This window comes from Mesorhizobium sp. WSM1343, from assembly GCF_055901535.1.
Window position 1 is genome coordinate 3220862 of sequence record NZ_CM148370.1, and the last position, 114605, is coordinate 3335466.

The following is a 114605-nucleotide window of genomic DNA, read 5'->3' on the forward strand; positions in this document are numbered from 1 at the left end:
TGCGCTTCGAATTCGTCGCGGCGGTCGGGCGGCGGCGCCAGCGTGGCGAGGGCGGCCTCGCGGATGTCCGCCATCGAGCGCGGCCCGAGCAACGTCACCGCCTGCATGAAGCCGGAGACTTGCTCGGGGGCTATGGCAAAGCCGTAGCGTCGCAAGAGCCTGGCAAAACCCAGGAATGGCGAGGCGGCGCGGGGGAAGCTTGTTTCCCGCATCATTCTGTGTCGCCCCCCTCTGTCCTGCCGGACATCTCCCCCTCAAGGGGGGAGATTGGCAGCTCCGGCGCTTCGCTCTGTTCGGCGACGTCAGCGATTAGCGAAAGCGGGGATGACATCCGATCTCCCCCCTTGAGGGGGAGATGTCCGGCAGGACAGAGGGGGGCGCTGTCCCGCCAGCCTTGCGAAATGACCTCCCGCGTCACGCCAGTGCCTCCTCGACGATCCGTCCAAGCTCCGGCGCAATGTAGGAAAGGTCTTCCTCGTCCTTGATCAGCACGCCGATGGCGCGGCGGAAGGCTTCCGGCCACGGGCTGCCGCCTTTCTCCAGGATGGTCGCGGCATTGGCCCATTCGACGGCCTCGGCAATACCCGGCGGCTTGGCCAGCGGCCGGGCACGGATGGTCTGCACGGCCGCCGCCACCGCGCGCGCCGTTACCTCGGCCACATTGCCGGCGCGCAGCATGATGATGGCGGCCTCGCGCTCGGCGTCGGGATAGCCGATCCAGTGGTAGACACAGCGGCGGCGCAGCGCCTCGGCAAGCTCGCGGGTGCGGTTCGAGGTCAGGATGACGATCGGCTGTGCCGTGGCGCGGATTGTGCCGCGTTCGGGAATGCTGATCTGGAAATCGGAGAGGAATTCCAGAAGCAGCGCCTCGAATTCATGGTCCGAGCGGTCGATCTCATCGACCAGCAGCACCCGCTGCTCCGGCGCCTTCAGCACCTGCAGCAGCGGCCGGGCGATCAGGAAACGGTCTTCGTAGATGTCGATCTCATGCTCGCCGGCGTGGCGAATGGCGAGCAGCTGGCGTTGATAATTCCATTCGTAGAGCGCATGCGCAGCGTCGATGCCTTCATAGCATTGCAGCCGCACCAGATCGCGGCCGAGCAGCGCGGCGATCGCCTTGGCCGCTTCCGTCTTGCCGACGCCTGGTGCGCCTTCGAGCAGCAGCGGCTTCCCCAGCCGGATCGCCAGAAAGATCGCGGTCGCAAGACTGTCGTCGGCCAGATAGCGCGAGGCGGCAAGATGCTGCGCCACCGCGTCCGGTGAGATTGCGACAGTCTCGGCGCTTGTCCCGTTCATTCCAGCCTCAGTTCGCCGCTTGCGCCTTCAGCGCGCGCAGGATGCGCTCCGGCGTGATCGGCAGCGTGTCGATGCGCACGCCGACAGCGTCGAAGACGGCATTGGCGACCGCCGGGATCTGCGGGTTGGCGCACATTTCGCCCGGCCCCTTGGCGCCGTATGGTCCGTCCGCCGATGGCCGCTCCAGCACGATGATCTCGGTCTCGGCGAGGTCGCCGGGGCCGGGCATCAGATACTGGTTGAAGTCCGTGCCGCCATGGTCGCGGTTGGGATAATAGGGCTCGGTCGTCTCGTAGAGCGCATGGCTGATGCCCATCCACGAACCGCCGACCAGTTGCTGTTCGACCATCTTCGGGTTCAGCGCGCGGCCGATCTCGAAGACGTTCTTCACAGTCAGCACGGTGACCTCGCCGGTCTCGTCGTCGACCTCGACCTCGGCCACGGTGCAGGCATGCGCGTAGCAGGTCGACGGCTTCATCGCGCCGGTTTCTTTCTCCGGATAGGAGCGCGGAATCAGGAACATGCCGCGGCCCGAGATCGAGCGGCCGCGCTTGAAATGCGCCGACAGCGCGACATCGAAGATCGAGATCGATTTTTGCGGGGCGCCCTTGACCAGGATGTTGCCCTGGCCGTCGGTCTCGAGGTCGGAGGCGTTCACCTCCAGTTCCTCGGCGGCCACTTCCAGCATCACCTGCCGCGCTTCCCTTGCCGCCTGGATGACGGCGTTGCCGGCGCGGTGCGTGCCGCGCGAGGCGAAGGTGCCCATGCAGTGCGGGCCGGTGTCGGTGTCGGCGGTGTCGACGACGACGCGGTCTGTCGGCACGCCGATGGTCTCGGCGCAGATCTGCGCCATGATCTGCTTCATGCCCTGCCCGAGATCGACCGATGACAGCGTCACCATGAAATTGCCTGTCGGCGTCGAGTGCACCAGTGCCTGCGTCGGGTCGCCGCCGAGGTTCATACCGGTGGGATAGTTAATCGCGGCAACGCCGCGTCCGCGCCTGATCGCCATCTCAAGCTCCCTTCACGTAGGAGGACATCGCCAGGTACTTTTCCGCCACCGGCCAGTTGGCGGCGCGCGAGGCTTCCTGCATGCATTCGATCAGCGCGGCGCCCTCTGTCGGCTGGCGGTGCGCCTTCATGTCGCCATCGCGATAGGCGTTGATGAAGCGGAATTCGAGCGGGTCCATGCCGATCAGGCGCGCCAGCTTGTCCATCTGCACCTCCAGCGCGAAATCGCCGATGGTGACGCCGAAGCCGCGCATGGCCGACGACGGCGTGCGGTTGGTGTAGACGCAGTAGGTGTCGATCCAGACGTTCGGAATAGTGTAGGGGCCGGGATAATGCCCCGCGCCCTTCTGCGCGCCATAGGGCGAGTGGCGCGAATAGGCGCCGGCATCGGTGTATCCGGTGACCTTGCGCGCGACGATGCGGCCATCTTTCATGACGCCGTCCTTGATGACGACCTTTTCAGCGGCGCGCGGCGACGAGATCTGCATCTCCTCCTCGCGGCTGTAGATAAAACAGACTGGTCGTCCTGTTAGTTTTGCGCCGAGGATGGCGATCGGCTCGACGATGACGTCGACCTTGCCGCCAAAACCGCCACCGACTGTGCCGCCGACGAAATGCAATTTGCTGCCCGGCATCTGCAGGATGATCGAGGTGTTGTCGAGCGTGAAGAACATCGCCTGCGTGTTGGTATAGCAGGTGAAGCGGTCATTGCCCTCGGGCGCCACCACGCAGCCGGTGGTCTCGGTCGGCGCGTGCTCGATCGGCGAAGACTGGTAGCTCTGCTCCAGTATGTGGTCGGCGCCGGCGAAGCCCGCCTCGACATCGCCGAAGCGCACCTTGCGGCACTCGCCGCTATCATAGAGGTAATAATTCTGGCCGTGATATTCGTTGACCAGCGGCGCGTCGGGTTTCAGCGCCTCTTCCATGTCGAAGACGGCCGGCAGCACCTCATAGTCGACCTTGACCTTGGCTGCGGCCTCTTGTGCCGCGCGCTCGGTTTCGGCCAGCACCGCCACCACGGCCTCGCCCTTCCAGCGCACCTTGCCGTCGGCAAGCACCGTCTCGTCCTCCGGCCCGATCTGGATCAGGATCAGGATGGTGTAGACATTGTGCGGCACATCCTTGGCGGTCAGAATTTTCACCACGCCTGGATGTTTCTCCGCCTCGGAGGTGTCGATCGAGCGGATGCGGGCATGGTGATGCGGGCTGCGCACCATCTTCAGGTGCAGCATGCCGGGAAAGTTGCGGTCGGCGAAAAAGGCGGTCTTGCCGGTGACATGGCCGGGTGAATCCGAGCGCGGCCGCGGCTGGCCGATCTCGTGCAGATCATCCTTGCGGACATCGGCGAAGTAGTTCTTGCGCAGTTCCATTGTTTTGGACCCCTCAGGCCGCGTTCTGCGAATTGGCGCGGGCGGCGGTCAGCACCGCCTGGATGATCGGCTCGTAACCGGTGCAGCGGCAGATGTTGCCCGACAGCGCCTCGACCACCTCGTCGCGGCTGGGATTGGGCGTGTGGTCGAGCAGCGCCTTGGCCGCCATGATCATGCCCGGCGTGCAGAAGCCGCATTGCGTGGCGAACGTGTCGAGGAAGGCCCGCTGCAACGGGTGCAGCACGCCGCCTTCCGCAAGACCGGATGTCGTGGTGATGGTTGCACCATTGCAGGTCTCGGCCAGCGTCAGGCAGGAGAGCCGGAGTTCGCCGTCGATGATGACCGAACAGGCACCACAAGTGCCCTGATGGCAGCCGCCCTTCGGCGAGGTGTCACCGATCTTGTCGCGCAAGGCGTGCAGCAGCGTCGTGCCGCTATCGATAAATTCGGCCTTTTCAGAACCGTTGAGCGTGAACTGAACCGGGATCTTTGCCATGTTTTCCTCCTTGCGCGCCTGCCCGAACCAGCGGACAGACGCGCGCCCCCGAACAAATATTATGCGAGCAGCAACCGGCCGAGATGAACCGGCAGGACTTCGGCGCGATACCAGGCGCTGGCGATCGGGTCGGTGATGGGCGAGGTGCCATCACCGGCCGCGGCCAAGGCCGGCGCGATGCCGTCAGCGGTCAGCGTTCGGCCGATCAGCGCTTTTTCCGCCGCCCTGGCGCGCATGGGCCGATCCGCCATGCAGCCGAGCGCGATCCGCGCCGAGGTCACGGTGCCATCCGACGACAATTCCAGAGCACCGGCTATGCTGAGCACGGAGATGCCCTTGGGCTTGACCCTCGACACTTTCAGGAAGCGGAAACTGTCGGCCTTCGGAAGCGTGAAGCTCACGGAAGTGACGACGGCGCGGCTGCCGTCCCGATTGGCCAGGAAGGTCTCGATCGGTGTTTCGCCGCCATCGGTACTGACCGTCGCATCGAGCGCCAACAGGGCAACGGCGAAATCGCCATAGGGGGCCGGGGCAAAAAGATTGCCGCCGACGGTCGCCATGTTGCGGATGGCCGGGCCGCCGACGGCGCGGGCGGCCTTGGCGAGCGTGCCGAGCCCCGGATGGCCGGCGATCGCCGCCATGGTCACCGAAGCGCCGATGCAGACTTTATCGCCGGCAACGGCGATGGTGGACAGGGACGGCTCGGTCGACCTGATAAGGCCGGAAACCGAAACGTCGCCTTCATTGGCCGCGCGGACGACCAGCGTGCCGCCACCGAGATAGCGGGTGCCGGCCGCCTTCAGTGCCGCGTTCGCGTCTTTCACCGTTGCAAAAGTCTGCAGTGCCAGCGCCATGGTCTGGCTCCTGTCAGCTCTGGCCGGCGAAATGGCTTTTCAGGGCGTTGAAGCCGCCCTGAAAGACATTGGCGCCCATGCCCTCGGCCAGCTTGTCTGCCTCCTCGGGGGCGGCGTCGAAGCTGGCGGTCCATTCGGCGTAGGTGCGGTCGCCATCGGTCACGCGCCGCAGCTGCAGGGTCGCCTTGTGGTTGGTCAGCGGCTGCGGCGTCTCGAGGATGGAGTAGCTGACCAGGAAATTCTGATCGGAGAAGTCGAGCAGCTTTTCGCGCAGGCGGGCGCCGCTGGCGAGCTGGAAATTGCGCACGCAGCCGATTGTGGTGGCATCCTTGCCGTCTTCAATGTGGCTTTCCACCATGCGCGGATGCCAGCCCGGCAGCCCGTTGAAGTCGCGTATGCGCGCCCAGACCTTTTCGACCGGCGCGTCGATGACGCTGGAGATGGTGACTTTGGCCATTCAAAATGTTCCCTTGCAAAAGCGATCCGGTGCAAAGGTAGGGCGGCCATTTCAGCGACGCTTATCAATGCGTCTTGAGCGCCTATCAAGGAGTCTGAAAAAGGGCGGGGAGTCTGAAAAAGGGCGGGGAGTCTGAAAAAGGGCGGCTGGCTCAGGCGATCGCCCGCGCGGCCTCGCGGTAGAGCGTCGGCGGCACGCCGACATGGTCGCGGAAAAAGCGCGAGAAATTGCCTTGCGTGGTGAAGCCGAGATTGCAGGCGACGGAGATCAGCGGTTCCTGCGACCATTGCAACTGCCGCACCGCTTCCTCCATGCGTAGCGTGTTCCAGTAGACATTGGGCGTCAGATTGGTCTGTTCCTTGAACAAAGCGAAGAAATGCGGTCGCGACAGCCCGACGCTGCGCGCCACATCGTCGAAGCAGATGCGCTCGCAGACATTGGCCTTCATCAGCTGGATTGCCTTGCGGACACGAAAATCCTGCATGGTGTTGATGCGGACACGGCCCTCCTGCGGCGCCGAGGCGTCGGCGGCGTCGAGCACGCTATCGATGAAACGCTCGATCTCGTAGTTGGCGATGTCGTCGACGCTCTCATTGTCGCTGAGGTGGTCGAGCAGATTGGCGGCGGCCTGATGCAGCCACGGTTCCAGCGTGATCGCGGCTTGTGAAAACAGCGGCGCCGACGAAGGCAGGTCGCGGCGGCGCCGCGCCCAGTCGGGATCGATGTAGAAGGCGAGAAACAGACCGGGCGTCCCGTTTTGCGACAGAACATGGCTGTGCGGCTGGAAGGAGTTGATGCCGGCGGCCGTTCCAGGCCCAAGCCGGACGGTCTCGCGGCCGATGGTCATTTCGCCGGCCGTACCTTCCAGCCAGATGATGAGATGGGCCTCGACATGGGCATGGGTGACGAAGTCGCTTGCGACATTCAGGATAGAAACATGTCCGAACCGGCCCCAGTAGAGCCTGATCGCTTCCGTCATGGGTATATCCTCCCGCAGGCGACTGGCCTCCCTTCGCCTGCAGTGGGGATTGTGCGGCCGAGTTCGGGGCCGCGTCAAGACGCGCGCGGGCGGCGAGGGCGAATGACGGCCAGTGAGGCCGGATTTTCAGACTGAGCGATACGCACTGGAACGAATGGCGGTCGGGAGAATTGCCAACCTCAAACCGAAGCCGTCATGCCGCCATCGACATACAGCGTATGGCCGTTGACGAAGGACGAGGCATCTGACGCCAGAAACACGGCGGCGCCGATCAACTCGTCGACATTGCCCCAGCGCCCGGCCGGCGTGCGCTTTTCCAGCCAGGCGGAAAATTCGGGATTGTCGACCAGCGCCTGGTTCATCTCGGTGCGGAAATAGCCGGGCGCGATCGCATTGATCTGCAGGCCGTGTTTGGCCCAATCGGCGCACATGCCCCTTGTCAGGTTGCGGATCGCGCCCTTGGTGGCGGTGTAGGGCGCGATGTTCGGCCTTGCCAGTTCGCTCTGCACCGAACCGACGTTGATGATCTTGCCCTTGCCGCGCGGGATCATGTGGCGGGCGACCGCCTTGGCTGCATGGAAGGCGCCCGACACATTGGTCTTGAACAGGCGCTCCCATTGCTCCTCGGGAAAGTCCTCGAGCGGGGCGCGGAATTGTATGCCGGCATTGTTGATGAGGACGTCGATGGCGCCGATCTCGGCCTCGATGCGGGCAATGTCCTCGTTGACCGCCTGAAAATCGGTGACGTCGAATACCGAGGCGTGCGCCTTGAAGCCGGCGTTGCGCAGCTTTTCGACGGCGCTATCGATCCTGGCGGCGTCGCGGCCGTTCAGCACCACGCTTGCCCCATGTTCGGCCAGGCCCCGAGCCAGCGCGAAGCCGATGCCCTGGCCGGAGCCGGTCACCAGCGCCAGCCGGCCCTCGAGGCTGAACAGGGAGTTGGCCATCAAACCGTCTTTTGTTTGACCATGATCTCCGGACAAACGGTTCCGTTTGTCCGAGAAAACCGGTTTCCACTTTTCGGGATCATGGTTCTAGTCGCTGCGGCGGAAATTGCGGATGCGGTCGAACAGCACCGCCAGCAGGATGGCGCCGCCGATGAAGACGCCTTGCCAGAAGGCATTGATGCCAAGCAGGCCGAGACTGTTGCGGATCACCTCGATCAGGGCCGCGCCGACGATGGCGCCGAAGGCGGTGCCGACGCCGCCGGCCAGATTGGCGCCGCCGATGACGGTGGCGGCGATTACCTGTAGCTCCATGCCGGTGCCGAGATTGGTGGTGACGGCACCCAGCCAGCCGGTCTGGATGATGCCCGCAATGCCCGCCGACAGCGCCGAGATCATGTAGACGGCAACCTTGATCTGGCGCACCGGAACGCCGGTCAGCGTTGCCGCGTGCTCATTGCCGCCGATGGCGAAGATATGGCGGCCGAACTTGGTCCAGCGCAGGATGAAGCCGGTGATCAGCGCCAGAAGGATCATGTAAAGCACCGGGTTGGCGATGCCGAACACCCAAGCGCCGCCGCCCAATGACAGAAGCTTGGCATGGTCCGGCCCGAACTGGAAGACCACCGTGTTGTTGGAGGCGACCATGGCGAGGCTTCGGGCGATCGACAGCATGCCGAGCGTCACCACGAAGGGTGGAAAGCCGAGATAGGCGATCAGCACGCCGTTGAAGGCGCCAATGGCGAGCGCGGTGGCAATCGAGGCCAGGATGCCGACCTCGATCGAGTAGCCGGCATGCATGGTGACGGCCAGCACCATCGACGACAGGCACAGCACCGAGCCGACCGACAGGTCGATGCCGCCGGTGATGATGACGAAGGTCATGCCGAGCGCGATGATGGCGACGAAGGTGATGTTGCGGGTGATGTTGTAGAGGTTCTTCGAGGTGGCGAAAGCGTCGGTGGCAAACGACAGGAACACGCAGGCAAGGATGACCGCGATCACCACCCAGAAAGTCTGGCTGGCAAACAGTCTCGCGGCCAAGGATTGCTGCTTATGCTCGATCGGCTGGTCAATTGTTAGTGCCATCGTCGACCTTCATCTGCTGTGCGTGGTGGAATTCGCTTGAAATCAAACCTGTTCGATAGCGCCGGTGATCAGCCCCGTGACTTCCTCGGGCGAGCTCGACGCAATCGTCTTGTCGGCGACCTTGCGCCCGCGCCGCATGACGATGACGCGGTCGGCGACGGTGAACACGTCAGGCATGCGGTGGCTGATCAGAACGACGGCGATGCCCTGATCGCGCAAATGGCGGATAAGGTTCAGCACTTCGGCGACCTGGCGCACCGAGATCGCCGCCGTCGGTTCGTCCATCAGCACGATCTTGGCCTGCGACAGCATAGTGCGGGCAATCGCCACCGCCTGGCGCTGGCCGCCCGACATCTGCTTGACGAGGTCGCGCGGACGGGTCTCGGACTTCAATTCGGCGAAGAGCTGGCCGGCACGCTTGTACATCGAGGCATAGTCGAGGATCCGGAACGGCCCGACGCCGCGCCGCAACTCACGGCCGAGATAGACATTGGCGGCGGCAGTCAGATTGTTGCAGAGTGCAAGGTCCTGGTGGACGATCTCGATACCGTGCTGGCGGGCTTCCGCCGGCTTGTGCAGGATCAATTCCTTGCCGTCCATGTGCATGGTGCCATGGCTCGGGCGGAAATTGCCAGCGATCATCTTGACCAGCGTCGACTTGCCGGCGCCGTTGTCGCCCATCAGGCCGACCACCTGTCCGGGCTCGATCGACAGCGAAACGTCGTTGACGGCCTGGATAGCGCCGAAATGCCTTGAGATGTTGGTGAGTTCGAGAACCGCCACCAGCCTTTGCCTCCCCGTGCTTTGCGACCTGCAGCTGTTACCGGCGTGGATGCCGACGCTGCTTGGCCTCGCTCTCCCCGGCTCCTCCCGAAGACGGCGTTAGCGTTCTTTTACGCAAAAGCCGGCGCACGTCAATCAATTGTCGGACGAATTGGGCCAGGACTATTTTAAAAATCCGTTTTGTAGGACAAATAGCATTGACGTTGGCGCCAAGCCGATATTAGCTAAGCGTCGGAGGAGATTATGCCGATCCCCGCTGGCGGTTCGCCGGCCGGAATTGGCGGAGGTTTGACGGTCCAGGATCCGGCGGCACCTGTGTGTGAGCTGATCTGAAGCCGAATCTGGAAATGCTTATCGATCTGTCCTGGCGACACGAGCGCTCGCGAAACGACCCTCGGTCATCACGCATCCGGTCGATCTGTATGGCGGGCACGCCGTGTCCGTTTGTTTCAAGGGAGGACTGACATGAGGAAAACACTTTTGCTCGCCGCCGTCGCCGCCATGGCGTTGGGTGCCGGGCCGGCTTTGGCCAAGAAACAGCTCGTCATTGTCGTGAAAGGTCTCGACAATCCGTTCTTCGAGGCCATCCACCAGGGCTGCGAGAAATGGAACAAGGAAAACGCCAGCTCGGAATATGAATGCTTCTACACCGGTCCGGCGTCGACTTCGGACGAGGCCGGCGAGGCGCAGATCGTCCAGGACATGCTGAGCAAGGCCGACACGGTGGCGATGGCGATCTCGCCGTCCAACGCGCCGCTGATCGCGCAGACGATCAAGAGTGCCAATCCGTCGATCCCGATCATGACGGTCGACGCCGATCTCAGCAAGGAAGACGCAGGCCTTCGCAAGACCTATCTCGGTACCGACAATTACCTGATGGGCAAGAAGATCGGCGAGTACATCAAGAAGGGCAAGCCGAATGGTGGCACGATCTGCACCATCGAAGGCAACCCGGCAGCCGACAACATCCTGCGCCGTGCGCAAGGCATGCGTGACGCACTGTCGGGCAAGGAGGGCCTCGCCGCACTTGCCGGTGAAGGTGGCTGGACCGAAGTCGCCGGCTGCCCGGTGTTTACCAACGACGATGGCGCCAAGGGCGTGCAGGCGATGACCGACATCCTCGCCGCCAACCCCAAGCTGGACGCCTTCGGGATCATGGGCGGCTGGCCGCTGTTCGGCGCGCCGCAGCCCTATCGCGATCTGTTCGGACCGCTCAAGGACCGGATCGCCAGCAACGACTTCGTCATCGGCGCCGCCGACACGATCGGCGACGAGATTGCGATCGCTCGTGATGGCCTTGTAACGGCTCTGGTCGGCCAGCGGCCGTTCGAAATGGGCTACAAGGCACCGTCGGTGATGATCGACCTGATCGAAGGCAAGGCGGTCGCCGATCCGGTGTTCACCGGCCTCGACGAGTGCACCAAGGATACGGTCGACACCTGCATCCAGAAGTAGGTTCTCGATTTCGGGGCGCCCGGCTGCGGGCGCCCCGTCATTCCTGGACGGAAGCGATAATTCCCGAACGGACGCAATGGTTGGGGCAACCGGCTCCGGCTTTGCTGCGCCCGTGATCTGGATTTTTCGGCAACGAGATCGGCGCCCGTGCGGTTCGGACCAGTCCGGACGACAGACGGTCGACGCATTGGAACGTGGATGCCGGACGAGAAGTCAAGCAAGCGAACCGACCGGGCCAAGGCACAAGCCGGCCACGGCCCGGCTGTCATGCGCAAGGCCGGTGCCGCGCATTTTGCGGGAGCGAGCGTCCATGTCTCGCTGGCCGGCGAGATTGGCCTGCGGATCGTGCGTGGCGACTATCCGCCCGGCACCATCCTGCCCAACGAGTCCAGATGGGCCGAGATCTTCAATGTCAGCCGTTCGGCGGTGCGCGAAGCCATCAAGATGCTGATGGCGAAAAGCCTGTTGGCCTCACGCCCCAAGATCGGCAGCTGGGTCGAGCCGAAGGAGCGCTGGAACCTGCTCGACCGCGACGTGCTGGCCTGGTACGCGACGGCGCCCGACCGCGAGGCGTTCCTGCGAACCGTGCAGGAGTTTCGTCATATCATCGAGCCGGAAGCATCGGCCTTTGCCGCCATACGGCGCAGTGACGAGCAAATGGCGGAAATCAGCCAGGCCTGCCGCGAGATGGGCGAGGCCTTGAGCCTGCAGGAGCGTATCCGCGCCGATACGCGCTTTCATCTGGCCATCCTGCGCGCCTCCGGCAACGACCTTCTGGTGCCGCTCGGCGTGCTGATCGAGTCGGCGCTCGACCATCTCTTCGCATTCACGACACAGCAGGTCGCCGATCAGCGCCAGGCGCAGAAGCTGCATGAGGCGATCGAAAAGAACATCCGCCTGCAGCGCCCGGCCGCGGCGCGCAACGCCGTGCACAAGCTGCTTGCGGATACCGATGAAGGGATCGGGCGCTGGAGGCGGTGATCGGCGCCTGCGTTGGGCAATCGGTTAAATGGTCTGCTTCTTGCCATCCTTCATCGGCATCAGGTCGACGCCGTTCACCTTGCCGATATGTGTTGCCAGCATCGGTACGAATTGCTCGGCCGGGCCGGTTGCGTGGGCACCGGCGAAGGCGTTCTTGGTGGCGTTGCCGAGCGGGTTGGCAATGCCGGCCGCACCCGCCATCGATTCCAGATAGGTCAGGTCCTTGAAGGCATTGGCGATGGTGAATTTGTGCGCGTCGCGGTCACCTTCCAGCGTCCAGCGCATGAAGGTCTGGTAGAAGCCGCAATCCATACGGCCATTGCGGATGACGCTGTCGAAGCGCGGCGGCGAGATGCCGACCTTCTCAGCCAGTGCCAGTGCCTCGGAATAGATCGCGGCGTAGCCGAGCGAGATGAAATTGTTGAGCAGCTTCATGCGATGGCCATCGCCGGTGTCGCCGATATGGACGATGCGGCCGGCCCAGGTTTCGATTACCGGTTTCACCCTGGCAAAGAGGGCGTCCGGCGCGCCGACCATGGCGTCGAGTGTGCCTTCCCAGGCTTCCTTCGGCGTGCGGCTGAGCGGTGCGTCGACAAAATCGATGCCGAGCGCCTTGAGTTCAGCGGCAAGCGCAATGGTCGAGACGGGGTCGGAGGTCGAGCAGTCGACGACGACGGAACCTTTCTTCAAACCCTCCTTGAGGCCGCCCGGGCCGCGAATGATGGCTTCGACCTCGCGCGAACCGGTGACGCAGATGAAGACGATTGTCGATGCCGCCGCCACATCGCGCGAGGTCGATGCTTCGGTGGCGCCGCGGCCAAGCAGGTCTTCCGCCGGCTTGCGGTTCTTGCGGCCGAGAAAGGTCAGGCTGTAGCCCTTGTCGACGATGTTCTTGGCGATCCCGTGGCCCATCAGGCCAAGCCCGATGAAGCCGATCTTTTCGCTCGCGGCAGTCGTGTTCATGTCTTCAAGTCCTGTTGCAATGATTGATGTCAGGCGCTGCCGTTTTGCAGGCGTGGGTGGTTGCGGATGGCGATATTGTCTGACAATACACATAAATTCCTGAGGATGTGGAGAGCAAAATGACGAAGCGGATCATGTTCACCGGCGGCAGCGGCAAGGCCGGACGCCATGTCGTCCAGTATCTGGTCGAGCAAGGCTGCCAGGTGCTCAACATCGACACCAGGCCGCTCGACAACCCCAAGGTGCGCACGCTGATCACCGACATCACCGACAGCGGGCAGGTGTTCAACGCACTGTCGAGCTATATGGGCCTGCATGAATTCGACCCCTCGCTGCGTCCGCAGCCGGTCGATGCGGTGGTGCATTTCGCCGCCATCCCGCGCATCATGATCACCACCGACAACGAGGTGTTCCGCATCAATGCGCTCGGCACCTACAATGTCATCGAGGCGGCAGTTAAGCTCGGTATCCGAAAGGTAATCATCGCCTCCAGCGAGACCACCTATGGGCTGGTCTTCGCCAACGAGCCGCGCGATCCAAAATATTTCCCGCTCGACGAGGAGTATGACGTCGATCCGATGGACAGCTATGCCTTGTCCAAGGTCGTCAACGAGAAGACGGCGCGGGCCTTCGCGCAGCGCAACGGCACCGACATTTATGCCCTGCGCATCGGCAACGTCATCGAGCCGCACGAATATTCGCTGTTTCCGAAATGGTTCGCCGATCCGGGTTTCCGCAAGCGCATCGCCTGGAGCTATGTCGACGCGCGCGACCTTGGCCAGATCACGCTGCGCGCCATAGAGAAGGACGGGCTCGGCTCTCAGGTGTTCAACGCGGCCAATGACGACACCTCGTCCGACCTGCCGACAGCCGAACTCTTGAAGCGGTTCTACCCCGGCGTGCCGGTCAAGGCCGAACTCGGCGAATACGAGACGCTGCTCTCCAACCGCAAGGCGCGTGACGTGCTGGGCTTCCGCCCGGAGCATAGCTGGCGCAAATACGTCAAGCAGGCCTAGGCATGTCGACATTCAGGTGATGCCGGCCTGCGAATGACGGCTTTCTGCGCTTCCGGCCTTCGCCGGCCGAAGCACTTATGAGGGACGGTGACAGTCAAGGCTACGGTCGGCATAGGCCGGTGCTTACGTACCCAAAAGTACGCTGCGCTCCGGTTCTCGAAATCCATCATTCTCGGCTCGGCCTGACCTGAATATCGACATGCCAATCAAGCGGCGGATCGGGGCTGATCTGTGCACAGCGGGCAGCTTTGCGATGCAAGCCGCTTGCCGCGCTTGACAGCCTGCTCAATACGGACTTTCTGGACCCCATGCGGGACGCGAAGCCGAACAAGGAAGAATCGTTGGGGAAAGCGGCCTCCGGGGACCGTCCGGGCGGCGTTCGCCGGGCGGACGCCGCGCGTATTCCCGGCTCCAGCGTCCACGCCTCGCTGGCCAGTGAAATTGGCCTCAGGATCGTGCGCGGCGATTATCCGCCTGGCACCATCCTGCCCAATGAAGCGAAATGGTCGGAGACCTTCAGCGTCAGCCGCTCGGCGGTGCGCGAAGCGATCAAGATGCTGATGGCCAAGAGCCTTTTGGCCTCACGTCCCAAGATCGGCAGCTGGGTCGAGCCGAAGGAACGCTGGAACCTGCTCGATCGCGATGTGCTGGCCTGGTACGCGACGTCGCCGGACCGCGAAGTGTTCCTCAAGACGGTGCAGGAATTCCGCCATATCATCGAGCCGGAAGCGACCGCGTTCGCCGCGATGCGAAGAACCGACGAGCAGATGGCCGAGATCAGCCTGGCCTGCCGTGAGATGGGCGCGGCGACGAGCCTGCAGGAGCGGACCCGCGCCGACACGCGCTTCCATCTCGCCATCCTGCGGGCTTCGGGCAACGACCTGCTGGTGCCGCTCGGCGTACTGATCGAATCCGCCTTCGATCATCTCTTTGCCTATACGACACGGGAGATCGACGATCTCAACCACGCGCAGAAGCTGCACGAGGCGATCGAGAAGAACATCCGCCTGCAGCGCCCCGACGCGGCGCGCAATGCTGTGCGCAAACTGCTCGCCAACACAGACGGCGTCATCCGCGCCCGGTAGGGCTGGACCGGCCGCTAATCATCCTTGTCACGTCCGAAGGCGCTGCGCAGCTCGCCCTTGGCGTCCTCAAGCACTTTTTTGCGCGCGGCAGGCAAGTTCTTGCCGGCGCGGTTGATGTAAAAATTCAGCATCGACATGGCGGATTGAAAAGGCTCGGCCTTGCGCCTGTGGCTGTGTTCGGCGGATCGTTTCAGCGAGGCGGCGATCTTCCTGGCGTCGTCGGATTCGAAGACGTGATCCTCAAGATCCATTGCGTTGCTGTGCTCGGTCACCTCGGCCGACCATTTTTTCCTGGTGGCGGTCATCGCAGGACTCCTTTGCGGGGTGGTTGCCGGGAAACTCCGCACATCGGCATCGGTTCCGCCCTGGCTCTGGAGCCACGGATTTGCCCGCTGTGGCGCTGCTGCGGCCTGAGAATGCGCCGATAGTGGCGCAAACGGCAGCCGATCTCCGAGACCGCCGACAGGAAACGCCTTGACCCGAACCGACAGCCTCCAGCCCGGCCCCGGCATCGACAGCTCCTATGCCTGGATGCGGCTTGCCATCTCGATGCTGCTGGCGACGATCGGCGCCGTGGGCATGTGGGCTGTCGTCGTCGTGCTGCCCGCCGTGCAGGCCGAGTTCGGCGTCGACCGCGCCGCGGCGTCCATGCCTTACACGGCGACCATGGTCGGTTTCGCCGCCGGCAACGTGCTGGTCGGCCGCGCCATCGACCGGATGGGTTACTGGATCCCGGCGCTGATCTCTTCGATTACGCTTTCCGCGGGCCTGCTGCTCGCGGCGCTGTCGACCTCGATCCTGCAATTCACGCTTGCCCAGGGGGTGCTGATCGGTATCGGCACGTCGGTGATCTTCGGGCCGCTGATCGCCGATATCTCGCACTGGTTCAACCGCCGTCGCGGTGTTGCGGTCACGGCGGCGGCGGCCGGCAATTACCTTGCCGGGGCGTTGTGGCCGACCATCATGCCGACGCTGATGAAGGCGGAGGGCTGGCGCTTCACCTATGCGGCAATCGGCATCTTCTGCCTGGTGACAATGGTGCCGCTGGTGCTGATGCTGCGGCGCGGTGCCCCGGAGGCGGCCGTCGCGGGTTCGCCCGGAAGCCGGTCGGTGCAGCCGATCTCGCTGTCGCCGGCGGCCTTGCAGGTGCTGCTGGTCGTCGCCGGGCTCGGCTGCTGCGTGGCGATGTCGATGCCGCAAGTGCATATCGTCGCCTATTGCATGGACCTTGGCTACGGCGTCGCACATGGCGCCGACATGCTGTCGATCAGGATGGCGGGCGGCGTCGTCAGCCGGCTGGCGTCCGGCTTCCTCGCCGACCGTATCGGCGCCGTGTGGACATTGATGATCGGCTCGGTCCTGCAGTGCCTGTCGCTGCTGTTCTACATCCCGTTCGACGGGCTTGCCTCGCTCTATGTGGTGTCACTGGTGTTCGGCCTGTCGCAGGGCGGCATCGTGCCTTGCTACGCGATCATCGTGCGCGATTACATGCCGGCCAGAGAGGCCGGCCAGCGTATCGGCATCGTCATGATGGCGACCATCTTCGGCATGGCGATCGGCGGCTGGATGTCGGGCTGGATCTACGATTTGACCGGCTCTTATGCGGCTGCGTTCCTGAACGGCATTGCCTGGAATATCTTGAATATACTGGCTATCGTTCTGTTATTGTGGCGGTCGCGGCGATCATTGACGGTTGCAGCTTAAGCCTTATTCCGGGCGCACAAAATGCATCTCGATCTTCACGGTAAGCCCATTCTTCTAACAATAGCGGTGTGGGCCTGCACCGCGGGATGCCTCGCAGGCGCCGCCGCAATTTTCTATTCGATTATCCTGGTGCTCGGCAGAACCGGGGCGCTTGTAGACACTACTGAGGAAAGATCACTTGGTTGGAGCGAGCGAGCCGGCCGCAGGAATAGCCGTTTCAACAGATTTCTTGTTGCTGACGAATTCCGATCGCTTCGCAAGCTCCTGTTTGGAGCATGGGCCGGATTTTTAGTCTCGTTTGGTCTTCTTTCTCTGCTGATTTTTCTCTTTGGGGAGCGGACATTGACCTAGCGTCGAGAAGGAAGCGCGCGGATAAATATCCCACTTTGACAACATATGACGGCTGCGGGCGCGATGGCTTCCGATCTGTATCTTGCGAGGACTCGATTTTGACCAAGCTGCGCACGCGCCGGGGCGGCGGCCGCCCGACCATCGCGGATGTCGCGCGCAAGGCCGGCGTCGGCGCCATCACCGTGTCGCGCGCCCTGCGCGAGCCGGAGCGTGTGTCCGAAGAGCTGCGCCGCCAGATCCAGGCCGCCGTCGACGAACTGGGCTACGTGCCGGACCCGAATGCCCGGGCGCTGGCCTCGGCGCGCGCCGAGGTGTTCGGCGTGCTGGTGCCGTCGCTTACCAACAACGTCTTCGCCGAGGTGGTGCGCGGCATCTATGACAGCCTGTCGGCCAGCCCGTTCCGCATCCAGCTTGGCAACACCCACTATTCCGGCCTCGAGGAAGAGCGGCTGCTGCAGCTGTTCGGTTCGCAACGGCCAGCGGCGCTGATCGTCGCCGGCATCGATCAGACGCCGGCTTCGCGAAAGCTGCTGGAAAGTGCCGGCTGCCCTGTGGTGCAGGTGATGGAAACCGGTCCCGATCCGGTCGACATGATGGTCGGCTTCTCGCATCTCGATGGCGGGAGGGCGGCGACCGAGCATCTGATCGAGGCCGGCTATCGCCGCATCGGCTTCATCGGCGCGCGCATGGATCCGCGTTCGCAGCGGCGCCTTGCCGGCTATCGCGCGGCGATGGAGGCCGCGGGCCTGTTCGACCCGCGCCTCGTCACCACCACGCCGGTGCTGTCCAGCGTGTCGCTCGGCCGCGAGATGTTCCGCGACGCGCTGGCCAAGGTGCCGACACTCGACGGGGTGTTCTGCAACAATGACGACATCGCGCTCGGCGTCTTGTTCGAATGCCATCGCGCCTCGATCGCGGTGCCGAAGACGATCGGCATCGTCGGTTTCAACGATCTCGACATGATGCAGGTGGCGTTTCCTTCGGTCACCAGCATCCGCACCCATCGTTATGAGATCGGCCGGCGTGCCGTCGCCATGGCGCTTGCTGCGATCGCCGGCAAAAGACCGGAGCAACGGATCGTAGATCTCGGTTTCGAGCTCAAGCGCCGCGAGAGCACGGCGCGTTGAAACGCACAGAAGCGACTGTGCGAATGCCGGTTTACACGCCAATTTGGTAGCGCTACCATCTCCTACAGGCAGTTGCATGAACGACAGGTCGCACCTGTTTATTATACATAAGCGACAACTAATACTTGTTTATTATGGATAATATGATAGTTTTCGCCCCGCTGGCGGCGACAAGGGAGGTACCGGGTCGGCCATCACGGGCGGCCGAGGAAGCGCATGGCAAGGCGGGAGGTGCCGGTCCATCGCGCGAAAAATTCGCATTGCGAAACGAACAATCAGAACTGCAATCGGGAGGATTATCGATGATCAAGTCACTCGTTGGTGGCGTCGTTGCCGCCACTGCATTCGTCATGCTCAATTCGGCCGCCATGGCCGCCGGACCCGAAATCGTGTCGGGTCCCGCCGCTCAGGCGGACTGTTTCGCGCCGTGGAGCGCGGAGACCAAATTCTTCAAATATCCCAAGAAGGAAGGGCCGTTCCGCATCGCCTTCGCCAATGGCTATATCGCCAACACCTGGCGCATCCAGATGGTGCAGACGGCCAAGGCCTACGCCGCGCAACCTGAAGTCAAAGCCAAGATCAAGGAATTCAAGGTCGTCTCGACGGGCGAGGACGTGCCGGCACAGATCTCGGCGATCAACAATTTCATCGATTCCGGCTATGACGCCATCGTCACCGACGCCCAGAACCCGACGGCCTTCGGTCCGGTCATCAAGCGTGCCAAGGAAGCGGGCATCGTGCTGGTCGCCTTCGACAACATTCTCGACACCAAGGACGCCATCAACGTCAATGTCGATCAGAAGGGTCTTGGCGAATTGTGGGCCAAGTGGCTGGTCGGCAAGATACCGAACGGCGGCAAGATCCTGGAAGTGCGCGGCGTCGCCGGCACCTCCGTCGACACCGATCGTCACAACGGCATCCACGAGGTCTTCGATGCGTCCGGCAAGAAGTGGGACGTGACCGAAGTCGCCGGCAAATGGGATGACGGCGTGGCGCAGAAGGTGACTGCGGATGCGATCGCCACCAACGGTCCGTTCGACGGCATCACCGGGCAGGGCGGCGACACCGGCATCGTGCAGGCGATGATCGACGCCAAGCATCCGTTCGTGCCGTTTGGCGGCGAGACCGAGAACGGCTTCCGCAAGTTCTGCGCCGCGCATTCAGCCGACGGGCTGAAGTGCTCGTCCGCGGGCTCGGGCCCGGCTCAGGTCGCCGTCGCCATCAAGACCGCGATCGCCGCACTCGAAGGCGAAGTCGTGCCACAAGAGGTGAAGCTGCCGCTGGCGATCGCCGAAGACCCGAACATGAAGGAAGGCACGGATTACTTCCCCAAGGAATCCGACAATTTCTTCGTCGGCAATTCCTTCCCGACCTGCGGCATCAATTTCAGCGCCCAGGAAATCATGGGTCAGACCAAGGAAAACCAGTAAATCATCGCTGGCTGTCACCTGGCGCCGCGGCTTGAGCCGCGGCGTTTGTCTCAATTCCACAATCGCCCTGGGAGGGCCGATGGACGGTGCGGCTCCGCTCTTTCGTATGGAAGGCATATCCAAGCGCTATGGCGGTGTACGCGCGCTGGAAAAAGCCGAGCTTGTTGTCGAAGCCGGCAGCATCCACGCCATTCTCGGCGAAAACGGCGCCGGCAAGTCGACGCTGATCAAGGTCATGGCAGGTGTCGTGGCGCCCGATGAGGGCCGCATGACGCTGGACGGGCGCGAGGCGACCTTCGCTTCTCCGGGTGCCGCCAACAAGGCCGGCATCGTCTGCATCTTCCAGGAACTGTCGCTTGTCCCCGAGCTAAGCGTTGCCGACAACATCGTCATTTCCGACCCGCCCAAACGCTTCGGCATGATCGACCGCAAGGCGCAGCGCCGCATCGCCGAAGAAGCACTTGCTCGTGCCGGCGCCGCCGACATCCACCCGCTGGCGCTGGTCAAGGACCTGCCATTGTCGCGCCGGCAGATGGTCGAGATCGCCAAGGCATTGGCACGCAAGCCGCGCATCCTTATCCTCGACGAGGCGACCTCCGCGCTGACTGCCGCGGATGTCTCGAAGATCTTCGCGGTGCTCAAGCGGCTGCGCTCGGAAGGGCTGGCGCTGCTTTACATCTCGCACCGCATGAACGAGATCGCCGAACTGGCGGATCAGTGCACGGTGTTCCGCAACGGCCGCAATGTCGCCAGCTATCCAGCCGGCTCGAAGAGTGACAATGAGGTGGTCGAACTGATGATCGGCCGCGAATACAGCCATATCTTTCCGCCCAAGCCGACGGCCGTGCCTGCCGCCGCGGCCCCCAGGCTCGAGGCCCGCAAGCTCTCATGGGCCGACCGGCTGCACGACATCTCGCTGACCGTCAGGGCAGGTGAGGTGGTCGGCCTTGGCGGCCTCGACGGCCAGGGCCAGCGCGAATTGCTGCTCGCCTTCTTCGGCGTGCTGCGCGGCCTCAGCGGCCAGATCCTGATCGACGGCAAGCCTGTGTCGATCACCAGTCCATCCGTTGCGCGCGACGACGGCATCGGCATGGCGCTCATTCCCGAGGACCGCAAGACCGAAGGTCTGATGCTGCCGATGACGGTGCGCGAGAACCTGTCCTTCGCCGCCCTCGACCGGTTGTCGAAAGCCGGCATCATCGACCGTGCCGCCGAGCAGCGGCTGATCGACGACATGGTCGGCCTTTTGGCGATCAAGACGGCGGGCCTCGACATTCCGGTCGGCGCGCTTTCGGGCGGCAACCAGCAGAAGGTGGTCATCGCCAAATGGCTGATGCGCCAGCCGCGCATCATCCTGCTCAACGATCCGACGCGCGGCATCGACGTCGGCACCAAACAGGAGCTGTACCAGCTGATGCGCAAACTGGCCGACGCGGGTGCGGCGATCCTGTTCTACTCGACCGACTATGACGAGCTGATCGGCTGCTGCGACCGTGTGCTGGTGCTCTACGACGGAGCGGTCAAGCGCGAGCTGGTCGGCGCCGAGATCACCGAGCGGGCGCTGATATCAAGCGCGCTCAACATCCATGGCGAGGACAGCCCGGTGGGCCTGGGAGTGGGCGCATGAAGGATTGGCGTTACTGGCTGGCCGAGCAGCGCGGAACGCTGCTGGCGTTCGGCATCTTCATTGTCATGTTCGTCATCTACACCTCGAACCATCCGGCCGGCTTCACCGCCAATGTGGTGCAGACGGCGGCCAACAAGGGCGTGCTGCTCGCCTTCGTCGCCATGGCGCAGACGCTAGTGGTGATCACCGCCGGCATCGACCTGTCCGTCGGCATGATTTTTCTCCTCACCAACTGCCTGGCTTCGTGGCTGGTGGTGGGAACGCCGATGCAGACGACGCTCGGCGTCATCGCCGTGCTGGCGGTGGGGCTGCTGTGCGGCGCCATCAACGGCGCCATCGTCATCTATGGCCGGCTGCAGCCGATTGTCGCCACCATTGCCACAGGCGCCGTCTATTACGGCATCGGCCTGTTGCTGCGGCCATTTCCGGGCGGCTCGGTCAATGAGGACCTGGCCGATGCGCTGACCGGCCGTGTGTTCGGCGTGGTGCCGGCAAGTCTCGTCGTGCTGCTGGCCATCGTGCTGGTGATCTGGGTGCCGTTCAGCCGCTCGGTGCTTGGCCGCGCCGCCTACGCGGCAGGCTCATCGGAGACGGCGGCCTACATGTCGGGTGTGCCGATCCGGCGCGGCAAGTTCGCCGCCTACACGCTGGCCGGCCTGCTGGCGGCGATCGGCGGACTGTTCCTGACCTTCTTCACCTATACGGGTGAGGCGGCCTATGCCAGCGGCAACTCCTACACGCTGTTTTCGATCGCCGCCGTGGTGCTCGGCGGGGTTTCGCTGTTCGGCGGCAAGGGCAGCGCCATCGGCGCCATCTTCGGCGCACTGGCTTTCCGCACGATCGGCGACCTGTTGTTCGTCTTCGATTTCGATCCGCTCTGGCAGCCGCTGTTCCAGGGCGTTATCCTGCTGGTCGCCGTCAGCCTCGGCGCCTTCGCCCTGTTTCGGGTCCGCAACCGGCTGGAGTGGTTCCTGTGAGCGAAACGACGCTTGGCGGCATTGCCGGCCGCATGCCAAGATTCATCCGCCGCGCCGATCCGGCGGTGCTGACGGCCTTTGCCTGCATCGTGCTTTTGCTGTTCTTCGGCAGCCTCTATTCCAGAAGCTTCCTGTCGCCTGAATATCTCCTGCAGCAGCTCAAGGTGGCTTCATTCCTCGGCGTCATCGCGACAGGCATGATGCTGGTCATCCTGCTCGGCCAGATCGACCTGTCGGTGCCGTGGGCGGTGGCGGCGGGCGCCATGATGGCCTGCGCCGCGGCGGCGTACGGCCCGGTCGGCGTGGCGTTGGCCATCCCGTTCGGCATCATCTGCGGCATGCTGATCGGCGTCGTCAACGGCATCGGCGTCGCCTATCTGCGCATCCCCTCGATGATCATCACATTGGCCACCAACGCTGTCGCGCAGGGGCTGATGGTGGTCTACACCGGCGGCTTCTCGCCGCAGGATTCGGCGACGGGCGCGATGCGCTACCTGGCGACCGGTTTCGCCATTCCGGGCGTGCCCAACGCCGTCATCATCTGGGCGCTGATCGGGGCCGCGATGGTGTTCGTGCTGACGCGGACCGGCTTCGGCCGCACCGTCTACGGCATCGGCAACCGCGAGCGCGCGGCCTATCTCTCCGGCATCGACACAAGGCGCGTGGTGATGATCGCCTTCGCCGTCTCCGGTGGGCTCTCGGCTTTCGGCGGCGTGCTTCTGGCCGGCTATGCCTCCAAGGCGGCGCAATCGATGGGCGACGCTTATCTGCTGCCGTCGATCGCCGCGGTGGTGCTTGGCGGCACCTCGATCCTGGGTGGGCGCGGCTCCTATCTCGGCACTGTCGCCGGTGTCATCCTCATCACGTTGCTGCAATCCATCTTGTCGGTCATGCAGATGCCGGAGGCGGGGCGGCAGATCATCTACGGTGTCGTCATCGTCGCCATGCTGCTGCTCTACGGCCGCGCGCCGGCAAGCCGCTGACAGTGGACGAAGCGGCAGCACAGGCGCCGACGAGCGCCCCCGGCTCGGTGCCGGCCATCGTGGTTATGGGCGTCGCCGGCTGCGGCAAGTCGGCGGTGGGCGTTGGGCTTGCCGCCGCTCTGGGCGTTACCTTTATCGAGGGCGACAGGCTGCATCCTCCGGAAAACGTCGCACGCATGGCAAGCGGCGAGCCGCTTACCGATCAGCTGCGCGAAGGCTGGCTCAACGCGATCGGCGAGCGCATCGCCGCGTCGGTGGGGCAGGGCAACGGCGTGGTCGCCGCCTGCTCGGCGCTGAAGCGCAGCTACCGCGACCGGCTGAGCGGCTTCTGCCCGGAAATCGTCTTCCTCTATCTGGAGATCGACCCTGGTACGGCCAGGCAGCGCGTCGGCAGCCGCAAGGGCCACTTCATGCCGGCGAGCCTGGTCGACAGCCAGTTCGCCATCCTCGAGCCGCCGGCTGCGGATGAGCGCGCCTCGAAACTCAATGCCACACGCCCGGTCGGTGAGCTCGTCGCCGCCGCGGTCCGCCTGATACGCCGGTCATGAGCCTTCATCCATTCCGATGCCGATGCTGTCCGAGACCTCGGTCAGCCGCTGCCGGCGGGACCACGTCAGCATCTGCTCGGGGTAGAGCTTCAGCGCTTCCAGCAGGCGGTCGCGCTTGAGCAGGATGTAGTGCGCCTGCACAGTCATGTTCTTGGCGCCATCCCTGGCCATGTCCGTTGCCGGGCTGACAGATGCCTCCGGCGTCAGCTCGGGGCTGAGCACGGCCCGGTATTCGATGAAGGGAACCACTTCGAAGGTCGACATGGCAAACAGGGCGGTCCCGCCCCTGGCGGCGAAATTCGCCGGTGCCGAGGCGAGATGCGTCCAGCCGCTTTCGCCCATGGCTGCCTCGGTGAAAGTCGTGCCGGCGTGGACGGTGTTGGTCATCGTCACCACGCCATTCTGCTTCAGGATCTTCTGGATGCGGATGGTGACCTGATAGGTGTCGTCGCGGCCAAAGACGACCCGGCTTTTCAGGAACCGGTTTTCGACATCGATCAGCGGCGGATTGAGGAAACGCAAGCCGAACGCCGATTCGGAAATACCGTGGGTGTTGACGCTCACCTGATGCGCTTCGATACCGGCCTCGTACAGCGCGCGCTTGCCGATGATGGTCTGGGCGGTGAACTGATCGCACCAGAGGATGGCGCCGTGGCCGCGCTGCAAGGCCGACCGCAGCCCCGCCAACCCCTCCAGCCGGATCGTCGGCGACCAGCGGCCGGCCACCAGATGTGCGGCGAGCTGCAAGCGGCGGCGGTGGCGCGCTGCCAGCAATCCCTCGAACAGCTTGCGTGCATCGATACCATCGCCCAGCACCGCGAGCGTGGCGGCAGCGTAGGCCGGGAATTCCTTGCGCATATGGCGCTTGAGGCGAAACCTCGATACGCGGCCGCAGATCGGCGCCCACCACCGCACCGGCAGTGCCGCCGCCACCACGAGATAGAAGATAGACAGCAGGCCTTCGCGAAGATCCTTGTTGGAAAAGCGGCGAAGCCGGCCAGGGCGAACCAGCTTGCGGCTGAAGAAGCGTACATCCTCCGCCCGTTCCGGGACGAAGACGTCTGCGATGATTTCAGTGCGGAAACTGGCTGCCGACGGCAGCTTGCGGGCGGCCTTGCGGGATTTTTCTAACCACCACAGCCTCATCGGTCCAGCCCGTTCTTCGAACCCCGCTTTACCGCGTCGGCTTGGGCCGTGCAAGGTCATGTCCGCGCTCGAGACTTCTGCAAATTTCGCTTGCCCTAGACTTGAGACAAGCGCGCCGCTTACGAAGTGTTGATTTCGAAGGCCGGACGAAGATAGTCGTATCGCTATTCCATATATGGCATCAGCACATCTTCGATCCATTTCATGAACGCGCGGACTCGGCGCGATAGATTGCTCCGATGTGCGACGACGAGGGACACGGCGAGCGGCCGGCGACGAAAATCGGGTAGGATCTCGACAAGCGCTCCACTCTCCAAGTATCGGCCAATGCCCAAGAGTGGCGCCTGGATCAGGCCAAGGCCGGCGAGGGCCGCTGCTTCGTAGGTCTGTGCGCTGTTGACGTGTAGCGCACCTAGCAACTGAAGCGTCGCGTAGCTGTCGCCGTCCGGATATTCCCATCCATAGGGTCGCGCGCCCAGCAGCGTCGAAAAATGAATTGCCCTATGTTCCTGACGCTGGAGATCTTCCAGCGATCGAGGCACGCCATAGCGCGCCAGATAGGCGGGACTGGCTGCGTTGGCCATGCGCAACAGGCCCAACGGGCGGGCAATCAGGGTCTCGTCGCGAATGGGTCCAAGCCGCAATACACAATCGAACCCCTCTTGAACCAGATCGACTTGCCGATCCGTACTCGACACCTCCAGCTCCAACTCGGGGTGAGCCGCCATGAAATCCGGCAAAGCCGGTACGATCGTTGTGCGCGCCACTTCGGTCGGAAGGTCGACCCGCAAACGGCCGCGAAGTGCCACGCGGTCGCCTGCGAACATCGAGTGCAGATCATCGACTTCAGCAAGCAGATCGCGGGCGCGGGCATGAAATGCGCGTCCGTCCTCCGTCAACCGCACGCTGCGCGTCGTCCGGTGCAGAAGCCTGACACCCACATCTTCTTCCAGCTTGCGGACCGCCGTTGAGGCTCTCCCCTTTTGGATGCCCAGGCTATCGGCCGCGCGGGTGAAGCTCCCCATTTCCGCGACGGTTGTGAAAATGAGGATGGGTTCGAGATTCTGCATTTTCGTGCCTCGGATTGTTCCCCAAAAAGAGAACAGTTGGTTTATTTTCCCGGCATTTATCACACTTGAGAGGCACAGTAAGCTTCGAATATGGGATCTCCCCATCGGAGAATGACAAGTGTCCGAAACTGTGAACCTGCATCAGACACCGGAAATTATGACCTTGCATCGCGCCCCGTGGGCCGGCCGGATCATGAGCGCGTTTGTCGTCATCGCCCTGACGGCAGATGGCACTGTTCAGCTTTTCGCGCCGGCACAGATCGCCAGCATGTTGCAGGAAACCGGGTTTGCGATGGACCTGACCCGTGTCGTGGGTCCGATCATCCTCGCCTGCGCCATCCTCTACGCCATCCCGGTCACCGCCGTCCTCGGCGCGATCCTGGTGACGGGCTTTTTGGGAGGTGCCATCTGCGCCCATCTCCGCATCGGTGAGTTGGGGTCGCCGCCGGAAATCATCTCCCTGCTTCTGGGCGCGATGACCTGGGGCGGCCTCTATCTCCGCGATCCCCGTATCCGGGCCATTCTGCCGCTCATCCATTGAACCAACAGGGGCAGCTCTGTCCCCCGACATCAGGAGAAAACACATGTTCCTAGTAATGGGAATCACGGGAAAAGTTGGCGGCGCAACGGCAGAGCATCTGCTGGCGCACGGCAAGGAGGTACGCGCACTCGTCCGCAATCGCGACAAGGCGGCCAATTGGGCGAACCAGGGCGTGGAACTGGTAGACGGCGACTGGAATGATTCGGCAGCCATCGAGCGAGCCCTCAAAGGCGTCGAAGGCGCGTTCGTCATGTTGCCCCCTGTCTGGGCGCCGTCGCCCGATTACAAAGAAGCGAGGAGCGTGATTGCTAGCTATGTCGAGGCTCTGACCAAGGCAGCGCCGCCGCGAGTGGTTGCGCTTTCGTCGATGGGTGCGAACAGAACAAGCGGGCACGGGGTGATCGCGGCCTTGTCGCTTCTGGAGCAAGGGTTTCGCGGCCTGACATCGCCAACCGCATTTGTGCGCGCGGGGGGATTCTTCGAAAATTTCCTCTACGGCTTGCAGGTCGCGCAGGGCGGAATGCTACCGGTCTACTACAATCCGACAAACCGGAAATCGACCATGGTTGCGACGAACGACATCGGCGCAGAGGTCGCAACTCTTTTGACCGGGTCGACGTGGTCAGGGCAGCGCATCGTCGAGATCGGTTCGATGGTCACCGCGGATGAAGTCGCCGAGCAGTTGGGTGAAGTCCTGAATCTCGCCGTGAAAGCCTTTGCAATTCCGCGTGCGGGGTGGGCGGAAGCGTTCGAGCAATTCGGCATCCCGAAGGGTCACTCCGGACCTGCCGAAGAAATGTTCGAGGCCGTGAATGCGGGATGGATGGACCTCGGTGTGGCGGGTACGGAGCACGTAGCGGGTACGACGTCCGCACGCGCTGTATTCGAGGCTGCGTCTAATGTGAACGGATAGGCCAAAACTGCATGAGGTTCTCCGTGATTTCGAGCTTCGCAACCCGAGATTTGGAGAACCTCTCCTTCAATGCAGGAATCTCTATCTGAACGCGATCAGCTTGAAATCGGTGGTTTAGATCTGCGACGTCAGCTCGACCGGGAAATCGTCATTGTCGGCATCGCGCATGGCGGCGAGGCTGCGATTATCCAGCACTTCGGCGATTGCCTGCCGCACCTCCAGCATCATGTGGCGGACTTGGCAGGTCGCCTCGTCGCAATCCTCGCAGCGTTGATACTGCGTGCGGCTGGCGCAAGGGATCGGCGCCAGCGGCCCGTCAAGCACGCGCACGACATGGCCGATCTTGATTTCGGAGGCCGGCCGGGCAAGGCGGTAGCCGCCTTCCTTGCCTTTGCGGCTCTGGACGAAGCCGGCATTGCGCAACTCGCCCAGGATGGCATCGAGGAATTTCTTCGGGATGTTGTTGGCCACAGCGATGTCATTGACAAAGGCCAATTGGCCGGCCGGCAGGCCAGACAGATGCACAAGGGCCTTGAGGCCGTATTTGCCTTTTTTTGTCAGCATGCCCAGATCAACCCATAAAAGCCCCAACCACTCGCATCTGGCGACTGTTTGTGTGCAAATAATGACGTCTTCGCCGCGCGATGATGTTTCGCGAAACAGCCACCAAATTGCACGTTAGGCATAAACGCGTTGATTCTTTGTAACGTTTTGCACTGAGAACGCGGATATTCCGCTGATAACCAGGTTATCGGCGTTCAAAAACGAAAAAAGCCGGCAGCGCGCCGGCTTTTTCGTCTGCTGTGCAGGTATCGCTGCCTCAGCGGCTGCCGTAGGTCTGGTCGAGCAGGCCGCCGGCGGCGAAATGCTCTTTCTGCACCTTGTCCCAGCCGCCGAAAACGTCTTCCACCGTCAGCAGCCGGACATCGGGGAAATCGGCCTTGTATTTCGCCGCCACAGCGGCGTCGCGGGCTCTGAGGCCGTTGCGGGCGGCGATGTCCTGGCCCTCCGGCGTGTAGAGGAAGTCGAGATAAGTCTTGGCCAGATCGCGCGTGCCGTGATCGTCGGCAACCTTGTCGACGATGGCGACCGGGAATTCGGCCAGCAGGCTGACCGAAGGCGTAACCTGCTCGAACTTGTCGTCGCCATACTCCTTGCGGATGCCGCGCGTCTCCGACTCGAAGGTGATCAGCACATCACCGATCTCGCGCTGCACGAAGGTGGTGGTCGCGGCGCGGCCGCCGGTGTCGAAGATCGGCACGTTGTTGAACAGCTTGGTGATGAACTCCTTCACCTTGGCGTCATCGCCCTTGAAGGCTTCCTTGGCGTAGGCGGTGGCCGCCAGATAGGTGTAGCGCGCATTGCCGGATGTTTTCGGGTTTGGGAAGATCACCTGCACGTCGTCGCGCACGAGATCGTTCCAGTCCTTGATGTGCTTGGGGTTGCCCGCGCGGACAAGGAACGAAGGCAGAGAATAGAAGGGCGAGGCATTGTCAGGGAAATCCTTCTGCCAGTCGGCCGAGACGAGGCCCTTCTTGACCAGGAAGTCGATGTCGATGACCTGGTTGAAGGTAACAACGTCGGCGCCAAGGCCCTCGGCGATGGCGCGTGCCTGCGCCGAAGTGCCGGCATGCGACTGGTCGACGGTGACGCCCGGATGCTGGGCGATGAAAGCCTTGTTGACCTGCACGAACAGTTCGCGGCCGACATCATAGGATGCGTTGAGCAGTTTGTCGGCCGACCAGGCTTGGGAGGATGCAAGGAACAGGCCGGCGACGGTGGCAAGCCCGAGGAAAAATCGTTTCATGAAAACAGGCTCCGATGCAATGCGTTGATGGTCGGACCATAGCCGTGACGTATCATGCGCGACGAGGCATGCGCTGTCGGTTCGCGGCCTCGTCGTGGGAAAATATATCGCCTAAGTTGGCACCTGTTGGAATTCTGTTCCAGGAGATGGCTATCTTCGTCGGAGTTTTTCTGCGCCTTGTTTGCGGTGCTGCATGGCATATACAAAAGGCATATACAAAGAGCTGCCGCCATGCCCCAGAACCGTCTTTCAACAACGCCGCCCAAGGAGGCGAAGCTGTTTCGCAACAACCGCAGCCCAACACGGGAGAGTTCACCCGGATCAGGAATCTGAAGGCCGAAAACCGGTTCGCGTAGCGCTTGAGCCGAGAATCAAGCCGCCGGAAAAAGCTTCCAGCGGCCGGGGCGGAACGCCACCCGGCTTTTTTGCGCCGCGGGATGATCGACCGGCAACTCGATTTCGACCCGCTGACGCTCACCACCGATTTCAAGCTCGACCCGGCGCGTGCCGGCGACGCGCCGGCTGGCGGCGACCGTGCCGGCGATGCAGCCGCTGCAGCCGTCCAGCAATTCGACATCGTGCGGGCGGAAGTAGAGCGTCGCATCGCCCGAGGGCTCGTTGGGCGCGGCAAGCCCGATCGGACGGTCGGCGAGCCAGATCTCGCCATTCTCGACTTTGACGGGAAGCGAGCTCGATTCACCGATGAAGCCGTAGACGAAGGGCGAGTTCGGCGTGTCGTAGATGTCGTCGGCGGTGCCGACCTGCTCGATGCGACCCTGGCTCATCACCACGACGCGGTCGGCAAGCTCCAGCGCCTCTTCCTGGTCGTGGGTGACGAAGACGGTGGTGTGGCCGGTGGCGTCATGGATTTCGCGCAGCCAGCGGCGCAATTCCCGGCGCACCTGCGCGTCAAGCGCGCCGAACGGTTCGTCGAGCAGCAGCACCTTGGGTTCGATGGCCATGGCCCGCGCCAGCGCCACGCGCTGCCGCTGGCCGCCGGAAAGCTGCGCCGGATAGCGCTTTTCCAGCCCCGACAGCTGGACAAGGTCCAGAAGCTCGGAGGCGCGGCGGCGGATCTCCTGCGCCGGGGGGCGCGACGGCCCGTGCCGGACCTTCAGGCCGAAGCCGATATTGTCGGCCACCGTCATGTGCCGGAACAGCGCATAGTGCTGGAAGACAAACCCGACATTGCGATCCTGGATCGACTTGTGCGAGGCGTCCTCGTCGCCGAAGAAGATGTTTCCGCGCGTCGGCCGCTCCAGTCCGGCGATCAGCCTGAGCAGCGTCGTCTTGCCGGAGCCGGACGGCCCCAGCAACGCGATCAGTTCGCCCGACTTGATATCGAGCGACACGTCGTGGAGGGCCGGAAACCGGTCAAACTCCTTGCGCACGTTGGCAACGCGAACTTCCATGCAAATCCCTCTGTCAGTGTCCGCGCGTCGCGGCGATCTCGGCGCCGTAGCGCATCTCGAGAAGTGTTTTCAAGACCAGCGTGACGAGCGCCAGGCCCGCAAGCAATGAAGCGACGGCGAAGGCGCCGACGGCGTTGTACTCGTTATAGAGGATTTCGACATGCAGCGGCATGGTGTTGGTCAGGCCGCGTATATGGCCCGACACCACCGAGACCGCGCCGAACTCGCCCATGGCACGCGCATTGCACAGGAGCACGCCGTAGAGCAGCCCCCATTTGACGTTGGGCAAGGTCACGTACCAGAAGGTCTGCCAGCCATTGGCGCCAAGCGAAAGTGCTGCCTCCTCGTCGCCATTGCCTTGCTCCTGCATCAGCGGGATCAACTCGCGGGCGACGAAGGGGAAGGTGACGAAGATTGTGGCCAGCACGATGCCCGGCACGGCAAACAGGATGACGATGCCATGCGCTTTCAGCCAGGTGCCGAGCAGCCCCTGGGCGCCGAACAGAAGCACATAGACGAGGCCCGATATGACCGGGGAGACCGAGAAGGGAAGGTCGATCAGCGTGGTCAGGAAGGCCTTGCCCTTGAACTCGAACTTGGCGATCGCCCAGGCGGCGGAGATGCCGAACACAATGTTGAGCGGTACCGAGATCGCGGCGACCAGCAGCGTCAGCCGGATCGCCGAGCGTGTGTCGGGATTGCCGAGCGCTTCGGTGTAGGCACCGATGCCCTTGGCGAAGGCTTCGTTGAAGACGATGATCAGCGGCAAGAGCAGGAAAATGCCGAGGAAGGCAAAGGCGACGGCCATCAGGGCCAGGCGCGCCGGGCGGCTTTCCGTGACCGCCGCCGATTGGCTTTCATGGTGCGGTTCGTAGGATTTGATCTCCGGATCAGCCATAGCGCTTGCGGCTCCACGACTGTGCGAGATTGACGACCAAAAGCATGATGAATGACAGGGCGAGCATGATCGCCGCAATCGCGGTTGCCGCCGGGTAATTGTATTCCTCCAGCCGGATGACGATCAGCAGCGGCGCGATCTCTGATTTGTAGGGCAAGTTGCCGGCGATGAAGATGACCGAGCCGTATTCGCCGACGCCGCGCGCGAAGGCGAGCGCGAAGCCGGTGACGATGGCCGGCGCCAGGCCCGGAAACAGGATGCGGGTGATGATCTGGAAACGATTGGCGCCAAGGGTGGCCGCGGCTTCCTCCACTTCCTTGTCGATCTCCTCCATGATCGGCTGCACGGTGCGCACGACGAAGGGCAGGCCGATGAAGATCAGCGCGATGACGATACCCAGTGGGGTATAGGCGACCTTGATGCCGAGCGGCATCAGCAATTTGCCGATCCAGCCGTTCGGCGCGTAGAGCGTGGTCAGCGCGATGCCGGCCACAGCCGTCGGCAAGGCGAAGGGCAGATCGACCATGGCATCGACGATGCGGCGGCCGGGGAAGCGGTAACGCACCAGCACCCATGCGACCAGCGTGCCGAAGACGACGTTGACAGCAGCCGCGACGAAGGCAGTGCCGAAGCTGATTCTCAGCGCATTGACGGTGCGGCGATCGGTGGCGATCGCCCAGAATTCAGGCCAGCCAAGGGCGGCCGAGCGCCAGAGCAGCCCGGATAGCGGGATGAGGATGATGAGGGTGAGGTAGGCAAGCGAGAAGCCGAGCGTCAATCCGAAACCCGGAATGACGCTCGGCTGCCTGAATCGCCACCCCGCTTGGGCGGGTGCTGTGGTCATGTCGTCCTGAATATCGACTGCTTACTGGGGCTTGTAGATCTGGTCGAATATACCACCATCGCCGAAATGATAAGGCTGTGCTTTTTTCCAGCCACCAAACTGTGGATCGTCGATGGTTACAAGTTTGATCGGCGGCAGCTTGGCGAGGTCCTCGGCCGGCACCAGATCGGGCTTGGCAGGACGATAATGGTTCTTGGCGATGATCGTCTGCGCTTCCTTGGAGTAGAGCCAGCTCAGATAGGCTTCGGCGATCTTGCGCGTGCCCTTGGCATCGACATTGGCGTCGACCACTGCCACCGGCGGTTCTGCCAGGATGGAGGTCGGCGGGTAGATGATGTCGAAATTGTCGGCACCGAACTCGTCGAGCGCCAGATAGGCCTCGTTTTCCCAGGCGATAAGCACATCGCCGAGACCCTTTTGCGCGAAGGTCACGGTCGAGCCGCGCGCGCCGGTGTCGAGCACCGGGGCATTGGCGTAGAGCTTGCCGACGAACTCCTTGGTCTTGGTCTCGTCGCCGCCGTCATTGGCGTTGGCGTAGGCCCATGCGGCGAGATAGTTCCAGCGCGCGCCGCCGGACGTCTTGGGATTGGGCGTGATCACCTGGACACCGTCCTTGACGAGGTCGCTCCAGTCGTGAATGCCCTTGGGATTGCCCTTGCGCACGAGGAAGATGATGGTCGAGGTGTAGGGCGCCGAATTGTTTTCGAATTTGGTGCGCCAGTCCGGATTGATCTTCTTCGACTTCGAGACGATGGCATTGATGTCGCCTTCGAGTGCCAGCGTCACCACATCGGCGTCGAGGCCGTCGATCACGGCGCGGGCCTGGGCGCCCGATCCGCCATGCGACTGCTGGACGGTGACCGTCTCTCCGGTCTCGGCCTTCCAATGGGCGACGAAAGCTTCGTCATAGGCCTTGTAGAGCTCGCGTGTCGGATCGTAGGAGACGTTGAGAATGGTGGTATCGGCAAACGCGAAACCGAGCGTGCCGAACTGGACAGATGTGGCGACCAGTGCGCCGAGCAGTTTCCTGAAATGAGGTTTGGTCATTTCTGCCTCCGTTGAACCCGCGCCAAATCTACCGAATTGGTAGAAATTAGATGCATTCAATGTTGCCTTTTTTGCCCCTCTTGAGAAAATGTTCGGCGCCATTTCGTCCTTTGGAGAAATATTTTCCTCTTGCGGCCAAAGGAAGAATCCATGGCCCTGCCACTCAGCCTATCTAGCAATGGGTAGTGCCGAGGCAAGGTGTGGAATTTGATCCGGTGCCTCAATCGGCGGTGATGGGAAAGTCGAAACGCTGTTTGGCGAACGGTTCGCTTTTCAGCGTGAAGTGCCACCATTCCCTTGCATAGTTCTTGAAGCCGCCGGCGCGCATGGCTTCGACAAGCATCTTGCGATTTGCCGCCGCTTCACTGGCAGGGCCGCGGTATGCGGTTTCGCTCATTGAATCAAAGCAGTCGAAACCGGTACCGAAATCGAGCGTGTCGGCATCCCCGGTGCCGCAGGCCGGGTTCGGGCTGGACCTGCGGTCCATCCGGGCGACGGCGACGTCGACGGTCGAGCCACGTGAATGAGTCGACAACTCTCCGACATAGCCCTTGGCGATCAGGTCGCTGCGCCTGACCTCCGGATACCATTGCGGATCGGGCGGCCCGCCCTGTTTTGTCCATTCGCCCATGTCGGCGACGGCGCGGGCAGGGCGGTAGCAATCGAACACCACCAGGGTCAGGCGTTTGGCCGCGATCGCTTTCTGGACAGCGGAGAGTGCCTTCGCCGCATCCTCGGTGAGGATGCAGACCGGGGCGTCATAGCCGTTCACCTTGCGGTGCAGAAAATTATCCGATCCGGCGTAGCGGATGTCCTGGCGGATCGAGGGGTCGACATCGGCGAGCCGGACAAAGCCGGCGGGGAGTGGGTCAGCGAGAGCAGGGAGGGTGATTGCCGTGACAAGGATTGTTGCTGCCAGTGCTGAGGCTGCCGACAGGAAAGGATCGCGCGAGGCACCCCCCTCTGCCTTGCCAGGCATCTCCCCCGCAAGGGGGGAGATTGGCAGCTTTGGCGTCCTGCTCCACCATTGATAACTGGCGAAAGCGGCAAGGACATCCGATCGCCCTCCTTGCGGGGGAGATCGCCGGCAGGCCAGAGGGGGGTGCCTCGGAACAGGCATGGGTGAGTATCCTGCTATCCGCTGAGCCTGTGGAAAGCCAATTCCACGAATCGCTTGCAGCCGTCTATTCGACAAACACCTTCACGCTCGCCGCACGTCCCGCGGCGTCGATGACGGTCAGCGTCGAATAGCCAGCGCCGTCGGGCTGCCAGGTCGCGGTGCGGCGACGGTCGATGCCCACCAGCGGCTTGCCGTTGGCCAGCCAGCGGAACGGCGCACGGCCGCCTTGCAGTTTCAGCACCAGCGGCGAGGCGTCGACCGAATTGGTGCCGAGATCGACGCGGGCGCCGTCGGGCGGGAAGATGATGGTCGGTGCGGGTTCGGTCACTGTCGCCTGCACCAGACCGTCCGCTCCGGCGCCGAAGCGGGCGAGCGTCACCGGCAGGTCCTCGCGCCTGGGGCTGAACAGTCCGGGCGGCTTGCCCGGCAAGGGGACGGCGACCAGGCCCGAGCGGACAAAACCCTCGAACAGGATGGGAGCGGCCGAGACATAACCGGACAGTCCGGGCACCGCGCCGGCGTCGGGACGGCCGACCCAGACACCGAGCACATAGCGGCCGTCGAAGCCGACCGACCACGCGTCGCGGTACCCGTAGGACGTGCCGGTCTTGTAGGCAATGCCGCGCTGCAGGGCACCCTCGGGCGGCTTGACGCCCGACAGTATGTCGATGATCTGCCAGTTGGCCTGACCGTCGAGGATGGTGGCGCTGGTGCGCTCGGCATTGGCCGGCTCGGTGCCGTCATGCAGCGTGTGCGTCTTGCCGCCATTGGCGAGCCCTGTGTAGAGCTGGACGAGGTCGCGCAGCGTGACGCCTACGCCGCCAAGGCCGATGGCCAGGCCCGGCGCCTCGTTGACCGGCAGTATGGGGCTGACGCCGGCCTGGCGGAAGCGCGCCATCAGCCGCGTTGGCCCGACCGCGTCGAGCACGCGGATCGCCGGCACGTTGAGCGACAGTTGCAGCGCTTGCCGGATGCTGACATCGCCCTGGTAGCCCATGTCGAAATTCTTCGGCCGGTAGCCGGAGAAATCGACAGGGCTGTCATCGATCAGCGTCTCCTGCGCCACCAGGCCCTGTTCGAAGGCAAGACCGTAGATGAACGGCTTCAGCGTCGAGCCGGGCGAGCGGACGATCTTTGTCATGTCGATCCAGCCGGAGCGGTTGGCGTCGAAGAAATTGGCCGAGCCGACTTCGCCGAGAATGTCGCCGGTGCGGGAGTCGGCCAGCACCATGGCGACCGACAGGCGAGGGCCGAGCTTGGTGGCGGCGTCCCTCGCCACCTGTTCCAACCCTTCCTGGACGCTCTTGCGGATCGTCAGTTGCAAGGGCTGGCCGGGGACGGCCTTGGGCAGCATCGCATAGGCTGCATGCGCAGCGAGGGCCGGCAGGGTACGGCGCAGGCCCGAGACATCGTCGAGGGCGGCACGCGCGGCCTCGCGCTCGCCGAGCAGTCCGGAAGAGACCATGCGGGTCAGCACCCGGTCGCGGGCGGCGTGGGCGATCTTCAAATTGCGGTCGGGGCGGCGTTTTTCCGGCAGCTGCGGCAGGGCGACGAGCAGGGCGGATTCGGAAACGGTGAGCCGTTTCGGCTCCTTGCCGAAATAGGCCAGCGAGGCGGCGCGCACGCCTTCCAGATTGCCGCCATAGGGCGCCAGCGTCAGGTAGCGTTCGAGGATTTCGCGTTTCGACAGCCGCCGTTCGATCTGGATGGCGCGCAGCATCTGCTTGATCTTGGAGCCGAGGCTGCGGCTTTCGCGCGGCTCGATCAGCCGGGCAAGCTGCATCGAAAGCGTCGAGCCGCCGGAAACGATGTGGCCGCTGGTGGCGAACTGGCCGGCGGCGCGCGCCAGCGCCAGCACGTCGACGCCCTCATGGTCCCAGAAACGTTTGTCTTCATAGGTGACCAGCATGTCGACGAATTGCTTGTCGACCTGGTCGAGCCGGGTTTCGAGCCGCCAGTAGCCGTCCGGCGTGGCGAAGGCGCGCAACAACTGGCCATCGCGGTCCTGGACTTCGGTGGAGACTGTGAGTTCGGCTGGAAGCGGGGGCGGGAAGGCGCGGTCGAGTTCCCAGAGGGACGCGGCGGAAAGGGCGAGGATGCCGGCGCACCCTGCCGCTCCAACAGCGAATTTGCGAAGCATCTTCATGGCAGTAAAGATGCCCCCTCATCCGGCCGCTTCGCGGCCGCCTTCTCTCCGGTGGGGAGAAGAGACTGGCGCCAGCGCTGGCCGTCTCCTCTCCCCTCGGGGAGAGGTCGACCAAGCGAAGCGGAGGGCGGGTGAGGGGGCACTTTGCTCATCGCGTCCATCACCATCAGCGCCTTACGGCGCCTTGATCTCCATCATGCCGGTGGCGGTGCGGGCCGAGTATTGCGGCCGATACATGTCTTCCACCGTTGCCGCGGGGTGCGCATAGGTACCCGGCGTCACGGCGCGCACGACATAGGCGAGGGTCAGATTGTGGTCGTGGTCGCCGTCGGCCGGGTTGAATGCCGCGACGAAACGGTCGTCGCGGAATTCGAGATGGGCCGCATCGGTCTGCGCCAGCCACGAGAAGTTCGTCAACTGGGCGCTGGAGACCAGGCCGGGATTGTCGATCTCGAAGCCGGCCGGCAACAGGTCGGTGACCAGCAGGCGCGATGGCCATGTGTTCTGCTCGTTGACCTTGAGCACGACGACATAGCGTTCGTTCTGCGTCGCCTCGGTGACATTGGCCTCGGTGCCGTCGAGCTTGTAGTAGGTGCGGCTGATGGTGAAGCCATCGCCGCCGGCCGGCAGGGGCTGGACCGGCGACGCCACCGTGGTGACGACGGCCTGCAGCGGGGTCTTGCCGGTGTTGGCGATGGTCAGCGGGCTGTCGACAAGGTCAGAGCCTTCGACCTGGTCGGAGTAGCCGCCGGAATGTGCCGCGCCATTGACGGTCAGCGTGATCGTATCATTGCCTTCTTTCAGCGCGCGGGCCGCCAGCAGCATCCAGGATTCGTCCTGGGTGCTGGTCCAGCGGGCTTCGGCGCGTTCCCTGGTCACCAGCCTGATCAGCTCCGGCACGATTGTCGGTACCGGCTTGGATTCCGCCGCCAACGCCAGCATCGCCGCGCCATCACGCAGCCGCGAACCGTAGTCGGAGCGGTAGTAGTCGTAGTCGGTGGTCGACTTGGCCAACTGCAGGGCAGTCTTGAACGTCGATTCCGCACGCGGTGTATCGCCGTAGAGCGCCAGGCTTGCCGCCAGCTGGGCAACGGCCATCGGGCTGGAAAAAGCTTCGAGCTGCGTGTCCGCATAGTAGCGCAGGTCGCCGATCGAGGCCTTCTTGTTGCGGGCCAGAACGTAGAGGGCGTAGGCGATCTCGCTGCCCCGGTCCTGGACGCTCTGGTCGTAGCCGAGTGAGTTCTGCAGGTTGCTGAGCGCCTGGTTCATGGCCAGGCTCGGCACGTCGTATTTCTGCTCGCGCGCCCTGGTCAGGAAGTCGGTGACATAGGCATCGAGCCACAGATCGCCGGAGCCCGGGCCCCACAGGCCGAAGCTGCCGCCCGAGGCCTGGTAGCTCAGAACCTTGTAGATGGCGTCCTGGATGCGGCCATGGATATCGGGATCGCTGGCCATGCCGATGCCGGACGCCAATTCATTGACGTAGAGAAGCGGCATGGCGCGGCTGGTGGTCTGCTCGGCGCACCCATAGGGGTAGCGGTCGAGCGTCATCAGCAGCGAAGGCACGTCGAAGGCGGCAGCCTGCGAAACGCCGACGCTGACAGAGGCGCCGTCGAGCAGGCTTGCCGCGAGCAGCTCCTTGTCGACGCGAAGCGCGCCGCCATCGCCCTTGAGGTCGACCACCAGGCGGGTGGTGACCGGTAATTGCGCCGGGCGCACCGGCACATAGAGCGTCTGCTCGACCTTGGTGCCGTCGGCATGGGCAAGCTTGATGGTGAGCGAGGCATTGCCGGCCGTCTGAGCGATCAGCGGCACGGTCAGCGTCTGGCGCTTGCCCTGGGCGAGCGTCAGCTTCTGGGGCAGGGGCTTGTCGCCCGTCGACAGGTCGCCCGTCGTTTCGATCGAGAACGCATAGTCGCCGGCCGGACCATCGGTGTCGGCGACGTCGAGGCGCATAACGGCGGCGTCACCAGGCGCCAGGAAGCGCGGCAGGCCGGCGGTGATGACCACGGGATCGCGCACGATCACGTCGGACTGGGCGTGGCCGACCGCGTCCTTGGTCCAGGCGACGGCCATGACGCGCACGGTGCCGTTGAACTGCGGGATGTCGAAGTCGACCCGCGCCTTGCCGTCGGCGTCAAGCTCGACGACGCCGGAGAAGAAGGCGACCAGCTTTTCGGTCGGCGGGCTGCCTTGCGCCTGCATGTTGGCGCCGTCGCCGCCGGTCCTGAGCTTGCCGGCGTTGCCCAGAGAACCGTCGATCAGGCGACCGTAGATGTCGCGGATTTCCATGCCCAGCATGCGCTGGCCGAAGAACCAGTTCTCCGGATCCGGCGCCTTGTAGCTGGTCAGGTTGAGGATGCCGACATCGACGGCGGCAACCATGACATAGGCATTGCTGCCCGGCTGCACGCCGGCGACCGAAACCGGGATCGACAGCTGCTGGCGCGGCATGGTCTTGTCCGGTGGCGTCAAGGTGATGGCGAGCTTCTTCGAACCCGGATCGACCTTCAGCCATTTCACGCCGATGGCGCGGGCCGGCATGCGCGTCTCCTGCGCATCGCCCGGCCGGAACAGGGTTGCGGTGACATAGGCGCCGGCGCCCCAGTCGTCGCCGACCGGAATGTCGACGGTGCTGCCGCCGGCCGGCACTGACGCCGTGATGGTCTTCAACAGCTTGTCGGAGCCGATGTTGATCAAGAGTTCGCCGGCAAAATGCGGCGAGATTTTCAGCTTGGCCACTTCGCCGGCGGCATAATTGTCCTTGTCGAGGGCGATTTCGAGGCCGTCAGGCGTTTCGGTGGTGGTCGAGGAGACATACCAGCCGGCGTCGAACTCGTAGCTGGTCGCCGGTCCTTCGGGATCGGCGGTTTCAACCTCGAGCCTGTACTGACCCCAATCGACCGGCACGGAGACCGTTGCGTCGCCGTCGGCGTTGAGGTCGACCTGGCCGTTGGCGATCGACTTGGTGAAGGTCACCGGCTCGTAATTCCACGAATTGTTGGAGCGGTACCACTGGTAATTGCGTTCGACCTTAACCAGCGTCCATTGCGCGCCTTTCAGCGCCTCACGCTTGCCGTCGGGATCGACGGCGATCAGGCTGAACTTGGCCGTGCCGCCCTGTGGCACTTCATTGTCGGCGAAATCCGGACGAATGCCGATCATATGGCCCTGCGGGCGGATGCCGATGTTGAGCGAGCGCTCGATGGCGCGGCCGCCGGTTTCGCGCATCCTGACCGTCACCTTGGCGTCGACCAGCTTGGTGGTCGAGGGCAGTTGGTCGACGGAGACCGGGAAGGTCACCTTGCCGTCATCGCCAACCACCGGCAGATCGGCGAGGGGGGTGACCGTGGGTTCGGCCGACTGCTCGTCGGCGAGACCGAAGGAAAAGCCCTGGAAACGGTCCCAGTCGCGCGACGTCGACAGCGTCAGCTCGCCTTCCAGCGCCAAGCCTGCTGCCGGCGCGCCATAGAGGAAGCGGCCGTCAATGTCGATGTTGGCGGTTTCGCCCTGGGCGATTTCCTGCTTGTCGGCCTTCATGTCGAATTCGATGCGATCCGGCACGAAATCCTCGACCAGGAACATCTGGCTGGCCACCGCGGGCTGCTTGGGATCGGTGTAGATCGACACCGACCAGGTGCCGCGCATGGCGTTGGGGGCGAGCGGCAGGTCGACGGCATGGCCGCCGGCCGATGCGCCGTCGCTGACGATACGGCGGTCCTCGACGCCGTCGGGGCGCGAGAAGATGAAGGTCAACGGCAGGTTTTCGACCGCCTTGGCGGCACCGTCGCGAGCAAGTGCGGCGACATGAACATCCTCGCCGGCGCGGTAGATACCGCGTTCGGTCCAGGCATAGACGTCGAGCGCACCTGGCGCCGCGCGCCCGGTGACGCCGCGGTCGGACAGGTCGAAGCCGGCCCGGCCCATGTCGAGGAAGACGAAGTCATTGTCGCCCTGCTTTGCCATCAGCACGGCCGGCACCATGCCGCCGTCGCCGCGCGTCAGGCCGGGGTTGAAGACGGCATGGCCGTCGGCATCCGACGTCGCCGTGCCCAGAACCTCATTGTTCCTGGCGACCAGCGTCAGTTCGGCGCCGGCGATCGGCTTGGCGCTGCCCAGCGAACGGGCAAAGACATTGAGCCCGTCCTGACCGGTATAGGTCGACAGGCCGATGTCGGAGACGACGAACCATTGCGTGGCCATCGAGTTGTAGTCGTCGCTCTTGTCGTTGACGGCCTGGGCGGTCAGCACGTAGACGCCGGGCTTGCGCTGCGGCACCGCCTGGTCGACCGGGAAGGAGGTGGTGACCTCCTTGTTGAGGTCATTGGCGATGTCGAGCTGGCCTTGCCAGACCGGCGCGCCCATCTGCTCGGAAATGTTGGAGATGTCATAGCCGTCCAGCTGGTGCAGGAACTGGTAGCCCGACAGAAGCTGGGCGAGCGAACGATCGCCGATGCGATAGAGCTTCATCTCGGCAGCGTTCATGTTGACGGTAACGATCGGAATGCCACGGCGCGCGCCGGCCGGCAGCACGAAGCTATCACCGGTGAAGCGGGCGGACGGTGCGCGGTCCTGGACATAGATCGACAGCACCACGGGTGCCGCGGTCACTTCGCCGATTGCCGCCGGCAGGCCGGCGCGGAAGGTGACGTCGTAGTGCTGGCCATGCTCCAGCCCTTCGACGCAGATCTGCTTGTCCTTGGCCTCGACGCCCTTGGGCGGTGCATTGTCGACGGTGACGAATTGCGCGTAATCGACGCCGGTCTTGACCAGATCTTCGGAGAATTGCGCGCAGATGCGCGGCGCGCTGGTGTCGGCGTCGATGGTGTGGTCGATAACGCGGAAACCCTTGCGCGCCTTCAGATCGGCATAGTCGGCCTGGACCGCCGGCGACGGGTTCAGGGCAAGGCTCGCCTCATAGGCCTGTAGCGCCGGCCGGTAGAGATCGCGCTTGTCGAGGCCGTTGCCGAGCAGCGCCAGCACTTCGGCGCGCGTCTTGGTGGTGCGCAGTAGTTTATAGGCATTGAATGCGGCCGAAGTGCCGTTCGTCGGCAAAGTGGAAGCTTCGGATGTGCTGGCGGCGGGCTGCACGGCCAGCGTTTCACGCGCCAGGTTGAGCCAGAGCTGGCCATCATCGGGCAGTACCGAGACAGCGGCCTCGTATTTCAGCATGGCGGAGCGGTGGTCGCCGGTCAGCACGGCCTGTTCGGCGGCACTCAGCAAGGCAGCCATGCCTTCTGTCGGCTTGTCATAGGCCGGGCCGAGCAGCTTGTTGCGGTATTGCTGGGCCTGGTCGGCCATCCAGTTGGGGAAGAAGGCGAGTTCCGGCGGCGCGCCGATATCAGGATCGCCATCGATGTTGACGACCTTGCCGGCGACCGCGCCATTGAAGGTTTTCAACTGGTTGTAGTCGGATTTGAGGAAGCACCATTTGGCCTTTTTATTGTAGGTGAAGGCGCGGCAGGCCGGGTCTCCCAGGCATGTCGTCTTGCACTGGTCGATTGTCACATTCTGGTCGGACCTGAGATCAAAGCCGAAATAATCGGAATTGTCCGTTGTCGCGATACGCCGGGCTTCGGCCGCCTGCGAGACGCTGCTCCAGGCCAGGACATTGGCCCAGGCAAAAAACAGGAGAATCAGAATCGAAAGACCACGAGCCGCGCGCATTGCCATAACACCCCTCCAGACACAGCTGACGTCCGGGCATGATCAAGCTTCAGTCAGGCTTGTCAACACAAGGACGCGGCAGGGTTCCGCCTGCCAACGGTTTCCTTTCCGGCCGATGACCGGTAGTACCTCCATAGGACAGGGGATCACGCTTTCTTGCGGCAACGCAAAAGGTGTGAATTCCAAGCCCGTCCTATTTCAGACAATTGGATTGTGGCCCCTTTACGAGCGCTTCAGAACTTCATTCCAATTTTAGTTTTGTAACCTAGGTTGTCTTAATGCCGGCGCATGAAGAGCAGATGTCAGGAGGTCGCGCGCCAGGGCGTGCGCTTCTGCGCGCCCTGCTGCTGGCCATGATGTGCTCGACCGTGCTCGTCGCCGAATCGCCCCCGGCGGCCGCTTTCGAGCTTTTCGGCTTCAAGCTGTGGGGATCGTCCAGCGACGAGGATGCCGACATCGTCGATCCGCTGCGCTACGCCGTGACCATCAATGCCCCCGACGCGGACAAGGACCTGGTCAAGAAGCTCGAAAATGCCTCGGCGCTGAAGAGCGACGAGGAGCGTCCGGTTTCAGGCTCGCTCGGGCTGATGGCCAAGGCGCGCAGCGACCGCGAACAGCTTGTCGCCGCGCTCTATGCCGATGCCCGCTACGAAGGCGTCGTCACCGTCACCATCGACGGCAAGCCGCTCGACGATTTGCCGCCAGATGCCGAATTCAAGGGTCCGCAGCCGGTTCCCGTGGCGATCGACATTGCTACCGGGCCGAAATTCACCTTGGGCAATATCAGGCTGCAAGGCGACGCGGCAGGACTGATGAGCGCCGATTATGGCCTGATATCAGGCGGCGACGCCGGATCCGGCGCAGTGCTCAAGGCCGAGGCGCTGATCGTGCGGACGCTGAAGGAGCAAGGCAGGCCGCTGGCAGAGGTGACGGACCGCCAGATCGTCGCCGACCATGCCACCTCGACGCTCGACGTGACGCTGACGGTCGCCGCCGGACCGGTCGCCGGCTATGGCCCGACCACCGTGGAAGGCACCGAGAAGGTCGACCGCGACTTCACCGAATACATGACTGGCCTCAAGCGCGGCCGGCAATACTCGCCGCAAGAGATCGACGACGCGCGCGACCGGTTGCTGGCGCTCGAGGTCTTCAACAGCGTGACGTTCAAGGAAGCCGACAAGCTCGATGCCGACGGCAACATTCCGATCGGCGTCCAGGTCAGCGAGCGCAAGCCACGCTATTTCGGCGTCGGCGGCACTTTTTCCAACACCGAGGGGCTGGGCCTTGAGGGCTATTGGGGCCACCGCAATTTGTTCGGCCGGGCCGAGAAGCTGCGCATCGATGGCAAGATCAGCGGCATTGGCAGCAACGATCTCGGCGAACTCAACTACAATGCCGGCATCATGTTCGAGAAACCCGGTGTGATCGGACCGGCATCGAAGTTCTTCGCCGGCGTCAAGACGGTGCTCGAACATCCTGATGCCTATGACCATTTCTCGGTCAAGGGCAGCGCCGGCCTGTCCTACGAACTGACCAAGAAGCAGACGGTTTCCGCCGAGGTGGCGCTCGACTATTCCCGCATCCACGACGCTTTCGGCAAGCACAAATACCTGATCGCCAGCATTCCGCTGCAATATGTCTACGACAACAGGGACAACCGCCTGAACCCGACCAGCGGCTTCCGGGTGCTGGCCTATGCCGAGCCGAGCTACGACATTTTGAATGGTGCGGCCTTCCTGAAGCTCAAGGGCGAGGGATCGGCCTATCAGTCGCTGGATTCGGCTTCCAAGTTCGTGCTGGCCGAACGTGTCGCCATCGGGTCGATCGTCGGCACCGGGCTTCAGAATGTGCCGGCCGACCGGCGCTTCTATTCCGGCGGCGGCGGTTCGGTGCGCGGCTACGCCTATCAGGGCATCGGTCCGAAGGATTTCACCGGCCAGCCGATCGGCGGCCTGTCCTTCTTCGAAACCTCGGTCGAGATGCGCATCGCCATCACCGACACGATCGGCATCGTGCCGTTCGTCGATGCCGGCACCGTGTCGACCAAATCGGTTCCCGATTTCTCCGATGTCAAGGTCGGCGCCGGCGTCGGCCTGCGCTATGTCACGCCGTTCGGGCCGCTGCGCATCGACGCGGCCGTGCCGCTCAACCGCGATCCGGGCGATCCGCATTTCGGCATCTATGCCGGCATCGGACAGGCATTCTGAGCGATGAAAACAGTCTGGCGCATCCTCCGCATTGTTCTCTACACCCTGCTGATCGTAATTGCGGGGGCGATCGGCGCGCTGGTGGTGCTAACCAAGACCGAGCGCGGCCGCGACAATCTCGCCGGCATCATTTCGCGGCTGGCATCGACCGACGACCGCAAGATCACGGTCAGCGGCATAGATGGCATCTGGTCCGGGGCGCTCAGCGTCGACCATGTCGTGCTGGAGGACCGCGAGGGCGCCTGGCTGGTGGCGCGCAAGGTGGCCGTCGACTGGTCGCCGCTGGCGCTGCTGTCGAAAAACTTCAGCGCCGACCGTATCGCTGCCGAGCGTATTGAACTGGCGCGATTGCCGGTGGCCAGCACGCAGCCCGCGCCGAGCGGCGGCACGACGACGCTGCCGGTTTCCATCGACATCAAGCAGATCGACCTGCCCGAGATAGCGCTTGGCCAGCAACTGGCCGGCAGCGGCATCGCCGAACTTGCCGCCAGGGGCATGCTCAAGGCCGACGCCGCGCCGCTAGCGGTCGAGACGGTGCTCAACGTCACCCGCCATGACGGCAAGCAAGGCAATGTCGACGCCAAGATCCACTTTGCGCCGGCGGACAACAGGCTCGATCTTGACCTGAAGGCCTCGGAGCCGGCAGGCGGCATCATCGCCAATCTGCTCAAGCTGCCCGATACGCCGCCGGTCGACATAATTGTCTCGGGCACCGGGCCGCTCGCCAATTGGAACGGCATCGGCACGTTCTCGGTCGACGGCAAGATCGTCACCCAGCTGACAGGCCGGCACCAACTGACCGACAAGGGTAATCATGTTGAGGCCAAGGGCGACGGCGATTTCGCTCGCTTCCTGCCTGAGAATCTCAAGCCGCTGTTTGCCGGCAAGACCAGCTTCGATGTCGCCGGCACCGCCACATCGGCCGGTGGCGTCAGTGTCGACCGCGCCAACATCGACAGCGATGCGGTGCACGGCACCGCGACCGGCATTGTCGATCCTGCCGGCGCCAGCGACCTCTCGATCGAACTCGCCGCCAAGGGTCCGCCCGTTGTGATCAGCGTCGGCAGCAAGGCGCAACCGATCACGCTGGCGATCAGCAATGCCACCGCCCGCGCCTTCGGCGACGGCAAGGCACCGATCATCGACATCGGCGCCTCCTTCGTCTCCATCGTTGCTGGCGGCACGCGGCTGGATGATCTGGCGGCGCAGATCCATTCCGACGGCTTTGACATCCAGAACCGCGCCGGGCCGGTCACCGTCAAGCTGCAGGCAGGTGGCCTTAACACCGACGTGGCGACGCTGGCGCCGCTGATCACCGGCAAGATCGATGTCGATCTGGCCGGGTCGGTCAGCAAGGATGCCATTGCCATCGACCAGGGCACGCTGCGCTCCGACGCGCTCAACGCCTCTCTGACGGCGACGGTGGCGCTTGCCGACCTGTCGATGCAGCTGAAGATGAACGCGGATGCCGTGGCGACGGCCTTTCCGCCGCAGATCGCCTCGGTGCTTGGCGCCCGGGTAAAATTCTCGGCCACCGCGGCCCGCGATCCGCAGGGATCCTTCGCCGCCAACTCGATCGAATTCACGTCCGGCACGCTCAGCGCCGCCGGCACGGCCAGCATGCAGGGCACCGACATCCAGGCCGACATCAAGGGCAAATTGGGCGACGTTTCCGTGCTGTCGCCGACAGTCGGCGTGCCGGTTGCCGGTGGCGTCGATTTCGCGCTGTCGGCAAGCGGCGCGATGACGGCGCCGGATTTCACCGTTACCGCCGATAGCGACAGCCTGACGGCATCGGGCCGCACGGTGAAGAGCATCAAGCTGACGGCGAGCGGCAAGGCCGATATCACCAGTCCCGCCGCCAACGTATCGCTGACCGGCTCCGTCAACGACCAGCCGCTCGATATCAAGGCAGCACTGGTGACAAGCGAGGGCAAGCGTTCGATCAACGGATTCCTGGTCTCGCTGGGCGACAACAAGGTCTCGGGCGATCTCGCGCTGGACGACACGTACATGCCGCTCGGCACGCTGACGCTCGACGCGCCCGCTATCGACCAGTTGGCCGCACTGGCCGGCCAGGCGGTGACGGGCGACATCGACGGCACCATCGGCTTTGCCAAGGAGGGCGACGCGCCCTTCGTCACGATCGATGCGAAGAGCACTTCGATCGCGCGTGGCGACGTGACGGCCAAGGCCATCACCGTCAATGCGCTGATCGCCAATTATCTCAAGGCGCCGGCGATCGCCGGTTCGATAAAGGCTGACAGCGTCACGTCCGGAACCACCGAAATCAGCGGCATCGGCGTCGACCTGAAGCGCGACGGCGATTGGACCAATTTCACCGGCGGCGCCACCATAGCGGGCGTTCCGGCGACCGCTGCCGGCCGGGTGAAGATCGCCGACGGCAAGACGAGCGTCGAGATTGCCTCGGGCGAGGCGACGGTTCGCGGCATCAAGGCCGCAATCGCTCAGGCGTCGACACTGAGCATCGCCAACGGCACGGCCAGCATCGAGAAACTGGCGCTCGATGTCGGCGGCGGTTCGGTGACGCTGTCGGGCACTGCCGGTCAGACGCTCGACCTCGCGGCGCAATTTTCGGCACTGCCCGCGGCGCTCGCCAATGAATTTTCGCCCGGCCTCGACGCTGTCGGCACGCTCAGCGGCACGGCTGGAGTGACCGGGCCGCCGGCCGCTCCCGATGTCCGCTTCAATGCGCAACTGGCCGGTATCGAAACCAGCCAGACCCGGCAGGCCGGGCTCGGGCCGCTCGCCGTCGATGCGGCCGGCAGCTACACTTTGGCCGGCGGTGTTGTGCTCGATCAGGCGACGCTGACCGGCGACAAGATTTCCGGCAAGGCAGCCGGCACCCTCAATCCGAACGGCGCCAGCGATTTTGCGCTCGATCTCATCTCATCCGGCCCCAGCCTGCCCCTGACTGTCGGCAGCGCCGAGAGCCCGGTCAAGATCGAAATCCGGTCCTTGTCGGCAAAGGTGGCGGGCGAGAGCACGCGGGCCCGCCTGGATGTCTCTGCGATCCTGCCCTCGATCGTCACCAGTCCGGCGAGGGTGGACGGGCTTGCCCTGGCGTTGCACTCGGATGCGTTCGATCTGAAGAACCGCGCAGGGCCGGTTTCCGGCACAGTGTCGGTGGACAAGGTCGGTCTCGACAATCCGGTGATTGCGCCGCTGATCGCCGGCAAGGTCACGGCGGCGCTCAGCGGTCGCCTGACAGCCGATGCGGTTGCCATAGACAGCGGCTCGCTCAAGAGCGATGCGCTGAACAGCCAGGTTGCCGGCCAGGTATCGCTGCGTGACGGTGCCATCGACCTCAATCTGAAGGCGGATGCCCCATCGTCGGCCTTGCCGGCGGCGGCACGCGGCATGCTTGGCGAACGCGCTGAGATCAGCGCCACGCTGAAGCGCGACCCCAACGGCAGTATCGCTATAGGCGGATTGAAGCTGACCTCGGGCGCGCTGACCGCAGACGGGCGAGCCAGCCTTGCCGACAACAAGGTAGCCGCCGACATCAAGGGTGCGCTGAGCGACATCTCGCTGCTGTCGAAAGACGCCAAGGGCGCCATCGCTTTTGCGTTGAACGCGCAGGGCCCGGCCGCGGCGCCGGACCTGTCGTTGACCATCGACAGCGACCGCCTTCTCGTGGCGGCGCGCGAGATCACCGGGCTGAAGCTGACCGCCACCGGCAAGGCCGATGCCGCCAATCCGGCGGCGAATGTGCAGCTGACCGGCAATGTCGCCGGCCAGGCGCTGCAAGGCAGTGCGGTGCTGGCGACGGCGGACGGCAAGAGCGCCATCAATGGCCTGCTGCTGTCGCTCGGCAAGAACAGGATTTCCGGCGATCTGGCGCTGGACGAGAAGTTCGTGCCGGTCGGCACCATCGCGCTCGACCTGCCCGATATCGGCCCGCTGGCAGCACTTGCCCTGGAGAAGGCCGAAGGCGATGTGCGCGGCACGATCGCCTTTTCGAAGAACGGCAATGCGCCACAGGTCGCAATCAAGGCGGCGACAGCATCGATTACGCGCGGCGACCTGCAGGCGAAAGCCGTCTCGATCGATGCGCTGGTCGCCAACTATCTGGCGGCGCCCGTGATCTCCGGAAAGATTCGCGCCGACACCGTCACGTCGGGCGGCACCGTGATCAGCGGCATCGATGTCGACTTGAAGCGCGACGGCGACTGGACGGGCTTCTCCGGCGGCGCAACCGTCAAGGGCATTCCGGCACAGGCCGCCGGCCGGGTGAAAGTGGCCAACGGCACGACGACCATCGAGCTTGCCTCCGGCCAGGCGACCGTACAAGGCATCAAGGCGGCCATTGCCCAGGCCTCGACCGTCAGCATTGCCAACGGCACGACGACGCTGGACCGGCTGGTGCTCAACCTGGGCGGCGGCACGGCGACGGTGACCGGCAAGGTCGGCACGGCGCTCGACATCAATGCAACACTGGCGCGGGTGCCGATGTCGCTCGCCAACAGTTTCTCGCCGGGGCTCGACGCCGCCGGTTCGATCTCAGGCACGGTCAAGGTGACGGGTGCGCCGGCGAACCCCGCCATTGCCTTCAACCTCGACGCGGCCGGCGTGCAGACCTCGCAGACGCGCGGTGCCGGTGTCGGTGCGGTGAGTGTCTCCTCGTCCGGCACCTTCGGCGGCAACAAGCTGACCTTCGATGCCAATGTCGGCGATGGCGCCGGCCTTGGCCTCAAGGGCGGCGGCACCGTGACGACGGCCGGCACGCCGTCACTGGTGCTCGACTTCAATGGCGTCGTGCCGTTCGGCCTGCTCAGCCAGAAGCTTGCCGCGCAGGGCCTGTCACTGTCTGGAACCGCCAATGTCAACGTACAGGTGCGCGGTCCCGCGACATCGCCCGTCATCGGCGGCAGCATCAGCACCTCGGGTGCGCGCCTTGTCGATGCGCGCTCCGGCCTCGCCGTCAACGATCTCGCCGCCGATGTCTCGATTGCCGGCGGCGTCGCCAGGATCAACCGGCTGACCGGAACGCTGTCGACGCGCGGCAGCCTGTCGGCCAGCGGCACGGTCGGCATCAACCCGGCGCAGGGTTTCCCGGCCGACCTGTCGATCAAGCTGGTCGACGGCCGCTATACGGACGGCAGGGTGGTGACCGCCAATCTCGGCGGCGACCTGACGATCAAGGGACCGCTGACCTCAGCACCGGTCATCGCCGGCACCGTCAATCTCGCCAAGACGGTGATCACCGTTCCCGACAAATTGCCGGGCTCGCTGGCGGCGCTCGACGTCAAGCACAAGAACGCGCCGGGCGCGGTCAAGGCGCAGGACAAGGCGCTGCGGCCGCCGACGACCAGCGGCAAGGGCGGCGGCAGCGGCCTTGCGCTCGATGTCACGGTCAACGCGCCGAATCAGATCTTCATCCAGGGCAGGGGCGTTGATGCCGAACTTGGCGGCTCGCTGAAGCTGACCGGCCCGGCCTCGTCGCCGCAAGCGGTCGGCACCTTCACCTTGCAGCGCGGACGACTGTCGATCCTCGGCAAGCGGCTGACCTTCACCGAAGGCACGGTCGGGTTTTCCGGCTCGCTGGTGCCCTATCTCAATTTGACGGCGACCACGACGACGACCAGCGCCACCGTCACCATCGTGGTGTCGGGCGAAGCGACCAATCCGAAGTTCACCTTCTCCTCGGTGCCGGCGCTGCCCGAGGATGAGGTGCTGGCGCAATTGATCTTCGGCCGCTCGATGTCGAACCTGTCGCCGCTGCAGATCGCCCAGCTCGCCGAAGCGGCGGGGCAGCTGGCCGGCGTCGGCGGCTCGACGTCGCTGCTGGAAAACCTGCGCAGCGCCATTGGCGTCGACGATCTCGACGTCACCACCGACGATCAGGGCGGCACGGCGGTTTCGGCCGGCAAATACCTCAACGACCGCACCTATGTCACCATCCAGAAGGGCGACAAGCCGGGCTCGGGCAAGGCGACGATCGACCTCAATGTCGGGCGCGGCGTCAAGCTGCGCGGCGAGGCCAACGATGCCGGCGAAGCCAAGGGCGGCATCTTCTACGAGAAGGAATACTGACAGTCCGGCGGGGCTTTTGGCCTCATGGTGGATCGATTCTGGTGCTGTGCGGGCCAGAGCAAATGTCTCAGTTTAATCGACTATCGCGATTCCAGAAGAATCCGTCGGGCAGTAGCAAATTTGCGCCAAGACTGTCGTTATCACGCGAACCGCTCCCCTTTCAAAGTTGCACATTCCCTAACATGTTCTCAATCCACGCCCTCTTTGACATCATGGCCTGGATGCGGAATGTTAAAAGGCGGAAAGCCAACAATGGGAGTTAAGTCATGACAATTTATAAGAGTAATGGCGATCGCGTTCCGGATCACATCCTGGCCATGGCCGAAGAAGCCAAGGCAGGCAAGGTGGACCGCCGCGAATTCCTGGCCATGGCCAGCGTCTTCGGCGCATCGACGGCAATGGCTTACGGCTTGCTCGGCCTCGCCGATCCGACGCCGGCGAAGGCCGAAGAGGTAAAGGGCAAGAAGGGCGGCACGCTGAAGATCGCCCAGTGGATCAAAGATCCCAAGGACCCGCGCAAGGCCGACTGGTCGGAAATCGCCAATGCCGAGCGCCAGGCGCTGGAGCCGCTGGTCAAGTACACCTCCGAATACACGTTTCGCCCCTATCTGCTGGAAAGCTGGGACGTCAACGACGACGCCACGCAGTATACGCTGCATGTGCGCAAGGGCGTCACCTGGTCGAATGGCGATGCCTTCACCGCCGATGACGTCATCTTCAACCTGAAGCGGTGGGCTGACAAGAAAGCCGAAGGCAATTCCATGCCCGGCCGTCTCGGCTCGCTGGTCAAGGACGACAAGCTCGACGAAAGCGCCGTGACCAAGCCGGACGACCACACGGTCGTGCTTAAGCTCAGCAAGCCGGACATCGCGCTGATTCCGAACATGTGCGACTATCCCGGGCTGATCGTCCACAAGACCTTCGATGAGAAGGGCGGCGACTTCAAGGCCTGCCCGATCGGCACCGGTCCGTTCGAACTCGTCTCCTACGATGTCGGTCAGAAGGTGGTCTACAAGCGCCGCACCGATGACAAGTGGTGGGACGGCGAAGTGTTCCTCGATGGCCTGGAATTCATCGACTACGGCACCGATCCGGCAGCCATGGTCAGCGCTTTCGAGGCCGGCGAAGTGCACACCAACTTCGAGACTTCGGCCGACTATGTGTCGATCCTCGACGGCATGGACCTGGTGAAGTCGGAAATCGTCACCGCGTCGACCATCGTCTGCCGCACCAACGTCAACAACAAGCCCTATGGCGACCAGAAGGTGCGCAACGCGCTGCAGCTTGCGGTCGACAACAATGTCGTCTTGCAGCTCGGCTACGGCAATGCCGGCTCGGTCGCCGAAAACCACCATGTCTGCTCGATCCATCCGGAATATTACGAGCTGCCCAAGGTTGCCCGTGATCCGGCCAAGGCGAAGGCGCTGATGGCGGAAGCCGGCCAAGCCGACTTCGAACACGAGCTGATCACCGTCGACGAAGACTGGCACAAGAACACCGGCGATGCGATCGCCGCCCAGCTGCGCGACGCCGGCATCAAGGTGAAGCGCACCGTTCTGCCTGGTTCGACGTTCTGGAACGACTGGACGAAGTATCCGCTGTCGATGACCAACTGGAACATGCGTCCGCTCGGCGTCCAGGTTCTGGCCATCGCCTATCGCACCGGCGAGGCCTGGAACGAGGCCGGCTGGTCGAATCCGGACTGGGATGCCAAGCTCAATGCGGCGCTCGCCGTTGCCGACGCCGCCAAGCGCAAGGACATGATGAAGGACATCGAGCAGATCCTGCAGGATTCCGGCATCATGATCCAGCCGTACTGGCGCAAGCTCTACAGCCACTCGGTGAAGGCGGTGCAGAACTACAAGATGCACCCGACCTTCGAGCGCGACTACGGCAAGGTCTGGCTCGACCAGGCTTGATATCGCATCGACATGGAGGGAAGGGGCTCGCTCCCTTCCCTCGCTCTTTGCATTGTCCGTCCCTGCTGGTCCGCACATTCTCAAAAAAGTTGCGGACTCGCGGGCAAGGCCATGCAACAAAAACAGGGTTGATCGCATCCGAAGGCCTGTTTGACAGCCAGCCCCGCCGGTCACGGCAGGGTTGGCTTTCATAGCCGGCTCAAACCCCAACCCATCGGCAGGGGGCCGCCATGCTTTCCTTCGTTATCAGGCGTCTTGGCACCATGGCATTGACGATGCTGTGCCTGACCATGGTCGTCTTCTTCCTGATCAACCTCGAACCCAATCTGAAGAAGCTGGCGATCAGCCAGACCGAAATGCATACGTCGGCCGAGCAGCTCGAGAGCTGGCTGGTCAACCATGGCTACCGGCAGAACTTCTTCGTCCGCTACGGCCAGTGGCTTGGCGTCTTGCCCAAGCAGCCGGTAACCGACCCGGCGACCGGTAAGCCGGCGCAGCGTTTCTCCTTCTGCAACGATCCGCTCGTGCCGACCTTTGCCGGCGTTTTCCAGGGCGATTTCGGCTGCTCGACCAAGTTCAAGGCGACCGTCGCCTCAAAACTGTTTCCGGCACTCGGCGCTACCGGCATCCTGATGTTCTGGGTGCTGGCGGTGATGGTGCCGATCTCGCTGCTGATCGGCATTCTGGCCGGCATGCGTGAGGGGTCGCGAACCGACCGGGTGCTGTCCGTGGCGTCGATCGCCTCGACGGCGACGCCTGAATATGTGTCGGGCGTCATCTTCACCGTCATCTTCGCCTCATGGCTAGGCTGGCTGAACGGCTCGGCGGCTTCGGCCAGCCAGGGCATCACCTTCTACAATTTCACACTGCCGGTGATGACGCTGGCGATCTACGGCATCGGCTATATCGCCCGCATGACGCGAGCTTCGATGGTCGAAGTGATGACGCAGCAATATATCCGTACCGCGCGGTTGAAGGGTCTCTCCTTCGGCAGCGTGGTGGTCAAACATGCCTTGCGCAACGCGCTGATCGCACCGTTCACCGTCATCATGCTGCAGTTCCCTTGGCTGCTCACCGGCGTCGTCATCGTCGAGGTGATGTTCCGCTACCAGGGCTTCGGCTACACGCTGGTCGAGGCGGCCGGCAACAACGATATCGACCTTTTGCTCGGCTGCTCGCTGGTCTCGGTGTTCATCGTCTTGATCACGCAGCTCATTTCCGATGTCGGCTACGCATTTCTCAATCCGCGTATCAGAGTTCAGTAGGGAGCGAAGCCGATGCCGGTTCAATACATCAGTGGCTTCACCGTCGTTTTCGAAGTGCTGTCGCGCTTCTGGCCGGTCTGGATCGCGCTCGTCATCGTCATGGGCGCGAGCTTCGCCTACAAGAAGAAGCTGGCGCTCTACGGCCAGCTGTTCGACAGCGGTGTCGGCATCGTCGGCGTCGGCATCTGCCTGTTCTGGCTGTTCACGGCGATCTTCGCCGCGACAATATCGCCCTTCGATCCGCTGGCCCAGATTCCGATCATGAAGGACGTGCTGCCGGGCGCCGTCGAACCGCAGTCGGGGCTGACCTATCTGTTCGGCGGCGACAAGCTGGCGCGCGACGTGTTTTCGCGCATGGTCTATGGCAGCCAGATCGTGCTGATCATCGCGCCTGCCGCGACCGGCTTCGCGCTGATGGTCGGCATCACGCTCGGCCTGCCCGCCGGCTATTACGGCGGCAAGATCGACACCGTGCTGTCGTTCCTGGCCAACCTTGTGCTCGCCTTCCCGGTGATCCTGCTGTTCTACCTCTTGGTGACGCCGGGTATCATGGACACGCCGATCCCCTATGGCATGGCCGGCGTGTTCTTCCTGTTCCCGATCATCTTCTTCAGCGTGCTGTTCTGGACCCGCTACAAGAACCGGCCCGACCGGCTTTACATCCTGCTCGGCATCACCCTGATCCTCGGTGGCTGGATCTATCTCGGCCTTGTGTTCGATAAGGACCCGCTGCACATCGTCCATATCGATCCAAACCAGCTCAACATCTTCGTGGCGGTGGTGTTCGCCTCCAGCCCCGGCGTGTTCCGCATCGTGCGTGGCCTGGTGATGGACATCAAGACGCGCGACTATGTGGCGGCGGCGCAGACGCGCGGTGAATCGCCCTGGTACATCATGCTGTGGGAGATCCTGCCCAATGCGCGCGGGCCATTGATCGTCGATGCCTGCCTGCGCATCGGCTACACCACGATCCTGCTCGGCACGCTCGGTTATTTCGGCCTTGGCCTGGCGCCGGAAAGTCCGGACTGGGGCACCGCGATCAAGGACGCCAGCCGCCTGCTGCGCTCCTTCATCCATCCGGCGCTGCCGCCGACCATCGCACTGATGTCGTTCGTGCTGGGCTTGAACCTGCTCGCCGACTCGCTGCGCGAACAATCGATGAAAGACTGATGTCGCGGGTTTCGACCCGATGGGCCTGAGAGAAACAGGCCTGGAAGAACCAGGATTGGAGCGACCCATGAACGAGGCAGTTCGAAATCCCGCCAAGCCGACCCCCGGGCCAACCAAAGGGCCGATCATCGAGATCGAGAACCTGTCGATCTCCTTCTTCACCCGCAAGGGCGAGATACCGGCGGTCATGGATTTTTCCTGCACCGTCATGCCGGGCGAGGCGATGGGCATCGTCGGCGAATCCGGCTGCGGCAAGTCGACCGTGTCGCTCGGCATCATGCGCGACCTCTCCAACATCGGGAAGATCGTCGGCGGCAAGATCAAGTTCCAGGGCAAGGACATGGGCGAACTCTCCGACGAGGAGTTGCGTTCCATCCGCGGCAACAAGATCGCCATGATCTACCAGGAGCCGATGGCGAGCCTGAACCCGGCGATGAAGGTCGGCCAGCAGCTGATGGAAGTGCCGCTGATCCACGACAAGGTGTCGAAGGAAGAGGCCTATAAACGCGCCCTCGATATGGTGCGCTCGGTCAAATTGCCCGATCCCGAGCGTATGATGCGCTCCTATCCGCACCAGCTCTCCGGCGGCCAGCAGCAGCGCATCGTCATTGCCATGGCGCTGCTGTCGAAGCCGGCGCTGCTTTTGCTCGACGAGCCGACGACGGCGCTCGACGTGACGGTGGAGGCGGGCATCGTCGATCTGGTCAAGGGGCTGGGCGAGAAGTTCGGCACGTCGATGATCTTCGTGTCGCACAATCTCGGCCTGATCCTGGAAACCTGCGATCGCATCACCGTGATGTATTCGGGCGAAGCGGTGGAGACCGGCAAGATCAAGGACGTGTTCGACCGGATGCGCCACCCCTATACGCAAGGGCTGTTCCGCTCGATCCCGCTGCCGGGCGCCGACAAGAACTCACGGCCGCTGATCTCCATCCCCGGACAGCTGCCGCTGCCGCACGAGCGGCCCAAGGGCTGCAATTTCGGCCCGCGCTGCCACCATTTCGTCGAGGGTGTCTGCAACGCCGCCGAAATCCCGATGATCGAGGTCGCTGGTCATGAAGGCCATTTCTCGCGCTGCGTGCGCTTCAACGAGATCGACTGGGAAGCGCTGCCACCCGGTGCCAAGAAGGTCAATGAGCGCGTCGTGCCCGGCGCGCCGGTGCTCAAGATCGAGGACCTCAGAAAATATTACAGGGTCGGCGGCAGCGAGGTGTTCGGCTCGAGCGAGGGCCGCGTCGTCAAGGCCAACGAGACGATCTCGTTCATGGCGCGCGAATCCGAGACGGTCGCCATCGTCGGCGAATCCGGCTGCGGAAAGTCGACGCTGGCCAAGGTGCTGCTCGGGCTGGAGACGGCAAGTGCCGGCACGGTGACGCTGGGCAACACGGAAATCCAGTCGACGGGGATCGACAAACGGAGCGTCGACACGGTGTCGTCGATCCAGATGGTGTTCCAGAATCCGTTCGACACGCTCAATCCCAGCCATTCGGTCGGTTCGCAGATCATCCGCACGCTGGAGAAGTTCAATGTCGGCAAGACGGTTGCCGATCGCCGCAAGCGCATGCTGGAGCTGCTCGACCTGGTGAAGCTGCCGCGGGCATTCGAAACCCGCAAGCCGCGTCAGCTTTCGGGCGGCCAGAAGCAGCGCATCGGCGTGGCGCGAGCCTTTGCCGGTGACGCCAAGGTGGTGGTGGCCGACGAGCCGGTCTCGGCATTGGACGTGTCGGTGCAGGCGGCGGTGACCGAACTGCTGATGGACATCCAGCGCAAGAACAAGACGACGATGCTGTTTATCAGCCACGATCTGTCCGTCGTTCGCTACATCGCCGACCGCGTCGTCGTCATGTATCTCGGCTACATCGTCGAGCAAGGCACGACCGACCAGATCTTCGCACCGCCCTATCATCCCTATACCGAGGCGCTGCTGTCGGCGATTCCGATCGCCGACACGAGTGTCGTGAAGAAGCACATCGTGCTGGAAGGCGACATCCCGTCGGCGATGAACCCGCCATCCGGCTGTCCGTTCCAGACCCGTTGCGGCTACAAGAAGCTGGTGCCGGACAATCTCTGCGAGACCAAGGTGCCGCCGGTCAAGCATCTCGGCGACGGTCATATGAGCCTGTGCTGGCTCTCCGACGACGTGCTGGCCAAGATGGAGCCCGTGATCAAGTTCGACAAGGAACACGCCGCGCACGAAGGTATGCCGGACGACGCACCGCATGGCGATGGCCCCGGTTTTGCTGGCACGCCACCAAAGCGTCCGCGCGGCAAAAGGCCGAGCTGACAGTCCGAAGATCGAGATCAACGATGCGGCAAGATCAGTTCCCGCACTCGCTCAACTGCTGGGCATAGTCCCGCGCCATCTTGTCGGTGGCCCGGGCATAGCCCTGCACACCGGCATCGCCCCTGTTGCCGCGGCCATAGGCGGTCCAGCCGAGATAGTAGGCAAGGTAGAGATTGTAGGTGTCGTTGCGGGCGACGCCGTAGGTGTCAGATGTCTTGGAATGATACCAGCCGACGAAATCGACCGCATCGGCGAATTTCGTCCGCCGCGCCGCCCAGTTGCCGGTCTCGCGCTGATATTGCGACCAGGTGCCGTCCAGCGCCTGCGAGAAGCCGGTGGCCGTGGAGACGTGCTTCCACGGAATGAAGCCGAGCAGCTTGGTACGCGGCGGCCTTGCATTGCTCTTGAAGCCCGATTCCTTGCGCACCGTCGCCATCAGTACGGGAACGGGGATGCCATATTTCTGTTGGGTGCGCTCGGCGGCAGACTGCCAGTTGTCGAACCAGCCGTCATTCTGGTCGAAGACGGCGCAGACATTGTTGATGTGGCTGGGCGGCGTGGCGCAGGCCGAAAGCGCCAGCAACACGCAAACCGCACCAATTTTACTAAAACTCGAACTACGCATCGGCAGAGCAATAGGCCGAAATCATAAAGGGAATCTTGCAGCGTCCATTAACGCTTCGCCCGAGCGGTCGCTCGAGGAAATCCCATATCAACAATCCGACATATTTCGTCGTATTCTATAAATGGATACTGCGGAAATGCCGCCGTGGCTAAAATCACGCCCGCAAACGGCGTATTTATGACAGCTTGCCTGGTTTGCCGGGGCTTTGATGCCAAGGCATGAACGAACCAAGACGCAAACGCGGCGCCGAGCGCACCAGCAATCGGGGGCCATCGGCCATTCCGCAACTGCCGCTCAGGCGGGTGACCAATCCCTATCCGCCAATGGCCATGCTGTCGCCCGATCAGATCGAGCAGATCCATCAGGCGTCGATGCACATATTGGAGAATTTCGGCATCGAGGTGATGAGCCCGCGGGCGTTGTCGCTGTTCGAGAAGGCCGGCGCCAGGGTCGATCATGCCTCAGCGAATGTCCGCATCGATCGCGGCCTGATCGAAGACGTGCTGAAGACCACGCAGCCCAGCTATGTGTTGACGCCGCGCAACCCGGCCAACGCGGTTCATCTGGGCGGCAACACCATCAATTTCACCCTCGTTGCCGGGCCGCCCAATGTCCATGACATGGAGCGCGGCCGCCGCGCCGGCAATTTGCGCGACTATTCGGATCTCACACGGCTGGCGCAGCATTTCAACTGCATCCACATGCTGGGCAACCAGGTCTGCGCGCCGGTGGAACTGCCGGCAAACTCCCGCCATCTCGACACTTATTTCACCAATCTGACGCTGACCGACAAGAGTTTCCATGTCTCGGCGATCGGCCGGGGCAGGGCATTGGACGGCATCGAGATGATGGCGATTTCGCGTGGGCTGACGCTCGACCAGATGCGCGACGATCCCGGTATCACCACGATCATCTCGGTCAACTCCCCGCGCCGCTTCGACGAGATGATGGCCGAAGGACTGATGACCATGGCCGAGTTCGGCCAGTCGGTGGCGGTGACGCCGTTCACGCTGATGGGGGCGATGAGCCCGGTGACGCTGGCCGGGGCGCTGGCGCAGCAGAATGCCGAGGCGCTGTTCGGCGTCGTGCTGACGCAGCTTGTCCGTCCGGGCGCGCCGGTCATGTATGGCGCCTTCACCTCCAATGTCGACATGAAGTCGGGCGCGCCGGCCTTCGGCACGCCTGAGAATACCAAGGCCAACATTGCGTCAGGGCAACTGGCGCGGCGCTACGGGCTGCCGTACCGCACGACGCCGGGCTCGGCCTCCAACGCCGCCGATGCGCAGGGCGCCTATGAGACGCTGATGGCACTGTGGGGCGCGGTGCTCGGCCACGGCAATCTCGTTTACCACGCCGCCGGCTGGCAGGAGGGCGGGCTGACGGCGTCGTTCGAAAAACTCATCATCGATGTCGAGATGATCCAGCATATGATGGAGTTCTTGCGCCCGATCGAAGTCAATGAGGCGGAACTCGCCGTCGAGGCTTTGGGTGCGGTGCCAACCGGTGGGCATTTCTTCGGCGAGCCGCACACGCTGGAGCGCTACGCCACTGCCTTCTACCAGCCGATGCTGTCCAACTGGCAGAATTACGAAGCCTGGCAGGAAGCCGGCGGCCTCGACGCCACGGCACGCGCAACGCGGCTGTGGAAGAAAGCGCTGGAGGACTATGTCGAGCCGGTGATGGATATCGCCGTGCGCGAGGCACTAGAGGCTTACATGGCCAGGCGCAAGGAAGCGATCGGGCAGGGCGAGCCGTGATCGTTCCCCAGCTTGAATCCATTCACCCATTCAACTCACTGATATCAGAGAAAAAATCCATGAAATCGCATGCAAAGGTCGTGGTCATTGGCGGTGGCGTCGTCGGATGCTCCGTGTTGTTCCATCTCGCCCGCCACGGCTGGACCGATGTTGTCCTGCTGGAGCGCGACGAGCTGACCTCAGGCTCGACCTGGCACGCGGCCGGGGGCATGCACACCATCAATGGCGACCCCAACGTCGCCAAGCTGCAGAAATACACGATCAATCTCTACAAGGAGATCGAGGAGCTTTCCGGCCAGGCGACCGGCGTGCATCTGACCGGTGGCGTGCTTCTGGCAGCGACCGAGGCGCGGCTCGACTGGCTGCGCGGCGTCGTCGCCAAGGGCCGCTATCTCGGCATAGAGCTCGAGGAGATCTCGCCCAACGAAGCGGCCGAACTGATGCCGCTGCTCGATCCCAAGCAGTTCGTCGGCGCGGTCAGGAACAAAGAGGACGGCCATCTCGATCCCTCCGGCGTCACCCACGCCTATGCCAAGGCCGCGCGGAAACTTGGGGCGGAAGTGGAGCGTTTCACCAAGGTCGAGGACATCGTGCGGCGCCCTGACGGGCTGTGGCGGGTCATCACCAACAAGGGCGAGGTGGTGGCCGAGCATGTCGTCAACGCCGGCGGCCTGTGGGCGCGCGAGGTCGGCCGCATGGTCGGCCTCGAACTGCCGGTGCTGGCCATGGAGCACATGTACCTGATCACCGAGGACATGCCGGAGGTCGCCGCCTGGAACGCCAAGACCGGCACCGAGATCATCCACGCGGTCGACTTCGATGGCGAGCTTTACCTGCGCCAGGAGCGCGGCGGCATGCTGATGGGCACTTACGAAAAGGCCAACAAGCCATGGTCCGAATACCAGACGCCATGGAATTTCGGCCATGAATTGCTGGCGCCCGACATCGACCGCATCGCGCCGTCGCTTGAGGTCGGCTTCCGCCATTTCCCGGCCTTCCAGAACACGGGCATCAAGCAGATCATCAACGGGCCTTTCACCTTCGCGCCCGACGGCAACCCATTGGTCGGGCCGGTGCGCGGGCTGCCGGGCTTCTGGGTCGCCTGCGGTGTCATGGCCGGGTTTTCGCAAGGCGGCGGCGTCGGCCTCGCTTTGTCGAACTGGATGATCGAGGGCGATCCCGGCGCCGACATCTGGGCGATGGATGTCGCGCGCTACGGCGACTGGGCGACGATGGCCTATACCAACGCCAAGGTGCGCGAGAATTATTCCAGGCGCTTTTCGATCCGCTTCCCCAATGAGGAGCTGCCCGCCGGGCGGCCGCTGAAGACGACGCCGGTCTACGACCTGCTGTCGGCCAAGGGTGCGCAATGGGGCGTTGCCTATGGGCTGGAAGTGCCGCTGTGGTACGCGCCGGAAGGCGTCAAGGACGAATTCTCCTGGCGCCGCTCGAGCGATTTCACGCAGGTCGCCAAGGAGGTCGCCACAGTTCGCGACGGTGTCGGCCTGTCGGAGATTTCGAGCTTCGCCAAATACAAGGTGACGGGTGAGGGAGCGGCCGCTTGGCTCGACCGGATGCTTGCCTGCAAACTGCCCAAGCCCGGCCGCATGACGCTGGCGCCGATGCTGAAGGAAGACGGCAGACTGATCGGCGATTTCACCCTCGCCAATCTCGGAAGCGAGGGCTGGTTCCTCGCCGGCTCCGGCATCGCCGAGCAATACCATATGCGCTGGTTCGAGAAGCACCTGCCTGACGATGGATCGGTCCGCATCGAGGCGCTGGGCGCGAAGCTCACCGGTCTGTCGATCGCCGGCCCGAAGGCGCGGGATGTGCTGGCAAAGGCGACGCGCTCGGATGTCTCCAACGCGGCCTTTTCCTTCATGGCCATTGGCCGGATGGATATCGGCATGGCGCCGTGCCTGGTCGGCCGTGTGAGCTATACCGGCGATCTCGGCTACGAGATCTGGGTGGCGCCGGAATACCAGCGCGCCGCCTATCAAGCACTGATGGCGGCGGGCGGGGAATTCGGCATCGGCCTGTTCGGCTCGCGCGCCCTCAATGCGCTGCGGCTGGACAAGAATTACGGCTCATGGGGGCGCGAGTACCGGCCGATCTACGGGCCGCTGGAAGCGGGGCTCGACCGCTTCGTTGCTTACGGCAAGGACGCCGATTTCATAGGCAAGGCCGCGGCGCTGGCCGAGCGCAGGCAGGGCGGCAAATTGCGCCTGCGCGCTTTTATCGTCGATGCCGACGATGCCGATGTCATTGGCGATGAGCCGATCTGGTTCGATGGTGCGGTGCGCGGCTGGGTGACGTCGGGTGGCTATGCGCATCATTCGAAGAAATCCGTCGCCGTCGGCTATGTGCCGAAGGAGATCGCTGATGAGAGCGACGGCTTCGAGATCGAGCTGCTGGGCAAGCGCCATGCGGCGCGCATTCAGGCGGTGCCGCTGTTCGACGCCAATTTCGAACGGATGCGTGCTTGAAGCGCTTCGGCTTCGCCGATGCGCTTCAGATTCCTGTTTTGTGCATGTCGTTGTCCCAAAACCGCCGGGCACTTTTGGGCGACATGCACCAGGCCCGCATCCTCTTTCTGGCGTCAGGCGCTGCGGCGGCTGTCCAGCGCGAAAGCGCCGGCGCCGGCAAACACCAGATAGAGGAAGATGAAGCAGAACGAGATCGCCGAATCGCCGCCATTGTTGACCGGGAAGAAGTCGCGCGGCATGTGCGCCATGAAATAGGCGATCGCCATTTCGCCGGCCAGAAGGAATGCCACCGGTCGCGTGAACAGGCCCAGCGCGAGCAGGATGCCGCCGGCGAATTCGAGGATGGCGGCAGTCGTGGTCAGCCCGGAAAGGGCGTGGGGATCGACGCTGACGGGGAAGTTGAACAGTTTCTGGCTGCCATGCTCGATGAACTGCAGCGCGGTCATGATGCGCAACACGCCGAGCGCCTGCGGCTGGTATCTGGCGAGGCTTTCGAAAAGCTTCATAATGACTCCATTTTCAATCCGTCCGGCCATAGATTATCGCCCAGGAATGGACCATTCACTTCCCATGGCCTGGCGTCAACAATCGGTGATTGAAAATGTCCCCAGCTTGACCCTTCATATTTTTCCCGCAAGGGTTGCATTTCTATCGTTGCGGTTGTATTAGTGCGGCCACTCTAGAAATGTGGGTTCCCTTTGCCATGAAAAAAGTCGCCATCAGCCTCTTCGCAATTCTTGCAGGCACCAGCTTTGCCATGGCCGAGGATGCCGGCTGTGAGGCCTTCAAGTGGCCCGTGACGCGGGAGCAGACCCTGTTTGCCGCGGCACCGGCAACGCCGTCCGGAGCGGCACTGGCGGTTGGTGCGGCTGCGGACCTGGCGCTGGTGCCGGTAGAGAAAGCCGGTTTTGCGGTAGCGCCCGAACGTGCGCCGGCATCAGACAGTTTCGGGGCCATCGCCAGCGTGGAGGTGCCATCCGAGGGAGCCATCCAGATAAGTCTCTCGGGGGAGGCCTGGATCGATGTCATCCAGGATGGCCAGGCCATCAAGTCGGCGGGCTATAGTGGCGTGAAAACATGCCCTGGCATCCGCAAGAGCGTGCGCTTCAAGCTTGCGCCCGGCCCGGCCACCGTCCAGTTCAGCGGCGCGAAGAAAGCTGAGTTGAAGGTTGCGGTGCTGGCGCCGGAATGAGGCGGCGCCAGGCAGGGGGGAGAGGCCTTCATCGGTGGTCCGATGAAAGCCCGCACTTTGTGTCAGCGGTGTTCGATCGCCGTCAGCGGACTGGCGCCATCAAGGCGAAGTGCGCGCCTTGCGGGTCCTGGCACTGCACGATCCAACTGCCGCCGGGGACCTCCATCGGCCCCATCAGGATCTTGCCGCCATTGTCGGTGACCCGTTTGGCCGCCGCGTCGATGGCCGCAACGTTGAAGTAGAATTGCCAGACCGGGACCGGGATCTGCGCGGGCTTGTTCATGATGCCGCCGCCGGATTCGGGGCCGGCCGTAAAAGTCTGGTACGTGCCCATCGGGCCCATGTCGAAATCGCCGGCGTCGATCCAGCCGAACTGGTCGGAATAGAAATCGAACGCGGCTTTCCAGTCCGACGTGTAAAGCTCGTGCCAGCCGATGTGGCCCGGCGTGCTGGCCGGCACGACAGGCTGGTCGGGACCGTTCGGCTGCAGGAACATGAAGGTCGCGCCTTGCGGATCGGCGACGACGGCAAAGCGGCCGACGCCCGGAATGTCGTCGGGCTGGCGGTGAACGGTGCCGCCGGCTTTCTCCAGCGATGCAGTTGCGGCATCGACATCCCTGGTGTGGATATAGCCGAGCCAGGCAGGCGGCATGCCCATCTTGGCGGCATCCTCGGGCAAGGTCATCAGGCCGCCGACGCCACGTTCGCCGACATTCATGACGATGTAGCGCGGCATGCCGGGTGCCTTATCGAAGGGCTGCGCCGTCCAGCCGACCACTTGGGTGTAGAACGCCTCGGCGGCGTCGAGATCTGATGTCATCAATTCGTACCAGAAGAAGGGCATCGGGGTTTTTGGCATTTTCGGTCTCCTCACCTTTCATGGATCGATCGTCGTCCATCATAGGACGATCCTCACGACGGAAATCCGACACCGCCCGGACAACAATGGGTGTGTGTGCCAAGCGTTCCCTGATTGCGCATCCAGCGGTTTTCGATTTCTCTGCGGGCATGAGGGGTTGTCGTCCATGCGCTTGATGTCGCTCACGCCCGAGCTTGTCGCACTGTGCCATCGGGAAGAGGCCGATCCCGGTCCGGACCCGAGCTGGACAGACATGAACGACGAGGACTTTCGAACCCTCGCCTTGCGACTGTCCAATGAAGCCGATGAGGGACCGTTATGGGTGTTCGCCTATGGGTCGCTGATCTGGAAGCCGGAATTCGAGTCGGTCGAGCAACAGCTCGCCACCGCGTTCGGCTGGCACCGCTCCTTCTGCCTCGACATGGTGCGCTGGCGCGGCAGCGCCGAGCAGCCTGGGTTGATGATGGCGCTCGAGCGGGGCGGGCGCTGCAACGGCGTGATCTATCGCTTGCCGGAGGGTGAGAAGCCGGCGCAGATCGAAAGGCTGCTGCGGCGCGAGATCAGCGACCATGAAAGCATCGAGACGGTTCGCTGGCTGCCGGTGCATACGCCGCAGGGTAAGCTGCGCGCGCTCGGCTTCTGGGTCGGCGTGAAGGGCAGGGGAACGTCGCTGAACCAGCCGCTGGACAGAGTGGCGAGCGTGCTGGCCAGAGCCTGCGGGCATATCGGATCCGGCGCCGAATATCTCTACAACACGGTCAGCCATCTCGAAGCATTCGGCATCCGCGACCGCAATCTGTGGCGATTGCAGGAATTGGTGGCGCAGGAGGTCAGGGCCATCCATGGCCGCAAGCTTGAGCCTGGCCTTTCGCTCGCACTGCAAGCCCGACCGCAGTCGCAATAATATGAGTAAAAAAATCATATTATTGCCGAGCCTTTTCAGTGACTTGCGTCGAAAATTGACCAATTGATAAAAAAATAAAACGTGCTAGCCTTCTCCAAAAGAAAACATGGGGAACTGACGATGCCAGAAGGCCAATTCAGGGAAGGCATTGCGGGCGGCAGGCTCTCGGCCGACCAGTATGCGGATAATTTTTCCGACCTGCACCCGCCGCTCGACCACCACGAGGCGCTGGTCGAATCCGACCGCTGCTATTTCTGCTACGACGCACCGTGCATGAATGCATGCCCGACTTCGATCGACATTCCGCTGTTCATCCGCCAGATCTCGACCGGTAATCCGATCGGTTCGGCCAAGACCATCTTCGACCAGAACATATTGGGCGGCATGTGCGCCCGCGTCTGCCCGACCGAGACGCTGTGCGAGGAAGTCTGCGTGCGCGAGGTGGCGGAAGGCAAGCCGGTGCAGATCGGCCGCCTGCAGCGCTACGCCACCGACGTCGCCATGGGCGAGAACAAGCAGTTTTATCCGCGCGCCGAGCCGACCGGCAAGACGGTCGCCGTGGTCGGCGCCGGGCCGGCCGGCCTTGCCGCCGCGCACCGGCTCGCCCGCCACGGCCATGACGTGACCATCCTGGAGGCGCGCGCGAAGGCCGGCGGCCTCAACGAATACGGCATCGCCGCCTACAAGAGCGTCGACGATTTCGCCCAGGCCGAAGTCGACTACGTGACCGCGATCGGCGGTATCGACATCCAGAACGGCAAGGCGCTCGGCCGCGACTATCAGCTGTCGGATCTGATCCGCAATTACGACGCGGTGTTTCTCGGCATGGGCCTTGGCGGTGTCAATGCGCTGCGTGCCGATGGCGAGGACGCTGACGGCGTCATCAACGCGGTCGAGTTCATTGCCGAGCTGCGCCAGGCCAGCGACCTTTCCGGCCTGCCGGTTGGTCGCCGCGTCGTCGTCATCGGTGGCGGCATGACGGCCATCGACGCCGCGGTACAGTCGAAGCTGCTCGGCGCCGAGGAGGTGACGATCTGCTACCGGCGCGGCCAGGAGCACATGAATGCGTCTGAGTTCGAGCAGGATCTGGCCGCTGCCAATGGCGTCAGCATCCGTCACTGGCTGCAGCCGAAGCGGGTGATCGCCGAGAGCGGCAAGGTCACTGCCGTCGAACTCGAATACACCGCCCTCAACGGCGACAGGCTTGCCGGCACCGGCGAGACGCTGACGCTCGTTGCCGACCAGGTGTTCAAGGCGATTGGACAGAGCTTTGTCCCGGCCGCCCTCAACGGCAGCGGTGCATCGATCGAGCTCGAAGCCGGCCGCATCAAGGTGGATTCGGAAGGGCGCACGTCGCTTGCCAAGGTCTGGGCCGGTGGCGACTGCATCTTCGGTGGCGACGACCTGACCGTCTCGGCGGTCGCGCAGGGACGCGACGCTGCGGAGAGCATCAATCGGGCACTGACCTCGAACGGGAGGGCATGAGCATGGCGGATATCAGAAACAATTTCGTCGGCATCAAGTCGCCCAATCCGTTCTGGCTGGCCTCGGCGCCACCGACCGACAAGGCCTACAACGTCATCCGCGCCTTCAAGGCCGGCTGGGGCGGCGTGGTGTGGAAGACGCTGGGCGAGGAGGGCCCACCGGTGGTCAACGTCAACGGTCCGCGCTACGGCGCGATCTGGGGCGCCGACCGCCGCCTGCTCGGCCTCAACAACATCGAACTGATCACCGACCGCGACCTGCAGGTCAATTTGCGCGAGATCAAGCAGGTCAAGAAGGACTGGCCCGACCGCGCCATCGTCGTCTCGCTCATGGTGCCTTGCGTCGAGGAAGCCTGGAAGGCGATCCTGCCGGTGGTCGAGGAGACCGAAGCCGACGGCATCGAGCTCAATTTCGGCTGTCCGCACGGCATGTCGGAACGCGGCATGGGCGCCGCCGTCGGCCAGGTGCCGGAATATATCGAAATGGTGGTGCGCTGGTGCAAGCAGAACACCCGTATGCCCGTCATTACCAAGCTGACGCCCAACATCACCGATGTGCGCAAGCCCGCGCGCGCAGCACATGCCGGCGGCACCGACGCGGTGTCGCTGATCAACACCATCAATTCGATCACTGGTGTCGATCTCGACAGCTTCGCGCCGCAGCCGACCATCGACGGCAAGGGCTCGCATGGCGGCTATTGCGGGCCGGCGGTAAAGCCGATCGCCATGAACATGGTGGCCGAGATCGCGCGCGATCCGGAAACGCAGGGCCTGCCGATCTCCGGCATCGGCGGCATCACCACCTGGCGTGACGCGGCCGAATTCATGGCGCTCGGCGCCGGCAATGTGCAGGTCTGCACGGCGGCGATGACCTACGGCTTCAAGATCGTGCAGGAGATGATCGCGGGCCTGGAAAACTGGATGGACGAGAAGGGGCACGCCTCGCTCGACGACATCGTCGGCCGCGCCACGCCCAATGTCACCGATTGGCAGTATCTCAACCTGAACTACGTCGCCAAGGCGCATATCGACCAGGATGCCTGCATCAAGTGCGGCCGCTGCCACATCGCCTGCGAGGACACTTCGCACCAGGCGATCACCAGCATGGTCGACGGCGTCAGGCACTTCGAGGTCATCGAGGCCGAGTGTGTCGGCTGCAATCTCTGCGTCAATGTCTGCCCGGTCGAGAACTGCATTACCATGGAGCCGCTGGCAGCCGGTGTGATGGACCAGCGCACCGGCAGGCCGGTATCGCCGGTCTACGCCAACTGGACCACGCACCCGAACAACCCGATGGCCAAGGTGGCTGCGGAGTAGGAACTACCCCCAAGAGAAAATCGGCGCTTTCGAGCGCCGTTTTTCATTTTCCTATTGCAGATATGAATTATCCACGATAGTATGTATCCATGAATAAGGAACCTGTTCGATGAAGCTGGGCGAGGGTGTTGAAGCAGCCATCCATTGCGCCGCCACGCTGGCCAGTGTGGAAGGCAATAGCACCATGCCGGGCGCCGCTCTCGCCGAGGCCTTTGGCCTTTCGCCGAGCTATCTGCTCAAGCATCTCAACATGCTGAGCGCGGCGCGCGTCCTGGAATCGGTGCCCGGGCCTGCCGGTGGCTATCGGCTGGCGCGGCCAGCCGAGCGCATCACGCTGCTCGACATCGTGCTGGCCGTCGAGGGCCGCGAGCCGGCCTTCCGCTGCGGCGAGATCCGCCAGCGCGGTCCGGTGAAGCTCGATGCGTCGGCCTATGTGAAACCCTGCGGCATCAACGCCGCGATGCTGAAGGCCGAACGCGCCTATCGCGCCGCGCTCGCCGAGACCAAGCTGTCCGATATCGTGGCCACCTATGCGGCAGAAGGCGATCCCAGGTCGCTTGCTGCGAGCTGCGCCTTTGTCGAGCGCCACCAGCGGCCGCAGAAATCCAGTTAACCCCAAAACCTCAAAACCCAAGCAGACGTGAAAGGACAAGACGATGAAACAGAGGCTGCAATTTTTCGCCAAAGCGCCGGAGATCATGAAGGCGGTGTCGGCGCTCAACAAGGCGGTGGACGAATGCGGGCTCGAGGTGAGCCTGCTGCACCTGATCAAACTCAGGGCTTCGCAGATCAATGGCTGCTCGTTCTGCGTCGAGATGCACAGCCGCGAGGCCAGGCGCGACGGCGAGACCGAGCAGCGGCTCTATCTGGTTTCAGCCTGGAAGGAATCGCCGCTGTTCTCGGAGCGTGAACGCGCGGCTTTGGCCTGGACCGAAGCCGTCACCCTGATCGCCAGCAATGGCGTGCCGGACGAACTTTATGCACGTACGCTGGAGCATTTCTCAGAAGAGGAGCTGGTCAAGCTGTCCGTTGCGCTCGGCATGATCAACACCTGGAACCGGCTGTGCATCCCGTTCCAGGCCATACATCCGATGCCGGCGGCCAAGGCTGCCTGATTGTCCAATCATGTTGGGAGCGCCGTAGAGAGCGCGCTCCCACTGCCTTGAACCTTTAAAGGGGAGAGTTTGATGCCTGCGGATTTGCCTTCGACCTTGTTGTTTCTCGCTCGCCTGCTGCTCGGCGGCGCCTTCGTTTTCGCCGGCCTGCGCAACATCCAGAACGCGGCCTTCCTGACCCAGCTGATGGCCGCGCGCGGTGTGCCGCAGGCGCGGTTGGCACTGTGGACTGGTATCGTACTTCAGGTCGCCGCCGGTGTGCTGGTCATCGCAGGATTGTGGACGGCACTCGCGGCCACGGTGCTGCTGCTGTTCCTCATCGTCGCCACGCCGATGTTCCACAATTTCTGGGACCATCAGGGTCCGGACCGTGCGTCCCGCATCAATGGCTTCGTCGGGAATGTTGCCCTGAGCGGTGGCTTTCTGACCCTGATCGCGCAATCCGTTTGACGCACAGTTCCATGCCGACTGCGGCCTCTGGTGCCGACGGCTCGACCATAAAATCGGAACCAATCGAGCCGTTGACGCATTTCACACCTGCATGCCCAGCATCCAGGATGAAATATGAAAATCGCCCATGTCGCGCCGCTTTATGAATCGGTGCCGCCAAGGCTCTATGGCGGCACCGAGCGCATCGTCTCGTATCTGACCGAAGCGCTGGTCGATCTGGGTCATGAGGTGACGCTGTTTGCCAGTGGCGACAGCCAGACCTCCGCGAAGCTGGTACCCAGCCGGGAACGCGCGTTGCGCCTCGATCCGCGTCCGCTCAAATCCGAGATCGCGGCGCATCTTTCGATGCTTGCGCAGGTGAGGGAACGGGCGTCGGAGTTCGACGTCATCCACTTCCACCTCAGCCACTTCCTGCACTTTTCCTTCTTTGAGGATATTGCGGAGCGGACGGTGACGACGCCGCATGGCCGCCTGGATTATGTCGACCTGGCGCCGGCCTATGAACGGTTCCCGCGCTTTCCCCTGATTTCCATTTCGCACAGCCAGAAGGCGGGCCTTGCCAACGCCAACTGGTTGGCGACGATCCATCACGGATTGCCGACTGCTCTCTACGAACCGACGTTCGAGACGGCCGCCGAAGAACCCTACCTTGCCTTCCTCGGCCGGTTCTCACGCGACAAGCGCCCGGATCGCGCCATCGAGATCGCCTTGCGTTCGGGGCTCAAGCTCAAGCTCGCGGCAAAGATCGGCGACGACGATCGCGCCTATTTCCGTGAGGTGGTCGAGCCTTTGATCGATGGCGATCGCGTTGTCTATGTCGGTGAGATCGAGGAAAACCAGAAGGCGGAATTTCTCGGCAAGGCGGCAGGCCTGCTGTTCCCGATCGACTGGCCGGAGCCGTTCGGCCTTGCCGCTATCGAGGCAATGGCCTGCGGTACACCGGTCATCGGCTGGAATTGCGGTGCGCTGCCGGAGATCATCGATCAAGGCGTCACCGGTTTTATCGCTGACACAATGGATAGCGCGGTCGCTGCGGTGCCGGACTTGCTGCAACTCGACAGGCGAAAGGTGAGGGCCGTTTTCGAAAAGCGGTTCTCCGCCAGGAGAATGGCCGGCGACTATCTGGCCGCCTATGCGGGCCTGATCGGCGTCCCGAGCACGGCGAAGGCGTCTTGAGCAGCGACGTGCTCGAGCCACGGCAACGAAACAACAGGGATCTTTGACGAATGGCCCAACTCGATGAGCGCCAGCTCGATCCTGCGGTTGCGCTTGCATCGCTCGACGCCACCGCCCCTCGCGAGCCGCATCGGTTGTTTGCGCTCAAGCAGGGCGATTGCTTCGCCGTTGCCGACGCCTATGGCGACATACGTGGCGCCGGCGACGGTTTCTTTCGCGACGACACGCGGGTTCTTTCCGAGTTCCGGCTGACCGTCGGCGGCAGGCAGACATCTCTGCTCGGCGCCTCGCTCAGCCAGGACAATGTGCTGTTCACCACCAATTTGACCAATCTGCCGATACAGAGCGCCGGTGGACGCGACATCCCGCAGGGAGCCATTCACATCGAACGCGTCAGACTGCTTTGGCAGGACAGGCTGTTTGAACGCATCACCCTTTCCAATTACAGCCGGGAACACTCGACGATCAGCGTTTCCCTGCACTATTCCGCCGATTTCCGCGACATGTTCGAAGTGCGTGGCTCGACACGGCCGAAGCGCGGGCTGGCCCATGCCGCCGAAACAAACGCGACGTCGGTCCTGCTGCGCTATGATGGGCTCGATGGCCTGGCCCGCCTCTCGGCGATATCGTTCTCGCAGGCGCCGGACCAACTGAGTGCCAACCGTGCCGATTTCCTGATCGCCGTGACCAAGCGCAGCAGGAAGGTGCTTTATGTCGAGGTCGGTCCCGAGGTGGCCGACAAGCCCGACCGCGACCGGTTCCGCGCCGCTGCCGCCCGCGCCCGTTTTGGCATGCGGGCCAAACGTCGCCATGGCGCGACGGTGCGCAGCTCGGGCCGTGTCTTCAACGACTGGGTCGAGCGCGCTCGCGCCGATGTCGCGTTGCTGACCACCGAGCTGGCGACCGGCCCCTATCCCTATGCCGGCATCCCCTGGTTCTCGACGGCGTTCGGCCGCGATGGCGTCATTTCGGCGCTGCAGATGCTGTGGCTCAATCCGGGCCTGGCGCGGGGCGTGTTGGCCTTTCTGGCCCAGCATCAGGCGACCGAGACATCGCCGTTCAGCGATTCGCAGCCGGGCAAGATCATGCACGAGACCCGCAAGGGCGAAATGGTGGCGCTGCGGGAGCTTCCCTTTGGCCGCTACTACGGTGGCGTCGATACGACACCGCTCTACATCTACCTTGCCTGTGCCTACGCCGATCGTACCGGCGACATGGCGTTCATCGACGGCCTGTGGCCGTCGCTGTGCGCCGCGGCCGAATGGACGGAGGAGGCGGGCCGGGAGACCGGATTCGTGACTTACCAGCGAGCGGCCGAGTCCGGCCTCGCCAACCAGGGATGGAAGGACAGTTTCGATTCGGTCTTCCATGCCGATGGCCGCATTCCCAAGGGCCCGATCGCCCTTGTCGAAGTGCAGGGCTACGTCTTTGCCGCCTTCCGGGGGCTGGCGGCACTTGCCCGTCGCCGGGGCGAGAACGACAGGGCCGACCACTGGGATGATCGCGCCGAAGCGATGCGGGTTGCCGTGGAACGGGATTTCTGGCTTGACGATCTCGGCTTCTATGCGCTGGCAATCGACGGTGCCGGCGAGCCCTGCAAGGTGCGGACCTCGAATGCGGGGCATCTGCTCTTTGTCGGATTGCCTGAGCCTGCGCGGGCCCAGATGGTGGCTGACCAGCTGCTTTCCGCCTCCTTCCATTCGGGCTGGGGACTGCGGACGCTCGCCGACGATGCCGTGTTCTTCAATCCGATGTCGTACCACAATGGCTCGATCTGGCCGCACGATACCGCCCTTTGCGGTGCCGGGCTGGCGCGCTATGGCGAGCGCGAAAGCGTGGTTCGCCTGATGAGCGGCACGTTCGAATCCGCGGTCCATTTCAACATGCGGCTGCCCGAACTGTTCTGCGGTTTTACACGTGCGCCGGGCGAAGCACCCATCGCCTATCCCGTCGCCTGCCTGCCGCAAGCGTGGTCGGCGGGCTCCGCTTTCATGTTGATGCAGGCCTGTCTTGGCCTGGAGATCGACGGCTGGGAGGGTGAGATTCGCGTTGGCCGCCCCAGGCTGCCGATCGGCATCGACACGCTGACACTGCGGCACCTGGGCGTCGGCGACCGGGTCGTCGATCTCACCTTCCAGCGCGTCGGCGACCGGGTCGTCGCTTTCCTGGCCGACCGCCATGAAGGGCTGGTGCCGCTCATAGTAAGAACATGATCCGAACAAAATTGGCGGAACCGATCCAGGCCTTGTGCGTTGCAAAAACACTGGTCCGAACGCCGACCACGTGGCCGGCGGACCGTTTCAAACGGGAAACACGAACAAACGGTCGCCGACGGCCGGGGTGAGTTGACGTTCAATGACAAACTACGGTGCGGACCTGCTCTGGGTTCTGATTTTCGCGAGCCTCGGTTTTTCCGCTCTTGCCGTATTCCTCTCCATATCGCGGCACCGTCGCCGTCATCCTCCTGCCGTCCCACATACGGCAGGCGAAGATGTGGCGGCGGAGGCCGCGCGCAAGGTGATACGGGAGTTCGAAAAGAACGGCCAATCGGCCGATGCCGCGCTGGTGACCTGGTCGCCAGAAACATTGCGCAAGATCCTGGCCGACGATCTGCCCGATGCGCAGGTTATCGTGGTGTCCAATCGCGAGCCGTACATCCACAATGTGAAGGACGACGGCGTCGAGTTGCTCGTCCCGGCCAGCGGGCTGGTGTCGGCGCTCGAGCCCATTACCCGCGCCTGTGCGGGCACCTGGATCGCCTATGGCGGCGGAACGGCGGACCGCCTTACCGTCGACGACCACGATCGCGTGCAGGTGCCGCCTGGCAACCCGTCCTACACGCTGCGCCGGGTCTGGCTGACGGAGGAAGAGCATCAGGGCTATTATCTCGGTTTCGCCAATGAGGGCCTTTGGCCGCTTTGCCATATCGCCTTCACCCGGCCGATTTTTCGCGCCTCCGACTGGGCTGCCTATGAAGCCGTCAACCGGAAGTTTGCAGATACCGTGGTTGCCGAGGCGCGCAACGAGCGGCCGATCGTGCTGGTTCAGGATTACCATTTCGCGCTGCTGCCGCGCATGATCCGCGAGCGCCTGCCGGAGGCGATCGTCATCACTTTCTGGCACATCCCGTGGCCAAATTCGGAAGTGTACAGCATCTGCCCATGGCGTGAACGCATCCTCGAAGGCCTGCTCGGCAGTTCGATCATCGGCTTCCACACTCAGTTCCATGCCAACAATTTCACCGAAAGCGTCGATCGCTTCCTGGAAAGCCGCATCGAGCGGGCCGATGCGGCCATCTCCTACGGCGGACGGACCACATTGGTGCACGCCTATCCCATCTCGATAGAATGGCCGGCGGACCTGCTGGCGAAACTTCCCGCTGTCGACGATTGCCGCGCTCGCATGCGCGAGAGGTTCGGCCTTAAAGCGGATGTGAAGCTGGCCGTCGGGGTCGAGCGCCTCGATTATACCAAGGGCATTCTCGATCGGTTTCACGCTTTGAACGAATTGTTCAAGCGACAGCCTGAGTGGATCGGAAAACTGGTCTTCCTGCAGATCGCGGCGCCCAGCCGCGGCACGCTGCCTGCCTACAAGCTGCTCCATGACGAGTGCCACCGTTATGCCGAAGAGCTCAACCGGCGTTATGGCAGCGAGGGCTACAGGCCGGTGATCATGGTGGCCGAACATCACTCGCAAGAACAGGTCTACGAGATCTATCGGGCCGCCGACATATGCATGGTCACCAGCCTGCATGACGGCATGAACCTCGTCGCAAAGGAATTCGTCGCCGCGCGCGACGACGAGCAGGGCGTTTTGATGCTCAGCACATTCGCCGGCGCCTCGCGTGAATTGCTGGAGGCGCTGATCGTCAACCCTTACGATGCCGCCATGATGAGCGGAGCGCTGTTGCAGGCACTGACCATGTCGCCCGAAGAACAGCGCGAGCGCATGCGCCCCATGCGCGAGACAATCCGCAACAACAATGTCTATCGCTGGGCCGGCAGCATGCTTCTGGATGCGGCGCGTTTGCGCAAGCGCGGGGACCTCGATCGGGTGACCGGTGCCATCAGCGACCCGCCGCCCAGCGTCGACAATGTCGTCTCCATTTTTGAGCGCAGACGGGTGGCGATGTCATGAGCGATGCGCTGCAAAACATTGTTGGCGAGACCCTGCACAAGCCACAGGCCGTCATGGAGAAACCGCACACTGTGCTGACCGGCGAATGGGCGTTGTTCCTCGACATCGACGGCACCCTGCTGGAACATGCCGAACACCCGGACGCCGTCTCGGTCAGCGACGAGCTCCGCTCCTTGCTGCAAGGCCTGGATCGCAAGCTGAACGGGGCATTGGCCTTCATAACAGGCCGTTCCGTCGCGGCTGTCGATCATCTGTTTCAGCCTTTGAAGCTGCGCGCCGCCGGGCTCTATGGCCTGGAACATCGGCTCCTACCGAACGACGACGTCGAAGTCGCGGATGAGCCGGCGGATATTTCTGCGCTTGCCGACGAGATCGAGGCCGAGCTCGGTCGCGGCGCCTATATCGAGCGCAAAGGACGGGTGCTGGCCATCCACACGCGCGCCGCCCCGCATCTGCTTCCGCGCGCGACGCAGCTTGTCGAGCAGGCGCTGGCCACGCTGCCAAAGGGCTACCGGGTGGTTCCCGGCAATGCCGGTGTGGAACTGCTGCCGCTCGAGGCCGCTAAGGGCGCCGCGATCCGGCGTTTCATGGAAATTGCGCCATTCACGGGCCGTCGCCCGGTCTTCCTGGGCGACGACACGTCGGATGAAAACGGTTTTGAGGCCGTCAATGATGCCGGCGGCATATCGATCCGCGTCAAACCACCAGCGCACACCGCAGCGCGGTACGGGCTTGCCGACGTTGTCGAGACGCTGGCCTGGCTGAGAGGTCAACTTTAGATCCAGCCGACGCAACCGCGATCGCGCCTCCTGGAAAGGGCAAGGAAAGGAACGGTTTCGATGGGACGCTTTGCACAATTGGTCCGAGAGATCACCCCGAACTGGCTGCACTCTCGCTCCTCCCGCCATGACATTGCCGACGTTTCACCGTCCGACGCGGATTTCAGCTGGCAAGAGGCGATCGACAACAAGATGTATGGGGCTGATACGCCTGATTATTCCTATGTTCCGGAAAAGACCGCTTCAGATGCGGTGAGACCGGGCGGTGACAGCCCCGGCGAAAAGAGCGTGCGGGGTGATCCAAAGAGAGCCAATTGAGGGTGAAAAGCCTGTCGGCGCCCGGAACGCTACGCCGCAAATCGCAGTCCGCCGTCGCAGGTCAGCACCTGACCGGTCATGAAGCCGTTGGAGACGAGGAAGGCTATTGCCGCGGCGACGTCTTCGGCGCGACCGATGCGGCCGACCGGGGTCCTGCCGGCATAGTCGGCAAACAGCGCCTGCCTCTGCTCCTCGGCCAGAAAGTCCCACCAGGGTGTGTCGATGACGCCTGGCGCCACGACATTGACGCGCAGCGGTTTCAACTCCATCGCCAGGATCGGCACCACGGTCAACAGCATGCCGTTGATGGCGGCGATACCGGCGACGCCGGGCGTTGCGAGCTGCGCCGACACCGCCGAGATGAAGGTGACCGATCCGGCCTTGTTGAGTGTCGGCAAGGCGGCCTGCAGGCAGGACAGCTGCGGGCGGACCTTTTCCTCCACGCCACTGCCGATGTCACTCAGGTCAAGCGCCGGGAACGGGCCGAGGCCCCTGCCGCCGCTGGCCGCCAGCACCAAGTGATCAAAGGGGCCGAGGCGCTCGAAGAATTGACGGACCTCATCCGGCTTCGACGCGTCGAAAGCGGCCTTCTCGGCAGCACCGCCAAGGCTCTTCCAAGCGCTCTTCAGCTTGTCCTCGTTGCGGCCGGTGATGGTTACCTTCATGTCCGGGCCAAGCAGTTTGCGCGCCGTCGCCAGCCCGATGCCGGACGAGCCACCGATGATGACGGTGTGTTGGATTGCCTTGGTCATCAATGCTGTTCCTTCGATGTGGGGGAGGCCGGGCCGATGAAGTCGAGGCTCAAGCTTCTCAGCTGTTGCCTTGCCTTGGCGTCGTAGGCCTGAGCATCGGCGCGGGATTCCCGCAGGCCGTCGAAATAGAGGCCGCTTTTCCCGTTGAGCGTGGGTGAGGTGGCGAGATTGAGGATGGCATCGGCGCCGGTCTCGACCGAGCTCCACGGCGTCACCCCGGCCTGCCGGACCATGGTTGTGTTCATGTAGCTCGCCGGATGCAATGCGTTGACGGTGACGCCGGTGCCTTTCAACTGTTCGGCCAAATCGACGGTGAACAGGATCTGCGCCAGCTTGCTCTGGCAATAAGCGCGCACCCCGTCATAGGAGCGGGTCAGCATGACATCGCTGAAGTCGATCGCCTGCTGCCCCGCAGAGGCGACATTGACGATGCGCGCCGGCGCACTCACCTTCAGCAATGGCAGGAGCTCCGATGTCAGCAGGAAACCGGCGAGATAGTTGACCGCGAAGCGCAGTTCATAGCCGTCGGCACTCACCTGCCTTTTGGCACCTTGGCCCGCTGTGCCGATGCCGGCATTGTTGATGAGGATGTCCAGCCGGTTCGTCCGGGCGCGCACCGCCTCGCCGAGGTGGCGCACCTCGGCCAGCGAAGAGAGGTCGGCGACCAGAAGCTCCGCCTTGCCGCCGGCGGCTTCGATCTCGGTGACAACAGCCTTGCCGCGCATCGCATCGCGGCCGTGCACCAGCACACGGGCGCCCGCGGCGCCGAGCCGTTGTGCGACAACGCGGCCGACGCCGTCTGTCGAGCCGGTGATGAGGATCGTCTTGTCTTTGAGTTCCATGTTCAGAGCCTCCGTTCTGTTGCTCTGAACGGAAGATGGGGCAGTTGGCGCTGGCCAAACAGTTCAAACTTTATCCTGGTATCAATACTGCTATAATACGCGCATGGAGTCCCAACCTCACGCGGCCCCCACACGTTCGGCTGAAGACAGCCGCCGGCGCGAACTCGGCGCCTTCCTGCGCTCGCGCCGCGAAAGGCTGACGCCCTCGGCCGCAGGCATCGCCACCGGTCTCAGGCGACGTACGCCGGGCTTGCGCCGCGAGGAGGTGGCGATGATCGCCGGTGTCGGCACGACCTGGTACACATGGCTGGAGCAGGGGCGGGAGGTCAGGCCCTCGGTCGAGGTGCTGACGGCGCTCGCCGAAGCACTGTGCCTCGACGCCGCCGAAAAACAGCATCTTTTCATCCTCGCCGACCGCCAGCAGCCGGAGCGCCGTGCCGTAGCGCCGGAAAAGGTCGATGGCCCGTTGCTGCACATGCTGCAGAGCCTGGTGCTGCAGCCGGCCTATGTCGTCGGGCGGCGCTGGGACGTGCTGGCCTGGAACCCGGCGGCTGTGGCGGTGTTCGGCGATTATGGTCTGCTGGAGGGTGACGCCCGCAACATCGTCCACATGGTGTTCACGAGCCCGCATCACCGGCACCTGCTGGTCGACTGGGAGCAACTGGCGCGCACCGTGCTGGCCTCGTTCCGGGCCACGAGCGCCCGCTATGTCGGCGATCCGGATTTCGAGCGGCTGATCGAGTTGATGACGCGTTCGAGCCCCGAATTTCGTGCTTGGTGGCCGCAGCGCGACGTCGCGCATCGGTTGTCGGGGGTGAAACATGTCCGGCACCCGAGCGCGGGCGCCATGACCTTCGAGCATATGAGCCTGTCGATCGGCGACGGCTCGGACATGAAGCTGATCGTCTACACGCCGTTAGCCGAGCAGAATTCGATCGCCAAGCTGCAGGCATTGCTGGACGCGCTGCCGGCCGAGCGGCGCAGCGCCTGAGGTTGGCTGGCGTCCCCCTCGGCTTCGTCATCCACGGGCGAAGCGGACGCGGAGACCCGAGGATCCATGCCGGGGCGTTTGCCGAAGAGTACTACTGAGCAGAATTTGGACCTTTGCGGCGCGTTGAAGTCGCGGCATGGATTCTAGGGTCTGCGCCGCGTCGCTTCGCTCCTTGCTTCGCCCTAGAATGACGAAACCATTTAGCCCTTCGGCTTCAACCCATCGAGGAACAACTGCTCGAGAAATCTTGCCGCATCCTCGAAGCGGCCGTCGCCGCCGCGGTTCGGTCCGAGCACGGCGCGGACCTGGACGTCGAAATCGGCATAATGCTGCGTCGTCGCCCAGATCGAGAAGATCAGGTGCCACGGGTCGGTCTTGGCGATCTTGCCGGCGCGCATCCAGCCCTTGATGACGGCGGCCTTCTCGTCGACCAGCGTTTTCAGTTCGCCCGCCAGCAGCGGCATGATGCGCGGCGCGCCTTGCAAGATCTCGTTGGCGAACAGTCGGCTCTCGCGCGGAAAATCGCGCGCCATCTCCAGCTTGCGCCTGATGTAGCTGCGTAGTTCGGTAAGGGGATCGCCAATGTCGTCAAGTTCGCGCAGTGGCGCCAGCCAGGTGTCGAGCAGGCGCTGCATCAGCGTTTCGTGGATGTCTTCCTTGCGCCGGAAATAATAGAGCAGGTTCGGCTTCGACATGCCGGCAGCTTCGGCGATCTGGTCGATGGTCGAGCCGCGAAAGCCGTTGGTGGAGAAGACCTCAAGCGCCGCCTCCAGGATGAGTTCGCGCTTTTCCTGCTGGATGCGGGTGCGGCGAGGGGCATCCGTGCCGATGGTCACCGTTGCAAGCCCTCGTGTTGAGGCTCATCTGGACCAATTCTCTGGACCAGTTTTTCCCTAGCCTGTGGAACGCACTTCAGGTGCCGCATTTCCGCTAGTAATCCTTGACCGCCTAAAGGGCGGTGCTAACGTTTGTCCAATCGGTCAAAAATTTGCGTAGCATGAAAACGCGGCAAAGACCAAGCGTTGGGCGCAGCGAAACAGTTTACAAGGGGAAGTCCTGGTCATGTCCAACCGGCTGAAAGTCACGCCGAACGATCTCAGTGCATTCTGGATGCCGTTCACGGCAAACCGGCAGTTCAAGCAGGCGCCGCGCATGATGGTGTCCGCCAAGGACATGCATTACACAACCAGCGACGGCCGCAAGGTGCTCGACGGCACCGCCGGCCTGTGGTGCGTCAATGCCGGCCACTGCCGTCCGAAGATCACCGAGGCGATCCAGCACCAGGCTGCCGAACTCGATTATGCGCCGGCCTTCCAGATGGGCCATCCGATCGTGTTCGAACTGGCCAACCGCCTGGTCGACCTGGCGCCCAAGGGCATGGACCATGTCTTCTTCACCAATTCCGGCTCGGAATCGGTCGAGACCGCGCTCAAAATGGCGATCGCCTATCACCGTGTGAAGGGCGAGGGCTCGCGCACCCGGTTGATCGGCCGCGAGCGCGGCTATCACGGCGTCAATTTCGGCGGCATTTCGGTCGGCGGCATCGTCACCAACCGCAAGATGTTCGGCACGCTGCTCGGCGGCGTCGACCATATGCCGCACACGCATCTGCCGGAAAAGAACGCCTTCACCAAGGGTGTGCCGGAGTATGGCGCGGAACTCGCCAACGAGCTGGAGCGTATCGTCGCCCTGCACGACGCTTCGACCATCGCCGCCGTCATCGTCGAGCCGGTCGCCGGCTCCACCGGCGTCATCCTGCCGCCGAAGGGTTATCTGGAGAAGCTGCGCGAGATCTGCACCAAGCACGGCATCCTGTTGATCTTCGATGAGGTCATCACCGGTTTCGGCCGTCTCGGCACACCGTTCGCCGCCGACTATTTCGGTGTCACGCCCGACATCATGACCACCGCCAAGGGCGTCTCCAACGGCGTCATCCCGATGGGCGCGGTGTTTGTGAAGAAGGAGATCCACGACGCCTTCATGACCGGCCCCGAGCACATGATCGAGTTCTTCCACGGCTACACCTATTCGGGCAACCCGATCGCCTGCGCGGCCGCACTCGGCACGCTTGACACCTACAAGGAAGAGGGCTTGCTGACCCGTGGCGAGGAGCTGGCGCCGTACTGGGAAGACGCGCTGCATTCGCTGAAGGGCGAGCCGAACGTCATCGATATCAGGAACATCGGCCTGATCGGTGCGATCGAGTTGGCGCCGATCGCCGGCCAGCCGACCAAGCGGGCCTTCTCGGCCTTCGTCAAGGCGTTCGAGCGCGGCGCGCTGATCCGCACCACCGGCGACATCATCGCGCTCTCGCCGCCGCTGATCATCACCAAGGGCCAGATCAACGAATTGATCGACCATGTTCGCGATGTGCTGAGGTCAATCGATTGACGGACTGACGCGGTCGGTTGAGGTCGGCGCGGCAGCGCGCCGACCTGACCTTTTGCTTGCAACGAACCATTACAGTCAGGCGGGCAACGCACCGATCCCGGTCAGGATCACCCGCTTGATATTTTCCTTGGCTTCCCGCCATTGCCGGTCGGACAGAGGTTTTCCGCCATTGAGTGTCTCGATCTGATGGCCGAAATCGGCGTAGTGCTGGGTCGTAGCCCAAAGCATATAGAGCAGATGGCGCGGATCCACCGGGTCCATCTTGGCTTCCTCGATCCAGCGCCTGATGATCTCGACGCGGCCGTCGGTCCATTCGCGCAGCGTCGATTCCATATAGTCCTGAAGCACCGGCGCCCCGTGCATCACTTCGGAGGCCCAGACCTTCGAGCCGTCCGGATGGCGGCGTGATATTTCCATCTTGGCGTCGATATAGGCACTGATGCCGTCTATGGGCCCGCGCGCCGCGTCGAAGCAATTGGCCGCCTGTAGCCAGATTTCAAAGATGTTTTGAACGACCGACCGGTAAAGCTCTTCCTTGGTGGCGAAATAGTAGTGGAGATTTGCCTTCGGCAATCCCGCCAGATCCGCAATCAACTGCATCGTGGCGCCGCCAAACCCTGCCTCCGCAAACACCTTCTCTGCAGCGACGAGAATGGTTTTTTCATTCTCTCGGCGGATCTCCTGTCGCCGCATGGGGCGGGTGGGTTCTGCCATGTCTACCCCAAGATTCTAGTTGACCGCTTGGTCAGGTTGTGTAGTTTAAAAGCTGACCATACGGTCAAGCTGTAAATCACTCAAGGGGCGACAAGACCCCTGGTGTAGATGGGAACTCGAGATGGCCGCACCCGGCGAGAATCTGCGAATCAATTCAGACCGTTTGTGGGATTCCATCATGGAGATGGCGAAGATTGGCCCCGGCATTGCCGGCGGCAACAATCGCCAGACCGTGACCGACGAAGACGGCGAAGGACGGCATCTGTTCAAGCGCTGGTGCGATGCGGCCGGGCTCGAAATGGGCGTCGATGAAATGGGCACGATGTTTGCCCGCCGCGAAGGCACCGATCCCAGCCTGCCGCCGGTCTATGTCGGCAGCCATCTCGATACGCAGCCGACCGGCGGCAAGTATGACGGCGTGCTCGGTGTACTGGGCGGGCTTGAAGTGGTGCGCTCGCTCAACGATCTCGGCATCAAGACCAAACATCCGATCGTCGTCACCAACTGGACGAACGAGGAGGGCTCGCGCTTCGCGCCGGCTATGATGGCGTCCGGCGTGTTCGCCGGCGTGCTCGACCAGGCCGATGTGTACGGGCATGTCGACAAGCAGGGCAAGAAATTCGGCGAGGAACTGGAGCGCATCGGCTGGAAAGGCACCGAGAAGGTCGGCGACCGCAAGATCCATGCCTTCTTCGAACTGCATATCGAACAGGGTCCGATCCTCGAGGACGAAGATATCGACATCGGGGTCGTCACCCATGGCCAGGGCCTGAAATGGCTGCAGGTGACGCTGACCGGCAAGGAAGCCCATACCGGCTCGACGCCGATGCCCAAGCGCCGCAATGCCGGGCTCGGCATGGCGCGGGTGATCGAACTGGTGCACGAGATCGCCATGGACTACCAGCCCGATGCCGTCGGCGCGGTCGGCCACATGGAGGTCTATCCCAATTCGCGCAACATCATCGCCGGGCGCACCGTCTTCACCGTCGATATCCGCTCGCCGGAAAAGGAAGTGCTGGACGCGATGGATGGCCGCATCCGCGAAGGCATCGACACGATCTGCGATGCACTCGACATCCGCTACGAGATCGAACAGGTCGGCGCTTTCGATCCGGTGACTTTCGATGCCGGCTGCGTCAAGGCGATCCGCGATGCCGCCGACCGCCTTGGCTATTCCCATCGCAACATCGTTTCCGGTGCCGGCCACGACGCCTGCTGGATCAACCGCGTCGCGCCCACCGCCATGGTGATGTGCCCTTGCGTCGATGGCCTCAGCCACAACGAGGCCGAAGAGATCACCAAGGAATGGGCTTCGGCGGGTGCCGATGTCTTGTTCCACGCGGTGGTGGAGACGGCTGTCATCGTGGAGTGAGCTTAGAATCCACCTTCCAAACGACGCTCGTAAAGAAGCGCGAAGAGAACAAGGGAACAGTCAATGACCAAAGTCATCCGAAACGGCACCATCGTCACCGCCGACCGCACCTGGAAGGCCGATGTGCTGATGCAGCACGGCAAGATCGTCGCCATCGGTTCGGGCCTGCATGGCGACCATGAGTTCGACGCCACCGGCTGCTACGTCATGCCGGGCGGCATCGACCCGCACACCCATCTCGAAATGCCGTTCATGGGCACCTATTCGGCCGATGACTTCGAGTCCGGCACGCGCGCGGCGCTCTCCGGCGGCACGACCATGGTGGTCGATTTCTGCCTGCCGGCGCCACAGCAGTCGCTGCTCGAAGCCTTGCAGATGTGGGACAACAAGACCTCGAAGGCGTCGTGCGACTACTCCTTCCACATGGCGATCACCTGGTGGGGCAAGCAGGTGTTCGATGAGATGGCCACGGTCGTCGACAAGGGCATCACCTCGTTCAAGCATTTCATGGCCTACAAGGGCGCGCTGATGGTCGACGACGACGAGATGTATGCGTCGTTCCAGCGCTGCGCCGATCTCGGCGCGCTGCCGCTCGTTCATGCCGAGAATGGCGACGTGGTGGCGGCACTGTCGCAGAAGCTGCTGGCTGCCGGCAACAACGGCCCCGAGGGCCACGCCTATTCGCGGCCGCCCGAAGTGGAAGGCGAGGCGACCAACCGCGCCATCATGATCGCCGACATGGCCGGCGTGCCGCTCTATGTCGTGCATGTCTCCTGCGAGCAGAGCCATGAAGCGATCCGCCGGGCGCGCCAGAAGGGCATGCGGGTGTTCGGCGAGCCGCTGATCCAGCACCTGACGCTGGACGAGAGCGAGTATTTCGACAAGGACTGGGACCATGCGGCCCGCCGCGTGATGAGCCCGCCCTTCCGCAACAAATCGCACCAGGACTCGCTGTGGGCCGGCCTGCAGGCGGGTTCGCTGCAGGTGGTGGCGACCGATCATTGCGCTTTCACCACCAAACAGAAGCGCAACGGCGTCGGCGATTTCACCAAGATCCCGAACGGCACCGGCGGGCTTGAAGACCGCATGCCGGTGCTGTGGACCACAGGCGTCAACACCGGCCGGCTGACGATGAACGAGTTCGTCGCGGTGACCTCGACCAACATCGCCAAGATCCTCAACATGTATCCGAAGAAGGGCGCCATCGTAGAGGGCGCCGACGCCGACATCGTCGTCTGGGATCCCAAGCGCAAGAAGACAATTTCGTCCAAGAAGCAGCAATCGGTGATCGACTACAATGTCTTCGAGGGTTTCGAGGTGACCGGCCTGCCGCGGTTCGTGTTCTCGCGGGGCGAACTGTCGATCCAGGAGGCCGAGGTCAAGGCCAAGCCCGGCCATGGTGAATTCGTCGGCCGCGAGCCGAATGCGGCCGTCAACCGGGCGCTGTCGACGTGGAAGGAAATCTCCGCGCCGCGCAAGGTGGAACGCACCGGCATCCCGGCGACCGGGGTTTGAGGTGCGGCGCGGGGGACTTCTTTTCGCGGCAGTTTTGGTTCTGGTGGCCAGCCAAGTGTCGGCGGCCGGCATCGACCTAGCCAAACCTTATGGCAACAAGTCCGGCTGCATCAACAAGAACGGCCAGGAAGTCTACGCCGAGGACATGCTGCTTCTAACCAACACCGACTTCATCACGGCGACGAGCGCTTGCACCTTCACCGGCAAGAGGGTCCAGGCCGACGGCTCGCTTGTGGTGAAGGCGGAGTGCGAGGCCGAAGGCGAAGAGGGCAAGTCGCCCGCCACCTTCATCATCAAGCACAGCACCAAGAACGCCAAGAAACTGGTGATCGCGGATACGGACGGCACCGTCTATGGGGAAGTGTCTCGGTGCCGATGATTGCCGAAGCTGGCGGGCGCAAACCTCTAGCAATTGGCCGACGGGCGCCTAGCCCGGCGAAGTCAGCTTCCGGCGACCAGCGCATCCAGTTCCGGCAGCAGGACGACGCTCTCCTGTTCGTTGGGATCGGTGCGCGCAATGACGGCAGAGGACGGGGCGCCGCTCAGGTTGGCCGGCAGATGCGGCACGCCGGCGGGGATGTAGAAGAGATCACCGGCCTTGACAACGATATGATGCTCGAGCCGGTCGCCATACCAGGTGTGAACTTCGCCGGAGAGCACATAGATCGCCGTCTCGTGGCTCTCGTGCATATGCGCCTTGGCGCGGGCGCCGGGCGGCATGGTGAGCATGTGCATGCAGATGCCGGAGGCACCGACGGTCTCGGCGGCAATGCCGGCGAAATAGGTCAGCCCCTGCTTGCCTTCATAAGTGCTTTCAGGGCGGATAAGATGACAAGTGGGTTTGGGCGACATCGGGGAAACTCCGGGCGTCGGTCGCGTGGGACAAGGTCAGAGGGACAGGGCCAAATGGGACAGGGTAAGTGGAAAACAACATCGCGATAAAAGCAATCGGATTCCAGCCGCCGCGGGAACGGAAACAGGCAGGCGGCAACCGATGACGGGGAATTCGCCAGCCGTCGTCGCGGCAAGCAAACTCGGGCTGACCTTCCAGACCAATGACGGGCCGGTGCAGGCGCTGTCCAATGTCGATCTGACCATCGGCAAGGGCGAGTTCGTCTCCTTCATCGGGCCTTCGGGCTGCGGCAAGACCACGCTGCTGCGCGTCATCGCCGATCTGGAGAAGCCGACCTCGGGGGCGATTTCCGTCAATGGCATGACAGCAGAGCAGGCGCGTGAGAAACGCGCCTATGGCTATGTCTTCCAGGCGGCGGCGCTGTTTCCGTGGCGGACCATCGAGCGCAATGTGGGGCTGCCGCTGGAGATCATGGGCCTGTCCAGGGCGGAGCAAGGCGAGCGGATCAAGCGCACGCTCGGCCTCGTCAACCTCTCTGGATTCGAGAAGAAATATCCCTGGCAGCTCTCGGGCGGCATGCAGCAGCGCGCCTCGATTGCCCGTGCGCTGGCCTTCGACGCCGACCTGCTGCTGATGGACGAGCCGTTCGGCGCGCTGGACGAGATCGTGCGCGACCATCTCAACGAGCAGCTGCTGGAATTGTGGGGACGCACCAACAAGACCATCTGCTTCGTCACCCACTCCATTCCGGAGGCCGTCTATCTGTCGACGCGCATCGTCGTCATGTCGCCGCGCCCCGGCCGCGTCAGCGACATCATCGAATCGACGCTGCCGAGAGAGCGGCCGCTCGACATCCGCGAGACGCCGGAGTTTCTGGCGATCGCAGCGCGGGTGCGGGACGGGCTGCGGGCGGGGCACAGCTATGATGATTGAGGGAGCAAACGACGGGCTCCCTCCTCTCCCCAACGGGGAGAGGGTGGCCGGAGCGAAGCGGAGGTCGGGTGAGGGGGCGGCCAACCGCGCCATCCTAGGGCGCCGCGAAGCGGCGCGCGTAAAGGGAGCGGCCAACCACGCTTTCGTCATCCTAGGGCGGAGCAGGCGCGAAGCGGCCTGCGCAGACCCTAGGATCCATGCCGCGACGTCCGCCGAAGGGCGCAAGCGGCTGAGAATACCCGCCAAGCAGGGCGAGGCACAGGGAGCCATGTTCAGCACCGTTGCGGAGCATAGAGGTAACGGCATGGATCCTAGGGTCTGCGCCGCGTCGCTTCGCTCCTTGCTTCGCCCCAGGATGACGAAGACCTGGGATTGCCGCCCTCTCCTGTTGGCGAGAGGAGGGGAGCGACCCTGATGGACACCTTCCGCGATAAGCTCGTTCCCGTCACCTCCATCCTCGTTGGCGTGGTCGCGCTCTGGTATGTCTTCGCCGTCATCCTCAACACGCCGTTCCAGCGCGATCTCGATCGTCGCGCCGGTGAAACATCCACGTTCAGCCAACTCATCGGCAAGACGCTGTCGCAGCCGAAGCCGACATTGCCGGCGCCGCACCAGGTGGCGGTGAATTTCTTCGAGAACACCTTCCTGCGGCCCATCACCTCCAACCGCAGCCTGGTCTACAATGCCTGGGTGACGCTTTCGTCGACGCTGCTCGGCTTCGCTTTCGGCACGGCGCTCGGCATCATCATCGCCGTCGGCATTGTCCATGTGGCGACGCTCGACCGCAGCCTGATGCCGTGGATCATCGCCTCGCAGACCATTCCCATCCTGGCTGTGGCGCCGATGATCATCGTCGTGCTGGGGGCGATCGGCATCAGCGGGCTCGTCCCGAAGGCGATGATTTCGACCTATCTGTCGTTCTTCCCGGTGACTGTCGGCATGGTGAAGGGGCTGCGCTCGCCCGAGATCATGCATCTCGACCTGATGCACACCTACAATGCCAGTCGCGCGCAGACCTTCTGGATGTTGCGCGTGCCTGCTTCGGTGCCGTTCCTGTTCACCTCGATGAAGGTGGCGGTGGCGGCAAGCCTGGTCGGCGCCATCGTCGGCGAACTGCCGACAGGCGCTGTCGCCGGCATCGGCGCCAAGCTGCTCGCCGGCGCCTATTATAGCCAGTCCATCGACATCTGGTCGGCGCTGGTTGCTGGCTCAGTGGTGGCAGCCCTTCTGGTCATGGTGGTCGGCATTGCCGGGCGCCTCGTCGACCGCGCTATGGGCGGGAGGCCGGCATGAACTGGCTGAAACCCTCCTGGCAGGCAGTGCTGGCGATCGTGCTGTGCCTGATCGCAGTGGCGCTCGGCCCGATCGCCGCGCCGAAAGTCGATGCACTGGCGCAGCCTGCAGGGACGTTGATATACCCCTATGTGGCGACGACCTGGCTGATTTTCGGCGTGCTGCTTGTCGCCGCTTTGATCTCGGTGACCAGAATACCGTCCATCGTCGAAGCCGTTGTGCTTTTCATCGGCGCGCATCTGGCCGCCTGGCTGCTGATTGGCGGCATCACCGGTTTCGAAGGCCTGGCGCGGACGCCGTACTTCCTGCTTCTCACCGCCGCATGGCTGCTTGGCTGGCGCTGCGTGGCGGTGCTGTCATCATTGCGTCCGTTCGCCAAATGGGCTCGCACCGCGCTGCGCCTGATCATCCCAGCCATCTTCGGCGCCTGGATCCTGATCATCTGGGAAGCGGTGACGCGTGGGGCCGGCATACCCTTCATCCTGCTGCCGCCGCCAAGTGCCATCGGCGCGCGCATCGCCGGTTCGCTGCCGGTGCTCGGCGCCGATGTCCGCCAGACCATCTTCAAGGCGGTCATCTTCGGCTATGTCGTGGGCAGCGGCGCCGGCTTCATCACCGCGGTGCTCGCAGACCGTGTGCCGTTCCTGCGACGCGGCCTGTTGCCGATCGGCAACATGGTCTCGGCGCTGCCGATCATCGGCGTCGCGCCGATCATGGTGATGTGGTTCGGCTTCGACTGGCAGTCCAAGGCGGCGGTGGTCATCATCATGACCTTCTTCCCGATGCTGGTGAACACGGTCGCCGGTCTGGCCGCCTCCGGCCATATGGAGCGCGACCTGATGCGCACCTACGCGTCGGGCTACTGGCCGACGCTCTTGAAGCTTCGGCTGCCGGCAGCAGCTCCCTTCATCTTCAACGCGCTGAAGATCAACTCGACGCTGGCGCTGATCGGCGCCATCGTTGCCGAGTTCTTCGGCACGCCTGTCGTCGGCATGGGCTTCCGCATCTCGACCGAGGTCGGGCGGATGAACATCGACATGGTCTGGGCCGAAATCGCAGTTGCAGCACTTGCGGGTTCGGTCTTTTATGGCGTGGTCGCTCTTGTCGAAAGAGCCGTCACGTTTTGGCATCCCTCTGTCCGTGGTGGATAGGGGCGGTGGGTTTAGGGCACTAACTTCAGAGGGTAACAAAATGAAAAGACTGATTATTCCCGTTCTGGCTGGCGCGATGTCGCTTGCCGCTTTCCAGGCAATGGCCGCCGACAAGGTGACGTTGCAGCTGAAATGGGTCACGCAGGCCCAGTTTGCCGGCTACTATGTCGCCAAGGCCAAGGGTTTCTATGAGGCCGAGGGTCTCGACGTCGACATCAAGCCGGGCGGTCCCGATATCGCGCCCGAGCAGGTGATCGCCGGCGGTGGTGCCGACGTTATCGTCGACTGGATGGGCGGTGCGCTGGCTGCCCGCGAAAAGGGCGTGCCGCTGGTCAACATCGCCCAGCCGTTCAAGAAGGCCGGCATGGAACTGGTCTGCCCGAAGGACGGCCCGATCAAGACCGAAGCCGACTTCAAAGGTCACACGCTCGGCGTCTGGTTCTTCGGCAACGAGTATCCGTTCTACGCCTGGATGAACAAGCTCGGCCTGAAGACCGAGGGCGGCCCGGACGGCGTCACGGTGCTCAAGCAGAGTTTTGACGTGCAGCCGCTGATCCAGAAGCAGGCGGACTGCATCTCGGTCATGACCTACAACGAGTACTGGCAACTGATCGACGCCGGCTACAAGCCGGAACAGCTGACCGTGTTCAACTACTCGGCCATGGGCAACGACCTGCTCGAGGACGGGCTCTATGCGTCCGAAGACAAGCTCAAGGATCCGGCCTTCGAAGACAAGATGGTGCGTTTCGTGCGCGCCTCGATGAAGGGCTGGAAATACGCCATCGACAACAATGACGAAGCCGCAGGCATCGTCATGGACGGCGGCGGCCAGGACGAAAACCACCAGAAGCGCATGATGAGCGAAGTCGCCAAGCTGATCGACAATGCCGACGGCAAGCTTGACCCGGCGACCTACGAGCGCACCGCCAAGGCGCTGCTCGACCAGAAGATCATCACCAAGGAGCCGACCGGCGCCTACACCACCGCCATCACCGACAAAGCGGTCAAGTAAGCCTAGCCGGCAACACATCTATCCAGAAAGCGGCGCCTCCGGCAGAAATGTCAGAGGCGCCGTTCCTTTATGGTGTTCATGACGAAGCTGGTCTCGATCGAGGCGACGCATTTCAGCCGCGCGATCTTTTCCTTGATGAAGCGCTCGTATTGTTCGAGGCTTCCCGTCACCACTTTCAGCACATAGTCGCGCGAACCGGTGACGAGGTGGCATTCCAGCACCTCTTCCCAGCCGCGGATCGCGTCCTCGAACATCACGATCTCGTCTTCGTTCTGGCGGCTGAGCCGGATGGTGGCGATGGCGACCATGCTCCAGCCGAAGGCTGAGGGATCGACCAGCGTGGTGTAGCCTCTGATGACCCCGGTCTCCTCCAGCCGCCGCACCCGCCTCAGGCAGGGCGACGGCGACAGGCCGATGCGCTCGGCAAGCTCGTTGTTGGTGATGCGGGCGTCGGCCTGCAGCTCACGCAGGATTTTCAGGTCGAAATCGTCGGCTATCTTCTGCTGCACTTTTGGTCTCTCCAGGCAATTTGTTGCGGGAATGCAGCCATGTGAGCCCAAAAATAGCAAGGACTGGTGGAACGAGATCGCATAAATTGCCGTTCACTATTTCACTCGAACAGGCAGGAAAAGCCATGACCGCGCCACGCCCGTCGAAAACCCATATCGGCAACCACAAGCTCCATCCGGAGACGCTGATGCTGAGCTATGGCTTCGATCCGCAGCTGTCGGAGGGCGCCGTCAAGCCGCCGGTGTTCCTGACCTCGACCTTCGTGTTCAAGTCGGCGGAGGAGGGACGCGACTTCTTCGACTACACATCCGGCAGGAAGGAGCCGCCGAGCGGCACCGCCTCCGGCCTGGTCTATTCGCGCTTCAATCATCCCAACAGCGAGATCGTCGAGGACCGGCTGGCGATCTATGAGGGGACGGATGCCTGTATCCTGTTTTCATCGGGCATGTCGGCGATCGCCACGACACTGCTCGCCTATGCCCGTCCGGGCGACGTCATCCTGCATTCGCAGCCACTCTACGGCGGCACGGAGACGCTTTTGACGGGCACGCTCTCCGGTTTCGGCATCGGTGCTGTCGGTTTCGCGGATGGCGTGGACGAGCCGGCGGTGCGCACGGCCGCCGACGCGGCCGTCGCGAAAGGCCGCGTGTCGGTCATCCTGATCGAGACGCCGTCAAACCCGACCAACAGCCTGGTCGACCTCGCGCTGATGCGCAAGATCGCCGACGAGATCGGCGCGAGCCAAGGGTCAACGCCGATCATCGTGTGCGACAACACATTGCTGGGTCCGGTGTTCCAGCGGCCGATCGAACATGGTGCCGACGTGTCGGTTTATTCGCTGACCAAATATGTCGGCGGCCATTCCGACCTGATCGCGGGTGCCGCCATGGGCAGCAAGGCTATCACCAAGCCGATCAAGGCGCTGCGCGGCGCGATCGGCACGCAGCTCGACCCGCATTCCTGCTGGATGCTCGGCCGCTCGCTGGAGACGCTGTCGATCCGCATGGAGCGGGCCAACGACAATGCTCGCCTGATCGCCGAATTCCTGCGCGACCACGCCAAGGTCGACAAGGTGCACTACCTGCCGTTTCTGGGCGAGAATACGCCGGCCGGCCGCGCCTACAGGGCGCAATGCAGCGGCGCCGGATCAACCTTCTCCTTCGACATCAAGGGCGGGGAGAAGGCGGCTTTCGCCTTCCTCAACGGATTGCAGATCTTCAAGCTGGCGGTGAGCCTCGGCGGAACGGAATCGCTGGCCAGTCACCCCGCGGCCATGACCCATTCGGGCATTCCCTTCGAGGTGCGCCAGCGCATCGGCGTGCTGGAGACCACGGTCAGGCTGTCGATCGGCGTCGAGCATCCGGACGATCTGATCGCCGACCTGACGCAGGCGCTGGCGGCGGTCTGACCGCTATCGCTGAAGCCGGACAGGACGGCCCCTAGGATCTCTATACGTCATCACAAAAACGTGTGGTTGGATACATTGTGCCGCCAGGCCGTTCCGTTGGCGCATGCGCGCGCCGGGGAGCCGCGACGCGTGCACAGTCAATCGGAGGTTCTTCATGCGCACCCAATCCTTCTTACCGGCGCTGTCGGCGCTGGCCATTTCGACCGCTTTCCTGTTCGCATCGCCGGCCCTGGCAGCCATGGAAAAGTTCAAGGCGACACTAGACGGCAGCCAGCAGAGCCCGCCCGTCACCACGAAGGGTAAGGGCACGGCCACTTTCACCTTCGACACGACCAAGAAGAAGCTCAACTGGAACGTCAAATATTCCGGCCTCAGCGGACCGGCGACGGCCGCGCATATCCATGGCCCTGCGGCGATGGGTGAAAACGCCGACCCTGTCATCCCGTTCAAAAAACTCAAGAGCCCGATCAAAGGGTCGGAGACGCTCACTGATGCCCAGGCGGCTGACCTTGAGGCCGGCAAGTATTACGTCAACGTCCACACCAAAGCGAACCCGAATGGGGAGGTCCGCGGCCAGATCGAGAAGGCGAAGTAGCTGACCGTTGAAGGTTGGCGGGACAGCGCCCCCCTCTGTCCTGCCGGACATCTCCCCCTCAAGGGGGAGATCGAATGTACTTCGGGTTTCGCCAATCGCCAGTGTTGGAAGAAGGGCGAGACGACGAAACTGCCAATCTCCCCCCCTTGAGGGGGAGATGCCCGGCAGGGCAGAGGGGGCGTGAAGGAACTCGACTTGCCCCGGTCGGCTCTCAAACCTTGTCGCGGATCTGGGTCATCGTCCGGGTCGGGGTGATCGCTTCGGGGTCGAGCCTGATCTCGACGATCGCCGGCTTGCCGCTGGCGCGGGCGCGTTCGAAGGCCGGGGCGAAGTCCGCCGTCTTCTCAACCGTTTCGCCATGGCCGCCATAGGCGCGGGCGAGAGCCGCGAAATCGGGGTTCTTGAGGTCGGTGGCCACCACGCGGCCGGGATATTCGCGCTCCTGATGCATGCGGATGGTGCCGTAGATACCGTTGTTGACGACGACGACGACGATCGGCAGGTCGTATTGCACGGCAGTGGCGAATTCCTGCCCGTTCATCAGGAAGCAGCCGTCGCCGGCGAAAGCGACCACGGTGCGCTCTGGAAACAGCTCTTTGGCGGCGACTGCCGCAGGCGTGCCATAGCCCATCGAGCCTGACGTCGGCGCACCTTGAGTGGCGAAGCGGCGGAAGCGATGGAAGCGATGCACCCAGGTGGCGTAATTGCCTGCGCCGTTGGTGAGAATGGCGTCGTCGGGCAGCATCTTTTCGAGATAGTTCATGATCGGGCCCATCTGGACCGGGCCGGGGCCGCTTTCGGGTGGTGTCGACCAGTCGAGATAGGTGGCATGCAGCTTTGGCGTCTCGGCTGCCCAGACGGGTGCGGAGGCCGGCTTGCGTTTGGCGAAAGCGTCGACGAAGGCGGACGGCGAGGCGTTGATCGCCAATGCCGGCCTGTAAACGCGGCCGAGCTCGCCGGAATCGGCATGGACATGGACCAGTGTCTGGGCCGGGTAGGGGCTTTTCAGCAGCGTGTAGTCCGAGGAGGGCATTTCGCCCATGCGGCCGCCGATCAGCAGCACGAGGTCGGCCTGCTTGATCGCTGTGGCCAGCTTCGGGTTGATGCCTATGCCGACATCGCCGGCATAGTTCGGATGCAGATGATCGAACAGCATCTGGCGGCGGAAGGAACAGCCGACCGGCAGCGACCAGGCCTCGGCGATCGTGCGCATTTGTGCAACCGCCTCGGCGTCCCAGCGCGTGCCGCCAAGGATGACGAAAGGCCGCTTGGACTTGGCCAGCAATTTCTCAAGCGCATCGAGTTCGGCTTCCCCGGGCCGCGTTTCGACCGGTGTGTGCGGCAAGGCGACGGGCGCCTCGACTACACTGGTCAGCATGTCTTCGGGCAGCGAGATCACCACTGGGCCGGGACGGCCCGATGTCGCCACGGCGAAGGCGCGGGTGACGAATTCTGGGATGCGCGAGGCGTCGTCGATCTCGACTACCCATTTGGCGATGTCGCCGAAGAACCTCTTGTAATCCACCTCCTGGAAAGCCTCGCGCTCTTTGGCGTGGCCGGCGACCTGGCCGATGAACAGGATGACGGGTATCGAATCCTGCATGGCGATGTGGATGCCGGCCGAGGCATTGGTGGCGCCGGGGCCGCGGGTGACGAAGCAGATGCCGGGCTTGCCGGTCAGGCGGCCGTGGCAATCGGCCATCATGGCGGCACCGCCTTCCTGGCGGCAGACGATGGTGCGGATCGCTGAATCGTGCAGCGCGTCGAGCACCGCCAGATAGGATTCACCGGGCACGCAGTAGATGCGGTCGGTGCCGTTGGCTTCGAGCGCGTCGACGATGAGTTGTCCGCCGGTCTTCATTGTCCAGACTTCTCCAGTTCGGCAAGGATTTCTTGCGTGTGCTCGCCCAGGCGCGGCGAGGGGCGCTCATAGACCAGCGGCGTGCCCGACATCACCATCGGCGCGCGCACCGAAGGCAGAAGATTGCCATGGCCGTCGTCCAGGTCGAGCCGCATGCCGCGCGCGATCGTCTGCGGGTCGGCGAACATCTGGCCGATCGTGTTGATCGGGCTCGCCGGCACGCCGGCCGCTTCGAGCTTTGCCAGCAGCGGATCGCGGTCGAAGATCTTCAGCGCTTCGATCACATGCTCGCGCAGCTTGACCCGGTTGGCGACCCGGGCGGGGTTGGTGGCGAAGTCGGGATTGGCCGGCAGATCGTCCAGCCCGACGGCAGCGCAGAATTTGGCGAACTGGCCGTCATTGCCCACCGCAAGGATGATGTGCCCATCCCGGACCGGCACCACCTCGTAGGGGGCGATGTTCATATGCGCATTGCCCATCTGCACCGGCGATTTGCCGGAGACGAGATAGTTCAAATTCTGGTTGCCGAGCGCCGAGATCTGGGTGTCGAAAAGCGCCATGTCGACATGCTGACCTTCGCCGGTCTGCTCGGCATGGCGCAGTGCTGCCTGGATGGCGATGACCGAATAAAGGCCGGTGAAGATGTCGGAGATGGCGACGCCGGCTTTTTGCGGCTCGCGGCCGACCTCGCCGGTGATCGACATCATGCCGGCCATGGCCTGGATGATAAAGTCGTAGCCGGCGCGCGGTGCGTACGGACCGTCCTGGCCGAAGCCGGTGATCGAGCAGTAGACGAGGCGCGGGTTGATCTTGCGCAGGCTGTCATAGTCGAGGCCGTATTTCTTCAGGCCGCCGAGCTTGAAGTTCTCGATCAGCACGTCCGAAGTGGCGACCAGGCGGCGCACCGTCTCGGCGCCTTCCGGGGTCGAGAAATCGATGGCGATGGAGCGCTTGCCGCGGTTGCAGGAATGGTAATAGGCGGCCGACAGGTTCTCGCCGTCCTTGCCCATGACGAAGGGCGGGCCCCATTTGCGGGTGTCGTCGCCGCCATCGGGGCTCTCGACCTTGATGACATCGGCGCCGAGATCGGCAAGCAACTGCCCGGCCCATGGCCCGGCAAGGATGCGGGCGAGTTCGACGACGCGGACGCCTTTCAGCGGGGGCTCAGCCATGGATCACCGTGGTTGCCGCAATCACTGCGATTGCTGCGAAAGCAGAGCCTCTATCAAGCCCTGCAACGGCTGTCACGGCTCTTGCAATGGGCCAATCCGTCACGCTTTGAGGACTTCGTCGGCCCAGGCGGCGAAATCATCCATGATAATGTCGCGATTCACCTCGTTCAGGCTTTCGTGGCGGGTGTCGGCATAAACCTTTGAAACCAGATTCGAAAAGCCCATCTTGCGCATGCGATTGGCAAGATGGGTGATCCCTTTGCCATAGTCGGAAGCCGGATCCTTCTCGCCTCCGACGATGCTGACGGGCAGGTCGCGCCGTATACCGGCAAAGCCGGCATCCTTGCCGCCGTTCAGCGCCATACCGACGACGTCGCGCCACATCGACACCGAAGCGTCCCAGCCGCACAAGGGATCGGCAATGTATTTCGCCACTTCCGCTTCGTCGCGCGACAGCCAGTCGAACACTGTGCGGTGATTGGGCACCGCCTTGCCCCAGGCCTGGAAGGTGAGTTTCGGCAGCAGGCGCGATGGCACGTCGGAGCCGAGCCGCATCCGTTCCCAGGCAAGGATGCCGAGCGCAAGCTGCCCAAGCGGGCCTTGGGAGAAATTGCCGTTCCAGATTGCTGCCGCGTGAACGCGTGGCGAGTGGCGCAACAGGTAGTTCAGCGCCACCGACGCACCCATCGAATGGCCAAACAGGATGACCGGTCTGTTTGGCCGTTCGCGGGCGATGAGATCATGGATGACGTCGACGTCGGCGATCACCTTGGCGGCACCGTCCCTGTCGGCGAACCTGCCGAGCGGAGCGTCGGACGCCTTGGTCGCGCCGTGGCCGCGATGATCGTGGACATAGACGTCGAAACCGCGCGAGCCAAGAAAATCGGCAAAGCGGGCATAGCGCGCTGCGTGCTCGGCTAGCCCGTGATTGATCTGGACGACGGCGCGTGCCCGGCCATCGGCCTGCCTGACGAAAAGATTGAGCTCGGCACCGGTCGGCGAGGCAACCACGCGCTGCTGGCTGAATGACATGCCGCCTGATCCCGCCCCTGCTTTTGTCGTCGTTGGCTTTGTTTGCGCCGGCCCACATTATGCGTCAATCCGGCAAACCCGCTTTTCGCGACGATGTTTCTTGCGTTCGGTCAGCAAAATATCGCAATTCTGACATGGAGACAGCTTCAGTCTGTCGCCCACTTCTTCAGCCGGGGATTCTCCATGCGCATCGGTGTCGTTTTCGGATTGGCCATGTTGGCGGCGTCGCTGGCCGGGGCCGCGCATGCCGACGTGAAGATGAGCGGCAGCTTCGTCGCCGACGCCGCCTGTCCGGCGACGCAAGCGATCAAGAACGGCAAGAACCCCGGCAATGTCTCGACCGATGCCGGGCAGAGCTATCAGTTGCTTGCCGGCAACAAGGATACGCCGACGCATTATCTCATCCTGGTGCCGGGCGCCGATCCGGAGCGCCGCTGGGTGAAGGTCAGCTGCGGCCATGTTTCCGGCAGCAGCGCGGCGACCGTGCCGGCCGCGCCTGACGGGCAAGGCAAGCCGGCGGCATCGGGGAAGCCCGAATACGTCTTCGCGCTGAGCTGGCAGCCGGCGTTTTGCGAGACAAAGTCGAACAAGACCGAATGCAGGGCACAAAGTGCCGGCGATTTCGACGCCACGCATTTCACCTTGCACGGCCTGTGGCCGCAGCCGAATGGCAATTTCTATTGCCAGGCGACGGCGAGCGACAAGGCCAACGACAATCCGGCCCACTGGAAAGACCTGCCGCCGGTCAATCTTGACGCCAATACCCGCACGGAACTCGATCAGGTGATGCCTGGAACGGCCTCCCATCTCGAACGGCATGAATGGATCAAGCACGGCACCTGCTACGGCAAGAGCCAGCAGGACTATTTCTCCGACGCGCTGAATTTGATGCGCGCGGTGAACAGTTCGCCGGTGCGCGATCTCTTTGCCAAGAACATCGGCGGCAAGCTGACGGCCGACCAGATCCGCGGCGCTTTCGACACTGCCTTCGAGGCGGGAGCAGGGGACCGCGTGCGCGTTTCCTGCGTCATCGATCCGTCGAGCGGCAGGCGGCTGATCGGCGAACTGACCCTCGGCCTCGCCGGCCCGATCGGCCCGAACAGCGCGCTCAAGGACCTGCTGCTGGCTTCGGTGCCGACCAACAAGGCAGGCTGCCCGACCGGCACCGTCGACGCTATCGGGTTCCAGTAAGGGCGGTTGAACGGCCCCCAGACTGCACGAGCAGCGGTCCACACTTGTCCGTGTGATTGGCCTGATCTGGCAAAAGCGATTGCCGTTCGCCGCCGCATCGCCTACATAGCGGCCAACCTCCATTCAATTCGACAAATCCAGTCGGTTTTTCAGGGAAAGCGCGCGTGGCACGCCAGTTCATCTATCACATGGCCGGCCTCAACAAGGCCTATGGCACCAAGAAGGTGCTCGAGAATGTCCATCTCTCCTTCTATCCGGACGCCAAGATCGGCATCCTCGGCCCCAACGGTTCGGGCAAGTCGACGATCCTCAAGATCATGGCCGGGCTCGACAAGGAGTGGAACGGCGAAGCGTGGCTCGCCGAAGGCGCCACTGTCGGCTACCTGGCACAGGAGCCGGCGCTCGATCCGGACAAGACCGTGTTCGAAAACATCATGGAAGGCGTCGCCGCCAAGACCGCCATCATCGAGCGCTACAACGAATTGATGATGAACTATTCCGACGAGACGGCCGACGAGTCGGCCAAGCTCCAGGACGAGATGGATCGGCTGAACCTGTGGGACCTCGAACAGCAGGTCGAGATGGCGATGGAAGCGCTGGGCTGCCCGCCCAAGGATTCGGAAGTCACCAAGCTTTCGGGCGGCGAGCGCCGCCGCGTCGCGCTTTGCCAGCTTTTGCTGCGCCAGCCCGACCTTCTGCTGCTCGACGAACCGACCAACCATCTCGACGCCGAAACCACGGCATGGCTGGAAAAGCATCTGCGTGCCTATCCGGGCGCCGTGATGATCATCACCCACGATCGCTACTTCCTCGACAACGTCACCGGCTGGATCCTCGAACTCGATCGCGGCCGCGGCATTCCCTATGAGGGCAACTACACCAAGTACCTCGAAGCCAAGGCCAAGCGGCTCAAGCAGGAAGGCCGCGAGGACGATGCCCGCCAGCGCGCCATCGGCCGCGAGCGCGAATGGATCCAGTCGAGCCCGAAGGCCCGCCAGACCAAATCCAAGGCGCGTATCCAGGCGTTCCAGGATCTGTTGGATGCAGCCGACAAGCGGCGTCCGAGCGATACGCAGATCGTCATCCCGCACGGCGAGCGGCTCGGCAATGTCGTGATCGAGGCGGAAGGCCTGTCGAAGGGCTTTGGTGACACGCTGCTCATCGACGGCCTGGAATTCAAGCTGCCGCCCGGCGGCATCGTCGGCGTCATCGGCCCGAATGGCGCCGGCAAGACGACGCTGTTTCGCATGATCACCGGCCAGGAAAAGCCGGATGCGGGTTCTGTGCGCGTCGGCGAAACGGTGAAGCTCGGCTATGTCGACCAGAGCCGCGATGCTCTCGATCCGTCGAAGACGGTGTGGGAAGAGATTTCCGGCGGCGCAGAAGTGGTCAAGCTCGGCAAGTTCGAGGCCAACACGCGCGCCTATTGCGCGTCGTTCAACTTCCGTGGCGGCGACCAGCAGCAGAAGGTCGGCAACCTCTCCGGCGGCCAGCGCAACCGCGTGCATCTGGCCAAGATGTTGAAGACCGGCGGCAATGTGCTGCTGCTCGACGAACCGACCAACGATCTCGACACCGAAACGCTGGCCGCGCTCGAAGACGCGCTGGAAAATTTCGGTGGCTGCGCGGTCATCATCTCGCACGATCGCATGTTCCTCGACCGCCTGGCGACGCACATCCTCGCCTTCGAGGGCGACAGCCATGTCGAATGGTTCGAGGGCAATTTCGAGGATTACGAGCAGGACAAGATCCGCCGCCTCGGGCCGGATGCCGTCAACCCGCACCGCATGACCTACAAGAGGCTGACGCGGTAGGGGGGGTCCGGGCGGCGATCTCAACCGGCATGAGGAGCTCAAATGGCTGATTGGTCCGCCGCCCAATATCTGAAATTCGAGGACGAACGCACGCGGCCCGCGCGGGATCTTGTGGCGCAGGTGCCCGTCGACTTTCCACGCCGGGTCGTCGACATCGGCTGCGGGCCGGGCAATTCGACCGAGTTGCTCGTCGGGCGCTGGCCGGATGCTGGGGTGAGCGGCTTCGACACTTCGCCCGACATGATCGAGAAGGCGCGGGCGCGCTTGCCCGAGGTCACCTTTGATCTCGCCGATGCCTCCAAATGGCAGCCGGCGGAGCCGGTCGACGTGATTTTTGCCAATGCGGTGTTCCAGTGGCTGCCCGAGCATCCCGCAGTCTTCCAGCGGCTGATGGGTTTCCTCGCGCCAGGCGGCGCGCTGGCCGTCCAGATGCCCGACAATATGGGCGAAGACTCGCACCGCCTGATGCGCGAGACCGCCGCCGAAATGCCGTTTGCCGAAAAGTTCAAGGGCGCGGCACGCGGGCCGTTGCCGCCGGCGTCGTCCTACTATGACCTCCTGTCGCCGCTCAGTGATCGGCTGGATATCTGGCATACCATCTACAACCACCCGCTTGCCGACGCCGAAGCGATCGTCGAATGGGTGAAGTCGACGGGCCTGAAACCGTTCCTCGATCCGCTGGATTCCGACGAACGGGCGATGTTCCTCGAAAGCTACACGGCCAAGATCGCCAAGGCCTATCCGAAAACGGCTAGCGGTAAGGTGCTTTTGCGCTTTCCACGCATCTTCATCGTTGCCAAGCGGGCCTGATTATCCATGTTGCACGAGGACCAGTCCGGCCTAAACCTTTGGTTTAAGCCGGCGTAAACCGCCGCGGTGAGAAAACTGTTGCGCCGGAGCGTTCCGGCGCCCACATGAAGCCCGCAACGCCTGCGGATGGGACGGACTGGACATGCATCGCGTCATCATCAGCGGCATCGGCGTTGAAATCCCTGAAGCCACAATCACCAATGAAGAGCTGGTGGCCAGCTTCAATGCCTGGGTCGACGCGGAGAATGCGCGCCGCCTGGGCACCGACGAGCCGCCGCTGGCGAAATCGGATAGCGACTTCATCGTCCACGCTTCGGGCGTGCGCACCCGTCATGTGATCGAGCGCGAAGGCATTCTCGATCCGACCCGCATGTCGCCGCGCATTCCGGCTCGGCCCGACGATGCGCTGTCGCTCGAAGCCGAGTTCGGCATCGCCTCGGCGAAGAAGGCTCTCGAGCATGCGGGGCTACAGCCGTCGGATATAGACCTGGTGATCTGCTCGGCCTCGCATCACCAGCGGCCCTATCCGGCGATCGCCATCGAAATGCAGGAGGCGCTGGGCACCAAGGGCGCAGGCTTCGACATGGGGCTCGGCTGTTCTTCGGCGGCGGCGGCCTTGCACATCGCCGTCAATTTGGTGCGGTCCGGCGCGCACAAGCGCATTCTGGTGACGACGCCCGAGATCATCACCGGCCATCTCAATTTTCGCGACCGGCAGACGCATTTCATTTTCGGCGACGCTTCGGTGTCGATGGTGGTCGAAGGCCTGGCCAAGGGCGACAAGCGGCCGGGGCGCTTCGAGGTGCTCGACACGCGCATCTGGACGCAGATGTCGAACAACATCCGCACCAATCTGGGCTACCATACCCGCACCGCCCAGGATGATCCTTACATGATCAATCTGGAAGGCAATCTGATCAAGCAGGTCGGCAACAAGGTGTTCAAGGAAGTCACCGTCGCCGGGCAGAAATTCATCGTCGAATTCCTCGCCGAGCACGGGCTGACGCCGCAGGCGATCAGGCGCTTCTGGCTGCATCAGGCCAATGCGCGGATGAATGCGATGATCCTGAAGCTGTCGTTCGGCCACGAGGTCGATCACGACCGCGCGCCAATGGTGCTGGAGCGGCTGGGCAACACGGCGGGCGCCGGGGCCATCGTCGCGCTGTCGGAGAACCACGCCGATATGAAGCCGGGCGATTTCGGTCTGATCTGCGCCTTCGGCGCGGGCTATTCGATCGGCGGCGCGCTGCTGAGAATGCTTTGAGGCTGCCGCGTCATGCTGGTGCGAACGGCACCAGCATCGGAACGCGCGCGGCATAGTCGTCATAGGCGCTGCCCAGTTCGCCGCGCAGGAAATTTTCTTCCAGCCTGGCTTTCGTCACGATGCCGATGATGAGCAGCGCGGTTCCGGCTATGCCCCAGACGGTGCCCTTGGCCGCCATGGTGGCGAGGATCGCCAGCAGCAATCCGGTGTAGATCGGATGCCGGACAAGGCCATACGGGCCGGTGTTGACGACACGGTGCCCGGCCTTGGCGGTGATGGTGCCCGACCACAGCCTGCCGAGATGCAGGCGCGCCCACCAGGCAAAGGCGATGCCGATGGCGATCAGGGCGACACAGATCCAGGCTTCGGGGAGATCAGGCATCCACAGCCTGAGCCGGCCTTCATAGCGGTGCGCCGGAATGAACAGCAGCACCGCGCCGGCTACCCAGAGACCCCGATAGCGGGCCTCCGCCTTGAACCCGGCGCGCTTCTGGGCAGGGTCGGACCACAAAGCGGCGACGGCCCAGCTTCCTGCCCAGATCAACCAAAGCAACGTGATTGCCGTCACAGGTCGCATGATCAGCCTCCGCAAACCGTCTGGACGTCACTATGAAACCGGCACCGCGCGCCGGCAATGCGGTGCGAGATCGATGACAGGTAAGAAAAGCGTGATCGCGATCCTATCGGTGCTGTTGATCGGACGATCAGCACTTTCGACTGGACGCCGCGAAGCGCGCCCGGCTAATTCGCTGGATGACGAATAGAAAGAACGCCATGCCGGATCTCTTCCCCGAGGCTGAAAAGCCGGTTGAAATCATCGCCGCGCGAAAGCTTGCCGCCAGGGCGGCAGCGCTTTACGTGGCGTCGGCGGATCATTTTCAGACGCGCCCGGTGGACGAATTGCGGCTGGGTTTCGACGGCATATCAGGCGATTTCCATGCTGGACCGACGCGGCGCTCGGGCGGGCGCGAGCCCTGGTATCCGCGCGGCACTGAAATGCGCAACGAACGGCAGCTGTCGATCGTGGCAGCGGATGAACTCGCCATCGTCGCCGAGCGCATGCGCCTGGCCGAGATCAGGCCGGAGTGGATCGGCGCCAATCTGGTGATCGAAGGGGTGCCGAACCTCTCCATGCTGCCGGCCGGCACGCTGCTGTTCTTCAAGGGCGGCGTGACAGTCAAGGTCGACGCGCAGAATGGCCCGTGCCGCATCGCCGGCCGGTCGATCGCGGAGAACGCCGGAATGGCCGACGTCGAAGCCGGCGCTCTGCTGTTCCCGAAAGCGGCGAAGCGGCTGCGCGGCATTGTCGCCTGGGTAGAGAAGCCAGGCACGGTTAGGGCAGGCGAAGAGATATCGCTGCGCGTGCCGGAGCAGTGGATTTATCAAGCCTGAGGGCCGGCTACGCCGCCCATGGAGCGGCGCAGCAAAAGCGCTGGACTTCAGCCCTTGCGGTTCTTCTTCGCGCCTTGCGCCATGATGGAAACGTCGTCCCACTTCTCCCAGGTGGCAATGCGGTTGGCGTATTCCTGCTTGATCATCGGCAGGCCGCCATCGCCGAAGAACACCCGCAGCGGTGGCTCGGCGGCGTCGACAATGGCCAGCATGGCCGGTCCGGTGGCGTCTGGATCGCCGGCGACCGAATTGGCGCGGCGCTCGGCCATCTTGGCACGGGCGGGCGCATAGGCCTCGATCGGTTGGGACACCTTGGCCGACGGCCCGGCCCAGTCGGTGGAGAAACCGCCCGGCTCGACCAGCGTCACATGGATGCCGAATTCCGCGACCTCGATGCTGAGCGACTGGCTGAAGGCCTCCAGCGCCCATTTCGAGGCGTGGTAGAGGCCGAGCGAGGCAAAGGCATTGACGCCGCCGATCGACGAGATCTGGATGATGTGGCCGGAACGCTGTGCCCGCATGATCGGCAGTGCGGCCTGAGTGACCCACAGAGCGCCGAAGACATTGGTTTCGATCTGGTCGCGAGCTTCCTGTTCGCTGACCTCCTCGATGGCGCCGAAATGGCCGTAGCCGGCATTGTTGATGACGACGTCGAGCCGGCCAAAACGCTTGTGCGCCTCGGCGACAGCGGCATCGACGGCTTTCTTGTCGGTGACGTCGAGCTTTATCGCGGCAATCCTGTCGCCGTATTTATCGACGAGATCGGCGAGCGTGCCGGCATCGCGGGCGGTGGCCGCGACGCTGTCGCCACGCGCGAGTGCAGCCTCGGCCCAGACGCGGCCAAAGCCTTTCGACGATCCGGTGATGAACCAAACCTTGTTTGTCATGATCTTGGAGTCCTTGCCCCTGCGGGCGTGATTTTGGATTAAAGCGGAGGCTTCTCCGCTTTCGGGCATATACGGTCGATCCTCTGATTTTCCAGAGGCGACGGGAATCTTTTGACAAAGACGCCTGAATTATCGGGGATAATTCACCTGAGACGACCAGGCCGGGTCATCGTGCTTTTGCCAGTAGCGCGCCATCAGCCGGCTGGTGATCGGTCCGACCTTGCCATTGGCGATCGCCGCGCCGTCGATCTCGGTCACCGGCATGATGCCGCCCGCAGTGGAGGTGATGAACACCTCGTCGGCCTCGCGCAATGCGGTGACGCTGAGATCGGTCGCCGTGGCGGCAAGGCCTTCTTCTGCACAGAGATCGAAGACGGTGCGGCGGGTGACGCCGGGCAGCACGCCGGTGGCCGGCGTCGACAGTTTGCCGTCCTTGACGCAGAAGACGTTGAAGCCCGGGCCTTCGGCGACATTGCCGTTGAAGTCGAGGAGCAACGCGGTCTCTGCACCGCGATCATAGGCATCGTAGAGGCCGCGCACCAGATCGAGCCAGTGGTAATTCTTGATCGCCGGGTCGATCGAGGCCGGCGGAATACGCATCTTGTCGCTGATGGCGACGCGCAGGCCGCGCTGCAGCTGCTCGGCGTTGGCGACCGAGCCGAACGGCACGGCGAAGGCCATGAAGCGGTTGACCGCCTGGCGCGGGTCGCGGCTGAAGGTCGGAGAGGCGCCGCGCGTGCACAGCATTTCGACATAGGCGGCGCGATGACCGGACAGCGCCACGCAATTGTGCAGGATTTCGGTCACGCCGTCGCGGTCGAAGGGAATGGTCATGCGCAGCTTTTCCAGCCCGCCGAGGAAGCGGTCGAGATGCAGATCGAGGCGGAAGAAGCGGCCGTTCCAGACATGCACGGTGTCGTAGGTGGCGTCGGAATGCAGAAAACCCCAGTCCAGCACCGAGATCTTGGCCTGCGACATCGGCAGGTATTGGCCGTCGAGAAAGGCGATGCCGTCGGGGTAGGAATGCGGGTCGACATGGCGGTCGCCAACCGCGGGCAGTTGCTTCTCGTCCTGTGTCGTCGCCGTGTGGCTCATCGGGGCCTCCTGTCACGCAAGGCGAGTCAGCAGGCTATCGGCGCAGGGCAGAACGCATAGAGCCACCCGCCCGGTGCTGTTCGGCCTCGATGACGATCTCGCCGATACATTGGATCGGAATTGCCTTAGATTGCGCGCTCTGAACGGGAGGGGGAAGATGGGCAGGCTTGGGGCCGTCATAGCAGCCATGACGATGTTCGCCGCCGCGGGCGAAGCCAGCGCCCAGTGCACGCGCGAAGGCGAGGAATTGTGCCAGGGCGGGCAGACCTATCGCTGCGAGAAAACCGGCAGCGAATTGACACCGATCTTCCAGAACCTGCCTTGTGCGGTGAACGTGCCGTCGCTGAGCGGCACCTGGGTCGGCAGCGGCCATCAAAGCCCGGCGGGTGACGCCGGGGCCGACTGGCCGATCGCCATGACCATCAACGATGGCAGCGCGTCGATCGACTATCCGTCACTCGGTTGCGGCGGATCGCTGTCACAGACGTCCAGTGACGGCATTTCGGTGGAATACCACGAGAGCATCACCTACGGTCAGGACAAATGCATCGACGGCGGCAACATCACCGTCAGGTTTTTCAAGGAAAATCTGTCCTGGACCTGGATCGGCCAGGCCGATGGTCAGCCCTATAATGCGGTCGCAGTGCTTAAGCGGAAGTAGCCGTGGTCATTCCTCCTCGTCATCCGCGTCGAGCAGGCGCGTCGCGCGCCAGCGGGTGAGCACGACGTTGGTCTGCTCGATGACGAAGAAACGCGCCGAGTCGCGGTCGTAGCCTTCGCTCAGCAGTTTCTCGTAATCTGTGTGCATGTGGCGGATATGGGCAATCGTCGCCAACCATACGGCGATGCCTGGTGGTAAGGTCTTCATGTGGACCGCGCCGGCGTCGCCGCGGATCTTCTCCATGTCGGCATAGGGTGCCAGCGGCAGAAGTGCTGTCAGCGCCTTGGCGATGGCGCGGCGGCGACCGGTGGGCGCCGTCATCGCCGACCCCCGGGCTCGTCGCGCCCTTCGATGGTCGCCTCCGGTATAGCGTCGGTCGAGGCGAAATAGGGTTTTATGTCGATGACCGGAGTGCCGTCGAGCACGTCGATGGCGTCGAGATCGATGCGGCCGGTGTTCTGGTCGAGCCCGACGAGCCTGGCCACATGCAGCCCGATTGGGTTGGGGCGGGCAGGGGAGCGCAGCGAAAATACGCCTTTTGCTTCGGCCGCATGGCGTGGTTTCTGCACAATCAGGTCCCGCGGCGCGTGATGCAGCCAGGACAGGATGATGACGTGGCTGGCGCGCTCCAGCCCCCGTAAGCCATTTCGGTAGGGCGCGTCGATGGTCAGCACTGCCTTCTGCCCGGTCTCGCGCGCGGCGCGCATGTTCTTCGGGCAGGTTTCGCGCGTCGTCCACGGCGAGGCAATGCGGCCGATGAAGACGATGCCGTCATCCGGCGGCATCAGTGCGGGATCGTTTTCCAGCCTCTGCTCGCCTTCGCGGGCCTCGAACATCTCACGCGGTCCAGTCATGGCCCATGTCTCTTAAAACGCCACACAAGCGGCATTTTCTTGTCCGGAAGCGACATAGCGCTTGCAAGGTTTCGAAAACTGACATAAACATATGTTTATATCTTTTCAAAGAGAGTACGCTGATGCATGTCTCGCTCGACACTATGGTGGATACGTTAAAGGCGGCGGCCGAATCCAGCCGATTGCGCATACTGGCACTTCTGTCGCGCGGTGACCTCACCGTTTCCGATCTTACCGAAATTCTCGGCCAGTCGCAGCCGCGCGTTTCGCGGCACCTGAAGCTGCTTCTGGAGGCAGGGCTGATCGGCCGCTACCAGGAAGGGTCCTGGGCCTTCTTCCGCCTGTCGGATGCGGATTCCGCGCGTGACTTCGTCATGGGCCTGGTTTCCGGCATTCGCGGCGCCGATCCGCAGGTCGAGCGCGATCTTGAGCGCCTGGCCTCGGTCAAGCGCAAGCGGCAGGACCGGGCGGTCGAGTATTTTTCCGTGAATGCGGCAAGCTGGGACCATATCCGCTCGCTTCATGTGCCGGACCGCGCCGTCGAAGCCGCAATGCTGAAACTGGTCGGCAAGCGGCCGTTCCAGTCGATGCTCGATCTCGGCACCGGCACCGGGCGGCTGCTCGAAATCTTCTCGCCGCTCTATCGGCGCGGTGTCGGCATCGACATGTCGCGCGAGATGCTGACCGTGGCGCGCGCCAATCTCGACAAGGCCGGCGTTTCGAACGCGCAGGTTCGGCAGGGCGACATCTTCGCGCCGCCGGTCGAGCGCGATGCCTTCGATCTCGTCACCATCCATCAGGTGCTGCACTATCTCGACGATCCCGCCCGCGCCATCCACGAGGCGGCGCGGCTTTTGCGTCCGGCAGGACGCCTGGTCATCGTCGATTTCGCGCCGCATGCGCTGGAATTCCTGCGCGAGGAGCATGCGCATATGCGGCTCGGCTTTTCCGACCGGCAGATCGCCGACTGGTTTTCGGAAGCCGGCCTCGATCTCGAAGATTCCCAGGAGTTCGAGCCGCGCGGTGGCAATGAGGCGAGGCTCACCGTGAAACTCTGGCTCGGCCGCGATCGGCGCCTGCTGATTGCCGATCCTTCCAACGACACAAGGCAGGCCAAAGCGAACTCGATGGGGGAAATCGCATGAACCAGTTCCGCTTTTCCCGCCGCCCCGACATCGGCGACAAGGTCAGGGTTTCCTTCGAATTCTTCCCGCCGAAGACGGACGAGATGGAAGCGAGGCTGTGGGAGACGGTCACAAGGCTGGAGCCGCTGAAGCCGAAATTCGTCTCGGTGACTTACGGCGCCGGCGGCTCGACACGGGAGCGCACCGCGCGCACTGTAAAGCGCATCTTGACGGAAACCGGTATTCCTGCAGCGGCGCATCTGACCTGCGTCGGGGCAACGCGCGACGAGGTCGATGCGGTCATCCAGGATTACAAATCGATCGGCATCAACCGGTTCGTGGCGCTGCGCGGCGACCCGGCCTCCGGCGTCGGCGAGCCCTACCGGCCGCATCCCGGTGGCTACGAGAATGGCGCGGAACTGGTCGCCGGGCTCAAGACGATCGCGGATTTCGACATCTCCGTCGCGGCTTATCCGGAAAAGCATCCGCAAAGCCCCGATTTCGCCACCGACATCGAGATGCTGAAGCGCAAGGTCGACAATGGCGCGACGCGGGCGATCACCCAGTTCTTCTTCGACAACGATCTCTACGAGCGCTATGTCGAGCGCGTCCGCCGCGCCGGCATCTACATCCCGATCGTGCCGGGCATCCAGCCGGTTCACAGTTTCAAGCAGGTCGCGAACTTTTCCGCGAGGGCGGGCGCGCATGTGCCCGGCTGGCTGGCGGAGCGTTTCGAAGGCCTCGACAAGGACCCGCAGACGCATGCGCTGGTGGCATCGGCGGTGGCAGCCGAACAGGTCATGGACCTTGTCGAGCGCGGTGTCGGCGATTTCCACTTCTACACCATGAACCGCGCCGATCTGGTCTTTGCCATCTGCCATATGATCGGTATTCGCTCGCACGAGGCGGCGGCCGCCGGATCAGCCGCGGCATGAGGTCGGGCTCAACAACAAAAGGCCGGGAAAACCCGGCCTTTTGAATTGGTTGGACTATTTGGGTGCTGGTCTTCCCCGCTTTGGCGGTCAGGGAAGGAAGCCCATAATGAGGGCTCCGATAAAGGCGAACGCAGCACAGATCATCAATGCGTTGATAGGCCTCGTAAGTCCCATGACATAGCCTCCTCTTAAAGAGCTATGTCATGGAGTCTAGGTTCATTTGTGCCACAGGCAAGCGGAAAATGTGCTGCATTGCGACGTGATTGTGAAATCCGCGACATGTCTTTTGCCGTTAGGCTTTGAAACTCCTAGGCAAATACCGACTTCAGACCTGTGAATAAAATGTGGCCGGCTCGTGTCGCTGCCGTGTCATGGCAGCGCTACCGCCGCGAAAGTCGAATTCGACTTTCGCGGCGATGTGGGGGTTCAAAGGACGCGCTAACGTCTTCCAAGGACGCGCCCGTCGATGGTGATGAGGCCGAGCGCGATCAGCACCACCCCGCCGATTTCGAACAGATCCAGCCGCTCGCCTAGGAACAGGAAGCCGAGCAGCATGGCGCTGGCCGGCACAACAAGCGTGACCAGCGAGGCGTTGGTAGCGCCCGCCGAGGCGACGAGGTTGAAATAGAGGATGTAGGCGACGGCTGTGGACAGAAGTGCCAGCGCCAGCACCGCCGCCCATACCGGCGGCGAGGCCGAGAACACGCCGGATGGGCCGTAGGTGAAGAGCACGATCGGGATCATGATGATGGTCGAAGCGGTCAACTGCCCGGTGGCGACGACCGGCGAGGGCACGCCCTTGAAGCGGCGGGCGACCATCAGCGCAATGCCATAGGACAGCGAAGCGCCGATCAGCGCGAATTTGGCCCAGACCGGGCCGCCAAGCCCGGAAAGCAGGCCGGGGCCGATCATGACGGCCGTACCGGCGATGCCGAGCGCAATGCCGGCGAGCTTGTTCCAGGAGAGCTTTTCGTCCGATGTCAGCGTATTGGCGAGAATCAATGTCCAGAACGGCGTCGTGGCGTTGAGCACCGAGGCGACGCCGGCGCCAAGCTCCGTCTGGCCGGCGAAGATCAGCGAAAAGGGCACCACATTGTTGGTGAGCGCCAGCAGGAAGAACAGGCCTGCATGCGGAAGCGCGAGGCGGAAGGACGGGCCGCGCAGGCCGAGATAGATCTGTAGCGCGATCGCGGCGATGGCGACGCGAAACAGCACCAGCACCAGCGGGGGGAGTTCGGCCACCGCGATGCGGGCAAAGAAGAACGAGCCGCCCCAGATCGCGCCGAGCAGCAGGAGCTGCCCCCAGTCCTTGAGCACCATCGGCCCGCGCGGTGCTGATGTCGCGGCTATTGTCATGTGAGTCGCCCTCCCAGACGGCCTGAATGCCAGTCAGTCAGGCAGAAGCCATATCGGACTCAGTGACAAGAGCCACCCGAAACCTGATCGCTGGCAAACGTTGCTGGCAAAGACCTAGCGCCCCAGCGTCAGCCGCACGAGACACAGAATTGTTTTCATTAGCCGCTAGCTTGGATTAATTGTGCGCAGCCGAAGTGAGGATTCGTCCATGCAGCGATTCGAGAATGCCCGCGAGGCGGCACTGGCGCTTCGTCCGGACGATCCGGTCTATTGCTTCCGCCCGCAAGTGCTGATGGCGGATGCCAGGCAGTTCATGGGCATGTTCCCCGGCAAGACCGCCTATGCGGTCAAGACCAATGGCGAGCAGATCGTGCTGAAGACGCTGGTCGAAGCCGGCGTCAAGGCTTTCGACGTCGCTTCGCCGGGCGAGTTCGCTGCCGTGCGTGCCGTTTCCCCCGATGCCGAGATGCTCTACATGCACCCGGTCAAGGCGCAGTCGGACATCAAGCTGGCGCTGGAGAAATACGCCATCCGCGTCATTTCGCTCGATCATGAGGACGAGATCACCAAGCTGACGCGTGTGGTGCGGGCTCTCGACATCGATCCGGGCTCGATCAGCGTGTTCGTGCGGGTGCAGACCAAGGGGCATGCCGCCTACGAACTGTCGAAGAAGTTCGGCGCCGGGCCGGCCTATGCCGTCGAGCTCGCCGAGCGGCTGAACCGCACCGGCTACAAGGTCGGCCTGTGCTTCCATGTCGGCAGCCAGATCGAGGATCCCGATACCTATGAGCGGGCGCTGGCTTCCGCCGACTGGGTGCGCAACCGGCTGACCTTCGATATTGCCGGGCTCGATGTCGGCGGCGGTTTCCCCGCCGAATACGGCCACGATCCTAACCGCAAGCAGATCGAGATGCCGTCGCTTGGCCAGATCATGTCGCGGCTGTCGGGCGATCTGAAGGAGTATCAGTTCGACCAGATGCCGCTGGTGGCTGAGCCCGGCCGGGTGATCGTGGCGCGCTGCCTGTCGTTGATCGTGCGGGTGCTGCTGCGCAAGGGCAAGCGGCTCTACATCAACGACGGCATCTGGGCATCGCTGTCGGATTCATGGACCGGCAAGATCACGCTGCCGGCGCGCTTCATTCCCGACCCGGCGATCCGCTCGCGCAATGGCGAGGAGAAGAACATCGTGCCGTTCAAGGTCTGCGGCGCGACCTGCGATTCCGTCGACATCCTGTCGCGGCCGTTCTGGCTGCCGGAAACGGTCGATACCGGCGACTGGATCGAGATCGGCCATATCGGCGCCTATTCGCTGTCGCTGAGGACCCGCTTCAACGGCTTCTATCCCGACACCTTCGTCGAGGTGACGACGCCGTTCGACGAGGGCGACGCGCCACAGGGGTTTGCCAGTTTGGAGACGATGGCGGATTGAGGGGAATAAGGCAGTAGGGGAATAGGGGAATAGGGGAATAGGGGAATAGGGGAATAGGGGTGGCGGCAGTCACTGCTTCGGGCTAATTTGCCCTACTGCCCTATAATTTTCCCAAAAGCTCCGGCGTCGGCCAGCCATCCACCGGCAAACCTAGCCGCGTCTGCTCCTTGCGGATCGCCTCGCGGGTGTTGGTACCCAAAATGCCGTCGACGGTGCCGACATCGTAGCCCTTGGCTTCCAGCTTGGTCTGCAACGCCTTCATCTGCTCATTGTTGAGACCGGTCTCGGGATTGCGCGGGTCCAGCGGCGGCGCGCCTGCCAGCCGTGCGGCAAGGTTGGCTGCCGTCAGCGCATAGGTGAAGGACTGGTTCCATTCGAGGTAAACGTCGAAATTGTCGTAGGTGAGGAAGGCTGGCCCCTTGCGGCCCATCGGCAGCGCGAGGCCTGCTTTCAGGCCGTTATCGACCAGCGGCGCGCCGCTGGGGTAGGTGACGCCCCATTGCGCCCACTGCGACAGCGGCAGCTTGTTGGTGCGACCGGTCTGATCCCACGGCATGTCTTCGGGCACGCGGACTTCCTGGATCCAGGGCTGGTCGCGTTTCCAGCCGCGCGACAGCACCTTGTTGGCAGTGGTCATGATCACATCAGGCACGCTGCCGCGCAGGTCGATCTTGCCGTCGCCGTCGCCGTCGACGCCGCGTGCCAGATAGTCGGAGGGCAGGATCTGCGTCTGGCCGATCTCGCCGGCCCAGGCGCCCCTGACATCGGCCGGCAGCACGCCGCGATCGATCAGTTCCAGAAGCGGCACCAGCTGTTGCCGGAAGAGCTGCGGCCGGCGGCAATCATGGGAAAGCGTCACCAGGGCGCTCAGCGTGTGGAAGTCGCCCTGCACGGCGCCGAAATCGGTCTCCAGCGCCCAGAAGGCGGCGATGATCGGCGCCTGGACGCCGAACTGCTGGTCGGCGCGGGCGAAGACATCCGCGTATTTCTTTATGTTCGCCGCACCTTGCTTCAGGCGATAGGCCGAGATCATCCGGTTGGAAAACTCGACAAAGGTTTGGGTGAAGACGCCCTGGGCGCGGTCGCGCGCCAACACCTTGTCATCTAAGGTTGCCGCTTCAAGGGCGTCGAGACCCACTGTACCTACGCCGGCCGCCTTGGCTTCCGCGGCGACGCCCTGCTTCCAGGATTCGAAGTCGCCGCCGCATTCCTGCGCCATCGCCGGCAAGGCCGTGGCGCACAGGGTCAGCGCAGCCGCGAGGACTTTGGAACGCAGTCGCATCAGCTTCCTTTCGAAACGAACAGGGGGTCATTTGTTGTGCTCCCCCCGGGAAGCCCAACGCCCTGAATTACCGGCGGTTGCACTCTTTACCGCTGGCTGTGTCGAAAAGCAGGCGGCAGGCCCGGTGTCAACGGTGTTCTGCGGCAGCTTCTCTGCTGGAGTGATTTGATGCAGGGCAGTGCTGCCATCGCACCGGTTCAACGGAAGCTCTGCTGGAGTGATTTGATCCAGGGCGGTGCTGCCGTTGAACCTGACGTCAACGGGTGTTCTGCCGCAGCCATTTGTTCCAAGCGGCTTCGCTGCCGTTGAAGACGTTGATGTCGGACTTGCCGGTCATGCCGGGAACGATGCCGGTTCCGGTGTACTGCCAGAAGGTGAAGGGGTGGCTGCCGTATTTCTCACGCGGATGGCCGGCGACGGAACGCAGCCAGTAGGGATAGCCGCGGAACCCCGACAGCCCGTTGTCGTCGAAGAAGTCGACGGAAGTGTAGATGATCGGCTTCTTGCCGTAATGGCGTTCGACGATTTCGAGGAAGGTGGTCATCTCCGCGCGCACCGTGGCGGCGTCGGGACGCAGCCTGCAGGTCGGCGATTGCGGGTTCCATTCCATATCGAGGACCGGCGGCATCGCCGAGCGATCGACGGGGACGTTGCGGATGAACCAGCGCGCCTGAACGGCAGCCGGGGTGCAGAAATAATAGAAATGATAGGCGGCTCGCGGAATCCCGTTGGCCTTCGTGCGCGCCCAATGCTCGCTGAAATACTCGTCGAAACGGTCGCCGCCCTCGGTCGCCTTGATGAAGGCGAAGGAGATGCCGCTGGCCCTGGCAGCCGGCCAGTCGACCGAGGTCTGGTATTTGGAAACATCGGTGCCGTGGACGGCATAGTTCCACGGCGCGCCGCTCTCCCATTCATGCGGCTTGGAGTCGGCAAAGCGCGGCGCGCGCACGGCAACCGTCGGGCTGCTCGAAACGGATGGCGACAGCGGCGAGAGATCGTCGACGGTCGAGCAAGCACCAAGCAGCGCTAGCATGATCAGGCCCGCAAGACGGCGCATCGCAATTCCCGAGCCGGATTCAGCCGGTCGCTGATGGGTCTCTACACTGATGGCCTGCTTTGTGATCGGGCCCCCTCCGAACGATCGCCCCACAGCATCGCTCAGCATATCCTGTGATCGCCGATCATGGTTGATAATCCGTTGATGGCGCTCGACAAGCAGTGTGATTTGCGGAAGCAATGGCGGCAAATCGATGACATAAGGGTCGGGCAGGGCCCGGAGGAAATAAATGCGGATCGTGGTCAAGATCGTCAAATGGCTGCTTGGCCTGATCGTCCTGGCGGTCGCAGCACTTTTTGCCTGGCTTTATATCGCGCCACCGGAGTTGATCAGGGTCGGCTCGGGCTACTCGGCCAAGATCGTCTGTTCGAACGTTTTTATCGCCGGCCGCGATCCCAATGAGGTGCTGGCCGTCGACGTGCAGGCACCCGGGCATCCCCTGCTGCGGTTAATGCGGGTTTCGGTGGACAAGAACAGGGGAACGGTGTCTGCCGGCCTGTTCGGTTTCCTCGGCAAGAGCGTCGCCGTAGCCCGCGACGGGCTTGGCTGCGCTTCGGTTCCGGACGGCGACGTAGGAAAGGTGCGGCGGACCGCGATCCAAGCGGAGCCGTCCGCAGTCACCATGGGCGACCTGTGGCCGGAAGGCGAACGGGTCGAGGCATCACAGGATCCGGTTGTTGCCAAGCTGCTGGATGATGCGGCGCTGATCGGCACCGGCATGCGCGCGGTGGTGGTGGTCAAGAATGGCCGTGTCGTCGCCGAGCGCTACGGCGATGGCTTTTCCGCCAGGACGCCGCTGCTCGGCTGGTCGATGACCAAAACGGTGAATGCCGCCATCGTCGGTACGTTGGTCAAGGACGGCAAGATGGCTTTCGACAACAAAAACCTGTTCGCGCCGTGGAAGGCGGACGGCCGCGCCGCGATCAGCCTTGCCGACATGATGGCGATGTCGAGCGGGCTGGAGTTCAACGAGGATTATGGCGACGTCGCCGACGTCACGCGCATGCTCTATCTCGAACCTGACATGGCGGGCTTTGCCGAATCCAAGCCGCTGGCTGCAGAGGTCGGCAAACAGTTTTCCTATTCGAGCGGCACGGCGGTGATGCTGTCGCGCCTCTGGCAGGACGCGGTCGGCGACAAGGCCAGGGCGCTGACGTGGCCGCGCACCGCCCTGTTCGAGCCGCTCGGCATGCACAGCGCAGTGTTCGAGACGGACGAGCAGGGCACTTTCGTCGGCTCGTCCTATCTCTACGCGACCGGCCATGACTGGGCGCGCTTCGGCCAGTTCCTGCTGCAAGGCGGGGTGTGGAACGGCAACCAGATCCTGCCAACCGGTTTCGTCGACTGGATGCGCGAGCCGGCATCCGCCTCGAAAGTCTACGGCAAGGGTCAGTTGTGGATCGAGGCCCCGGGCGATGA

99 protein-coding genes (2 of these 99 running past the window's edge) are annotated in these 114605 nt (G+C 63.4%); 55 read left to right on the top strand and 44 right to left on the bottom strand.

Features of this window, described 5'->3' with window-relative positions; all coding sequences use genetic code 11:
• From AC0NIL_RS15670 to AC0NIL_RS15720, 11 genes are all read right to left on the bottom strand, one after another.
• On the bottom strand, positions 1-215 hold the 5' portion of the coding sequence (locus tag AC0NIL_RS15670; protein ID WP_127366528.1) for a vWA domain-containing protein. 922 nt of this gene lie to the left of the window's left edge; 215 of the gene's 1137 nt are visible here — the first part of the coding sequence; it begins with the start codon at positions 213-215; its stop codon lies beyond the left edge, outside the window.
• Between the two features lie 199 nt (positions 216-414).
• Complete coding sequence (locus AC0NIL_RS15675; protein WP_473572078.1) at positions 415-1296, bottom strand: AAA family ATPase; 882 nt, start codon at positions 1294-1296, stop codon at positions 415-417.
• Positions 1297-1303: 7 nt separating this feature from the next.
• Positions 1304-2308, bottom strand: coding sequence for a xanthine dehydrogenase family protein molybdopterin-binding subunit (locus AC0NIL_RS15680; RefSeq protein WP_023756899.1), 1005 nt, complete (start codon positions 2306-2308; stop codon positions 1304-1306).
• Position 2309: 1 nt separating this feature from the next.
• Complete coding sequence (locus tag AC0NIL_RS15685) at positions 2310-3677, bottom strand: xanthine dehydrogenase family protein molybdopterin-binding subunit (protein ID WP_027160700.1); 1368 nt, start codon at positions 3675-3677, stop codon at positions 2310-2312.
• A gap of 13 nt (positions 3678-3690) precedes the next feature.
• Positions 3691-4173, bottom strand: a complete 483-nt coding sequence (locus AC0NIL_RS15690) for a (2Fe-2S)-binding protein (RefSeq protein WP_027160699.1) — start codon at positions 4171-4173, stop codon at positions 3691-3693.
• Positions 4174-4232: 59 nt separating this feature from the next.
• Entirely contained in the window at positions 4233-5027 is a 795-nt protein-coding gene (locus AC0NIL_RS15695) for an FAD binding domain-containing protein (protein ID WP_473572076.1), read from the bottom strand.
• Positions 5028-5040: 13 nt separating this feature from the next.
• Complete coding sequence (locus tag AC0NIL_RS15700) at positions 5041-5484, bottom strand: SRPBCC family protein (protein ID WP_127321791.1); 444 nt, start codon at positions 5482-5484, stop codon at positions 5041-5043.
• Between the two features lie 151 nt (positions 5485-5635).
• Complete coding sequence (locus AC0NIL_RS15705; RefSeq protein ID WP_063172535.1) at positions 5636-6463, bottom strand: AraC family transcriptional regulator; 828 nt, start codon at positions 6461-6463, stop codon at positions 5636-5638.
• A gap of 179 nt (positions 6464-6642) precedes the next feature.
• Positions 6643-7410, bottom strand: coding sequence for an SDR family oxidoreductase (locus AC0NIL_RS15710; protein WP_027160696.1), 768 nt, complete (start codon positions 7408-7410; stop codon positions 6643-6645).
• Positions 7411-7497: 87 nt separating this feature from the next.
• The gene (locus AC0NIL_RS15715; protein ID WP_013530853.1) at positions 7498-8496 is read right to left on the bottom strand and encodes an ABC transporter permease; all 999 of its coding nucleotides are present in this window, start codon (positions 8494-8496) and stop codon (positions 7498-7500) included.
• A 42-nt stretch (positions 8497-8538) separates the two neighbouring features.
• A complete protein-coding gene (locus AC0NIL_RS15720) occupies positions 8539-9279 on the bottom strand; it encodes an ATP-binding cassette domain-containing protein (RefSeq protein WP_013530854.1) in 741 nt (246 codons plus the stop codon).
• A 465-nt stretch (positions 9280-9744) separates the two neighbouring features.
• On the opposite strand from AC0NIL_RS15720, the gene AC0NIL_RS15725 reads away from it, so the two are divergent.
• Together AC0NIL_RS15725 and AC0NIL_RS15730 are read left to right on the top strand one after the other, a co-directional pair.
• The gene (locus AC0NIL_RS15725; RefSeq protein WP_013530855.1) at positions 9745-10734 is read left to right on the top strand and encodes a sugar-binding protein; all 990 of its coding nucleotides are present in this window, start codon (positions 9745-9747) and stop codon (positions 10732-10734) included.
• A 198-nt stretch (positions 10735-10932) separates the two neighbouring features.
• Positions 10933-11715, top strand: coding sequence for a FadR/GntR family transcriptional regulator (locus AC0NIL_RS15730; RefSeq protein WP_024501539.1), 783 nt, complete (start codon positions 10933-10935; stop codon positions 11713-11715).
• Between the two features lie 24 nt (positions 11716-11739).
• Here AC0NIL_RS15730 and AC0NIL_RS15735 read toward each other — a convergent pair whose 3' ends face one another.
• Positions 11740-12678, bottom strand: a complete 939-nt coding sequence (locus AC0NIL_RS15735; protein ID WP_013530857.1) for an NAD(P)-dependent oxidoreductase — start codon at positions 12676-12678, stop codon at positions 11740-11742.
• A 119-nt stretch (positions 12679-12797) separates the two neighbouring features.
• On the opposite strand from AC0NIL_RS15735, the gene AC0NIL_RS15740 reads away from it, so the two are divergent.
• Complete coding sequence (locus tag AC0NIL_RS15740; protein WP_473572075.1) at positions 12798-13694, top strand: NAD-dependent epimerase/dehydratase family protein; 897 nt, start codon at positions 12798-12800, stop codon at positions 13692-13694.
• A 308-nt stretch (positions 13695-14002) separates the two neighbouring features.
• On the top strand, positions 14003-14779 hold the full coding sequence (locus tag AC0NIL_RS15745; RefSeq protein WP_127366138.1) for a FadR/GntR family transcriptional regulator: 777 nt from the start codon (positions 14003-14005) through the stop codon (positions 14777-14779).
• A 14-nt stretch (positions 14780-14793) separates the two neighbouring features.
• Here AC0NIL_RS15745 and AC0NIL_RS15750 read toward each other — a convergent pair whose 3' ends face one another.
• On the bottom strand, positions 14794-15084 hold the full coding sequence (locus AC0NIL_RS15750) for a DUF3175 domain-containing protein (RefSeq protein ID WP_027160693.1): 291 nt from the start codon (positions 15082-15084) through the stop codon (positions 14794-14796).
• A 169-nt stretch (positions 15085-15253) separates the two neighbouring features.
• On the opposite strand from AC0NIL_RS15750, the gene AC0NIL_RS15755 reads away from it, so the two are divergent.
• The 8 genes from AC0NIL_RS15755 to AC0NIL_RS15790 all read left to right on the top strand — a co-directional run bounded on the left by AC0NIL_RS15755 (position 15254) and on the right by AC0NIL_RS15790 (position 23526).
• Positions 15254-16483, top strand: a complete 1230-nt coding sequence (locus AC0NIL_RS15755) for an MFS transporter (RefSeq protein ID WP_473572073.1) — start codon at positions 15254-15256, stop codon at positions 16481-16483.
• Between the two features lie 21 nt (positions 16484-16504).
• Positions 16505-16834, top strand: coding sequence for a hypothetical protein (locus tag AC0NIL_RS15760; RefSeq protein ID WP_032898595.1), 330 nt, complete (start codon positions 16505-16507; stop codon positions 16832-16834).
• Positions 16835-16932: 98 nt separating this feature from the next.
• Positions 16933-17961, top strand: coding sequence for an HTH-type transcriptional regulator GntR (gene gntR, locus AC0NIL_RS15765; RefSeq protein WP_064993865.1), 1029 nt, complete (start codon positions 16933-16935; stop codon positions 17959-17961).
• Between the two features lie 302 nt (positions 17962-18263).
• A complete protein-coding gene (locus AC0NIL_RS15770; protein WP_013530863.1) occupies positions 18264-19391 on the top strand; it encodes a sugar ABC transporter substrate-binding protein in 1128 nt (375 codons plus the stop codon).
• A 79-nt stretch (positions 19392-19470) separates the two neighbouring features.
• Positions 19471-21018, top strand: coding sequence for a sugar ABC transporter ATP-binding protein (locus AC0NIL_RS15775; protein WP_027160690.1), 1548 nt, complete (start codon positions 19471-19473; stop codon positions 21016-21018).
• Entirely contained in the window at positions 21015-21995 is a 981-nt protein-coding gene (locus AC0NIL_RS15780) for an ABC transporter permease (protein WP_013530865.1), read from the top strand. The genes AC0NIL_RS15775 and AC0NIL_RS15780 overlap by 4 nt, the downstream gene beginning before the upstream one ends.
• Positions 21992-22978, top strand: coding sequence for an ABC transporter permease (locus AC0NIL_RS15785; protein WP_013530866.1), 987 nt, complete (start codon positions 21992-21994; stop codon positions 22976-22978). The genes AC0NIL_RS15780 and AC0NIL_RS15785 overlap by 4 nt, the downstream gene beginning before the upstream one ends.
• 2 nt (positions 22979-22980) lie before the next feature.
• Positions 22981-23526 (top strand): gluconokinase, encoded by a 546-nt coding sequence (locus AC0NIL_RS15790; RefSeq protein WP_027160689.1) that lies wholly within the window; start codon positions 22981-22983, stop codon positions 23524-23526.
• On the opposite strand, the gene AC0NIL_RS15795 is transcribed toward AC0NIL_RS15790, so the two are convergent.
• Positions 23521-24672: a hypothetical protein gene (locus AC0NIL_RS15795; protein WP_473572071.1), complete on the bottom strand. Its 1152-nt coding sequence runs from the start codon at positions 24670-24672 to the stop codon at positions 23521-23523. The genes AC0NIL_RS15790 and AC0NIL_RS15795 overlap by 6 nt on opposite strands.
• 164 nt (positions 24673-24836) lie before the next feature.
• Positions 24837-25742 (bottom strand): LysR family transcriptional regulator, encoded by a 906-nt coding sequence (locus tag AC0NIL_RS15800; protein ID WP_473572069.1) that lies wholly within the window; start codon positions 25740-25742, stop codon positions 24837-24839.
• A gap of 118 nt (positions 25743-25860) precedes the next feature.
• Here AC0NIL_RS15800 and AC0NIL_RS15805 point away from each other — a divergent pair, with 118 nt between their 5' ends.
• A complete protein-coding gene (locus tag AC0NIL_RS15805) occupies positions 25861-26283 on the top strand; it encodes a DoxX family protein (protein ID WP_473572067.1) in 423 nt (140 codons plus the stop codon).
• A gap of 43 nt (positions 26284-26326) precedes the next feature.
• Entirely contained in the window at positions 26327-27196 is an 870-nt protein-coding gene (locus AC0NIL_RS15810) for an NmrA family NAD(P)-binding protein (protein ID WP_027160686.1), read from the top strand.
• 114 nt (positions 27197-27310) lie between these two features.
• Here AC0NIL_RS15810 and AC0NIL_RS15815 read toward each other — a convergent pair whose 3' ends face one another.
• From AC0NIL_RS15815 to AC0NIL_RS15855, 9 genes are all read right to left on the bottom strand, one after another.
• The gene (locus tag AC0NIL_RS15815) at positions 27311-27760 is read right to left on the bottom strand and encodes an RrF2 family transcriptional regulator (protein WP_013530871.1); all 450 of its coding nucleotides are present in this window, start codon (positions 27758-27760) and stop codon (positions 27311-27313) included.
• Between the two features lie 256 nt (positions 27761-28016).
• On the bottom strand, positions 28017-29003 hold the full coding sequence (locus AC0NIL_RS15820; protein WP_013530872.1) for a sulfate ABC transporter substrate-binding protein: 987 nt from the start codon (positions 29001-29003) through the stop codon (positions 28017-28019).
• A 371-nt stretch (positions 29004-29374) separates the two neighbouring features.
• Complete coding sequence (locus AC0NIL_RS15825) at positions 29375-30415, bottom strand: sulfate/molybdate ABC transporter ATP-binding protein (protein ID WP_013530873.1); 1041 nt, start codon at positions 30413-30415, stop codon at positions 29375-29377.
• A 13-nt stretch (positions 30416-30428) separates the two neighbouring features.
• Positions 30429-31313, bottom strand: a complete 885-nt coding sequence (gene cysW, locus AC0NIL_RS15830; RefSeq protein WP_013530874.1) for a sulfate ABC transporter permease subunit CysW — start codon at positions 31311-31313, stop codon at positions 30429-30431.
• Complete coding sequence (gene cysT / locus AC0NIL_RS15835; RefSeq protein ID WP_275952697.1) at positions 31306-32157, bottom strand: sulfate ABC transporter permease subunit CysT; 852 nt, start codon at positions 32155-32157, stop codon at positions 31306-31308. The genes cysW and cysT overlap by 8 nt, the downstream gene beginning before the upstream one ends.
• A gap of 21 nt (positions 32158-32178) precedes the next feature.
• On the bottom strand, positions 32179-33204 hold the full coding sequence (locus AC0NIL_RS15840; RefSeq protein WP_275952698.1) for a sulfate ABC transporter substrate-binding protein: 1026 nt from the start codon (positions 33202-33204) through the stop codon (positions 32179-32181).
• Between the two features lie 220 nt (positions 33205-33424).
• Positions 33425-34183 (bottom strand): M15 family metallopeptidase, encoded by a 759-nt coding sequence (locus AC0NIL_RS15845; RefSeq protein ID WP_275952699.1) that lies wholly within the window; start codon positions 34181-34183, stop codon positions 33425-33427.
• 205 nt (positions 34184-34388) lie between these two features.
• Positions 34389-36470 carry a penicillin-binding protein 1C gene (gene pbpC / locus AC0NIL_RS15850; protein ID WP_013530878.1) on the bottom strand — a complete coding sequence of 694 codons (2082 nt, stop codon included), beginning with the start codon at positions 36468-36470 and terminating at the stop codon, positions 34389-34391.
• A 174-nt stretch (positions 36471-36644) separates the two neighbouring features.
• Positions 36645-42143 (bottom strand): alpha-2-macroglobulin family protein, encoded by a 5499-nt coding sequence (locus tag AC0NIL_RS15855; protein ID WP_275952700.1) that lies wholly within the window; start codon positions 42141-42143, stop codon positions 36645-36647.
• 272 nt (positions 42144-42415) lie between these two features.
• Between AC0NIL_RS15855 and AC0NIL_RS15860 the strand changes: the two genes are divergently transcribed.
• The 6 genes from AC0NIL_RS15860 (at position 42416) to AC0NIL_RS15885 (ending at position 57039) form a co-directional block, all read left to right on the top strand.
• Complete coding sequence (locus tag AC0NIL_RS15860) at positions 42416-44344, top strand: autotransporter assembly complex protein TamA (RefSeq protein ID WP_127367018.1); 1929 nt, start codon at positions 42416-42418, stop codon at positions 44342-44344.
• A 3-nt stretch (positions 44345-44347) separates the two neighbouring features.
• A complete protein-coding gene (locus tag AC0NIL_RS15865) occupies positions 44348-50401 on the top strand; it encodes a translocation/assembly module TamB domain-containing protein (protein ID WP_473572060.1) in 6054 nt (2017 codons plus the stop codon).
• A gap of 266 nt (positions 50402-50667) precedes the next feature.
• A complete protein-coding gene (locus tag AC0NIL_RS15870; RefSeq protein WP_013530882.1) occupies positions 50668-52320 on the top strand; it encodes an ABC transporter substrate-binding protein in 1653 nt (550 codons plus the stop codon).
• A 230-nt stretch (positions 52321-52550) separates the two neighbouring features.
• Complete coding sequence (locus AC0NIL_RS15875) at positions 52551-53585, top strand: ABC transporter permease (RefSeq protein ID WP_013530883.1); 1035 nt, start codon at positions 52551-52553, stop codon at positions 53583-53585.
• Between the two features lie 12 nt (positions 53586-53597).
• Positions 53598-54755 (top strand): ABC transporter permease, encoded by a 1158-nt coding sequence (locus AC0NIL_RS15880; RefSeq protein ID WP_013530884.1) that lies wholly within the window; start codon positions 53598-53600, stop codon positions 54753-54755.
• 67 nt (positions 54756-54822) lie between these two features.
• A complete protein-coding gene (locus AC0NIL_RS15885; protein WP_024501517.1) occupies positions 54823-57039 on the top strand; it encodes a dipeptide ABC transporter ATP-binding protein in 2217 nt (738 codons plus the stop codon).
• A 34-nt stretch (positions 57040-57073) separates the two neighbouring features.
• Here AC0NIL_RS15885 and AC0NIL_RS15890 read toward each other — a convergent pair whose 3' ends face one another.
• On the bottom strand, positions 57074-57664 hold the full coding sequence (locus tag AC0NIL_RS15890) for a transglycosylase SLT domain-containing protein (RefSeq protein ID WP_024501516.1): 591 nt from the start codon (positions 57662-57664) through the stop codon (positions 57074-57076).
• Between the two features lie 218 nt (positions 57665-57882).
• On the opposite strand from AC0NIL_RS15890, the gene AC0NIL_RS15895 reads away from it, so the two are divergent.
• Both AC0NIL_RS15895 and AC0NIL_RS15900 read left to right on the top strand, forming a co-directional pair.
• Complete coding sequence (locus AC0NIL_RS15895; RefSeq protein WP_024501515.1) at positions 57883-59421, top strand: trimethylamine methyltransferase family protein; 1539 nt, start codon at positions 57883-57885, stop codon at positions 59419-59421.
• A 59-nt stretch (positions 59422-59480) separates the two neighbouring features.
• Complete coding sequence (locus tag AC0NIL_RS15900) at positions 59481-61907, top strand: GcvT family protein (RefSeq protein WP_473540297.1); 2427 nt, start codon at positions 59481-59483, stop codon at positions 61905-61907.
• A gap of 113 nt (positions 61908-62020) precedes the next feature.
• Here AC0NIL_RS15900 and AC0NIL_RS15905 read toward each other — a convergent pair whose 3' ends face one another.
• Positions 62021-62413, bottom strand: coding sequence for a DoxX family protein (locus AC0NIL_RS15905; RefSeq protein ID WP_473572057.1), 393 nt, complete (start codon positions 62411-62413; stop codon positions 62021-62023).
• A gap of 179 nt (positions 62414-62592) precedes the next feature.
• Here AC0NIL_RS15905 and AC0NIL_RS15910 point away from each other — a divergent pair, with 179 nt between their 5' ends.
• On the top strand, positions 62593-63099 hold the full coding sequence (locus tag AC0NIL_RS15910; RefSeq protein WP_127368916.1) for a hypothetical protein: 507 nt from the start codon (positions 62593-62595) through the stop codon (positions 63097-63099).
• Positions 63100-63181: 82 nt separating this feature from the next.
• On the opposite strand, the gene AC0NIL_RS15915 is transcribed toward AC0NIL_RS15910, so the two are convergent.
• Positions 63182-63958, bottom strand: a complete 777-nt coding sequence (locus AC0NIL_RS15915) for a VOC family protein (RefSeq protein ID WP_337121709.1) — start codon at positions 63956-63958, stop codon at positions 63182-63184.
• Positions 63959-64124: 166 nt separating this feature from the next.
• Here AC0NIL_RS15915 and AC0NIL_RS15920 point away from each other — a divergent pair, with 166 nt between their 5' ends.
• From AC0NIL_RS15920 to AC0NIL_RS15970, 11 genes are all read left to right on the top strand, one after another.
• Complete coding sequence (locus tag AC0NIL_RS15920; protein ID WP_024501513.1) at positions 64125-64862, top strand: gamma-glutamylcyclotransferase; 738 nt, start codon at positions 64125-64127, stop codon at positions 64860-64862.
• Between the two features lie 120 nt (positions 64863-64982).
• Complete coding sequence (locus AC0NIL_RS15925; protein WP_024501512.1) at positions 64983-66347, top strand: NAD(P)-dependent oxidoreductase; 1365 nt, start codon at positions 64983-64985, stop codon at positions 66345-66347.
• Between the two features lie 2 nt (positions 66348-66349).
• Positions 66350-67663, top strand: a complete 1314-nt coding sequence (gene preA, locus AC0NIL_RS15930; RefSeq protein WP_013530894.1) for an NAD-dependent dihydropyrimidine dehydrogenase subunit PreA — start codon at positions 66350-66352, stop codon at positions 67661-67663.
• A 109-nt stretch (positions 67664-67772) separates the two neighbouring features.
• Positions 67773-68276 (top strand): RrF2 family transcriptional regulator, encoded by a 504-nt coding sequence (locus AC0NIL_RS15935; RefSeq protein ID WP_013530895.1) that lies wholly within the window; start codon positions 67773-67775, stop codon positions 68274-68276.
• A 43-nt stretch (positions 68277-68319) separates the two neighbouring features.
• Entirely contained in the window at positions 68320-68778 is a 459-nt protein-coding gene (locus AC0NIL_RS15940) for a carboxymuconolactone decarboxylase family protein (protein ID WP_027160675.1), read from the top strand.
• A gap of 72 nt (positions 68779-68850) precedes the next feature.
• A complete protein-coding gene (locus AC0NIL_RS15945; RefSeq protein ID WP_013530897.1) occupies positions 68851-69228 on the top strand; it encodes a DoxX family protein in 378 nt (125 codons plus the stop codon).
• 114 nt (positions 69229-69342) lie between these two features.
• The gene (locus AC0NIL_RS15950; protein ID WP_224675559.1) at positions 69343-70404 is read left to right on the top strand and encodes a glycosyltransferase family 4 protein; all 1062 of its coding nucleotides are present in this window, start codon (positions 69343-69345) and stop codon (positions 70402-70404) included.
• 50 nt (positions 70405-70454) lie between these two features.
• Positions 70455-72617 carry an amylo-alpha-1,6-glucosidase gene (locus tag AC0NIL_RS15955; RefSeq protein WP_027160673.1) on the top strand — a complete coding sequence of 721 codons (2163 nt, stop codon included), beginning with the start codon at positions 70455-70457 and terminating at the stop codon, positions 72615-72617.
• Positions 72618-72759: 142 nt separating this feature from the next.
• Positions 72760-74541 (top strand): alpha,alpha-trehalose-phosphate synthase (UDP-forming), encoded by a 1782-nt coding sequence (locus AC0NIL_RS15960; RefSeq protein WP_275952705.1) that lies wholly within the window; start codon positions 72760-72762, stop codon positions 74539-74541.
• A 53-nt stretch (positions 74542-74594) separates the two neighbouring features.
• Entirely contained in the window at positions 74595-75320 is a 726-nt protein-coding gene (otsB, locus tag AC0NIL_RS15965) for a trehalose-phosphatase (RefSeq protein WP_032898633.1), read from the top strand.
• 60 nt (positions 75321-75380) lie between these two features.
• Entirely contained in the window at positions 75381-75638 is a 258-nt protein-coding gene (locus AC0NIL_RS15970; protein WP_063168507.1) for a hypothetical protein, read from the top strand.
• Between the two features lie 29 nt (positions 75639-75667).
• Here AC0NIL_RS15970 and AC0NIL_RS15975 read toward each other — a convergent pair whose 3' ends face one another.
• Positions 75668-76390 (bottom strand): SDR family oxidoreductase, encoded by a 723-nt coding sequence (locus tag AC0NIL_RS15975; RefSeq protein ID WP_275952706.1) that lies wholly within the window; start codon positions 76388-76390, stop codon positions 75668-75670.
• The gene (locus tag AC0NIL_RS15980) at positions 76390-77232 is read right to left on the bottom strand and encodes an SDR family NAD(P)-dependent oxidoreductase (protein ID WP_275952707.1); all 843 of its coding nucleotides are present in this window, start codon (positions 77230-77232) and stop codon (positions 76390-76392) included. Before AC0NIL_RS15980 ends, AC0NIL_RS15975 begins: the two co-directional genes overlap by 1 nt.
• Before the next feature lie 103 nt (positions 77233-77335).
• On the opposite strand from AC0NIL_RS15980, the gene AC0NIL_RS15985 reads away from it, so the two are divergent.
• Positions 77336-78223 carry a helix-turn-helix transcriptional regulator gene (locus tag AC0NIL_RS15985; protein WP_275952708.1) on the top strand — a complete coding sequence of 296 codons (888 nt, stop codon included), beginning with the start codon at positions 77336-77338 and terminating at the stop codon, positions 78221-78223.
• Positions 78224-78423: 200 nt separating this feature from the next.
• On the opposite strand, the gene AC0NIL_RS15990 is transcribed toward AC0NIL_RS15985, so the two are convergent.
• Complete coding sequence (locus AC0NIL_RS15990; RefSeq protein ID WP_013530906.1) at positions 78424-79059, bottom strand: TetR family transcriptional regulator C-terminal domain-containing protein; 636 nt, start codon at positions 79057-79059, stop codon at positions 78424-78426.
• Positions 79060-79285: 226 nt separating this feature from the next.
• Here AC0NIL_RS15990 and aptA point away from each other — a divergent pair, with 226 nt between their 5' ends.
• The gene (gene aptA, locus AC0NIL_RS15995; RefSeq protein ID WP_013530907.1) at positions 79286-80614 is read left to right on the top strand and encodes an omega-aminotransferase AptA; all 1329 of its coding nucleotides are present in this window, start codon (positions 79286-79288) and stop codon (positions 80612-80614) included.
• 75 nt (positions 80615-80689) lie between these two features.
• Here the strand turns inward: aptA and AC0NIL_RS16000 are convergent, their stop codons facing one another.
• Complete coding sequence (locus AC0NIL_RS16000; protein WP_013530908.1) at positions 80690-81328, bottom strand: TetR/AcrR family transcriptional regulator; 639 nt, start codon at positions 81326-81328, stop codon at positions 80690-80692.
• A gap of 121 nt (positions 81329-81449) precedes the next feature.
• Here AC0NIL_RS16000 and AC0NIL_RS16005 point away from each other — a divergent pair, with 121 nt between their 5' ends.
• The 3 genes from AC0NIL_RS16005 (at position 81450) to AC0NIL_RS16015 (ending at position 84594) form a co-directional block, all read left to right on the top strand.
• Entirely contained in the window at positions 81450-82700 is a 1251-nt protein-coding gene (locus tag AC0NIL_RS16005) for a Zn-dependent hydrolase (RefSeq protein ID WP_064993848.1), read from the top strand.
• Between the two features lie 63 nt (positions 82701-82763).
• Positions 82764-84215, top strand: a complete 1452-nt coding sequence (hydA, locus tag AC0NIL_RS16010; protein WP_063172510.1) for a dihydropyrimidinase — start codon at positions 82764-82766, stop codon at positions 84213-84215.
• 43 nt (positions 84216-84258) lie between these two features.
• Positions 84259-84594, top strand: coding sequence for a hypothetical protein (locus tag AC0NIL_RS16015; protein WP_275952709.1), 336 nt, complete (start codon positions 84259-84261; stop codon positions 84592-84594).
• Between the two features lie 62 nt (positions 84595-84656).
• Here the strand turns inward: AC0NIL_RS16015 and AC0NIL_RS16020 are convergent, their stop codons facing one another.
• Positions 84657-85067, bottom strand: a complete 411-nt coding sequence (locus tag AC0NIL_RS16020; RefSeq protein ID WP_013530912.1) for a cupin domain-containing protein — start codon at positions 85065-85067, stop codon at positions 84657-84659.
• A 142-nt stretch (positions 85068-85209) separates the two neighbouring features.
• Between AC0NIL_RS16020 and AC0NIL_RS16025 the strand changes: the two genes are divergently transcribed.
• From AC0NIL_RS16025 to AC0NIL_RS16040, 4 genes are all read left to right on the top strand, one after another.
• Positions 85210-86001: an ABC transporter ATP-binding protein gene (locus AC0NIL_RS16025; protein WP_013530913.1), complete on the top strand. Its 792-nt coding sequence runs from the start codon at positions 85210-85212 to the stop codon at positions 85999-86001.
• Between the two features lie 414 nt (positions 86002-86415).
• The gene (locus tag AC0NIL_RS16030; protein WP_275952710.1) at positions 86416-87294 is read left to right on the top strand and encodes an ABC transporter permease; all 879 of its coding nucleotides are present in this window, start codon (positions 86416-86418) and stop codon (positions 87292-87294) included.
• On the top strand, positions 87291-88445 hold the full coding sequence (locus AC0NIL_RS16035) for an ABC transporter permease (RefSeq protein WP_224675566.1): 1155 nt from the start codon (positions 87291-87293) through the stop codon (positions 88443-88445). The genes AC0NIL_RS16030 and AC0NIL_RS16035 overlap by 4 nt, the downstream gene beginning before the upstream one ends.
• Positions 88446-88485: 40 nt before the next feature.
• Complete coding sequence (locus AC0NIL_RS16040) at positions 88486-89457, top strand: ABC transporter substrate-binding protein (RefSeq protein ID WP_013530916.1); 972 nt, start codon at positions 88486-88488, stop codon at positions 89455-89457.
• A gap of 50 nt (positions 89458-89507) precedes the next feature.
• Here the strand turns inward: AC0NIL_RS16040 and AC0NIL_RS16045 are convergent, their stop codons facing one another.
• A complete protein-coding gene (locus AC0NIL_RS16045) occupies positions 89508-89966 on the bottom strand; it encodes an Lrp/AsnC family transcriptional regulator (protein ID WP_027034983.1) in 459 nt (152 codons plus the stop codon).
• A 125-nt stretch (positions 89967-90091) separates the two neighbouring features.
• On the opposite strand from AC0NIL_RS16045, the gene AC0NIL_RS16050 reads away from it, so the two are divergent.
• The gene (locus AC0NIL_RS16050; RefSeq protein ID WP_473572048.1) at positions 90092-91375 is read left to right on the top strand and encodes a cystathionine gamma-synthase family protein; all 1284 of its coding nucleotides are present in this window, start codon (positions 90092-90094) and stop codon (positions 91373-91375) included.
• A 154-nt stretch (positions 91376-91529) separates the two neighbouring features.
• The gene (locus AC0NIL_RS16055) at positions 91530-91970 is read left to right on the top strand and encodes a CHRD domain-containing protein (RefSeq protein ID WP_013530918.1); all 441 of its coding nucleotides are present in this window, start codon (positions 91530-91532) and stop codon (positions 91968-91970) included.
• Positions 91971-92181: 211 nt separating this feature from the next.
• On the opposite strand, the gene AC0NIL_RS16060 is transcribed toward AC0NIL_RS16055, so the two are convergent.
• The 3 genes from AC0NIL_RS16060 to AC0NIL_RS16070 form a co-directional block, all read right to left on the bottom strand.
• Positions 92182-93831: a thiamine pyrophosphate-binding protein gene (locus tag AC0NIL_RS16060; protein ID WP_275952712.1), complete on the bottom strand. Its 1650-nt coding sequence runs from the start codon at positions 93829-93831 to the stop codon at positions 92182-92184.
• Positions 93828-95003, bottom strand: coding sequence for a CaiB/BaiF CoA transferase family protein (locus tag AC0NIL_RS16065; protein ID WP_013530920.1), 1176 nt, complete (start codon positions 95001-95003; stop codon positions 93828-93830). The genes AC0NIL_RS16060 and AC0NIL_RS16065 overlap by 4 nt, the downstream gene beginning before the upstream one ends.
• 99 nt (positions 95004-95102) lie before the next feature.
• Positions 95103-96035, bottom strand: coding sequence for an alpha/beta fold hydrolase (locus tag AC0NIL_RS16070; protein WP_013530921.1), 933 nt, complete (start codon positions 96033-96035; stop codon positions 95103-95105).
• A gap of 183 nt (positions 96036-96218) precedes the next feature.
• On the opposite strand from AC0NIL_RS16070, the gene AC0NIL_RS16075 reads away from it, so the two are divergent.
• The 4 genes from AC0NIL_RS16075 to AC0NIL_RS16090 all read left to right on the top strand — a co-directional run bounded on the left by AC0NIL_RS16075 (position 96219) and on the right by AC0NIL_RS16090 (position 101114).
• Positions 96219-97226, top strand: coding sequence for a ribonuclease T2 family protein (locus tag AC0NIL_RS16075; protein WP_275952713.1), 1008 nt, complete (start codon positions 96219-96221; stop codon positions 97224-97226).
• Positions 97227-97390: 164 nt separating this feature from the next.
• A complete protein-coding gene (ettA, locus tag AC0NIL_RS16080) occupies positions 97391-99040 on the top strand; it encodes an energy-dependent translational throttle protein EttA (RefSeq protein WP_013530923.1) in 1650 nt (549 codons plus the stop codon).
• 42 nt (positions 99041-99082) lie between these two features.
• A complete protein-coding gene (gene tam / locus AC0NIL_RS16085; RefSeq protein WP_275952714.1) occupies positions 99083-99850 on the top strand; it encodes a trans-aconitate 2-methyltransferase in 768 nt (255 codons plus the stop codon).
• 142 nt (positions 99851-99992) lie between these two features.
• The gene (locus AC0NIL_RS16090) at positions 99993-101114 is read left to right on the top strand and encodes a beta-ketoacyl-ACP synthase III (RefSeq protein ID WP_027160654.1); all 1122 of its coding nucleotides are present in this window, start codon (positions 99993-99995) and stop codon (positions 101112-101114) included.
• Between the two features lie 10 nt (positions 101115-101124).
• On the opposite strand, the gene AC0NIL_RS16095 is transcribed toward AC0NIL_RS16090, so the two are convergent.
• Positions 101125-101691: a methyltransferase family protein gene (locus AC0NIL_RS16095; protein ID WP_275952715.1), complete on the bottom strand. Its 567-nt coding sequence runs from the start codon at positions 101689-101691 to the stop codon at positions 101125-101127.
• Between the two features lie 197 nt (positions 101692-101888).
• Here AC0NIL_RS16095 and AC0NIL_RS16100 point away from each other — a divergent pair, with 197 nt between their 5' ends.
• Positions 101889-102506 (top strand): MOSC domain-containing protein, encoded by a 618-nt coding sequence (locus AC0NIL_RS16100; protein WP_275952716.1) that lies wholly within the window; start codon positions 101889-101891, stop codon positions 102504-102506.
• Between the two features lie 47 nt (positions 102507-102553).
• Here AC0NIL_RS16100 and AC0NIL_RS16105 read toward each other — a convergent pair whose 3' ends face one another.
• On the bottom strand, positions 102554-103393 hold the full coding sequence (locus tag AC0NIL_RS16105; RefSeq protein WP_275952717.1) for an SDR family oxidoreductase: 840 nt from the start codon (positions 103391-103393) through the stop codon (positions 102554-102556).
• 129 nt (positions 103394-103522) lie between these two features.
• Complete coding sequence (locus AC0NIL_RS16110; RefSeq protein ID WP_275952718.1) at positions 103523-104488, bottom strand: D-amino acid aminotransferase; 966 nt, start codon at positions 104486-104488, stop codon at positions 103523-103525.
• A gap of 157 nt (positions 104489-104645) precedes the next feature.
• Here AC0NIL_RS16110 and AC0NIL_RS16115 point away from each other — a divergent pair, with 157 nt between their 5' ends.
• Positions 104646-105149 (top strand): hypothetical protein, encoded by a 504-nt coding sequence (locus AC0NIL_RS16115; RefSeq protein WP_275952719.1) that lies wholly within the window; start codon positions 104646-104648, stop codon positions 105147-105149.
• Between the two features lie 6 nt (positions 105150-105155).
• Here the strand turns inward: AC0NIL_RS16115 and AC0NIL_RS16120 are convergent, their stop codons facing one another.
• On the bottom strand, positions 105156-105470 hold the full coding sequence (locus AC0NIL_RS16120) for a DUF2293 domain-containing protein (RefSeq protein ID WP_013530931.1): 315 nt from the start codon (positions 105468-105470) through the stop codon (positions 105156-105158).
• Positions 105467-106003, bottom strand: coding sequence for a tRNA (N6-threonylcarbamoyladenosine(37)-N6)-methyltransferase TrmO (gene tsaA, locus AC0NIL_RS16125; protein ID WP_082827436.1), 537 nt, complete (start codon positions 106001-106003; stop codon positions 105467-105469). Before tsaA ends, AC0NIL_RS16120 begins: the two co-directional genes overlap by 4 nt.
• A gap of 122 nt (positions 106004-106125) precedes the next feature.
• On the opposite strand from tsaA, the gene AC0NIL_RS16130 reads away from it, so the two are divergent.
• Both AC0NIL_RS16130 and metF read left to right on the top strand, forming a co-directional pair.
• Positions 106126-107148 (top strand): ArsR/SmtB family transcription factor, encoded by a 1023-nt coding sequence (locus AC0NIL_RS16130; protein ID WP_024501485.1) that lies wholly within the window; start codon positions 106126-106128, stop codon positions 107146-107148.
• A complete protein-coding gene (gene metF / locus AC0NIL_RS16135; protein ID WP_013530934.1) occupies positions 107145-108062 on the top strand; it encodes a methylenetetrahydrofolate reductase [NAD(P)H] in 918 nt (305 codons plus the stop codon). Before AC0NIL_RS16130 ends, metF begins: the two co-directional genes overlap by 4 nt.
• A 438-nt stretch (positions 108063-108500) precedes the next feature.
• Here the strand turns inward: metF and AC0NIL_RS16140 are convergent, their stop codons facing one another.
• Positions 108501-109418 carry a DMT family transporter gene (locus AC0NIL_RS16140; RefSeq protein ID WP_275952720.1) on the bottom strand — a complete coding sequence of 306 codons (918 nt, stop codon included), beginning with the start codon at positions 109416-109418 and terminating at the stop codon, positions 108501-108503.
• 208 nt (positions 109419-109626) lie between these two features.
• Between AC0NIL_RS16140 and AC0NIL_RS16145 the strand changes: the two genes are divergently transcribed.
• Positions 109627-110847, top strand: coding sequence for an alanine racemase (locus AC0NIL_RS16145; protein ID WP_013530936.1), 1221 nt, complete (start codon positions 109627-109629; stop codon positions 110845-110847).
• Between the two features lie 100 nt (positions 110848-110947).
• Here the strand turns inward: AC0NIL_RS16145 and AC0NIL_RS16150 are convergent, their stop codons facing one another.
• Together AC0NIL_RS16150 and AC0NIL_RS16155 are read right to left on the bottom strand one after the other, a co-directional pair.
• Positions 110948-112129, bottom strand: a complete 1182-nt coding sequence (locus tag AC0NIL_RS16150; protein WP_127366190.1) for a lytic murein transglycosylase — start codon at positions 112127-112129, stop codon at positions 110948-110950.
• 256 nt (positions 112130-112385) lie between these two features.
• On the bottom strand, positions 112386-113186 hold the full coding sequence (locus AC0NIL_RS16155) for a glycoside hydrolase family 25 protein (RefSeq protein WP_275952721.1): 801 nt from the start codon (positions 113184-113186) through the stop codon (positions 112386-112388).
• A gap of 229 nt (positions 113187-113415) precedes the next feature.
• Here AC0NIL_RS16155 and AC0NIL_RS16160 point away from each other — a divergent pair, with 229 nt between their 5' ends.
• Positions 113416-114605, top strand: partial view of a serine hydrolase domain-containing protein gene (locus tag AC0NIL_RS16160; protein WP_275952722.1) — the 5' portion only. It continues 190 nt past the right edge of the window; only the first 1190 of its 1380 coding nucleotides appear in the window; the start codon lies at positions 113416-113418; the stop codon falls past the right edge of the window.

Excerpts from the sequence above, each read along its gene's own strand:
- AC0NIL_RS15675 (WP_473572078.1), bottom strand. The coding sequence starts at position 1,296 with ATGAACGGGACAAGCGCCGAGACTGTCGCAATCTCACCGGACGCGGTG.
- AC0NIL_RS15680 (WP_023756899.1), bottom strand. The coding sequence starts at position 2,308 with ATGGCGATCAGGCGCGGACGCGGCGTTGCCGCGATTAACTATCCCACC.
- AC0NIL_RS15685 (WP_027160700.1), bottom strand. The coding sequence starts at position 3,677 with ATGGAACTGCGCAAGAACTACTTCGCCGATGTCCGCAAGGATGATCTG.
- AC0NIL_RS15690 (WP_027160699.1), bottom strand. The coding sequence starts at position 4,173 with ATGGCAAAGATCCCGGTTCAGTTCACGCTCAACGGTTCTGAAAAGGCC.
- AC0NIL_RS15695 (WP_473572076.1), bottom strand. The coding sequence starts at position 5,027 with ATGGCGCTGGCACTGCAGACTTTTGCAACGGTGAAAGACGCGAACGCG.
- AC0NIL_RS15700 (WP_127321791.1), bottom strand. The coding sequence starts at position 5,484 with ATGGCCAAAGTCACCATCTCCAGCGTCATCGACGCGCCGGTCGAAAAG.
- AC0NIL_RS15705 (WP_063172535.1), bottom strand. The coding sequence starts at position 6,463 with ATGACGGAAGCGATCAGGCTCTACTGGGGCCGGTTCGGACATGTTTCT.
- AC0NIL_RS15710 (WP_027160696.1), bottom strand. The coding sequence starts at position 7,410 with ATGGCCAACTCCCTGTTCAGCCTCGAGGGCCGGCTGGCGCTGGTGACC.
- AC0NIL_RS15715 (WP_013530853.1), bottom strand. The coding sequence starts at position 8,496 with ATGGCACTAACAATTGACCAGCCGATCGAGCATAAGCAGCAATCCTTG.
- AC0NIL_RS15725 (WP_013530855.1), top strand. The coding sequence starts at position 9,745 with ATGAGGAAAACACTTTTGCTCGCCGCCGTCGCCGCCATGGCGTTGGGT.
- AC0NIL_RS15730 (WP_024501539.1), top strand. The coding sequence starts at position 10,933 with ATGCCGGACGAGAAGTCAAGCAAGCGAACCGACCGGGCCAAGGCACAA.
- AC0NIL_RS15735 (WP_013530857.1), bottom strand. The coding sequence starts at position 12,678 with ATGAACACGACTGCCGCGAGCGAAAAGATCGGCTTCATCGGGCTTGGC.
- AC0NIL_RS15740 (WP_473572075.1), top strand. The coding sequence starts at position 12,798 with ATGACGAAGCGGATCATGTTCACCGGCGGCAGCGGCAAGGCCGGACGC.
- AC0NIL_RS15745 (WP_127366138.1), top strand. The coding sequence starts at position 14,003 with ATGCGGGACGCGAAGCCGAACAAGGAAGAATCGTTGGGGAAAGCGGCC.
- AC0NIL_RS15750 (WP_027160693.1), bottom strand. The coding sequence starts at position 15,084 with ATGACCGCCACCAGGAAAAAATGGTCGGCCGAGGTGACCGAGCACAGC.
- AC0NIL_RS15760 (WP_032898595.1), top strand. The coding sequence starts at position 16,505 with ATGCATCTCGATCTTCACGGTAAGCCCATTCTTCTAACAATAGCGGTG.
- AC0NIL_RS15770 (WP_013530863.1), top strand. The coding sequence starts at position 18,264 with ATGATCAAGTCACTCGTTGGTGGCGTCGTTGCCGCCACTGCATTCGTC.
- AC0NIL_RS15775 (WP_027160690.1), top strand. The coding sequence starts at position 19,471 with ATGGACGGTGCGGCTCCGCTCTTTCGTATGGAAGGCATATCCAAGCGC.
- AC0NIL_RS15780 (WP_013530865.1), top strand. The coding sequence starts at position 21,015 with ATGAAGGATTGGCGTTACTGGCTGGCCGAGCAGCGCGGAACGCTGCTG.
- AC0NIL_RS15795 (WP_473572071.1), bottom strand. The coding sequence starts at position 24,672 with ATGAGGCTGTGGTGGTTAGAAAAATCCCGCAAGGCCGCCCGCAAGCTG.
- AC0NIL_RS15800 (WP_473572069.1), bottom strand. The coding sequence starts at position 25,742 with ATGCAGAATCTCGAACCCATCCTCATTTTCACAACCGTCGCGGAAATG.
- AC0NIL_RS15810 (WP_027160686.1), top strand. The coding sequence starts at position 26,327 with ATGTTCCTAGTAATGGGAATCACGGGAAAAGTTGGCGGCGCAACGGCA.
- AC0NIL_RS15815 (WP_013530871.1), bottom strand. The coding sequence starts at position 27,760 with ATGCTGACAAAAAAAGGCAAATACGGCCTCAAGGCCCTTGTGCATCTG.
- AC0NIL_RS15820 (WP_013530872.1), bottom strand. The coding sequence starts at position 29,003 with ATGAAACGATTTTTCCTCGGGCTTGCCACCGTCGCCGGCCTGTTCCTT.
- AC0NIL_RS15825 (WP_013530873.1), bottom strand. The coding sequence starts at position 30,415 with ATGGAAGTTCGCGTTGCCAACGTGCGCAAGGAGTTTGACCGGTTTCCG.
- cysW (WP_013530874.1), bottom strand. The coding sequence starts at position 31,313 with ATGGCTGATCCGGAGATCAAATCCTACGAACCGCACCATGAAAGCCAA.
- cysT (WP_275952697.1), bottom strand. The coding sequence starts at position 32,157 with ATGACCACAGCACCCGCCCAAGCGGGGTGGCGATTCAGGCAGCCGAGC.
- AC0NIL_RS15840 (WP_275952698.1), bottom strand. The coding sequence starts at position 33,204 with ATGACCAAACCTCATTTCAGGAAACTGCTCGGCGCACTGGTCGCCACA.
- AC0NIL_RS15845 (WP_275952699.1), bottom strand. The coding sequence starts at position 34,183 with ATGCCTGGCAAGGCAGAGGGGGGTGCCTCGCGCGATCCTTTCCTGTCG.
- pbpC (WP_013530878.1), bottom strand. The coding sequence starts at position 36,470 with ATGAAGATGCTTCGCAAATTCGCTGTTGGAGCGGCAGGGTGCGCCGGC.
- AC0NIL_RS15855 (WP_275952700.1), bottom strand. The coding sequence starts at position 42,143 with ATGGCAATGCGCGCGGCTCGTGGTCTTTCGATTCTGATTCTCCTGTTT.
- AC0NIL_RS15860 (WP_127367018.1), top strand. The coding sequence starts at position 42,416 with ATGCCGGCGCATGAAGAGCAGATGTCAGGAGGTCGCGCGCCAGGGCGT.
- AC0NIL_RS15865 (WP_473572060.1), top strand. The coding sequence starts at position 44,348 with ATGAAAACAGTCTGGCGCATCCTCCGCATTGTTCTCTACACCCTGCTG.
- AC0NIL_RS15870 (WP_013530882.1), top strand. The coding sequence starts at position 50,668 with ATGACAATTTATAAGAGTAATGGCGATCGCGTTCCGGATCACATCCTG.
- AC0NIL_RS15875 (WP_013530883.1), top strand. The coding sequence starts at position 52,551 with ATGCTTTCCTTCGTTATCAGGCGTCTTGGCACCATGGCATTGACGATG.
- AC0NIL_RS15880 (WP_013530884.1), top strand. The coding sequence starts at position 53,598 with ATGCCGGTTCAATACATCAGTGGCTTCACCGTCGTTTTCGAAGTGCTG.
- AC0NIL_RS15885 (WP_024501517.1), top strand. The coding sequence starts at position 54,823 with ATGAACGAGGCAGTTCGAAATCCCGCCAAGCCGACCCCCGGGCCAACC.
- AC0NIL_RS15890 (WP_024501516.1), bottom strand. The coding sequence starts at position 57,664 with ATGCGTAGTTCGAGTTTTAGTAAAATTGGTGCGGTTTGCGTGTTGCTG.
- AC0NIL_RS15895 (WP_024501515.1), top strand. The coding sequence starts at position 57,883 with ATGAACGAACCAAGACGCAAACGCGGCGCCGAGCGCACCAGCAATCGG.
- AC0NIL_RS15900 (WP_473540297.1), top strand. The coding sequence starts at position 59,481 with ATGAAATCGCATGCAAAGGTCGTGGTCATTGGCGGTGGCGTCGTCGGA.
- AC0NIL_RS15905 (WP_473572057.1), bottom strand. The coding sequence starts at position 62,413 with ATGAAGCTTTTCGAAAGCCTCGCCAGATACCAGCCGCAGGCGCTCGGC.
- AC0NIL_RS15910 (WP_127368916.1), top strand. The coding sequence starts at position 62,593 with ATGTGGGTTCCCTTTGCCATGAAAAAAGTCGCCATCAGCCTCTTCGCA.
- AC0NIL_RS15915 (WP_337121709.1), bottom strand. The coding sequence starts at position 63,958 with ATGCCAAAAACCCCGATGCCCTTCTTCTGGTACGAATTGATGACATCA.
- AC0NIL_RS15920 (WP_024501513.1), top strand. The coding sequence starts at position 64,125 with ATGCGCTTGATGTCGCTCACGCCCGAGCTTGTCGCACTGTGCCATCGG.
- AC0NIL_RS15925 (WP_024501512.1), top strand. The coding sequence starts at position 64,983 with ATGCCAGAAGGCCAATTCAGGGAAGGCATTGCGGGCGGCAGGCTCTCG.
- preA (WP_013530894.1), top strand. The coding sequence starts at position 66,350 with ATGGCGGATATCAGAAACAATTTCGTCGGCATCAAGTCGCCCAATCCG.
- AC0NIL_RS15935 (WP_013530895.1), top strand. The coding sequence starts at position 67,773 with ATGAAGCTGGGCGAGGGTGTTGAAGCAGCCATCCATTGCGCCGCCACG.
- AC0NIL_RS15940 (WP_027160675.1), top strand. The coding sequence starts at position 68,320 with ATGAAACAGAGGCTGCAATTTTTCGCCAAAGCGCCGGAGATCATGAAG.
- AC0NIL_RS15945 (WP_013530897.1), top strand. The coding sequence starts at position 68,851 with ATGCCTGCGGATTTGCCTTCGACCTTGTTGTTTCTCGCTCGCCTGCTG.
- AC0NIL_RS15950 (WP_224675559.1), top strand. The coding sequence starts at position 69,343 with ATGAAAATCGCCCATGTCGCGCCGCTTTATGAATCGGTGCCGCCAAGG.
- AC0NIL_RS15955 (WP_027160673.1), top strand. The coding sequence starts at position 70,455 with ATGGCCCAACTCGATGAGCGCCAGCTCGATCCTGCGGTTGCGCTTGCA.
- AC0NIL_RS15960 (WP_275952705.1), top strand. The coding sequence starts at position 72,760 with ATGACAAACTACGGTGCGGACCTGCTCTGGGTTCTGATTTTCGCGAGC.
- otsB (WP_032898633.1), top strand. The coding sequence starts at position 74,595 with ATGGAGAAACCGCACACTGTGCTGACCGGCGAATGGGCGTTGTTCCTC.
- AC0NIL_RS15970 (WP_063168507.1), top strand. The coding sequence starts at position 75,381 with ATGGGACGCTTTGCACAATTGGTCCGAGAGATCACCCCGAACTGGCTG.
- AC0NIL_RS15975 (WP_275952706.1), bottom strand. The coding sequence starts at position 76,390 with ATGACCAAGGCAATCCAACACACCGTCATCATCGGTGGCTCGTCCGGC.
- AC0NIL_RS15980 (WP_275952707.1), bottom strand. The coding sequence starts at position 77,232 with ATGGAACTCAAAGACAAGACGATCCTCATCACCGGCTCGACAGACGGC.
- AC0NIL_RS15985 (WP_275952708.1), top strand. The coding sequence starts at position 77,336 with ATGGAGTCCCAACCTCACGCGGCCCCCACACGTTCGGCTGAAGACAGC.
- aptA (WP_013530907.1), top strand. The coding sequence starts at position 79,286 with ATGTCCAACCGGCTGAAAGTCACGCCGAACGATCTCAGTGCATTCTGG.
- AC0NIL_RS16000 (WP_013530908.1), bottom strand. The coding sequence starts at position 81,328 with ATGGCAGAACCCACCCGCCCCATGCGGCGACAGGAGATCCGCCGAGAG.
- AC0NIL_RS16005 (WP_064993848.1), top strand. The coding sequence starts at position 81,450 with ATGGCCGCACCCGGCGAGAATCTGCGAATCAATTCAGACCGTTTGTGG.
- hydA (WP_063172510.1), top strand. The coding sequence starts at position 82,764 with ATGACCAAAGTCATCCGAAACGGCACCATCGTCACCGCCGACCGCACC.
- AC0NIL_RS16020 (WP_013530912.1), bottom strand. The coding sequence starts at position 85,067 with ATGTCGCCCAAACCCACTTGTCATCTTATCCGCCCTGAAAGCACTTAT.
- AC0NIL_RS16025 (WP_013530913.1), top strand. The coding sequence starts at position 85,210 with ATGACGGGGAATTCGCCAGCCGTCGTCGCGGCAAGCAAACTCGGGCTG.
- AC0NIL_RS16030 (WP_275952710.1), top strand. The coding sequence starts at position 86,416 with ATGGACACCTTCCGCGATAAGCTCGTTCCCGTCACCTCCATCCTCGTT.
- AC0NIL_RS16035 (WP_224675566.1), top strand. The coding sequence starts at position 87,291 with ATGAACTGGCTGAAACCCTCCTGGCAGGCAGTGCTGGCGATCGTGCTG.
- AC0NIL_RS16040 (WP_013530916.1), top strand. The coding sequence starts at position 88,486 with ATGAAAAGACTGATTATTCCCGTTCTGGCTGGCGCGATGTCGCTTGCC.
- AC0NIL_RS16050 (WP_473572048.1), top strand. The coding sequence starts at position 90,092 with ATGACCGCGCCACGCCCGTCGAAAACCCATATCGGCAACCACAAGCTC.
- AC0NIL_RS16055 (WP_013530918.1), top strand. The coding sequence starts at position 91,530 with ATGCGCACCCAATCCTTCTTACCGGCGCTGTCGGCGCTGGCCATTTCG.
- AC0NIL_RS16060 (WP_275952712.1), bottom strand. The coding sequence starts at position 93,831 with ATGAAGACCGGCGGACAACTCATCGTCGACGCGCTCGAAGCCAACGGC.
- AC0NIL_RS16065 (WP_013530920.1), bottom strand. The coding sequence starts at position 95,003 with ATGGCTGAGCCCCCGCTGAAAGGCGTCCGCGTCGTCGAACTCGCCCGC.
- AC0NIL_RS16070 (WP_013530921.1), bottom strand. The coding sequence starts at position 96,035 with ATGTCATTCAGCCAGCAGCGCGTGGTTGCCTCGCCGACCGGTGCCGAG.
- AC0NIL_RS16075 (WP_275952713.1), top strand. The coding sequence starts at position 96,219 with ATGCGCATCGGTGTCGTTTTCGGATTGGCCATGTTGGCGGCGTCGCTG.
- tam (WP_275952714.1), top strand. The coding sequence starts at position 99,083 with ATGGCTGATTGGTCCGCCGCCCAATATCTGAAATTCGAGGACGAACGC.
- AC0NIL_RS16090 (WP_027160654.1), top strand. The coding sequence starts at position 99,993 with ATGCATCGCGTCATCATCAGCGGCATCGGCGTTGAAATCCCTGAAGCC.
- AC0NIL_RS16095 (WP_275952715.1), bottom strand. The coding sequence starts at position 101,691 with ATGCGACCTGTGACGGCAATCACGTTGCTTTGGTTGATCTGGGCAGGA.
- AC0NIL_RS16100 (WP_275952716.1), top strand. The coding sequence starts at position 101,889 with ATGCCGGATCTCTTCCCCGAGGCTGAAAAGCCGGTTGAAATCATCGCC.
- AC0NIL_RS16105 (WP_275952717.1), bottom strand. The coding sequence starts at position 103,393 with ATGACAAACAAGGTTTGGTTCATCACCGGATCGTCGAAAGGCTTTGGC.
- AC0NIL_RS16110 (WP_275952718.1), bottom strand. The coding sequence starts at position 104,488 with ATGAGCCACACGGCGACGACACAGGACGAGAAGCAACTGCCCGCGGTT.
- AC0NIL_RS16115 (WP_275952719.1), top strand. The coding sequence starts at position 104,646 with ATGGGCAGGCTTGGGGCCGTCATAGCAGCCATGACGATGTTCGCCGCC.
- AC0NIL_RS16120 (WP_013530931.1), bottom strand. The coding sequence starts at position 105,470 with ATGACGGCGCCCACCGGTCGCCGCCGCGCCATCGCCAAGGCGCTGACA.
- tsaA (WP_082827436.1), bottom strand. The coding sequence starts at position 106,003 with ATGACTGGACCGCGTGAGATGTTCGAGGCCCGCGAAGGCGAGCAGAGG.
- AC0NIL_RS16130 (WP_024501485.1), top strand. The coding sequence starts at position 106,126 with ATGCATGTCTCGCTCGACACTATGGTGGATACGTTAAAGGCGGCGGCC.
- metF (WP_013530934.1), top strand. The coding sequence starts at position 107,145 with ATGAACCAGTTCCGCTTTTCCCGCCGCCCCGACATCGGCGACAAGGTC.
- AC0NIL_RS16140 (WP_275952720.1), bottom strand. The coding sequence starts at position 109,418 with ATGACAATAGCCGCGACATCAGCACCGCGCGGGCCGATGGTGCTCAAG.
- AC0NIL_RS16145 (WP_013530936.1), top strand. The coding sequence starts at position 109,627 with ATGCAGCGATTCGAGAATGCCCGCGAGGCGGCACTGGCGCTTCGTCCG.
- AC0NIL_RS16150 (WP_127366190.1), bottom strand. The coding sequence starts at position 112,129 with ATGCGACTGCGTTCCAAAGTCCTCGCGGCTGCGCTGACCCTGTGCGCC.
- AC0NIL_RS16155 (WP_275952721.1), bottom strand. The coding sequence starts at position 113,186 with ATGCGCCGTCTTGCGGGCCTGATCATGCTAGCGCTGCTTGGTGCTTGC.